The sequence below is a fragment of the Klebsiella sp. F11 genome (assembly GCF_056712265.1).
This window is the reverse complement of record NZ_JBWYFE010000002.1, coordinates 114,317-229,659: the sequence shown is the minus strand read 5'-3', so window position 1 is coordinate 229,659 and position 115,343 is coordinate 114,317. Positions and strand designations below refer to the sequence as shown.

Genomic DNA, 115,343 nt, shown 5'->3' with positions numbered 1-115,343 from the left:
GATATTCTTCCCGACGCCGTGTTTAATATCGAGCCCGCCCCGGGTGACGGAGACGTGGATATGCGGATGCGGGTTCAGCTGGCAACCGTAGGTGTGCAGGGCACAGAAGATGCCGATTTCCAGACCCTGTTTACGGGCATGGCGGAGCATGGCGCGGGTGGCCGCCAGGAAGAGGTGGTTAAGCAGGGGCCAGTTGTGATTAAAAAAGGGCCACAGCAGATGGGGCATGGTCAGGGTGATGTGCTGCCAGTCGCAGTCGGGAAGAATGTGGGTCTGCTGTGCAATCCACTGTTCCGTGGCTTTAAATCCGCAGGAGCTGCAGGCTCTTGAGCCACAGCTCTGGCAGAAGAAACGGGAGTGAGAGCAGTCCGGAGAAGAACAACAGTAACGGCGGACGCCCATGGCGGTGGTGCTGCAGGCGAGCATGCGTTCAACGGAGAGCCGGGTCCACGGGCTGACGGTATCACCGAATTTTTCGAGGAACTTGTTCCAGCCGTCATCAATGGAGAAAAGCAGCTTTGCGGGGCGGGGGATATACATGGTGCAGAGTATAAAACGGGGCAGCGGTCATGAACATCCCCGAAGCTGCGCAGCAGCGCCGCTCACGCCAAAGGCGTGCTATGTTCACGGACTCTACCGATTGTCGCCTGCAGAGCAATTTTATCTGTTGGTTGCCTGAAAAACAGACAGCATGACTTCTGCTGACCTGTTGTCGTTAATGCGACAGAATCGCCTGAAAAGCCTGACCCGGTCTGATGCGTACCTGTTAGGGATGCAGGCCGGAGCGGTGCGGGTGGATATTCACGGGCATCCGGTCGCGACGGTCACGAAAGAAGAAGCGGCGTACGCGCGGGAGTTGAGGGGGAGACAGACGTGGCAGCAGGTCCGGTGGTAGGGGGCAGCCCAGCCGGTCTCTGTTGTTCCATGCGCTGACATATCAGCGTTTTTTTCTCATTAACGCCAGCAGGGCAACGGCACTGATTATGGTGGCGAGAATGCCGGTCATCAGCGCCCTGAACGGCCCGTCATAAGCACAGGCGAGCTGGCCGCTGCAGTCTTCAAAAAAGTTAAGGGAAAATAAACCTGCGCACAATCCGATGAAACCGGATAGTACCAGCACAAAAATTGCGTATGCAGCCTGAGAAAACGGGTTTGTGTTCAAAATGTTTCCCTCTCCGCAACGGGGTTGGTTATCGTCAGCCCCGAAACGGAGCCGGTGCTGATTCAGGCTGGCACTCAGCGCCTGTATTGACTTATTTCACCCAATCTTCCAGAGCCAGTCCCGGTACTCGCTCAAATTTCCGCGTATTATTCGTCACCAGTATGGCGCCGGCGGCAATGACATGGCCGGCGATCTCGGTGTCGTTCGGGCCGATCGGCGTACCGGCCGCTGCTAGGGTGGCCTTTATCATCTCCAACAAAATTTGACCGAACACATTCGAAGTTGAAAGGGTTTAATTTAAGGGTCAGAGCCTAGTCTGTTCACCGCCTCCTCGGCTTGGCGCTCCGCCTCATCGACTTCGCGTCTGGATCGAGAAATCTCTTCTTCCGTCAAAGTGTTCTTACCGTCGTATCCACCCTGTGCCTCACCAATAGTAATGGGAGTTATCATGAAATATGCCGCGACAAGGGCTGCGACGATTATAATGATGAATATGAATGGGCGCATTTAATCCTACTGTTCCTGAATTTGATCTGGTTTGGGCTGCGAACCTTCTGGTGGTACCTGTTCGGACTGCCGATGCATTCTACAGGCTGTTCGGCAAGAACTTCATTCGTCTTCGCTTTGATCTCTTCTGCTGTTTGCTGGCTGATCAAACCTTGATGGTTAGGAATCTATGATCACTCCCGTTTTTGCAATACCGATCCTGAAGATATTGTTGGCTTGCATGAATCTGTCCGGCGTCCTGATGGGTTTTATACCCGCGCCACGATGAGTTCCGCGCCTGTTGAACCCATCGAATGCCATTCGATTAATCGTCTCAATACAATGCGATTAAGCACAAACCCAAAAACAAAAAACGCGGTGAGTTTTACTCCTGATTCTACCCCACCTAGTCGCGTGTCCACTATTGGCGGGTAGGGTCAGTAAAGGTTATGCCATCGACCAAATCTTTGCGTATATAGGCAGATAAAATCACCGGCCCCTCTCGCCATTGCGCAGACCAGTCGCCAAAATCCATCGAGGTATAGATATAGTTTAGACCGCAAAAAACCTCGATCTCAGCAATATCTTTTCCGATAAAATCTTCGCGATGCTCTGCTACATAATACAAGGCACTTAATCGACGCTCCCGCTTAAGTCGATTCTGTCGCACTTCGTCACGATACTCTCGGAAAAATGAAAGAATAGTCATATGTGCTCGCCTCTTTTGATGCTATTGACACCGCCCTGAAGGAGGGTGTGGTAGAGTCTTAGGACGTGGTGTAAATTCGGCAGTATGCTGAGAGCCATCGGCTTATCCGGTAAGGTAATGGTTGTTGTGGTCAACTAATACTGGCCACCGCATTAGACTGTAAGTAGTACAGTCGCTCCGATTCGTTTGGCGTTAAGCCGCCGTTATACCAGTGAGGCCGCACGGCGCTGTAATAGCCCGTGATGTAGCGGATTATCGCGCTCTGAGCTTCATTTAAGCTGTTGTAGCCCTTCGTCGGTACCCATTCGGTCTTCAGGCTCCGGAAGAAACGCTCCATAGGCGCGTTATCCCAGCAGTTTCCCCGTCGGCTCATGCTTTGCTTTATCCGGTAGCGCCACAGCGCCTGCCGGTACCGACGGCTGGTATAGTGACTGCCCTGGTCGCTGTGGAACATCACGCCCGCTGGCCGACCGCGTAGTTCCCAGGCCATCTGCAACGCTTTGACCGTCAGTGCCGAGTCCGGCGACGTCGACATCGCCCAGCCCACCGGTTTACGGGCGAACAGATCCAGCACGACCGCCAGATACGCCCAGCATTTTCCCGTCCAGATGTAGGTCACGTCACCTCACCAGACCAGGTCTGGTGAGGTGACCGCGAACTGGCGGTTGAGATGGTTGGGTATCTCAACATGTTCGTTGCCGCCGCGTTTGTATTTGTGCGCCGGTACCTGGCAACTGGCTATGTCCAGCTCTTTCATCAGCTTACCGGCCAGCCAGCGTCCCATTTTGACACCAGAGTCCCTGGTGACGATGGAAGCGATGCTTCGGGCACCGGCAGAGCCGCCGCTGGCGTTCCAGGCCTCCATAACCTGGCTGCGTTTAGCCACGCGCTCACCGTCGGGCTCATTGGCCGAAGCCTGCCAGTACCTGTAGCTGCTGCGATGAACTTCAAAAGTCTGGCACAACGCGGAAACCGGATACCGCGCTCTCAGCCTGTCGACTACCGTGAACCGTTGAGTGAGTCCGACATTAAGAGAGCCGTAGCCTTTTTTAGGATTTCATTTTCCATTTCAAGACGTTGGATTTATTTCTTCATTTCACGCAACTCGAGCTGCTCTGGCGTCAGAGGAAGTCCGGCAGGCGTTTTACCCTGGCGCTCGAGTTTCAGCTTATTAACCCAGCGGGTAATAGCTGAATGGCTGACATTAACCGCCTCAGCGGCCTTTAAGTAGGTATAGCCGTGGTCGACAACCAGCTTTGCTGCTTCGAGCTTAAATTCTGCCGTGAAATGTTTAGCCATTTGATCACCTGTCGTGTTGTTGGGGTGAGCATATCACCTCCGACCAGGTGGCCAGTATCAGTGTGCCACTACAAGTCCTCACCGCCAAGTTGCATCAGGGTATTGCTGAATGTCATGCTGTTGTCAGCCATCGGTTTGTTCCTTTTAAGATAATGTCTTCGTAACCATTACCTTACCGGATAAGCCGATGGCGCTCACCATCCTGCTGAATTTACACCACGTCTTAAGACTCTACCGGACAATGCCGCTGAGGGACTGGCGTATGGCAATGAACCGCTTTATTATCGGGTTCGGTGACCGCCTGGACGGTCACTTCTGAGAAAAGGCATTTACACAGAATCGTGTACAGGGTCATGGTAGCGAGTGCAAAATTATCCTCTTTTATCCTATGGCCTATCTTTATTTATTATCCTTTGGAGTCATGATGAAAATAATGCAAATACTATCAACCCTTATTCTTTTTATTTATTCGCCACTAATCATTGCAAAAACGATAACATCGCACATTAAAATGGTTGGCGGCGAGTTTGAAGGAACCCTCCAGTCTGATGACGACGAGTTGATTTGGTTTGGAAATTTCGAGTTTGATTTGTTAGATGGTTCTCATCTTACATGCCGACCACATCAATGGGAAACTTCTGGTGTACGACCGAATAGATTGACTTACGTAGGTTATCGCTGTCAAAACGGTTATTCTGTACAGATACAAAAAAAAGAATCAGAAAAATATGCAACGCTAACTTACAGTGTTTTAGATTTTGATACTTATGATGAGAATATGTTAAGTAATTTTAAAATTACGTCTTCGATTCCATTATCAATAATAGATAAAAATGATCATAACACTGATATGTTTTTCAGACGGTATGGGGAAATGTTGAGATGGATAAAGAACAACACAGTTTATGTAGAAACAGCTTGTGACATAATTACCACTTCACATATTCTTTCTTACAAGATAGTTAGCAATAGCGAGGGGGATAATTCTTCTATTAAAAATGAAATGTCTAAAAAATTATCTAAGTTGTATCCAAACAAAGAGAATTCAATGGTTCAGTCTTTCATAAATTTACATGCTAAAAAAAAATCACCATATAGAATGCCGATTACATTTAAAGACAAGGATATGTTTGCTAATGCATGCTTGAATGACCCGGATAGCTATATCCCAGATTTTAAGAAGTTGGTCATGTCAGGGAAAATTTACAGGTAAATCCGGTTCATGGTTAGCGATTTGGAAAAGCGTTTTAAAAAATCCCTGGCTATGAACAGGGTCGTCAGGAGGGTTCTAATGGAATGGACGCCCCCAACTTAAAGGGCATCAGTGTGCCAAAATGGAAGTGCGTCAAACACGACCATTTAATAACCGGGAGCGTCCATCATGAAGATTACAACTATCGGTATCGATCTGGCAAAAAAAGTCTTTCAGCTCCATGGCATTAATGCACAATGAAAAACAGGTAATGCCTTTAATCGATAGAAAACCATGATATACTACTGGTATTTAGGGTTTTCTATGGCTACCGTTACTTCATTGTCCTCGTTGCCATTCCGATTCTGTTTATCGCCATGGGCACAGCTGTTCCGGACACGAGCGCTTTCGTTGCAGGTCATGTCGCCGCGTTTTTCAGCTGGCTTATACCTATGAAGCCAGAAAACCCGGTGTAAAAGAACAGATAGTTGAACTGGCACACAACGATGCCGGCGTCCGTGATACCGCCAGAGTTCTTAAGGTTGGTATTAATACTGAACCGCCCCGGCAATCCTGGAGACTAAACTGTCAGTCAAAAGGAGAACACAATGTCATCAAATCGTTACTCACCTGAACTGCGTGAAAGGGCCATCAGAATGGTTATGGAGCATCGCGGCGAATACAAAACTGAACGGGAAACGCTTCTCTCCATTGCCCCCAAAATTGGCTGTACTTACGATACCCTGCGGGCCTGGCTCCGCCAGCATGAGCGGGATGCCGGTTCAGGTCATGGCGGTCTGACCACCGCTGAACGCCAGCGCCTGAAAGAGCTGGAGCGGGAGGTTCGTGAACTTCGCCGCAGCAACGATATCCTGCGCCAGGCTTCCGCGTATTTTGCGAAGGCGGAGTTCGACCGCCTGTGGAAAAAATAGCGCCCCTTGTTGATAGCCTGCGCAGTGAACACGGGGTCGGACCGGTATGCCACGAGCTGGATATCGCCCCGTCGACATATTACCGGCATCACCAACATCGCCGGCATCCGGACAGGCGCAGCCTGCGGGAACAGCGTGACGACCTTCTGAAAGTGGAGATACAGCGCGTGTACGATGAAAACCACAGTGTGTATGGCATTCGCAAGGTCTGGCGTCAGTTGCTCCGCGAGCACATCAGCGTGGCCAGATGTACGGTGGCACGGCTGATGAAGGCGATGGGGCTCGCCGGGGTGCGGCGGGGCATAAATATCCGGACCACCGTCAGCCGGAAAGACGCCGCCGCCGGCGACCGGGTGAACCGCCAGTTCGTGGCAGAACGGCCAGACCAGCTGTGGGTGGCAGACTTCACGTACGTGAGCACCTGGCAGGGCTTCGCGTATGTGGCGTTCATCATCGACGTGTTCGCGGGGCGTATCGTGGGCTGGCGGGTGTCGTCGTCAATGGAGACGGCGTTCGTGCTGGATGCGCTGGAGCAGGCGCTGTGGGCCCGGCGCCCGACGGGCACCATCCACCACAGCGATAAAGGGTGGCAGTATGTGTCACTGGCGTACACGCAGCGGCTTAAGGACGCAGAGCTGCTGGCGTCAACGGGCAGCACAGGAGACTCATACGACAACGCAATGGCAGAGAGCATCAACGGACTTTACAAAGCGGAGGTCATACATCGTCAAAGCTGGAAAACCAGATCAGAGGTTGAGCTTGCTACACTGACGTGGGTGGACTGGTACAACAATCGCCGGTTGCTGGAAAGGCTGGGTCATATCCCACCGGCAGAAGCCGAACAGGCATATTACGCTTCCATCGGTAATAAGGATCTGGCAGCCTGAGTTGCCGGACTAAAAACACTCCAGGAAAACCGGGGCGGTTCAGCCGCTTTACGCTCAGGTGAATAGATTTTCATTGTCGTCTCCGGCCCCCCCGATTTTTTTCACTCAGAGGCGACAACTACCCTGACATGGGGGGAATATGTCGGCAGGAACAGTAACCGGAACTTCGGGTTTTCTTCCAGCCAGCGTTCCACTTTGCGGCTTTTATGGATGATGTAGTTATCCGCTACCAGTGTGATGGTTTTCGCCCGCCTGTATGTACGGCGTAATGTTTCTAACAGGCTGATAAATAAATCAGAACTTTTGCTGCTGCCACTAACGTAGTGAACCCGTCCAGTGCCTGAATGTAGTACACCTGCCAGATAATGCTTCTGGTTCTGTCCCGGCGTGGCAATTCGTTTCTGCTGCCCTTTGGGCATCCAGTCAGCACCGATTTTTGGGTTCAGGTCAATATCAACTTCATCCTGATAAAAGACAGGATGAACCGCTGATTCCTGAGCCAGCGCCTGCCCGATAGTAAGCCGCTTTTCATCATAATGCGGGCCCCTGATTTTCAGCGTCGGGGCAGCTCTGCGACAGACCATACCGGCCTGTTTGAGGTATCGGTGCAGGGTGGAGCGGTGAAGCCTCACGTCAAAAAGCCGGTTGACGTGTAGTGGCACACTGATACTGGCCACCTGATCGGAAGGTGATACTCTCACTTCCCCAACACCACAGGTGAACCAATGGCAAAACATTTCACGGCAGAATTTAAGCTCGAAGCAGCAAAACTGGTTGTCGACCACGGCTATACCTACGTTAAGGCCGCAGAGGCAGTTAATGTCAGCCATTCGGCTATTACCCGCTGGGTTAATAAACTGAAACTCGAGCGTCAGGGGGAAACGCCTGCCGGGCTTCCTCTGACGCCAGAACAGCTTGAGCTGCGTGAGGCGAAGAAGAAAATTCAACGCCTTGAAATGGAAAATGAAATCCTAAAAAAGGCTACGGCGCTCTTAATGTCGGACGCACTCAACGATTCACGGTAGTCGACAGGTTGAGAGCGCGATATCCGGTCGCTGTGTTGTGCCAGACTTTTGAAGTCCATCGCAGCAGCTACAGGCACTGGCAGGCTTCGGGCAGTGAGCCCGATGGTGAGCGAGTGGCTAAACGCAGCCAGGTCATGGAGGCCTGGAACGCCAGCGGCGGCTCTGCAGGCACCCGAAGCATCGCGACTATCGTCACCAGGAACTCTGGTGTCAAAATGGGCCGCTGGCTGGCCGGTAAGCTGATGAAAGAGCTGGATATCGCCAGCTGCCAGGTACCGGCCCACAAATACAAACGCGGCGGAAACGAACACGTTGAAATACCGAACCATCTCGACCGGCAGTTCGCAGTAACCGCGCCGGACCAGGTCTGGTGCGGCGATGTGACCTACATCTGGACCGGCAAATGCTGGGCTTATCTGGCGGTGGTGCTGGACTTGTTCGCCCGTAAACCGGTGGGCTGGGCGATGTCGACGGCGCCGGACTCAGCACTGACGGTCAAAGCGCTACAGATGGCCTGGGAGCTACGCGGCCGACCAGCGGGCGTGATGTTCCACAGCGACCAGGGCAGACACTATACCAGCCGCCAGTACCGACAGGCGCTGTGGCGCTGTGATCTGGTCAAGTTAAACAGGACACTTTTTTCTCAGCCATCTGTTCATATCGCTCTGGCGATAAATACCCATTCGAAGCATGGTTTCTGTCAAGATTGTAATAACGCATATAGTCTGCAACATCACGTTTCATACCTGCCCGCGTCTGCTGCGGGATCAACAGCACCCATTCATGTTTCAAACTGCCCCAAAAACGCTCCATTACCGCGTTATCCCAGCAGGCGCCAACATCTCCCATGCTGCTTCTGAGTCCGTAACTGGTTAACTGCGTTTGGAAGCGCTTGCTGGTATACTGCGCTCCACGATCGGTATGGACGACCAGCCCTGTCGGTGGATTGCGCAGGTTGTAAGCCTGCATGAGAGCCCGGCAAACCAGCGACGATGTCATTCTCTTGTCAATGTGCCAACCGACGATCCGGCGGGAATATAAATCCATGATCGCAGCCAGGTACAACCAGCCTTCACCCGTTTTCAGATACGTAATATCACTCACCCATATCTGGTCCGGTCCGGGAGGATTGAAGTTCTGATTCAACAGATTTGGTGCAAAATCAGCCCCTTTCTTCGGTTTCGTTGTGACCTTCCAGGCACGACGTTGCCGGCAGAGAAGTCCCTCTTCGCTCATGATTTTTCTAACGCGCCAACGACTTATGGTGACGCCTTCTTCACGGAGCTTTTTAACCAGCGTTCGGCTCCCGGCACTTTCCCGACTGGCAGAGAATAACGCCTTGAGCATCACCCTGACTGCGGTATCTTTCGGCGGGCAGGCTATCGGCTTTTTTCGCCAGGCATACCATGCGGACGGGCTAATGCGCATCACGCGACAAAGCGTCCGTAGCCTGTAATTACCTGCGTTATCGAGGATAAACTGGTATCTCACGACATGTGCTTCGCAAAGAAGGCGCTCGCCTTTTTTAATATTTCCTTCTCAATGCGTAACTCTTTGTTTTCTAGACGTAGCCTTCGGAGTTCAGCTTGTTCATCTTCACTAAGCGGACTTTCATGGCGCTGGCGCGCGGCGGCGACCCAACTGCGCAATGTTTTGGCGCTGATCCCCAAAGAAGTTGCGGCACGCGCAATGGAGTAATTTTGCGTCAGCACCAGGGCCACCGTTTCCTTCTTAAATTCTGGCGTAAACTTTCGCTTCTGATTCACTAAACACCTCCATTTTGGATGTAAGTTTAGTGTCCTGATTATTCGACCACAGCAGGGTGTCACGGGTAGGGGTATTCAGTTTCTCCGTGGCCACGTTACCGTAGTAAGTTTCATTAACCGCAAAAGGGGAAGTTTTGATGAAGGTGCTGATATGCCGGCAGTACTGCCGCTCGCCGCGCAGCTTTTCAGCTGCGCGCTCGGCGTACTGGCAGACGGCCTGGCGCATTTCTTCATAGGTGGTGATCCGCTGCCCGAAGCTTCGACTGCAGACAATCTGCTGTTTCGTCGGTGGCGCTTCCTCCAGTGAAATGCAGCTCTCGCCGTTCAGCTCACGTACAGTGCGCTCCAGTACCACGCTGAAATTTTTGCGGATAAACGTGGGGTTCGTCAGCGACAGCTGCAGGGCAGTGGTGATCCCCATAACGTGTAGCTTTTTCGCTATCCGGTTCCCCACGCCCCAGATTTCTTCCACCGGCTGCAGGCTGAGTAATTTTGCCGTCCTGCGTGGATTATCGGGTGACAGCGCCAGCACCCCCCTGAATTGTGGCCATTCCTTTGACGCCCACTGCGCCGATTTGGCCAGTGTTTTTGTGGCGCCGAAGCCGACACCGATCGTCAGTCCGGTTCCACTGAGAACGTGCCCACGCAGCTGCCTGCCAAAATCCTCCAGATCCATACAGTGGCCAATTCCCCGGGCATCCAGGAAACATTCGTCTATCGAGTATTGTTCGACGCGGGGAGACAGCTCCTCCAGCAGGGCGACCACGCGGTTACTCAGGCTAGCGTAGAGCTCGTAATTGGTCGAGTCCGTCAAGGTGGTGTAAATTCAGTTACAGTCTTCCGGTCCGGTAATGGGCCCGTTATGCGCTGAGTGGCAGCGCTTCGATTACGTCCTCTTCAGCGGTCTGCTCTATCTCCGCCATGCTGTGTTGTGGCAGGTAGCGGTTCTGCAGCAGCCATTCCTCGTTCTGCTCCGTCAGCACCGCCCCCAGCAGCCGCATGATGCTCTCTTCGTTGGGGAAGATGCCCACCACATCAGCACGCCGTTTCACCTCTTTGTTCAGACGCTCCAGTGTGTTCGTGGAGTGGATTTTCACCCGGTGCGCTTTCGGGAAGGCGAAGTACCCCAGCACGTCTGTTTCCGCCTCGTCCATCATCTCCGTGACTGCCGGCGCGCTCTTTTCCAGCTGGCCGGCGACCTCACGCCAGGTCGCATGGGCGCTTTTCTCATCGGTCTGCACGAACACCTGTTGCAGCGCCGCGCGCACCACTGACTGGCTGGTCCTGCTGACGCGGCTCAGCACGTTACGCATGAAGTGGACCCGGCAGCGCTGCCAGCTGGCGGTGAACACCTGCTGTATCGCCGCTTTCAGTCCGCTGTGCGAGTCCGATATAACCAGCTTTACGCCCTCAAGGCCGCGCTCTTTCAGACACAGCAGGAAGGCTAACCAGAACGCTTTCGCTTCTGACTCACCGATGCCCATTCCGATAATCTCCCGGCGACCGTCCAGGCTGACCGCGCAGGCGATTATAACGGCCACGCTGACCACCCGGCCGTTCTTGCGGACCTTCACGTAGGTCGCATCCAGCCACAGGTAGGGCCATTCCCCTTCCGGCGGTCGCTGCAGGAAGGCCTGCACACGCTCATCGATGCCGCGGCAGATGGACGACACCTGGCTGCGGGAGATGCCGGTCATGCTGTGGTCGAATAATCAGGACACTAAACTTACATCCAAAATGGAGGTGTTTAGTGAATCAGAAGCGAAAGTTTACGCCAGAATTTAAGAAGGAAACGGTGGCCCTGGTGCTGACGCAAAATTACTCCATTGCGCGTGCCGCAACTTCTTTGGGGATCAGCGCCAAAACATTGCGCAGTTGGGTCGCCGCCGCGCGCCAGCGCCATGAAAGTCCGCTTAGTGAAGATGAACAAGCTGAACTCCGAAGGCTACGTCTAGAAAACAAAGAGTTACGCATTGAGAAGGAAATATTAAAAAAGGCGAGCGCCTTCTTTGCGAAGCACATGTCGTGAGATACCAGTTTATCCTCGATAACGCAGGTAATTACAGGCTACGGACGCTTTGTCGCGTGATGCGCATTAGCCCGTCCGCATGGTATGCCTGGCGAAAAAAGCCGATAGCCTGCCCGCCGAAAGATACCGCAGTCAGGGTGATGCTCAAGGCGTTATTCTCTGCCAGTCGGGAAAGTGCCGGGAGCCGAACGCTGGTTAAAAAGCTCCGTGAAGAAGGCGTCACCATAAGTCGTTGGCGCGTTAGAAAAATCATGAGCGAAGAGGGACTTCTCTGCCGGCAACGCCGTGCCTGGAAGGTCACAACGAAACCGAAGAAAGGGGCTGATTTTGCACCAAATCTGTTGAATCAGAACTTCAATCCTCCCGGACCGGACCAGATATGGGTGAGTGATATTACGTATCTGAAAACGGGTGAAGGCTGGTTGTACCTGGCTGCGATCATGGATTTATATTCCCGCCGGATCGTCGGTTGGCACATTGACAAGAGAATGACATCGTCGCTGGTTTGCCGGGCTCTCATGCAGGCTTACAACCTGCGCAATCCACCGACAGGGCTGGTCGTCCATACCGATCGTGGAGCGCAGTATACCAGCAAGCGCTTCCAAACGCAGTTAACCAGTTACGGACTCAGAAGCAGCATGGGAGATGTTGGCGCCTGCTGGGATAACGCGGTAATGGAGCGTTTTTGGGGCAGTTTGAAACATGAATGGGTGCTGTTGATCCCGCAGCAGACGCGGGCAGGTATGAAACGTGATGTTGCAGACTATATGCGTTATTACAATCTTGACAGAAACCATGCTTCGAATGGGTATTTATCGCCAGTGCGATATGAACAGATGGCTGAGAAAAAAGTGTCCTGTTTAACTTGACCAGATCATGGCAATCAGGTGAAAAAAAACGCCCGTTGCCAGCACCCACATGCCGGTGATATCCAGGTCGGGAAAACGTATTTTGCGCACGATGTACTCCTCAGAAATTGGGTCTGAAATCACTGGAAACGTAGAGAAACTGTTTTGCCAGATCGTCCTGGCTGATAAAGCCGTAACTGAGAGGCTTAACCTGACCGCTTTTCGGGTTGACCAGCATCATCGCGGGGTAATACTTCACGCCCAGTTGCCGGGCCTGCCCCTGATCGATCCGGCTGTCAGGCAGCAGCGGATTGACCACACCGTCGACTGACACCGCTATCACACTCAGGCCATAGGTTTCGCGGAAGTTTTTGATCACCTGGACTAGCTGCCCGTCAATGGCTTCACCGCCCCGGTAAAAGAACATCACCCCGTAATGCTGTCCCAGCGTGGTGATGGCTTTGCGCTGCTCGGCATAATCAGCGGCCAGCTGGTTTTTCACCGTGCCGTTGTAATGGCTGTACTGCAGGTTGTAGTCCAGCTCCGGGTTTTCCAGCATCGCTTTCTTCGCACTCATCGAGAACAATCCGGCCTGCCGGGTCCAGTAATTCTGCAGCCGGAAATACTTCACGAAGTTGTCGGTCGACGGGTACAGAATGGCCTGATACAGCGATCGCTTTGTGGCCGCCTGTAGTTCCGCCAGTTTCTCCATGATATCCCGCTGACGGGGGGCGGCAGCGGGGGGCGGCGGCGTGTCTGGCTTTTCAACGGGCACGCGCTGTTCGTTATACCACTGCCACCCTGCATCCTTCGCAGAGGCCGGCATCAGGGTGCAGCAAAGGCATCCTGCCAGCAGGCAGGCATGTAGTTTTCGCATAGTGAATACCTGAGTGGGTTAGTCTGACTGGTGTGAAACGGCGCGGTATACGGCCTCTGCATCAGGGAGCGGAGTTATCCTGCCTGCGGCATCCCGGCCTTTAAAGCGGTAACCTTTACAGTAAACCGCCAGACCGTTGACCTGTATTTCCCTGCGCACACCGTCTTTGATAAACCATGCTGCCCGGGAGTGCCTGTCACACTGGACACCCCGGGCACGGTTGGTGGCCATGAACGCGATGATCTGCGTGTTCCGCCAGAGGCTGTAAGACATGACGCACACCAGAAAGGTGACGAACAGTGCGACGAAAATTATCATCAGACCGTATGATTTTTTTTCTTCCATCCCTGCATCTTATTTTATTTTCTCCAAAAGCTTCACCAGAGAAGAAATAAACAGGTAACTCACAAACCAGAACAAACTGACCATTAGAATAAAAACAACACTCTCAATATAATCACTGCCCGATGTTCCTTTGACGGCATCCCATGAGAAATACACCACCGGGAAAATAATAATTACCGTCAACACCAGCCTCAGCGAAAAATCGATGGCAGGCTGTTTGTGAAAATTAACTTTCATGGATACCGACCTCGTTATTGCCCTCTTCTTTTTCGCCTTCGGTCCCGGATGACGCGATACCACAGGAAATATGCGACAGCGCGCCCATGCCCGGAGATTCAGACCAGTCACGTGCAGACCGCAGCGCAAATGCAACACTCGCCCGGGATGTGATAACGCCCGGAAATATCAGGTGCAGACTGCGGCCTGTCCTGAACATGGCAAGACTGCGCGGAAAGACTGTCATAAATGAGGCTGTCATTTAATCACCTTTAAATATTATTAATGAGAGGTTACTTCGAGCCTATCCCGGCAGGTAATTGATGCGGATTCCAACTGGTGCTCTGGCTGCGGGCAGATCACAGGATTACATGGACCGGAGCATTAAAACTTACTGTTTTAATGCTCCCTTTTATCGCCTGTTGAGATAGACTCTAATACATTTCATATTTTTTTCATGCGAATATCTGAACCTTCCTCAGATGCTACTCACAACCAAGAGCAGAGTCTTTATCACACGCTAGTTTTGACGACAAATCACTAAGGCGGTCAATACCAACGGACTTACAATCGAAAACAGATTCTTTTTTGGTTTTCAGATTCGTAACACTAACTCCACGACTTTCATTCTTATCTTCATAATTACTGAATATCGTGTATTTATATCCTGCATTTACAAAGGACACGTTGAAGTAATCAGTTTGGAACCGCGAATAATGATTGTATTTAAACCCTGAAAAATCATTACCTTTTGACTCATAGTTAAATTCACTTTTGCGGTCTTTCGTTAGGGTGTACTGGAGCACACCCTTGTCTTCATCTAATTTAATGATCCCCTTTGCTGTATCACATGAGAAATACCCATCATTTGCAAACGATGAACCGCATAGAAACACTGCAATTAACACCACAAATTTATAATGATGCATTATAATTTCCTCCACTTTTTAAATCATAACCATAATCTTTTAGGCGTTTCCCATTATATCTTTTGGCGCATGAAAGCCAATTCTGGTAATGCCTCTAATTAGTTGAATGATGTATAATGCCCGCTTTTGAGGTTTTCTCATGGCCAGCGTTAACGTTCATTGTCCCCGTTGTCAGTCTGCTCAGGTTTATCGCCATGGTCAGAACCCTAAAGGCCGTGACAGATTTCGCTGTCGTGACTGCCACCGCGTGTTTTTACTCACCTATACCTATGAAGCCCGTAAGCCGGGTGTCAAAGAGAAAATTACCGAAATGGCCTTCAACGGTGCCGGTGTCCGGGATACGGCAAGAACGCTAAAAATCGGCATTAACACCGTCATCCGCACTTTAAAAAACTCGCGCCGAAGCGAATAACATCCTCTCCGCTTGCCCATGCAGATGTGGCTCTTATCTGTGAACTCGATGAGCAATGGGGCTTTGTCGGCAGTAAAGCCCGGCAGCACTGGCTCTGGTATGCCTACAACACCAAAACAGGGGGCGTTCTGGCTTATACGTTCGGCCCCCGTAATGATGAGACATGTCAGGCGCTGCTGGCGTTATTGACCCCCTTCAGCATTGGCATGATAACGAGCGACGATTGGGGAAGCTACGCCAGAGAGGTGCCGAAGGAGATACATCTGACTGGTAAAATTTTCACACAGCGCATTGAGCGAAACAATCTGACGCTGCGAACCCGTTGATGTAGCCCCCTGAAACACCGGACAGTAGCTGTATCTCCAGATAAGAGATAGGCTTAAATATATGTCTAACAACCATGTTAATTTTGAGATGACCGGGATCCTGTTAGGGCAAGAAGCCCGTAAGCGTAAGACTCCGCAAGAGAAAATTGCCATCATCCAGCAAACAATGGAGCCGGGTATGAATGTCTCCCACGTTGCTCGTCTGCACGGTATTCAGCCCAGTCTGCTGTTTAAATGGAAGAAGCAATATCAGGAAGGTAGCCTCACCGCCGTTGCGGCCGGAGAGGAAGTGGTTCCGGCTTCGGAGCTGGCGACTGCACTCAAACAGGTCCGGGAACTACAGCGTCTCCTGGGTAAGAAGACGATGGAAGTTGAGATCCTCAAAGAAGCGGTGGAGTACGGCCAGTCGCGAAAATGGATAGCGCACGCGCCCTTGTTGCCAAAGGACGGGGAATAGCTCTGGTTAGTCGCACCATGAGCGTGTCGCGTGCGCAGTTATCACTGCGGGTGAGCCGCTCTGCCGACTGGCAGGACAGGCGCAGCAACCGGCGTAATGACGAAGCTGATGCAGAGATACTGTCGGAGATCCTCGGCATCATCAGCGACATGCCCAGCTACGGTTACCGGCGGGTGTGGGGTATCCTGCGTAAGCAACGCCGTGTAGAGGGACTTCCACCGGTGAACGCCAAACGGCTTTACAGGATAATGAGCGAGCATAACCTGCTGTTGTTGCGTGATAAACCAGAGCGTCCGAAGCGGGAGCATAAAGGCAAAATCGCGGTAGCGGAAAGCGATATGCGCTGGTGTTCAGACGGCTTCGAGTTCGGTTGTGACAACGGCGAGAAGCTTCGGGTGACGTTCGCACTGGACTGTTGCGACCGGGAGGCCATAGACTGGGCAGCGAGCACGGGAGGCTACGACAGTTCAACGGTACAGGATGTGATGCTGAGGTCAGTGGAAAGGCGCTTCGGTAGCACGCTGCCGGGTAAACCAGTGCAGTGGCTGACAGATAACGGTTCAGCGTACACCGCGCATGAAACGAAGAAGTTCGCGCGAGAACTGAATCTGGAGCCGTGTACAACAGCGGTGAGCAGCCCACAAAGTAACGGCATGGCCGAACGGTTCGTGAAAACGATGAAGGAAGATTACATCGCGTTCATGCCAAAACCAGATGTGGGAACAGCGCTACAGAACCTTGCAGCGGCGTTCAATCACTAGAATGAAAATCACCCGCACAGTGCGCTGGGATATCACTCTCCGAGAGAGTACCGGCGGCAGCGGGCATCGTTAACTTAAGATACAAAAGCTGTCCGGAGATGGCGGGTCAAGATCACCCGTATCAAGCGGCTGGCACGCAAAACAATATGTTTTTCACGTTCCATCGAATTGCACGAAAAAGTCATCGGCGCATTCATCGAGAAATACATGTTCTACTAATTGGATGCATTACCGTATTATGTAGCAGAGCATCGCGAAGATTTTATCGGAAAAGATATTGCTGAGATCGAGGTTTTTTGCGGTCTAAACTATATCTATTCCTCGATGGATTTTGGCGACTGGTCTGCGCAATGGCGAGAGGGGCCGGTGATTTTATCTGCCTATATACGCAAAGATTTGGTCGATGACATAACCTTTAGAGCCTGTACATAGATTTGTGTAATTGCCTGATTTTGATATGTTCAATCCAACATCAAAAACAGGTTAATTTATGGACGAAAAACAGTTGCAGGCTCTGGCTAACGAACTGGCCAAAAATCTCAAAACCCCTGACGATCTCAACCAGTTCGATCGCCTGCTCAAAAAAATCAGTGTTGAGGCGGCGCTCAACGCCGAAATGACCCATCACCTCGGCTACGATAAACATCAGCCCAAACCGGCGACCAACGCCCGCAACGGCTATACCCAAAAGACAGTTATCACTGGCGATGGCCCGCTGGAGCTGCGTACACCGCGCGATCGTGATGGTTCCTTCGAACCACAACGGGTGAAAAAGTACCAGACCCGGATCACCGGTATGGATAACCAGATTTTATCGTTGTATGCCAAAGGGATGACCACCCGCGAGATCGCCGCCGCGTTCAAAGAGCTGTATGACGCCGATGTCTCTCCGACGCTGGTCTCAAAGGTAACGGATGCCGTCATGAAGCAGGTCACCGAATGGCAAAACCGGCCACTGGATGGTGTCTGTCCCATTGTTTATCTTGACTGTATCGTCCTGAAAGTCCGGCAGGACAGCCGCGTCATTAACAAATCGGTGTTTCTGGCACTGGGTATCAATATCGAAGGCCAGAAAGAACTGTTGGGGATGTGGCTGGCCGAAAATGAGGGAGCGAAGTTCTGGCTTAATGTGCTGACAGAGCTGAAAAACCGTGGTCTGAACGATATCCTCATCGCCTGTGTTGACGGACTGAAAAGCTTCCCCGACGCCATCAACACGGTGTATCCGGAAGCCCGCATTCAGCTGTGTATCGTGCATATGGTGCAACAGCCTGCGGTTCGTCTCCTGGAAGGACTACAAAGCCGTTACCCGTGACCTGAAAGCCATCTATCAGGTTGCCACGGAAGAGGCCGGCTTGCAGGCTCTGGAAGCGTTCTCCAGTGCCTGGGACAGCCGTTACCCACAGATAAGCCGGAGCTGGCAGGCAAACTGGACCAACCTGGCGACGTTCTTCGCTTACCCGGCAGACATCCGCAAGGTGATCTACACGACCAACGCCATCGAGTCGCTGAACAGTGTGATCCGGCATGCCATCAAAAAGCGTAAGGTGTTCCCGACGGATGAGTCAGTGAAAAAGGTGGTGTGGCTGGCAATCGAGGCAACATCACAGAAATGGGCAATGCCGCTGAGGGACTGGCGTATGGCAATGAGCCGCTTTATTATCGAGTTCGGTGACCGCCTGGACGGTCACTTCTGAGAAAAGGCATTTACACAGAATCATGTACAGGGTCCTCAGGCTCTCTTGACTATTTTGTATTGCTCGACGGACTGCCTCTGTCGTTGTGGCGCTGCCGTGTAAAACCTGGCCCATAGAGCCTCCTTCCATTCTGCTGAGAAAATTGCACCACTAAAACTCGGGACTAAACACCTAAACCTAATCTGACAGGCAGCTCTGTGCCAAAGCTGACATAACTCCCCCGTGTGAGCCAGTGCACAAACAAGCACGAAACCTATCGACGTAGATTTACATAATTTCATGAAATTACAAAAAGTAATGGCATTTGCCTAATAATTCCAGGGCAAAAACACATATCTACTCACCAACTCTGCTGCGTATATCTATAGCGGTGTTTTTCTCCCCTACAGGTGACGCATGACACAACTACTCCATGAATTGTCGGTCGATCACGAGGCTCATATTGCTTCTGCAATAGGCAAATTTTTCCGTCGCATTATTCCAATGCTGGCGCTGATGCTTATCGTCAATCAGATTGACCGCGCCAACATTGGCTTCGTCAAAGCCGAACTGCAAACCGATGCCGGCATCAGCGCCGCTGCTTTCGGTTTAGGCGCGGGGCTTTTCTTTATTGGTTATGCGCTGTTTGAAGTACCCAGCAATATGATGCTGAAAAAATTCGGCGCACGTGTGTGGCTTACGCGCATTATGATAACCTGGGGAGCGGTGGTAATACTTACCGGTTTCGTTAGCACGCCGCTGCATTTTTATCTGCTACGTTTCCTGCTTGGCATAGCTGAAGCGGGCTTCTTCCCTGGCGTTCTGTTCTATTTCCGTCAATGGGTGCCAAATGCCTGGCGAGGACGCGCTACCGCAATGGTGCTAAGTGCAACCGCCAGCGCTTTCCTGTTTTCTGGCCCGCTTACAGGCGCAATCCTGATGATGCATGATGTTGCCGGGGTCGCGGGTTGGAAATGGGTAATGTTCATGGAAGGCGGCGGATCGATAGTGATCGGCTTGCTGGCGGCGCTTGTGTTGGTATCAAAACCTGAAGGGGCGAAATGGCTAAGCGATGCGGAAAAACAGGCACTGGCACAGCAACTGGCTCTTGAAGACATCGCTCGTGAAAAGCATGCCGTCACGCACGGTCGCTGGGAGTTGATAACCGATCGCAACCTTCTCTCCTACTGTTTGATTTTCTTCACAATGACCATGACTGGCTACACTCTGGTGTTCTGGTTACCACAAATCATCCAACGTATTCAGGGGTTCAACAGTTTCGAAACCGGACTGCTGACTGCCATCCCGTGGTTGTTTGCTATCATTGCTCTGTTTCTGCTGGGTAAAGTCACCGATCGTTATCGTGATAATCTGGATAAAGGTCTCGGAATCGCCATGCTGCTCGCCGCGTGCGGCACCTTTATGGCCACGGTTGGCACGCCGTGGTTTGGTTTTGTGGCGATGATTGTGGCTTGTATTGGTTCCAAAGTCAGCGCCGCATTCTTCTGGCCGATGCCACAAAGCGAACTGCCCGCAGTGATCGCTGCACCGGGCATTGCGATGATCAACTCCATTGGTAACCTTGGTGGTTTCTTAGCGCCTACGGTGTTCGGTTATCTTGAAATGCATACTGGCAGCACCACGGGTGGCCTCTACGCGCTGACCAGTGTGTCAGTGGTTACCGGCCTGTGGCTGTTGCTGCACAGCAAACCTGTTCCTCCCGCTTTGGGTTACAAGGAGAGACACCATGTCAGACAGTCCAGTCATTAACTCAATGCGCATTATACCGGTAGCGGGTTACGACAGCATGCTTTTGAATATCGGGGGGGCCCATAACTGCTTTTTTACTCGCATTATCGTAGTCCTGAGCGATTCTGCCGGGCACACCGGTGTCGGCGAAACACCCTGTCATGCATCGACCTTGCAGCTGCTGGAGCAATTTCGTCCCTTAATTGAAGGCAGCTCGCTGCTACGACTGAATGCCACGCTGAGCCAGCTTTTTAATAGCGAAGCACGTCAGCAACAAACCTCACATACTAACGACATTCATATTCCGCAGATGAATCCGGAGAAGTTTTATAATGCCGCTGCTGCCATTGAGGCTGCGTTACTGGATCTGCAAGGCAAGCTGTTTAACCTGCCAGTAGCAGATTTGCTTGCCAGCGGAAAACAACGGGATCGTATCCCGGTGCTGGGCTATTTGTTCTATATCGCCGATCGCAGGCTCACCAATATGCATTATCGCTCAGGAGATAATGCACCGGATGGCTGGTTTCGTTTGCGCCATGAGGCAGCGATGGACAGTGCTGGAGTGCAACGGCTGGCCGAAGCGGCAGTTGAGCAGTACGGCTTTCGTGACTTCAAGCTAAAAGGCGGTGTGATGGCAGGCGAAGTAGAAGTTGAAACGGTTGAAGCGCTGCTGACCCGATTTCCTGACGCGCGCGTAACCGTCGATCCTAATGCAAGCTGGTCGCTGGATGAAGCCATTCGCTATGGTAAACAGCTGGCAGGGAAAGTGCCGTATCTGGAAGATCCTTGCGGGGCAGAACGGGGCTATTCAGGCAGGGAAACGCTTGCGGAATTCCGTCGCGCCACGGGCGTGCCGGTCGCTACCAATATGATCGCTAACGACTGGCGTCAACTGCACCATGCGCTACAACTTAACGCCATAGATATTCCACTCGCCGATCCGCACTTCTGGACGATGCGCAACGCCAACGTGGTGGCGCAGTTGTGCAACGAATGGGGTCTGACCACCGGCTGCCACTCCAATAATCATTTTGATATCTCATTGGCCATGGTGGCGCACCTTGGCGCAGCGGCGCCTGGTGAGCGTCAGACCGCCTTTGATACCCACTGGATCTGGCAGGACGGACAGCAACTGACGCACGAGCCGCCGCAGATCCGCGATGGCTATCTGGAATTACCACCCGGTCCAGGCCTGGGTATCGAGTTAAATATGGAGCGCGTCGAGCAGGCGCATGCGATTTACAACACGCTGCCGGATAAGAATCGAAACGATGCGTTGGGAATGCAATTTTTAATTGATAACTGGCGCTATGACGCCAAACGTCCGTCATTGGTTCGCTAAGGAATCAACGGGTTCTGTCGCATTAAGTCGTTGTCAGGTAACTTCCTTTTTCATCAAGAGATGATGATTCGAGCTTGCTTTACAGAACAAGATTATGCAAAACATAAACATTGCCATGATGAAAGCTGGAGCACACTCAATCTCAAAATCATAGATGATGCTGAGAATTTTGGTTCTGTCGCATTAACGACAGCAGATCGGCAAAAGGTGCATTGGCTGCTTTTCAGGCAGCCAACAGGTAAAACTGGTCTGCCGGGGACAGGCCGTCACCGTCCTGATGTTGATACTGCCCCTTGCGTATCATGTGAACCAGCTCAATACCTGCCAGGATGGTCTGCGCCCGCCGGAACGATTTGAATCCCGTCATCAGTCTTATCCTTCGTTTGATGTTACGGTGATCCTGCTCCACAAGGTTGTTCAGATATTTGTTCTGCCTGATCTTGATACTTTCTTCATCGGGTTTGTCGGCATTGAGTGTAGTCAACGCTGCCGTATTGGCGCCACTTTTATCAATGGTTACCACCTCCGGTTCACCATGGTGGCGGATAGCCTTGCGGAAGAAACGCAGCGCGGCCGCCGCGTCACGCTTCGCCGTCAGCAGGAAGTCGATGGTCTGACCACGTGTATCTACCGCGCGGTACAGATATTTCCACTGCCCCCTGACTTTGATATACGTTTCGTCCATTCGCCAGCGGCGACCCGCCCGGCGTTTATGCCGTCGGAACGCCTTATCCAGCAGGGGCACCAGTCGGATGACCCAGCGGTGAAGCGTGGCGTGGTCAACGACAACTCCGCGCTCAGCCATCATATCTTCCAGATTGCGGAGGCTCAGGGAATACGCCAGGTACCAGCGGACACACTGAGCAATAATATCAACGGGGTAATGCAGGCGTCTGAAGGACTTTCGGTGTAGTGGCACACTGATACTGGCCACCTGGTCGGAGGTGATATGCTCACCCCAACAACACGACAGGTGATCAAATGGCTAAACATTTCACGGCAGAATTTAAGCTCGAAGCAGCAAAGCTGGTTGTCGACCACGGCTATACCTACTTAAAGGCCGCTGAGGCGGTTAATGTCAGCCATTCAGCTATTACCCGCTGGGTTAATAAGCTGAAACTCGAGCGCCAGGGTAAAACGCCTGCCGGACTTCCTCTGACGCCAGAGCAGCTCGAGTTGCGTGAAATGAAGAAAAAAAACCAACGTCTTGAAATGGAAAATGAAATCCTAAAAAAGGCTACGGCGCTCTTAATGTCGGACGCACTCAACGATTCACGGTAGTCGACAGGTTGAGAGCGCGATATCCGGTCGCTGTGTTGTGCCAGACTTTTGAAGTCCATCGCAGCAGCTACAGGCACTGGCAGGCTTCGGGCAGTGAGCCCGATGGTGAGCGAGTGGCTAAACGCAGCCAGGTCATGGAGGCCTGGAACGCCAGCGGCGGCTCTGCAGGCACCCGAAGCATCGCGACTATCGTCACCAGGAACTCTGGTGTCAAAATGGGCCGCTGGCTGGCCGGTAAGCTGATGAAAGAGCTGGATATCGCCAGCTGCCAGGTACCGGCCCACAAATACAAACGCGGCGGAAACGAACACGTTGAAATACCGAACCATCTCGACCGGCAGTTCGCAGTAACCGCGCCGGACCAGGTCTGGTGCGGCGATGTGACCTACATCTGGACCGGCAAATGCTGGGCTTATCTGGCGGTGGTGCTGGACTTGTTCGCCCGTAAACCGGTGGGCTGGGCGATGTCGACGGCGCCGGACTCAGCACTGACGGTCAAAGCGCTACAGATGGCCTGGGAGCTACGCGGCCGACCAGCGGGCGTGATGTTCCACAGCGACCAGGGCAGACACTATACCAGCCGCCAGTACCGACAGGCGCTGTGGCGCTGCCGGATAAAGCAGAGCATGAGTCGTCGGGGTAACTGCTGGGATAATGCGCCAATGGAGCGGTTCTTCCGAAGCCTGAAGACAGAATGGGTGCCGACGAAGGGCTACAACAACTTCAACGAGGCTCAAAGCGCGATAATCTGCTATATCACGGGCTATTACAGCGCCGTACGGCCTCACTGGTACAACGGCGGCTTGACGCCAAATGAATCGGAGCGACTGTACTACATACAGTCTAATGCGGTGGCCAGTATTAGTTGACCACAACAGTCCGGGCCTGGCCAATACAAGGGCTTACATTATGAACGGTCGTATCGTAATCATTTCGCCTGCTGAGGCAGGCCTAACAGTCGCGACTAGTACGTATTTTTCAGGATAAGGATAACACCATGGCCATCTGGGTCTTGTTGATTGTCGGTTGGTTGCTGGTCTGGCTGAATCACCCAGTTTTCGGCGTGTTGTTCATCGCGTTGTTCACTCTGCTGCGGCTGGCAGATTATGGTCAAAAGGCCGCGCAACAGGAAGATAAGAACAATGCTATACACGATTCCCCACCGCCAGGAAAAAGCGGTATCATCTTCGACGACATGACCCTTAGATGGGATAACAGCGCCATCCAGTGGGACCAGCTCATTTACATCGAAATGTATAAGCAATGGAGTGTAATGTACCCGTTGCAGAGACCTGATGTTGTCCTCGAATTTGGGCTTAACACTGGAGGTGCGGAACGCATTTTTTCCCTGCCGCGGACTATTTATACCCCCCTGTATTCTTTTCTGTCTCAGCGATTCGGGATCGCGATGACTGCCATAGAAGAAGTCTTGTATGCTGACAGAAATTGTTACCACACTCTGTGGACCCGCCTGCCAGAGCTGGAATTAAATTCCTCAGTCCCGCTTGACTCTCAGGCCATGGCCTGTCAGCTTCAGGACTGGCTGCAGGCAGGCGCCAGCGGCACACTGAGGCTGGGACCTCTGGAGATACAGGACGCCAGAAAAAATGATAATAAGAAACCCTTTGAAGCCTATCCACCGCAAAGTATCCGCTTTACTTTTTCCGGCGTTAACGGAAAGCAGGCCCAGGAAAAAGTAGCGGGCATAGTTAGTCACCTCAGACCGGTACAGACTGAGCCGCCATATGAACTCAATCCAGATTGGCATAAATTACTTGAATGGAAGGGAAACAATCTGGAAGTGAAACTGTATTTCGGCGACGGTGGACACGGGGAGGGCTGGATTGCATTTTCCACCTCAGCGTACCTGGCATGGTTACATACCGGTTTTCCGGAGAAAAATCCGCCGGTCGCCGGGCAGATACTTAGGCCGGACCTGGTTCCCTGTGATATATATTACTCAGACAGTGAAGCAGGACATATTTCACCACGCCTTGACCCGCTCGCTGACGACGTACGTGTCACCTTCTGGTGCGCGGGGGATGTTCAGGGTTTCAGCGCCGGCCCCTGGAGTGTCCGCTGGCTGGCCGGAGAGATAACTGAATTTACCCTCGAGACTGAAGACGAGGTTAGAGACCGGGGCGGACCCTATAACTGTCTGAGAATTCGCCTGGTGGACGGTGGCTGTTATAGAATAAAGACAAAAAGAATGATTGATGCGGACAGAATCCTTGATTTATGGGCTCCGTTTGGGAAACGAAAAATATTGCACATTGGGGTTGTTTTTTTTACTGACAAATGAACGTAGCGCCCTTACAGGGCTAGCGTCGCTGCTTCGCTGCTCCGATGGTTTTCATGCCCTGAGCCCCGTTTTATACTCTGCGGCATGTATATTCCGCGCCCCGCAAAGTTGCTGTTCACCATTGATGACGCCTGGAACCGGTATATGGGTAAACACGGGGACACTCTCAGTCCCTGGACCATACTCTGCGTCGAGCGCATGCTCGCCTGCGGCACCGCCGCCATGGGGGTGAAGCGATACTGCTGCGCCTCCCCGGGCTGCCCCCACTCCCGCTTCTTCTGCCAGACCTGTAAATCGAAAGGCTGCAGCTCCTGTGGACATAAAGCCACGGAGCAGTGGATTACAGAGCAACTGCTGTGGTCGAATAATCAGGACACTAAACTTACATCCAAAATGGAGGTGTTTAGTGAATCAGAAGCGAAAATTTACGCCAGAATTTAAGAAGGAAACGGTGGCCCTGGTGCTGACGCAAAATTACTCCATTGCGCGTGCCGCAACTTCTTTGGGGATCAGCGCCAAAACATTGCGCAGTTGGGTCGCCGCCGCGCGCCAGCGCCATGAAAGTCCGCTTAGTGAAGATGAACAAGCTGAACTCCGAAGGCTACGTCTAGAAAACAAAGAGTTACGCATTGAGAAGGAAATATTAAAAAAGGCGAGCGCCTTCTTTGCGAAGCACATGTCGTGAGATACCAGTTTATCCTCGATAACGCAGGTAATTACAGGCTACGGACGCTTTGTCGCGTGATGCGCATTAGCCCGTCCGCATGGTATGCCTGGCGAAAAAAGCCGATAGCCTGCCCGCCGAAAGATACCGCAGTCAGGGTGATGCTCAAGGCGTTATTCTCTGCCAGTCGGGAAAGTGCCGGGAGCCGAACGCTGGTTAAAAAGCTCCGTGAAGAAGGCGTCACCATAGTAAGCGTAAACCCAGTGCCGTATGTAGCCATTAAACCAGTACTGGTAACTTAGACGCCCACTTGTTACAGACGGACATCTAAGTATGGAATCCCAATACTGGCGAAAAGAACCCCGCAAGAATTATTCGAATGACTTCAAGCTCCGTATGGTTGAACTGGCTTCCCGTCCCGGCGCCTGCGTTGCTCAGATTGCCCGTGAAAACGGCGTTAATGATAACGTCATCTTCAAATGGCTGCGGCTCTGGCAGAATGAAGGCCGCATATCGCGCCGCCTTCCGGCTACCGTAGTGACTTCATCACTACCAACGATACTACCTGTTGAGGTTGTACCTGATCCGACTCCATCTGGCAGGATGAACACTGAGCCAGCTCAGTTCTCAGCGCTGAACGCCTCCTCCTGTTGCGTCGAGTTCCGCCACGGCAAAATGACGCTTGAGAACCCGTCACCGGAGTTGCTGGCCGTGCTGCTCCGCGAGCTGACCGGGAGAAGCCAATGATATCCCTCCCGTCAGGCACCCGTATCTGGCTGGTTGCTGGCGTCACGGATATGCGTAAATCGTTCAATGGACTGGGCGAGCTGGTACAGCATGCACTTGATGAAAATCCGTTCTCCGGGCACCTGTTTATCTTCCGTGGCCGCAAAGGTGACACCGTGAAGATCCTCTGGGCTGATGCTGACGGTCTGTGCCTGTTTACCAAACGGCTGGAGGAAGGCCAGTTCATCTGGCCTGCTGTACGCGAGGGTAAAATCGCCATCACCCGCTCACAACTCGCCATGCTCCTCGATAAGCTGGACTGGCGTCAGCCAAAAACAGCCCGACTTAACTCACTGACAATGTTGTAAAAAGAGCATGACCGCATTATAAATGAGGTCATGAGTCAGGACTATATCGCCCGTATCGCCGCGCTGGAAGACGCGCTTCGCCAGAAAGACAGTCGGCTCAGCCTCGTTGCAGAGACTGAGTCGTTCCTGCGTTCTGCGCTGGCCCGCGCAGAAGAGAAAATAGAGAACGAAGAGCGCGAAATAGAGCATCTGCGGGCACAGATAGAAAAACTACGGCGGATGCTGTTCGGTACCCGCTCCGAAAAACTTCGCCGACAGGTTGAAGACGCCGAAGCCCTGCTGAAACAGCAGGAGCAGCAAAGCGATCGTTACAACGGCCGGGATAACGATCAGCAGGTTCCGCGTCAGCTTCGACAGTCGCGCCATCGCCGTCCTCTGCCTGACCATCTTCCACGCGAAATAAACAGGCTGGAGCCCGCCGAAACCTGCTGTCCGGACTGCGGCAGCGATATGGCATACCTCAGAGAAGTCAGCGCAGAGCAACTGGAGCTGGTCTCCAGCGCTCTGAAAGTGATCCGCACGGTCAGGGTGAAAAAGGCCTGCACCCGATGCGACTGCATCGTTGAAGCGCCTGCGCCATCACGCCCTATCGATCGGGGTATCGCCGGTCCGGGTCTGCTGGCCCGGGTGTTAACGGCCAAATACTGTGAACACCTGCCGCTATATCGCCAGTGCGAAATCTTTGCCCGTCAGGGCGTGGATCTGAGCCGGGCTCTGCTCTCCAACTGGGTGGATGCCTGTTGCCGGTTGATGGTCCCGCTGGATGAGGCTCTTTACCGCTACGTGATGGACTGCCGCAAACTGCATACGGATGACACTCCGGTGCCGGTACTGGCACCGGGCAGAAAGAAGACGAAAACCGGGCGCATCTGGACGTACGTTCGCAATGACCGGAACGCGGGGTCGTCAGACCCGCCCGCAGCGTGGTTCGCCTTCTCGCCGGATCGGCAGGGGAAACATCCTCAACAACATCTTCGCCATTACCATGGCGTTCTGCAGGCCGATGCCTTCGCTGGTTACGACAGGTTGTTCAGTGCAGAGCGTGACGGCGGCCCGCTAACAGAAGCAGCCTGCTGGGCTCACGCGCGCCGAAAAATCCACGACGTCTATATAAGTACTCAGACGGTCACAGCAGAGGAAGCCCTGAAACGTATCGGTGAACTGTACGCGGTAGAAGAGGAAATACGCGGCCTCCCGGCAACTGAGCGGCTGGCAGCCAGGCAGTCCCGGAGTAAGCCGCTGCTGGCATCCCTGCATGTGTGGTTGGAGGAGAAAAGCGCAACGCTGTCGAAAAAATCCCGGCTGGGGGAGGCGTTCGCATATGCCCTGAACCAGTGGGATGCGCTGTGCTACTACTGCGATGATGGCCTGGCAGAGCCTGATAACAACGTGGCAGAACGCGCGCTGCGAGCTGTCTGCCTTGGCAAGAAAAATTATATCTTCTTCGGGAGCGATCACGGTGGTGAGCGTGGAGCCCTGCTGTACGGTCTGATCGGTACGTGCAGGCTGAATGGCATCGACCCGGAGGCTTACCTACGCCATATCCTGAGCGTTCTGCCGGAGTGGCCCAGCAACAAAGTGGCTGAACTTCTGCCCTGGAACGTGGATCTCACCAATAAATAGCCGTCAATACGGCACTCGCTGAACGCTTACCAAACATCGATAATGTTGCCGGACATATTGAGTTCGATAATGTCTTTTTTAGTTACGATGGCCGGAGGAAAATTCTCAACGGGATAAGCTTCACTGTTCCCGCAGGTAAAACTGTTGCGATAGTGGGAGCAACAGGAGCCGGGAAATCGACACTCTCAAGGCTTCTGTACCGGTTCTTCGACATAACAGGAGGAAGCATTCGCATCGATGGACAGGATATAAGAGATGTCACCCAGTCTTCTCTCAGAGCTTCAATTGGAATTGTTCCTCAGGACACCGTTCTTTTTAACGAAACAATCAGATACAACATCGGTTATGGCAGACCTGATGCCACTCAGGAGGATATTGAAATGGCGGCCAGGTCAGCCCGGATAGATGATTTTATCCTGAGCCTGCCCGATGGCTATGACAGCCGCGTCGGCGAGCGGGGGCTGAAACTCTCTGGAGGAGAAAAACAGAGAGTGTCAATTGCCAGAGCCATTCTGAAGCGCCCAGGGATCATGATATTCGACGAGGCTACAAGTGCACTTGATACAGCCACAGAGCGCGAGATTCAGACCAGCCTGCGTGAAATCAGCATTAATCACACGACAATGATTATTGCCCACCGACTTTCAACAGTAGTAGAGGCGGATGAAATACTGGTACTTGAAAATGGCCAGATAACTGAGAGGGGGTCTCATACTGATTTACTTGAGGGTAACGGCCCTTACGCCTCCATGTGGAAATCCCAGTCCAGAGAGAGTTAACTCCGAATTGGTGCTATCAATTGCAGAAAGGGATGTATGGCTTAAGGGGTTTAAATTCCTTTATAAACAATTAACTATCCTCTTAGCGTGGTTTTTTTCATCATTGGCCGTCAAACCCCTAGAAGAGGAAATACGCGGCCTCCCGGCAACTGAGCGGCTGGCAGCCAGGCAGTCCCGGAGTAAGCCGCTGCTGGCATCCCTGCATGTGTGGTTGGAGGAGAAAAGCGCAACGCTGTCGAAAAAATCCCGGCTGGGGGAGGCGTTCGCATATGCCCTGAACCAGTGGGATGCGCTGTGCTACTACTGCGATGATGGCCTGGCAGAGCCTGATAACAACGTGGCAGAACGCGCGCTGCGAGCTGTCTGCCTTGGCAAGAAAAATTATATCTTCTTCGGGAGCGATCACGGTGGTGAGCGTGGAGCCCTGCTGTACGGTCTGATCGGTACGTGCAGGCTGAATGGCATCGACCCGGAGGCTTACCTACGCCATGTCCTGAGCGTTCTGCCGGAGTGGCCCAGCAACAAAGTGGCTGAACTTCTGCCCTGGAACGTGGATCTCACCAATAAATAGCCGTCAATACGGCACTCGCTGAACGCTTACACATAATCTGCTGTTGTTGCGTGATAAACCAGAGCGTCCGAAGCGGGAGCATAAAGGCAAAATCGCGGTAGCGGAAAGCGATATGCGCTGGTGTTCAGACGGCTTCGAGTTCGGTTGTGACAACGGCGAGAAGCTTCGGGTGACGTTCGCACTGGACTGTTGCGACCGGGAGGCCATAGACTGGGCAGCGAGCACGGGAGGCTACGACAGTTCAACGGTACAGGATGTGATGCTGAGGTCAGTGGAAAGGCGCTTCGGTAGCACGCTGCCGGGTAAACCAGTGCAGTGGCTGACAGATAACGGTTCAGCGTACACCGCGCATGAAACGAAGAAGTTCGCGCGAGAACTGAATCTGGAGCCGTGTACAACAGCGGTGAGCAGCGCACAAAGTAACGGCATGGCCGAACGGTTCGTGAAAACGATGAAGGAAGATTACATCGCGTTCATGCCAAAACCAGATGTGGGAACAGCGCTACAGAACCTTGCAGCGGCGTTCAATCACTAGAATGAAAATCACCCGCACAGTGCGCTGGGATATCACTCTCCGAGAGAGTACCGGCGGCAGCGGGCATCGTTAACTTAAGATACAAAAGCTGTCCGGAGATGGCGGGTCAAGATCACTTAATGCGACAGAACCACAATGAATACATAGAAGAGTGTGACTTTTTTTTACTATTTTCGGGGCTGTGAACGGTATCAAAAAAATGAAGCACTGGAGACGATATACAGCACTTTTTCTACTCGCACTAAGTGGGTGGTTTATTCATCACATCCGTTTTCAACCTGAGAGGCCGACCTGGGATCAACAGGTTTATATCTGGCAGCGGGTCTGGACCCCACAACACGCAGTAGCGCTGTATAACAGCCGTGATTTGTTCTCCACCTTGAGGGTCCTTGGACTTCAGGTGCTTCCACGCGAAGGAGCTCGCGATATCTCTGTCGATACCGTTTTACTCAGGAAAGATGGTCGTCCGTTGTGGTTGGTTGTACGTCTTGACGGGCAGCTTTCGCAGCTCGATCAGGACATGATCTTCGACCGCTTACTGAGGACTCTTCAGCGCTGGCACGAGGCTGGTCTTCCGGTCGCTGGCGTGGAAATCGACCACGATGCTGCAACAGCACGTCTCCCTGACTATCAGCATTTTCTTCAACAACTACGTCGTCAGCTTCCGAAGAAACTGCAATTGAGTATCACGGCCTTACCGGCCTGGATTTCTTCACCTTACCTACCGGGTCTTTTACGGCAGGTTAATAGTTCAGTATTGCAGGTCCATGCGGTCGATTCCCCTGAACGTGGTTTGTTTAACGGGCCACAGGCGCTGCGCTGGGTAAGACAGTACTCCAGGGTCAGTAATCATCCATTTCGTGTTGCTTTACCGGCATACGGGATGGGATTGCTTGGTACTGGTTCTCAGGGGCCGGAGGTAGAGAGCGAAACTTCTTTACGCATCGCGGGCAATATCCACGAGCTCAGCGTTACTCCAGTGCAAGTCGCGGACTTTATGCTGCAGCTCTCGAAGCATTTTCCCGAACACCTACAAGGATTCATCTGGTTCCGGCTTCCACTGGCAGGCGATCGTCGGGCATGGTCAATGAAAACTCTACGGGCGGTCATTAAACACCAGCCACTGATAACCAGCTGGCACGTCCTGTTTTTACCACGTAAAGATGGGCTTTATGACTTGAGGCTGCAAAATAATGGCGCAGTAGATGCTTTATTACCCCTGGAAATCCACATTAAAGCTAAAGACTGCCAGTCGGCCGATGCAGTAGGCAACTATCGACTGGAAGCCAGCGAGACACAGCAGCACTTTATACGCACTAATGAGGCCCAGGTTCGGGTCGGTCAATCACATCCATTAGGATGGTTACGTTGTAAAAGTATCACGCCAGGAGGCACTGATGTCGTACTCTGATATGTCCATACCGGGGAAGTTTCACCGCACACTCCCGTTAGTTTCTGTGCTCGTTTCGACACTTGGGATCCCTACCAGTGTTTACGCTTGCGGGCCGGATTTTCCTGTGCGCTTACTCGCCGATCGCAACAATACCTTACTGTCGATGCCGGAAGGTAACTATGCATTTGAAGCTGGCCGTTTGCTTCCCAGGGATAAGCAACTCCCCATATGGCAGGAAGCAAAGGCTATCACAGCGCCAACAAAAAACGCGAAGATGCAGACTGAAGCTCAACGCATTATCGCGCAGATGCGTGACAGCCAAAATGTTGAAGCGGCCACTGCCATTGATGCCCATGGACTCCCCGTAGCTGCACGTTTGTATACGCTGGGAGCGATAGCATTTTCCGCAAAAGATCCCCACGCAGCTGATTATTTCCGGCAGGTTTTGGCATTACCTGTAGCTGAACAGCAGGAATGGGGATTAAAGGCACAGTACTCATTGGGCCGGACTTTGATGAACGATTTTAGCGTCTCTGAAGATGACCCAAGGGATGCCTTAACTCATCCGGACAACGGTCAACTTAAACTGGCGATGGACGCATTCCAGAAAGTAATTAACAGAGTAAAAGACGCCGCTGATGATCCCAATCAGCTGGCGCTCAGCAGCCTTGGACAACAGGCGCGTATACATTTTTGGCTTGGCGAAATTGTCCCTTCTGTGCGGCTTTATGCCCAGCAGGCCGCTCAGGGCGATGAAAGTGGAGGTCTTTCATTACAATTCGTTTCCAGTTTTCTCATTGATCCACAACATCAGCAGCAGTTAAAACAGGCGATCAGCGACCCGCTGGTCCAACAGTTAGTAACCATTGAGCTGTTTACCCGTAGTGGCAACCTGGAAATGGACGTTAGCAGCACGAAAGAAACAATCGGTCCGATATTGATGTTATTAAATAACTCAGTGAAAAACGGCTTTGAAGGCAGTGACCGCCTGGCGGCGCTAGCCTACCGCTCTGGGCAATATACAATGGCCGACAGCCTGCTGAAACATGCGGGTGATGGGGGCTTAGCCTGGTGGCTTCGTGCCAAAATGGCTTTACGCAAAGGGGATGTGAAGGCAGCTGCTAATGCCTATTCGAAAGCAACCTCGGCATTCCCTGCAGATGAAAGCTGGGGTGAACAACGTAACGAAGACTACGAGTCAGAGATAATCACTCCTGACTGCCGGATTTCTGGTGAAAGAGCTATTCTGGCGCTGAACCACGGTGACTATATTCAGGCTATGGGGTTGATGTATCGGGGAAAACAGGAGTACTGGGCAGATGTGGCGGATATTGCTGAACGCGTTTTGACTCTTGATGAACTGAAGGCGTTTGTGGACAGACAAGTCCCGGCTCCGGCCACTCCTTTAAAAGCGCTGAAACCAGAGGAATATTATGGCAGGCAACTCACTCTTGATATTCAGATGCGCGAACTGCTGGCACGGCGACTGATGCGAGCTGGACGCTATCAGCAAGCCATTAATTATTTCGAAATCCCGGAAAACCGGGAGAGCGCACAGAAGTATTCTTCGCTCTTGAAACAGGCAGGTGATAAATCAAAGAGTAATAACATCCGGGCCAAAGCATACTATCAGGCAGCAACGCTGCTGAGATACTCCGGGTTGGAATTCACCGGTTATGAAATGACGCCAGATTATGCCATTTATGGAGCTTACGCTTCGAACTTAGGCGATGTGTTCCCTACACAAAATCAGCGTCATGAACGCTGGGTTGGTGTCGGTGAAGCTGGGCGAGCAGTGAAGTCGCTACCGCCACAGGATAACCATTTCCTACACTATCGGTGGAAGGCGGTGGGGCTGGCTGAAAAAGCGGCTGATCTGTTACCGAAGAAGAGCCTGGCGGTCTCAGCAGTGCTATGTAATGCTGCCAGTTGGGTGATTTCCCGCGATACCAAAACAGGCCGGAAGTTGTATCAACGCTACGTCAAAGAAGGCGCTTATTATTCAGAGGGAGCACAATTTGGCGATCACTGCCCGACGGCAGAGTTTTAATCAAAATATGGATTCATATACTCAATAAACTTCAAAGTGCAGATTGTTTCAGGGAGCCACTGATGTAGCCCCCTGAAACACCGGACAGTAGCTGTATCTCCAGATAAGAGATAGGCTTAAATATATGTCTAACAACCATGTTAATTTTGAGATGACCGGGATCCTGTTAGGGCAAGAAGCCCGTAAGCGTAAGACTCCGCAAGAGAAAATTGCCATCATCCAGCAAACAATGGAGCCGGGTATGAATGTCTCCCACGTTGCTCGTCTGCACGGTATTCAGCCCAGTCTGCTGTTTAAATGGAAGAAGCAATATCAGGAAGGTAGCCTCACCGCCGTTGCGGCCGGAGAGGAAGTGGTTCCGGCTTCGGAGCTGGCGACTGCACTCAAACAGGTCCGGGAACTACAGCGTCTCCTGGGTAAGAAGACGATGGAAGTTGAGATCCTCAAAGAAGCGGTGGAGTACGGCCAGTCGCGAAAATGGATAGCGCACGCGCCCTTGTTGCCAAAGGACGGGGAATAGCTCTGGTTAGTCGCACCATGAGCGTGTCGCGTGCGCAGTTATCACTGCGGGTGAGCCGCTCTGCCGACTGGCAGGACAGGCGCAGCAACCGGCGTAATGACGAAGCTGATGCAGAGATACTGTCGGAGATCCTCGGCATCATCAGCGACATGCCCAGCTACGGTTACCGGCGGGTGTGGGGTATCCTGCGTAAGCAACGCCGTGTAGAGGGACTTCCACCGGTGAACGCCAAACGGCTTTACAGGATAATGAGCGAGCATAACCTGCTGTTGTTGCGTGATAAACCAGAGCGTCCGAAGCGGGAGCATAAAGGCAAAATCGCGGTAGCGGAAAGCGATATGCGCTGGTGTTCAGACGGCTTCGAGTTCGGTTGTGACAACGGCGAGAAGCTTCGGGTGACGTTCGCACTGGACTGTTGCGACCGGGAGGCCATAGACTGGGCAGCGAGCACGGGAGGCTACGACAGTTCAACGGTACAGGATGTGATGCTGAGGTCAGTGGAAAGGCGCTTCGGTAGCACGCTGCCGGGTAAACCAGTGCAGTGGCTGACAGATAACGGTTCAGCGTACACCGCGCATGAAACGAAGAAGTTCGCGCGAGAACTGAATCTGGAGCCGTGTACAACAGCGGTGAGCAGCCCACAAAGTAACGGCATGGCCGAACGGTTCGTGAAAACGATGAAGGAAGATTACATCGCGTTCATGCCAAAACCAGATGTGGGAACAGCGCTACAGAACCTTGCAGCGGCGTTCAATCACTACAATGAAAATCACCCGCACAGTGCGCTGGGATATCACTCTCCGAGAGAGTACCGGCGGCAGCGGGCATCGTTAACTTAAGATACAAAAGCTGTCCGGAGATGGCGGGTCAAGATCAGTTTCAGGGAGCCACATTAAGTCCTGCAGATGAAAATATTTATTTTGGACTCTATTGAGTATTTGTAAGCGATGAGATGGTCTTCCCCCTCATTCATGGTGTGCACAATCTTTTGCCATGATGAATTGATCTGGTCAAGTTAAACATGTATTAGCTCAAACTTGACCTGACACAGCTGTGGCACAGAGCTGAACCTAATCTGACCGGCGGCTCTGTGCCAGAAACGGACGTTATCGCTTCACGCAAATTCGATGGGTACTCTTTGAGATGTTATGGTAAATATCTTAGAGTAAAGTGGGACGTATTTATGCGAACCGTAGTTATAGTGCCATACGATGAGAAATGGTCGGAGATGTTTGAAGCTGAAAGTTTACTGATAAAGGCATTGCTCGGTGGAGTGGTTAAGGATGCCCACCATATTGGCAGCACGTCAGTACCTGGCCTCTCAGCAAAGCCAGTAATCGACATAATGCTGGAAGTTTCCGATATCAACGAACTGGATACATATAACTCTGCAATGATTCGCATCGGATACATTGCGCGTGGTGAGAACGGGATCCCTGGGCGTAGGTATTTCATCAAGGGAGATAATCAGCGTACTCATCAAGTGCATGCCTTTGCAGTCGGGGATATACAGGTCTTAAGGCATCTTGCTTTCCGTGATTATCTCAGGAAAAACAAAAGCATTGCAGCAGACTACGCTGATGTAAAGCGGGCTGCAGCATTACTCAGTGAGTACGATCCTCATCGTTACAGCGTACTCAAAGCGAACTTTATAGAGCATCATCTACAATTGGCACTGATTGCCCACAATAGGTAGAGATAGAGTTTGCTGCCGCACTTTTAAGTGTCCGGGCTGCTGCGCCTCAAAATGACGGAGCATAAATGCGAACGCAAAAGCGATGCATGGGTTACGTGGCCATCGTGGTTGACGACTACGATCGCGCGATTGAATACTACACCGATAAGCTGGGCTTTACTCTGGTTGAGGACACGCCTCAGCCAGGCAAGCGCTGGGTTGTAGTTACTCCAAATCTGGAGAGCGACTGTAATCTTCTCCTGGCCCGCGCTTCAAACGAGCGGCAGGAAGGCTTTATCGGCAACCAGTGCGGCGGACGGGTGTTTCTGTTCCTGCAAACCGACGACTTCTGGCGCGACTACCACACCATGAAGGCAAAGGGCGTGCACTTCTGTCAGGAGCCGCGTGAGGAGGAATACGGAATGGTCGTTGTGTTTGAGGATATCTACGGTAACCGTTGGGATCTCTATCAAAACGCGGTGCCCTAACAGCGATACGGCTGCGCTCGTCCGGTGCATGGACGGAGTTAATGGAAACACTCAGCCGTCATGAGTGAAAGACCCTGTACATGATTCTGTGTAAATGCCTTTTCTCAGAAGTGACCGTCCAGACGGTCACCGAACTCGATAATAAAGCGGCTCATTGCCATACGCCAGTCCCTCAGCGGCATCGTCCATTTCTGTGATGCCGCCTGGATTGCCAGCCACACCACCTTTTTCACCGCGTCGTCTGTCGGGAATACCTTCCGTTTCTTGATTGCATGCCGGATCACGCTGTTCAGCGACTCGATGGCGTTGGTCGTGTAGATCACCTTGCGGATGTCTGCCGGGTAAGCGAAGAACGTCGTCAGGTTGGTCCAGTTTGCCTGCCAGCTCCGGCTTATCTGCGGGTAGCGGCTGTCCCAGGCACTGGAGAACGCTTCCAAAGCCTGCAAGCCGGCCTCTTCCGTGGCAGCCTGATAGATGGCTTTCAGGTCACGGGTCACTGCTTTGTAGTCCTTCCAGGAGACGAACCGCAGGCTGTTGCGCACCATATGCACGATACACAGCTGAATGCGGGCTTCCGGATACACCGCGTTGATGGCGTCGGGGAAGCCTTTCAGCCCGTCAACACAGGCGATGAGGATATCGTTCAGACCACGGTTTTTCAGCTCTGTCAGCACATTAAGCCAGAACTTCGCACCCTCATTTTCGGCCAGCCACATACCCAGCAGTTCTTTCTGGCCTTCGATATTGATACCCAGTGCCAGGAACACAGATTTGTTGATAACGCGGCTGTCCTGCCGGACTTTCAGGACGATACAGTCAAGATAAACAATGGGATAGACTGCATCCAGTGGACGATTTTGCCATTCGACAACCTGCTCAATGACAGCATCGGTGACCTTTGAGACCAGGGCCGGTGAGACATCCGCGTCATACAGCTCTTTGAACGCGGCGGCGATCTCACGGGTGGTCATCCCTTTGGCGTACAACGATAAAATTTGGTTATCCATCCCGGTGATCCGGGTCTGGTTTTTCTTTACCAGTTGCGGTTCGAAAGAGCCATCGCGATCGCGCGGTGTACGCAGCTCCAGCGGGCCATCGCCAGTGATAACTGTCTTTTGGGTATAGCCGTTGCGGGCGTTGGTCGCCGGTTTGGGCTGATGTTTATCGTAGCCGAGGTGATGGGTCATTTCGGCGTTGAGCGCCGCCTCAACACTGATTTTTTTGAGCAGGCGATCGAACTGGTTGAGATCGTCAGGGGTTTTGAGATTTTTGGCCAGTTCATTAGCCAGAGCCTGCAACTGTTTTTCGTCCATAAATTAACCTGTTTTTGATGTTGGATTGAACATATCAAAATCAGGCAATTACACAAATCTATGTACAGGCTCCCCGCGGCGGGCTCAATCTAACACTCCCTGTCTGGCCCTCCCCCCCCCTCAGTAGCGAAGCCAAACAATTAAAAAATAAAGGATTGGGAATGTTAAAACGACGGCTACGGTTAAGAAAATAATCCGCCATATAGTGGGGATTGCACGATAGCTAAGATAGACGAATAGGAGGGCACCTATCAACGTCAGAGGCCATCCGAAATAGCCAAGAACCAAGATGTAGAGATCGAAGAGTGTAAATTTGGGTATCATATGTGATCCGCTCTACCTTCCACATTTCTGACGCGTCACATTAGTCGCGGCAAATAACGTGCCACCAAGATCGTAATACTGAACAGTGATTATCGCTCCGTCATCAATCTTGGCGGCGAGTTCGTCATCGGAACAAAGAACGTTTGTTGCCGTCAGTTCAAGATGTTTCGGGTTGAGGCCCTCTATCGAATCCACGGTGTAAACAAAAATAAGAGATTTGCCATCAGTGGTGACCGACTGCAAAACGGTTTGATCATCGACTCGCTCAGGTACTGTATACTCCTTGATCAAGCGGGTTAGTTGTTCAGCGAGATCGTCATATTTAGCTTCATGAGCTAAAGCGTTTGGTCCGAAACAAACCAGCGCTATGGTGGTTAGACTTGCGATCTTCTTCAATGCTCGAATCAACATGATTAACTTAAATTGCCCTCTTATCTATAGTCTAAATTCGCGATTTAATGATGTTCTACCTGCGGAGCCTGTCAGCTCAAGTCTGAGCTAATACACCTGACGTGTTGTGGAGGTGAGCATATCACCTCCGATCAGGTGGCCAGTATCAGTGTACACAGGGAGATGAAGACGCCGGAACGGTAGCTGTCGGCTGGTTTCATTCTGTATGTATGTCCGTCATTTTTTCTTCGTGCAAACCTCGCGACTGAACGTTTCCTCATCGGTGTCGAAGGTCTTGGATTTGCAGGATTGCAGACAATAGCGATCAAAGGCTTTCAATGAAAAACCTTGCCTTTCCGCCGCCACGAGAGCGCTGCGACTTGCCGCTGGCAAATACATGACCATGTCTTCGTTGCAGGCTTCTCTGTACATGCATGCGGCAGCGGTTTCCCACAAGGAGGTGCAGAGTGAGTCGGACCGGGAGGCTGCACTAGCGGTTTCCTTGCTTGTCACGACCAATATAAACGTAACTATCATCAGGCGCGGTATGGAGAATACTGTCATTGAACCATCCAGAATATTGACTTCAAAAAGAGTCGGTATCGAGCAATTCGGGGAACCATGTGGCGTTCTTTAGAACAATAGACGTTCTTTGATAGTGAAGGCAAGTCGGATTGTCGTGCCGCATGAAAGCGCGTGAAAAATCCGATGGCGGCGGGGAGATCTGCAAGTCCACCATCGCCTCGTTCGGCCGAGACCCTGTACATGATTCTGTGTAAATGCCTTTTCTCAGAAGTGACCGTCCAGACGGTCACCGAACTCGATAATAAAGCGGCTCATTGCCATACGCCAGTCCCTCAGCGGCATCGTCCATTTCTGTGATGCCGCCTGGATTGCCAGCCACACCACCTTTTTCACCGCGTCGTCTGTCGGGAATACCTTCCGTTTCTTGATTGCATGCCGGATCACGCTGTTCAGCGACTCGATGGCGTTGGTCGTGTAGATCACCTTGCGGATGTCTGCCGGGTAAGCGAAGAACGTCGTCAGGTTGGTCCAGTTTGCCTGCCAGCTCCGGCTTATCTGCGGGTAGCGGCTGTCCCAGGCACTGGAGAACGCTTCCAAAGCCTGCAAGCCGGCCTCTTCCGTGGCAGCCTGATAGATGGCTTTCAGGTCACGGGTCACTGCTTTGTAGTCCTTCCAGGAGACGAACCGCAGGCTGTTGCGCACCATATGCACGATACACAGCTGAATGCGGGCTTCCGGATACACCGCGTTGATGGCGTCGGGGAAGCCTTTCAGCCCGTCAACACAGGCGATGAGGATATCGTTCAGACCACGGTTTTTCAGCTCTGTCAGCACATTAAGCCAGAACTTCGCACCCTCATTTTCGGCCAGCCACATACCCAGCAGTTCTTTCTGGCCTTCGATATTGATACCCAGTGCCAGGAACACAGATTTGTTGATAACGCGGCTGTCCTGCCGGACTTTCAGGACGATACAGTCAAGATAAACAATGGGATAGACTGCATCCAGTGGACGATTTTGCCATTCGACAACCTGCTCAATGACAGCATCGGTGACCTTTGAGACCAGGGCCGGTGAGACATCCGCGTCATACAGCTCTTTGAACGCGGCGGCGATCTCACGGGTGGTCATCCCTTTGGCGTACAACGATAAAATTTGGTTATCCATCCCGGTGATCCGGGTCTGGTTTTTCTTTACCAGTTGCGGTTCGAAAGAGCCATCGCGATCGCGCGGTGTACGCAGCTCCAGCGGGCCATCGCCAGTGATAACTGTCTTTTGGGTATAGCCGTTGCGGGCGTTGGTCGCCGGTTTGGGCTGATGTTTATCGTAGCCGAGGTGATGGGTCATTTCGGCGTTGAGCGCCGCCTTAACACTGATTTTTTTGAGCAGGCGATCGAACTGGTTGAGATCGTCAGGGGTTTTGAGATTTTTGGCCAGTTCATTAGCCAGAGCCTGCAACTGTTTTTCGTCCATAAATTAACCTGTTTTTGATGTTGGATTGAACATATCAAAATCAGGCAATTACACAAATCTATGTACAGGCTCTCGGCCGACCAAGTGTCTTATACACCTCCGGGCTCATACCGTCGGGCAAGGCATCGATCCGGCGCTCACTGACGTGAACGAGATAGAGGCGTGATCTGGTCAAGTTAAACAGGACACTTTTTTCTCAGCCATCTGTTCATATCGCTCTGGCGATAAATACCCATTCGAAGCATGGTTTCTGTCAAGATTGTAATAACGCATATAGTCTGCAACATCACGTTTCATACCTGCCCGCGTCTGCTGCGGGATCAACAGCACCCATTCATGTTTCAAACTGCCCCAAAAACGCTCCATTACCGCGTTATCCCAGCAGGCGCCAACATCTCCCATGCTGCTTCTGAGTCCGTAACTGGTTAACTGCGTTTGGAAGCGCTTGCTGGTATACTGCGCTCCACGATCGGTATGGACGACCAGCCCTGTCGGTGGATTGCGCAGGTTGTAAGCCTGCATGAGAGCCCGGCAAACCAGCGACGATGTCATTCTCTTGTCAATGTGCCAACCGACGATCCGGCGGGAATATAAATCCATGATCGCAGCCAGGTACAACCAGCCTTCACCCGTTTTCAGATACGTAATATCACTCACCCATATCTGGTCCGGTCCGGGAGGATTGAAGTTCTGATTCAACAGATTTGGTGCAAAATCAGCCCCTTTCTTCGGTTTCGTTGTGACCTTCCAGGCACGGCGTTGCCGGCAGAGAAGTCCCTCTTCGCTCATGATTTTTCTAACGCGCCAACGACTTATGGTGACGCCTTCTTCACGGAGCTTTTTAACCAGCGTTCGGCTCCCGGCACTTTCCCGACTGGCAGAGAATAACGCCTTGAGCATCACCCTGACTGCGGTATCTTTCGACGGGCAGGCTATCGGCTTTTTTCGCCAGGCATACCATGCGGACGGGCTAATGCGCATCACGCGACAAAGCGTCCGTAGCCTGTAATTACCTGCGTTATCGAGGATAAACTGGTATCTCACGACATGTGCTTCGCAAAGAAGGCGCTCGCCTTTTTTAATATTTCCTTCTCAATGCGTAACTCTTTGTTTTCTAGACGTAGCCTTCGGAGTTCAGCTTGTTCATCTTCACTAAGCGGACTTTCATGGCGCTGGCGCGCGGCGGCGACCCAACTGCGCAATGTTTTGGCGCTGATCCCCAAAGAAGTTGCGGCACGCGCAATGGAGTAATTTTGCGTCAGCACCAGGGCCACCGTTTCCTTCTTAAATTCTGGCGTAAATTTTCGCTTCTGATTCACTAAACACCTCCATTTTGGATGTAAGTTTAGTGTCCTGATTATTCGACCACAGCACTCTGTCACCTGCGGCGGCATCAATGAGCACGGACAGTGGAAGAAAATCAGCTTCCGTAAGGATGCCATGCGCGCCCGCTGGATGTGGAATATCCGCCAGTTACTGCTGAGCGTCTGGTATGAAGCCGTGGCCCTGCCGCCGTCCCTGTCACATATCACCACCGAATCACAATGGCGCAGCCTGATACTGACCGCGGGCGGCGATTACTGGCATGTGTACATGTCAAAAAAGACGGCAGGTGGTAAAACCACCTTGAAATACCTGGGCCGTTACCTGAAAAAGCCGCCGATAGCGGGCTCCCGGCTGGCACACTATGCGGGCGGAGCCACGCTGAGCTTCCGTTACCACGACCACAACACCGGTGAGCAGGCCACGGAAACGCTGACGCAGCGTGAGATAGTGGCGCGGCTGAAACAGCACATTCCGGAGAAGTTCTTCCGGATGGTGCGATATTTTGGCTTTCTGGCCAACCGGGTATGCGGAGAAAAGCTGCCGGCGGTCTACGGCGCGCTGGGGATGGAAAAGCCGGAGCCGGTGCCGAAGGTCTGCTACGTGCAGATGAGCAAGCAGTTCCTGCGGCGTGACCCGTTCGAATGCGTGCTGTGCGGCGGGCGAATGGCGTACCGCCGCGCGGTGACGGGTCTGAATGTGCAGGGACTGAAAACTCATGCGAGAGAGATCAGCCTGATGAGGTACATCCCGGCCTGATGCGGGGAAGATCTGCCTGCCATCCGCTGATGGCCTGAAAAACAACCAGAAAAAGAACAAATCATCACCAACCGGAGTATCGCCGACTTCCCCACGGACGCATAAATCAAAGAGCGGTTAAATTTCAACCACTTCATTCCGGTGCAGAAATGGTTTCAATTAATGAGATGGTCACTCCCTCTTCCTGAGCACTATGCTGAAAACAGGTTTAATTCGGAGAAGCATCATGGAAAACATTGCACTTATTGGTATCGACCTGGGTAAAAATTCCTTTCATATTCATTGTCAGGATCAGCACGGTAAAGCGATTTATCGAAAAAAATTTACCAGGCAAAAACTGTATGAATTTCTTGCAACATGCCCGGCGACAACCGTCGTAATGGAAGCCTGCGGTGGAGCTCATTTCATGGTGCGTAAACTATCCGAACTGGGGCATACACCAAAGCTGATATCCCCTCAGTTTGTTCGCCCATTTGTTAAAACGAACAAAAATGACTTTGTTGATGCAGAAGCCATCTGCGAAGCAGCATCACGACCATCCATGCGATTTGTCAGGCCCCGCACAGAATCTCAGCAGGCTATGCATGCCTTGCACCGGGTCAGAGAATCTCTGGTCAGCGACAGGGTCAAAACCACAAACCAGATACAGGCATTTTTACTGGAATTTGGTGTGAGCGCACCAAAAGGTCCGGCGCTGATAAAGCGACTCGCAGAAATCATGGAGACAAACAATCTTCCGCCTTACATAACCGGCTTGCTGGAAAAACTGCGCAAACATTACGATTATCTTGTTGAGCAAATTAAAGATCTGGAGATTCAACTGCAAATATCGCTCGGCGAAGACGATGCCGGCCAGCACTTACTCTCCATCCCTTGTGTCGGCCCTTTAACTGCAAGCCTGCTTTCTACTCAACTGGGAGATGGTAAACAGTATGGCAGCAGCCGGGATTTTGCTGCCTCAACAGGTCTGGTGCCCCGGCAGTACAGCACGGGAGGACGGACTACCCTGACGGGCATCAGTAAACGGGGAAATAAAAGGCTGCGGGCATTGCTGGTTCAGTGTTCCCGGGTCTATCTGCGGACGCTGGAGAGCCGGACAGGGAAGCTTGCCGACTGGGTCAGGGGATTATTGCTGCGGAAAAATAATTTTGTCGTGACCTGTGCTCTGGCAAACAAACTGGCCAGGATTGCCTGGGCGATGACGACCCGAAAGCAGTGTTTTGAGGCGTAATTATCGGATGTATTTACATGTCTGAACAGTGACTCACCTGGTTTTGCGAATACTGATTATTGATGATATTAACGGCTAACCGGCCCGACGAAAAACCTGTGTATAGGAATGGCTGATTAAGGTCGCTCAATTTATAAGGTTCGTCAGGCGCGGAACTCATCGGGGCGCGGGCATACACAACCCATTCAGACGCCGGATAGATTCATGCAAGCCAACAATATTTTCAGTATCGGTATTGCAAAAACGGGAGTGACCATAGATTCCTATACGTGAACGCGGCGGCGATCTCACGGGTGGTCATCCCTTTGGCGTACAACGATAAAATTTGGTTATCCATCCCGGTGATCCGGGTCTGGTTTTTCTTTACCAGTTGCGGTTCGAAAGAGCCATCGCGATCGCGCGGTGTACGCAGCTCCAGCGGGCCATCGCCAGTGATAACTGTCTTTTGGGTATAGCCGTTGCGGGCGTTGGTCGCCGGTTTGGGCTGATGTTTATCGTAGCCGAGGTGATGGGTCATTTCGGCGTTGAGCGCCGCCTCAACACTGATTTTTTTGAGCAGGCGATCGAACTGGTTGAGATCGTCAGGGGTTTTGAGATTTTTGGCCAGTTCATTAGCCAGAGCCTGCAACTGTTTTTCGTCCATAAATTAACCTGTTTTTGATGTTGGATTGAACATATCAAAATCAGGCAATTACACAAATCTATGTACAGGCTCGGGAGTGACCATAGATTCCTAACCATCAAGGGGCCCACGCCGGAGCCCCCACACAGGTTTGATTAAAAATCACCTTTTTTAAATCCCGGCTTGCCGTTTTTAGCTCGCCATTCTTTAACCTCTTTTACGATACCTTCCGGACTGTCATCCTGACCATCTTTCGGATAATAAATAAGGTCTGATCCGTCAGGGTGCTCAGATAACGCTTCGAATTTCAAAACAGCATTAGTATGCTCATCTTCCGTTTTATAGTCGGAAACCAAACAAATTTTCCTAACGAAATCCAAGAATTCAGCCTCGGTATAATCAGAAATCTTTTTCTTTTCCATCTCATTTATCCTTCTTATGAAGCTCAATATGGAGTTTTGGAGTGGTTACACGAATCCCATCAATATCGTAAACAGCACCACCTTCACTGATCGGTTTAACATGATGAAGCTCATATCGAGTTCTTCCCCCTACGCGCTCCGATTTTGGAGTGAACGGAGAATATCCGTTTTTTAAGTTTCCTTGGTTGTTTCCTCTGAACAGAGTAATCAACTCAGGGTCTTTCCCCACTTCAGTCCAGAGCGCCTTACGGAACGCATCAAAGTTCGCAAATTCACGACCACGCAGTTTGTCAGCTATCTGGCTGGGGATTGGGGCACCAAGTCCCTTTCCAGCAATATTCAGCCATTTTTCACCGACTTTTTCACCCTTACCGCTGGCTTTTCCCGGTAAATCACGGGGGCTGCTGAGCATAACATAAATCGGCTCAACACCCGTCCCGGTCGCATCGGGCTGCCAGTAGATGAAGTCCTGCAGCGGCGGAAGGTTGCTGTGGTCGAATAATCAGGACACTAAACTTACATCCAAAATGGAGGTGTTTAGTGAATCAGAAGCGAAAGTTTACGCCAGAATTTAAGAAGGAAACGGTGGCCCTGGTGCTGACGCAAAATTACTCCATTGCGCGTGCCGCAACTTCTTTGGGGATCAGCGCCAAAACATTGCGCAGTTGGGTCGCCGCCGCGCGCCAGCGCCATGAAAGTCCGCTTAGTGAAGATGAACAAGCTGAACTCCGAAGGCTACGTCTAGAAAACAAAGAGTTACGCATTGAGAAGGAAATATTAAAAAAGGCGAGCGCCTTCTTTGCGAAGCACATGTCGTGAGATACCAGTTTATCCTCGATAACGCAGGTAATTACAGGCTACGGACGCTTTGTCGCGTGATGCGCATTAGCCCGTCCGCATGGTATGCTTGGCGAAAAAAGCCGATAGCCTGCCCGCCGAAAGATACCGCAGTCAGGGTGATGCTCAAGGCGTTATTCTCTGCCAGTCGGGAAAGTGCCGGGAGCCGAACGCTGGTTAAAAAGCTCCGTGAAGAAGGCGTCACCATAAGTCGTTGGCGCGTTAGAAAAATCATGAGCGAAGAGGGACTTCTCTGCCGGCAACGTCGTGCCTGGAAGGTCACAACGAAACCGAAGAAAGGGGCTGATTTTGCACCAAATCTGTTGAATCAGAACTTCAATCCTCCCGGACCGGACCAGATATGGGTGAGTGATATTACGTATCTGAAAACGGGTGAAGGCTGGTTGTACCTGGCTGCGATCATGGATTTATATTCCCGCCGGATCGTCGGTTGGCACATTGACAAGAGAATGACATCGTCGCTGGTTTGCCGGGCTCTCATGCAGGCTTACAACCTGCGCAATCCACCGACAGGGCTGGTCGTCCATACCGATCGTGGAGCGCAGTATACCAGCAAGCGCTTCCAAACGCAGTTAACCAGTTACGGACTCAGAAGCAGCATGGGAGATGTTGGCGCCTGCTGGGATAACGCGGTAATGGAGCGTTTTTGGGGCAGTTTGAAACATGAATGGGTGCTGTTGATCCCGCAGCAGACGCGGGCAGGTATGAAACGTGATGTTGCAGACTATATGCGTTATTACAATCTTGACAGAAACCATGCTTCGAATGGGTATTTATCGCCAGTGCGATATGAACAGATGGCTGAGAAAAAAGTGTCCTGTTTAACTTGACCAGATCACGGGCGGTTGTTGAGTACGCCATTGAGTTCCCGGCCCACGGTCAGCACCGGACCAGTAATGAGCTGCGTAAAAAAGGCGTATTTATCTCCGGCAGCGGCGTGCGCTCCATCTGGCAACGACATAACCTGGAGAACTTCCGTAAGCGGCTGAAGGCGCTTGAGGAAAAGGTTGCCAGAGAAGGCATTGTGCTTAGCGAAGCTCAAATCGTTGCGCTGGAGAAAAAGGCGCACGATGACGAAGCCTGCGGTGAAATCGAAACGGCTCACCCGGGTTATCTGGGGTCGCAGGACACCTTCTACGTTGGCAATCTGAAAGGGGTGGGCCGCATTTACCAGCAGACGTTCGTGGATACGTACTCGAAAATGGCTCACTGCAAGCTGTATACGAGTAAAACGCCAATCACTGCAGCGGACCTGCTTAATGATCGGGTACTGCCGTTCTATGAGGCCCAGGGGCTGCCGATGCTGAGAATACTGACGGACAGGGGCACCGAGTACTGCGGTAAAGTAGAGCAACATGATTATCAGCTGTATCTGGCCATCAACGATATAGACCATACGAAAACGAAGGCGATGTCCCCTCAGACGAACGGTATCTGCGAGCGCTTTCATAAAACCATTTTGCAGGAATTTTATCAGGTTACGTTCCGCAAGAAACTATATGCAGACCTGGAGAGCTTGCAAATGGATCTGGACAACTGGTTGTGGCATTACAATAATGAGCGAACTCATCAGGGTAAAATGTGCTGCGGGCGTACGCCAATGGCCACGTTACTTGATGGAAAACGGGTCTGGGCAGAAAAGAATCTGAACCAGATTTAATCTGACAGACACCTGTATAAATAACCGGTAACTGTCAGATCAGGTCTGAGCTAGTACACTTCTTCAGCCAGACCTGTTATAGTCATCACTGTATTACGGTCGATGCCGTTCTGCAGCATCGTGCGGGCAATCTTCAGGGTCGCGTCGCGCTCACCTTCAGAACGTCCTTTCTCGATGCCGCGTTGTTCACCACGTTGTTCGCCAAGCTGGATACCTTCAAGCCGTCCCTTCTCGAGACCCTTCTGTTCCAGTTTCTGTGCAATCGTCATAAAAATATCCTCATGTTGCGGTGACCGGCGCGCCAGTTCCTGCAGGAAGGCTTCGGGTCTGGCCGTATCTCCTATCTGCAGCATCCAGTTCATCAGCGTGACCAGCTGCTCCTCTGTAGTGTAACCCGCAATCAGCAGGGTGACCAGATGTTCAGTCAGCTCAGCCAGGTCCCGGGTTTGTGCGTGCTTGAGCATCAGCTCGAGCAGGGCCATCCGGCGGTGCTGCATGATTTCATCGTCACCGATGGCGCCGACATCGATGAGGGGAAAATCACCGGTATACAGTTTTCGTGCTGTTCCCGGGCTGGCAAACAGCTCCGTCCAGTTCAGTGTATATGGCCAGGGGCTGCCGCGTCCGTGGGAAAACAGCAGCGGAATAACCAGCGGCAGCTGCTCATGACCGGCATCCAGGTGTTTCTGCATGGCGGCAATGGAGTACCGCATGAGCCTGAATGCCATATGCCTGTCCGGACTGCTCTGGTGTTCAATGAGCGTATAAATGTATCCCTCACCATCAGTGGTCTTCAGGGAATACAGCACGTCGGCAAAATAGGTCCGCAGATTTTCCTCAATAAAGGAGCCTGACTCCAGCTGCAGGGTGGTCAGGTCGCACAGCTGCAGCAGCTCTGCGGGCAGATGCAGGGCCAGAAAATCGCGGGCGGTATCCGTATGAGTGAGGAAGGTTTTAAACAGCCCGTCGTGAGGGACCGGTGATTTCCCGCCCTTTCTTGTTCTGCCTGACATTCCGGGTCTCCGTTGGGTTAAGTGTGCTCATCCGGCTGTATTATACCGGAGCTGAGGTCATGGTACCTTCTGTTTCACCGGGGACCGTTCCGGGGTGGTCCGCCCCCCCTTTTTTACACTTTTCTGGTAGAGTCTTAGGACGTGGTGTAAATTCGGAAGGATGGTGAGAGCCATCGGCTTATCCGGTAAGGTAATGGTTATGAAGACATTATCCAAAAGGAACAAACCGATGGCTGACAACAGCATGGCATTCAGCAACACCCTGATGCAACTCGGCGGCGAGGACTTTCTGCGTGAACTCACCGAATTTATGCTCAACCGCATCATGGAAGCCGATGTCACCCAGCGCATCAATGCGGAGCCTCATGAGCGCAGCGACGAGCGCGAGACCTACCGCAACGGTTACCGTGACCGTCAGTACAACACCCGCCTCGGCACGCTGGACCTGCGCATCCCGAAGTTGCGGGAAGGCTCGTACTTCCCGTCCTTCCTCGAGGCCCGCAGGCTGTCGGAGAAGGCGCTCAACGCGGTTATCCAGGAGGCGTGGATAAATGGCGTCTCCACCCGCAAGGTCGACGCCCTGGTCCGGTCGATGGGAATGACCGGCATCTCCCGCAGCCAGGTGTCGTCCATCTGTCGCGGCATCGATGAACGCGTGCAGGCCTTCCTGCAGCGGCCACTGGAAGGAGAATGGCCTTACCTGTGGCTGGATGCGACCTACGTGAAGGGGCGCAAGAACGGCCGGGTGGTCAGCGTGGCCGTTATAATCGCCTGCGCGGTCAGCCTGGACGGTCGCCGGGAGATTATCGGGATGGGTATCGGCGAGTCAGAAGCCAAAGCGTTCTGGCTGGCCTTCCTGCTGAGCCTGAAGGAACGCGGCCTGGAAGGCGTGAAGCTGGTTATCTCCGACTCGCACAGCGGGCTGAAAGCGGCAATACAGCAGGTGTTCTGTGCCAGCTGGCAGCGCTGCCGGGTCCACTTCATGCGTAATGTGATGGGGCGCGTCAGCAGGGCGAACCAGTCAGTGGTGCGCGCGGCGCTGCAACAGGTGTTCGTGCAGACCGATGAGAAAAGTGCCCATGCGACCTGGCGTGAGGTCGCCGGCCAGCTGGAAAAAAGCGCGCCGGCAGTCACGGAGATGATGGACGAGGCGGAAGCAGACGTGCTGGGGTACTTCGCCTTCCCGAAAGCGCACCGGGTGAAAATCCACTCCACGAACACGCTGGAGCGTCTGAACAAAGAGGTGAAACGGCGTGCTGATGTGGTGGGCATCTTCCCTAACGAAGAGAGCATCATGCGGTTGCTGGGGGCGGTGCTGACAGAGCAGAATGAGGAATGGCTGCTGCAGAACCGTTATCTGCCACAACACACTATGGCGGAGATAGACCAGCCCACTGAAACTGAAGTAATCGAGGCGCTGCCACTCAGCGCATAACAGGCCCATTACCGGACCGGAAGACTGTAACTGAATTTACACCACCTTGACGGATTCGACCAATCTCAGGGGAAAAGCGAGTATTTTTAGTCATCCTTTTTACCTCTCTCAGGGAGTTTAGTCTCCAGGATTACCGGGGCGGTTCAGGTCCACGCCACCCAGCGCCAGGCAATGTACCCGAATGTCAGACACTGCAAGTTGTTCGACGGTTTTTCTTATATCCATCGCATTGCGGCCAAGGCGGTCAAGTTTGGTGACAATCAGTACATCACCATTTTCCATGCGATCAAGAAGCCTGATAAATCCCGGTCTTTCGCTGGCCGCGACTGACCCACTGATGTGGGCACTGTTGCAAAAATCTGCTGGTGATAAACTCATCTTCACCTTTTTGCTGACGGAGCAGCACATGAACCCATTCAAAGGCCGGCATTTTCAGCGCGACATCATCCTGTGGGCGGTACGCTGGTACTGTAAATACGGCATCAGTTATCGTGAACTGCAGGAGATGCTGGCCGAACGCGGTGTCAACGTTGATCATTCCACGATTTACCGCTGGGTTCAGCGTTATGCACCTGAAATAGAAAAACGGCTGCGCTGGTACTGGCGTAACCCTTCCGATCTGAACCCATGGCACATTGACGAAACGTACGTGAAGGTGAATGGCCGGTGGGCTTATCTTTACAGGGCCGTCGACAGCAGGGGGCACACCGTCGATTTTTATCTCTCCCCGCGCCGTAACAGTAAAGCTGCATACCGGTTCCTGGGTAAAATCCTCAACAACGTGAGGAAGTGGCAGATCCCGCCATTTATTAACACGGATAAGGCGCCCACCTACGGCCGCGCGCTTGCCCTGCTCAAACGCGAAGGCCGGTGTCCGTCAGACGTTGAACACCGACAGATTAAGTACCGCAATAACGTCATTGAATGCGATCACGGCAAGCTGAAAAGGATAATCGGTGCCACGCTGGGATTTAGGCTTACGCCACAATAAAGGGTATTGAAGTGATGCGTGCACTACGCAAAGGCCAGGCCTCGTCATTTTATTATGGAGATCCCCTGGGTGAGATGCGCCTGGTGAGCAGAGTGTTTGAAATATAGGCCTTTCAATAAAACTACAGGCTACCTTATCGCGAACTTTGCAACAGTGCCAATCAGAAAACGTTACCGTGAGGGACAGGAAGATCAGCTTGGTGCGCTTGGCCTGGTCACGAATGCGGTAGTGCTCTGGAACACGCTTTACATGCAGGAAGCGCTTTCACATCTCAGGATGGTGGGAGAAACGCCAGAGGATGAGCATATTTCCCGGCTGTCGCCTCTGAAGCACGGCCATATTAACATGCTGGGACATTACACCTTCACGCTACCGGAAGATATTCTGAAGGGAGAGTTGAGGTCATTAAATTTCAATTTAAACAATGAATTATCTCCTTAGCGTGGTTTTTTACATCATTGACCGTCAAACCCCTCAGTTGTGAACAGCAGCTTTGCAGGGCGCGGAATATACATGCAGCAGAGTATAAAACGGGGCTCATGGCATGCAAACCATCGGAATCGCGAAGCGATGACGCTCGCCCTGTAAGGGCGCTACGTTCTGTTTTTCCTTGTGCATTAATGCCATGGAGCTGAAAGACATTTTTTGCCAGATCGATACCGATAGTTGTAATCTTCATGATGGACGCTCCCGGTTATTAAATGGTCGTGTTTGACGCACTTCCATTTTGGCACACTGATGCCGTTTAAGTTGGGGGCGTCCATTCCATTAGAACCCTGCGGTGTCATTGTCTGGAATAAAATTCTTTTGGGATAGGATCTTAGTTCTGATTATTCGACCACATCACTCAGAGGCGACACGAAGGGTACGCATACCGACAAGGACGATCATCAGCATAACGAACCCCGCAACAATGGGTACGCCAAAGCCAGCCCGTGCGCCAAAGGTGTCGATGATTTGGCCAGAAAGTGCGCTGCCGAGTGCTACGCCAATGCTGATGCCGGTCGCCATCCACGTCAGTCCTTCGGTGAGTTTTGAAGATGGTATAATGATGGTGCCGAGGTTCATAACAACGATCATTGTTGGCGCGAAGGATAAGCTTGCTACAAAAACCATTCCCGTCATGATATACACGTCCGTTGAGAGAATGGGTAGTATCGTTGTTATTGCTGTGACCAGTATCCCAATCAGGAACTGCCTCTCAAGCGGTAAGGTAATGCTGAATGCGCCGAAAGCCAGGCCAGAGACCACAGAGCCGAGCGCGTAGACGGCAAGGATAAAACTGGCGGCAGTTGGCCAGTTTTGTGCGTTGGCGAAAGCCACGACAGCTACATCGATAGAACCGCCAATCACACCCATCGCCATCAGCGCGAGAAAAATGATACCAAGGCCGGGGATACGCAAGGTCGAGCTACCTATCCCTTTACCGCAGCTGACCACTTTCGGCTCCGTCTGCCGTTGTAAAAGAAAGGCGATCATTCCAATTACCAGTAACAGGATAGCAGTCAGAGGCCCTGCTTCGGCAAACACACTCGTGCTCAGGGCAATGGCCAGAACCGGGCCGACAATATAGGATAGCTCTGTCAGAGCGGTATCGAGGGAAAAGGCAGTGTGCAATAGCGGCTTGCCCCGGAAAAGCTCTGTCCAGCGCGCTCTTATCATGGCAGGCATGTTTGGCATCGTGCCTGCCAGTGCAGCAAGAATAAAAAGGAGTGGAACAGGAAGTTTCATATGAGCTGCAACCAGCAGCGCCAGCAACATAACAATAGTAAAGGTAGTTATAACTGGAAGAATCCTACTCTGTCCGTACTTGTCAACAAATGTTGACGCATGCGGGCTAATAACCGCGTTTGCTAACGTAAAGGTGGCTGAGACCGAGCCTGCCAGCCAAAAAAGCCCACGCTGCTCCGCCAGCATGGTAATGATTCCGATGCCGATCATCGCCTGTGGCAGACGCACAATAAAACTCGCGAACACCAATCCCATCACTCCGGGGGTTGTCAACATTTCGCGATAGTGATTGGCCATAATACCTCCAGTATTTATTCCGCGCCGGTTCAAATTTCGCTGTTCTGTCGATTTTGAGCATCTTGTAGATATACTCGATTAACTTGAAGTTGCATTTTTCAGCGTCTAGAAGTTGTCATTTAAACGCTGTGACAACGTCCCGGCGATTGCCGGTAATTTATCGCTGAAGAAGCTGTGTATTTTCTGTCTGAACTCTCTGGCTGATTTGAAGTATCGGTTATTTCTCAACGTTTCATTCATCACTTTCCACAACCTCTCTATTGGATTCAGATTCGGGCTGTATGGCGGTAAGTAATGAAGTTCTATGTTCAGCAGATAGGCCCATGTTTTTACCTGCTCTGTCCTGTGGTATCCGGCTCCGTCAAGGATGATATGAACCTTTTGTTTTATCGGGTACGTTTCACGGATAGCAATAAAGAACCGGGCGATATTATGACTGTTAATTTTGTCATATTCCCGGATGACCGTCCGACTGATATCATTCAGGTTCAGGGCTCCCATAAGGTTCAGGCGGGAGCGACTGCCGGTGGTTTCTACCGCATGGGCTTTTTTTTCCGGCAGGCATCCAGCCGTAAGCCAGTTTTGTCTCCTGCGTAGGATGCACGCCGTCAATGAACAGAACAGGCTCATCGTCTCCCGCTTCCTGCTTCAGTTTTTCGTAGGCTTCCACGAACACCTGTTGCGCTTCTGCGTTGTATTTATGCGGGACGCCAGCCGGTTTTCTGTAGCTGAAGCCGTTGCGATGCAGCCATTTATTCATGCCCGGAATGCTATAGCAGATCCCCCACCATTCATTAACCCGTCCGACGATTGCCTGCGTGGTGGGAAGAGGATTATTCGTCAGGAAGATGATGAGTTCCGAGCTCTGTTCTTCGCTAAGATGCCCGTCAGAGCCGCCATTTTCAGGCTTCAGTATTTCGCTATTGAGCCAGTTATGCAGGTGCCGACGGACTGTCGCTTCATCAATACGCTGAGATTGTGCAATCATGCGTATTGACCAGCTTTCAGCAGAAAGCTGCACGCAACGGATCCTGTCACAGGTCCGGCGATAACGACATTTGCGATGTTGTGCCTCAAGAGCACATTTCTGTTCAGGACTAAGTTCAACATTCATGCTGCCAGCATGATATCCTTTTCGACAAAATCAAGCAGTTTCAATGAGCACGGGTATATAAATCCACCCCGCAGCGAGCTGCGGGGTGGATTTACCACAGCCATATTGAATGAGTGATGACAAATTTTGCACTGGCGTTCCATATTACTAGTCGAATGGCACGCAAAATGCTCATCATTACTCACCATTCAGCTGCGACAGTACGCGATTAAATGCCTCAGCCAGATACTTACGATGGCTGACGTCAGTCATCATCGTTAGATGCCCCCCAGGAATGGGAACAGAATGAATATTTAAATCCGGTAATGTATCTTGCCATCCACCAACTATATCAATCTGTGGCAGATTAACGTTCTCGTGATCGGCCGCATAAAACTGATAGAAGGGGAGCTTAATCGGCAATCGAATTGGCTTATAGTCACTTGCTATTTGTGCAAAGTGATAAATTGCTCTCCATTTGTCCGTGTCCAGTACGAGATTAGCATTAGCATCATTGCGCCATAGACTCTGTACTTTTTTTACCAGTTCTTCAAATTCCGTGTCATCAATATCCCTGATTAAAATATCTAATTTATAATGCTCCGCCTCAGGAGTCTTTGCTTTCATTTGTGCAATAAAATCCTGCTTAATAGTCTGATTTTTGTAGGTTAAATAATGAGGCGCAGGTACATCAATAAGACCTAAAAAATCAACACGGGCATCTTTTTCCATAAGCGAACAGGCGATGGCGTAAGCGAGTATCCCGCCAGAAGAATACCCGGCGATTTTATAGGGACCGTCAGGCTGGATTGTCTGGATGACGGGAAGCATTCTCTCAGCCATAGTTTCCAGCGTGGGGGACGAAGAATCACCAACAGCCGACCACGGCAGCACATAGATTGGGTATCCTGCCCGGAGATATTGGGCCAGAGAAATAACATAAGAATAATCACCTAATCCTGAGGGAACAAAAAAGACAGGTGGTTCGGTGCCTCCAAGGCGTACCGGGATCGCCGCTTTTTGCGGCCCCAACGGGGCCTGTGCAATTTGCAAAGCAAAATTGGCCAACCGTGGATGTTCAAAAATTTCGTTCAATGAGCAATCAAAACCGCAGTTCCGGATCCTCTGCATCAACTGCAAGGCCATGAGTGAATGGCCACCGAGGGCGAAGAAATTGTCATGGCGACCGACCCGCTCAACCCCGAGCAACACGGCCCAGAGCGCCGCCAAAGTGGTCTCAGTCTCGCCTTGTGGCGCTTCATATGCTTCGTGAGCAAAGTCTTCGTCCACTGGAGCGGGTAATGCTCGCCGATCAAGCTTACCATTGGGGGTCAGGGGTAAACTATCCAGTCGCACAAAAGCAGACGGTATCATATAATCGGGCAGAAGCTCACTCAGGTAATCACGCAGTACCCCTGCTATCGTTAACCCCGCCGACATGGATACTTCATTTACCGATACATTTGATTGAATCACTATATAAGCGACCAGCCGCTTGTCATTATCTGCGCCTTGTGCCACCACAACCGCCTCGCGAACGGAAGGATGCTCTGCCAGTCTGGCCGCAATCTCATCCGGCTCAATCCGGAAACCACGGATTTTGACCTGGTCGTCATTGCGGCCTACGAACACCACATCCCCGTTTGGAAGATAACGGGCCAAATCTCCCGTTTTAAACATCCGAGCGTCAGGTACGCCAGCAAAGGGGTCGGGCAGGAAACGTTCTGCCGTCAGCTCGGGGCGGTTCATATAGCCGCGCGCAACACCTGCTCCTCCGATATACATTTCACCCACGGCCCCCAGCGGAACTGGCTGCCTACAGGCGTCCAGAAGGTAAATACGCGTATTTAAAATGGGACGGCCAATCGGAACCGGGTCAGGTTCATCAGAGATACAAGGATGGACGGTTGCCCAGACGGTCGTCTCAGTCGGGCCATATTCGTTAAAGATTTCCACAGAAGTCAGGGTTGATGTCGATTCCCTAATTAGCTTCGCAGGACATAACTCCCCTGCAACGATCACCTGACGTAGTTGACCATACCCATGCCGGGCAACCTGCGGCAATACCAACCGAGCGAGCGAAGGCACAAGCAGCAGGGATGTGATTTTATTTTCAATCAGGATGTTGCTAATAATATTTGGATCAACTGCTGCTTTACTGTCCGGTAAACATAAAGCCCCCCCTGTCGTCAGAGTCCCGAAAATACCGGCTACAGAACTGTCAAACGCCACAGAAGACAATAGCAAGAATCGAGCATCACACTTCGGCTTATAAACAGAAGTTCTCGCCAGTGTCGATGCTACTAATCCACGATGTTCGACCATAACCCCCTTCGGTTGTCCGGTTGAACCGGAGGTATAGATGATATAAGCAAGATTGCGGGGAGTTAGACTGCGAACCCGGGGATTAGTCTCAGACTCCGACACCGTGCCTGACCACGTCTCATTGGGGTCAAGCACGGTATAAGCCAGTAGCGACTCACCCAGCACATTGCGTCCTGCCGCATCGGCCAGCACCAGTGCCGGGGCAGCGTCGGCAAGAATGTAAGCAAGCCGTTCGCCTGGATAAGCCGGATCGAGCGGCACATAGGCCCCGCCCGCCTTTAAGATCGCCATGAGGCCAACAACCATGGCCGGAGAACGCGCAACACAGATGGCAACCCCCTGGTCGGGCCCCACGCCCATATTGATTAGTCGGTGCGCCAGCTGATTGGCCCTGGCATTGAGCTCACCATAACTGAGTGTCGCACCTTCGCAAATCAATGCCGTCGCTTCGGAGCTATGCGCTACTTGCTCCTCGAATAAGTGATGAATGCACAAATGACCCGGATAGGGCGCTTCTGCCGCGTTCCACGTGTTGATCAACAAAGTGCGCTCAGACGCAGGCAAAATGTCAAGCAGCTGTACTGGTCGGTCGGGCGAGTGCGTCAGGGTTTCTGCCAGACTTTCCAGCGCCCGCTCCATATAGCAACACACCCGATCGGGATCGATCGAAGTGACTACCTGTGCCGTCAGTTCAAGCGCCTGGCCAAAATCATCCACCGACATTGTGAACGGATAATTGGTCCGCTCCTGTTCACCCAGGAGTTCAATGCCTGTCATTTGATCCATTATCTGGTCGAGGTTGCCCTCGACCAATAAGTCATTATGGCGATAATTGAGCAACGCACTGAACAGTGGCATACCTGCCGCCACCCCACTGCATCTTTGCGCCAGCGCCAGTGAGGCATGTTCGTGAGCCAGCAACTCAGCCAATCGGTCGTGAGCTTCTTGTACACTCTTTGCAGTACCGTTAGTGCCGATGTCAAGCCGGATCGGCAGTGTATTGATGAATAGCCCCATAGCCCTGTCGGCCCCCTGGCCCGCTTGCATGCGACCAAACAGCACAGTACCAAACACCACATGCTCCTGGCCGCTGGTTCGCGCCAGTACCTGCGCAAAGGCCACATGACACAGACTCGCCAGACTCACATTCAACCGTCTCGACTGTGCTCGCAGCCGATTATTCAATTCGGTCGACACCATCCGACGGGCTTCTCCCACCTGCGCACCGTCCCGATGTACTTCTGCCAGCCCAAATGGCAGCGTCGGCTCGTCTATCCCCCCCAGCATAGTCTTAAAGAAACGTTCGTATTCATCCGCACTTGCTCCCAGACGCGCCTGAGCAATCAGGTTGCGGAAGGGCTCAGGTGGTGGCAGCATGTCGCCACTATTGGCAAAGAAAGCCAACACTTCTCTATAAAAAAGTTGCAATGAAGAAGCATCGTCAATCAAATGATGCCGCAACTGCAACAAAATGAAGCGTTCCTCGACAGGATCATGAGCAACAACAAATTGCAATACCGGTGCCTGCGTCAGATCAATGCGATACCGGCGTGGGTCAAATTGTTGGGAAAGCTGTTCGATAACAGGCCCATCTGCGGGGTCGAGAATAAGCTCGGTAACAGAGAGCGGGGCCTTTCGCCATACAACTTGTGCCGGGCTGGACAACCCCTCCCAGACAAAGGCGGTACGCAGGATGTCATTGCGATCAACAACCTGCTGAACTGCGCTTAAATAATGATCCAATGTTGTACGGTCAACAAAAGCCATTTGAGCAATCAGCAGATAAGGGTCACCTTCTTTCGCGAGTAGATGATGGAATAAGATACCGTCCTGCAAAGGCGAGAGCGCATAGATATCCTGGATGTTGGCCACTCCGCCAGGAACCTGGGACACAATATGATCGATTTCGGCTTGACTGAGTTCGATTAGCGGCAGCAGTTCAGGGGTAATTTGAACCAGGCCCGGCCCGATTAAATTTGGGGGAACCACCACCTCCTGGTGTAAGCCAAGCGTGCTGGCCAAAGCCGACAACACAGGAGTACGGAACAAATCACGGACGGCGAGATTCAGACCGAGACGTCGCAGCCGCTCAATCAACTGCACGCCCATAAGAGAATGACCGCCAAGAGCAAAGAAATTGTCATGGCGGCCAATCCGTTCCACACCAAGCAGCTCCGACCAGAGTGTCGCCATGAGTTCCTCATTCTTGCCTTGCGGCATCTCATAAGCCGCATGGGCAAAATCCTCTTCCTCGGGAGCAGGCAATGCCCGTCGATCAAGCTTGCCATTGGGTGTATGCGGTAAGTTTTCCAGCTGTACAAAGGCAGACGGCACCATGTAATCGGGGAGGAGCGCGCGCAGATAATCACGCAGCACTCCTGCAAGCGCCAGGCCCGTCTCATTACCCGTCGGGACATCTTTTCCCGAGATCCCGGGGCTGGCCACTATATACGCGACCAGCCGCCTGTCGGTACCAGCGCCTTGTGCCACCACAACCGCCTCACGAATACGCGGATGCTCCGCCAGTCTGGCTGCAATCTCACCCGGTTCAATCCGGAATCCGCGGATCTTGACCTGGTCGTCATTGCGGCCAGCAAATACCAGGTTCCCGTCCGGCAGATAACGGGCCAAATCACCTGACCTGAACATCCGCGCGTCAGGCCTGCCAGCGAAGGGATCGGGCAGGAAACGTTCCGCCGTCAGTTCGGGACGGTTCAGATAGCCGCGCGCAACGCCCGCACCCCCGATATACATCTCACCCACCGCCCCCAGCGGAACAGGCTGGCCATGCGCGTCCAGAAGATAAACCGTTAAATCCGGCAGACGTTTGCCAATCACGCTGCGGGCCTGTTGAATATCGGAAAAATCAAGGGGGTAATAGGTCACATGCACTGTGGTTTCCGTGATCCCGTACATGTTGACCAGTTGCGGCGCGGACTCACTCCGCACTGCATACCACTCGCGCAGGGTAGCCGGTTGTAGCGCTTCTCCGCCAAAGATGACATAGCGCAGCCGATCCGATGAGGGTTGTACATACTTCATCAAGGCCTGGAAGGCGCTCGGCGTCTGGTTGAGGACGGTGACGCCGTGCTTGCAGAGTAGCTGGTAGAACGCCTCCGGCGACCGGGCAACGGCATGCGGAACCAGCACCAGTTTGCTGCCATAACGCAGGGCTCCCCACAGTTCCCAGACCGAGAAGTCAAAGGCAAACGAGTGGAACAGGCACCAGACGTCACTGGCCTCAAAGCGATAGGCAGGGTGTGTCGTCTCAAACAGGCGCACAACCTGTGCATGTTCGACCATGACGCCTTTAGGCTGTCCGGTTGAACCCGAGGTATAGATGATATAGGCAAGGTTGTAGGGAGTGAGGCCGCGAACCCGGGGATTGGTCGCAGGCTCCTTATCTGCCGGGGTTTCATTGGGATCGAGGACGGTACAGGTCTGCAACGCTTCACCCAGCGCCCGCTGCCCGGCCGCATCGGCCAGCACCAGGACCGGAGCAGCATCAGCGAGAATGTAAGCAAGACGCTCCCCCGGATAGGCCGGATCGAGCGGCACATAGGCTCCGCCTGCCTTAAGGATCGCCACAAGACCCACCACCATGGCCGGAGAGCGCTCGACACAGATTGCCACCCGCTGTTCGGGGCCTACCCCCAGCCCGATGAGCCGGTGCGCCAGCCGGTTGGCCCTGGTATTGAGCTCGCCATAGCTGAGCGTCTCATCCTCAAAGATCAGCGCCGTTGTTTCAGGATTACGTGCTGCCTGCTCTTCGAATAAATGATGAATGCAACGTTGGGTCAGATGAGTTACATCCGGAGCGTTCCATGTTTTGAGCAATAAGGTACGCTCAGACCTGTCAAGAAGGCCTATTGCGGTAACCGCTTGCCCGGGATCCCTGAGCATCTCAGCGAGGACAGTTTTCAGATAGCCCACTTGCCGCTCAATTGTGGCAGTGTCGAACAGTGCCGTCGCATAACCGAGAGTGCCGATAACCCGATCGTCTACTTCGGCCAGGTTCAGCTCCAAATCGAACTTAGCTACATTATAATCTGAACGAACCGGGCAGACTTCAAGATCGGGTAAAGTCCATTCGCCAGCATCATAGTTCTGCCAGGCAAAGACCACCTGAAACAGTGGTGTATGGCTTAATCGTCTGGGCGGCTGCACAATTTCCACCACCTGCTCGAAAGGCAGATCCTGACGATCCTGGGCTTCGAGAGCCCTATCGCGCACCTGAGCAAACAGGTCTGCCGCGCTTGGATTATCGCTGAGATCCACCCGCAGCGCCAACGTATTGACAAAGAAGCCTATTAACGGTTCGACATCGCGATGGCCCCGGTTTGCACTCGGCACACCAATCACAATATCGTCCTGTCCTGACAGACGGGATAACACCACCGCCCAGGCCGTCAACAGCATCATGAACAGTGTCACGCCATGCTGTTCGCTCAGACGCTTGAGAGCGGCTGTCAACTCGCCATCCAGTTCGATCGCAACAGAAGCCCCTACAAAAGACTGCTGCTCAGGCCGTTCACGGTCTGTCGGCAGGTCCAGCAGGACCGGTGCATCAGCCAGGGTTTGCTTCCAATAAGCAGCCTGCTCCTCCAGACGTGCTCCCGATAACCATTTCCGCTGCCAGGCGGCATAATCCGAATACTGGATCGTAAGAGGTGGCAGTGGGTTGGGTTGGCCCTTGCTATACGCTGTATAAAGAGTACTTAGCTCTGGCAAAAGTATGCCTAATGACCAGCCATCTGAAATAATGTGGTGTTGCGTGAGTAAGAATACATGTTCGTCAGCAGATGAAGCGGGTAATTGTGTGGAACCGAACCGGACCAGACAAGCCCGGATTAACGGGCCTTTGGCGAGATCGAATGGAGCCCGCGACTCCTCGTCACAAAAGCGGACAAGCTCGGCCAGTGAATCACATCCCTTGTGTTGACTGTCATGCAACTCAATCCGGCGCAACGGTAATCCCTGGCAGGGAGCCAACAGCTCTACTTTGGGCTCCCCCTTGATATTGATAAAGATTGAGCGCAATGCTTCATGGCGACTCCACAAGGTATTGAGAGCCTGTTGCAACGCTGCCACATTCAGCTGGCCCCGCAACCGCAGAGCCAGGGGGATGTGATAAGCTTCACTGATTCCACTATCAAGCTGGGTCAGAAACCATAGCCGCTGCTGGGCAAAAGATAGCGGCAAAGGCTTATCCCGGGAGATTATACTGATCGGAACACGCGCTATAGAACCGGCGTTATGTTGAATTTTTTCAATCGCCAACGCCAGAGTCTTGAGCGTTGGTGCCGTGAATAAAGTTGCAAACGGCAATTCGATCCCAAAAGATGCAATGCGACTGGTCAGCCGCACGGCCAGGAGTGAATGGCCGCCGAGGGCAAAGAAATTGTCATCCCGACCAATCTGTTCCACCCCAAGTAGCTCCGACCAGATGTTAGCTATAAGAAGTTCTGTCTCTCCCAATGGCATCTCATAGTCGGCATGGGCAAAAGCGTTTCCTTGCGGAACAGGCAATGCCCTTGTATCAAGTTTACCATTGGGCGTCATGGGCAATCTGTCCAAAAGTACAAAGGCAGAAGGAACCATATAATCAGGTAACTGACTTGAAAGATTAGCTTTCAAATTTAGTATTAATTGACGGGAGCCATTTTCGCACACGGGGATATTGGTTAATCGAGATTTTTCTTTAACAAAAACAGGAGGGAGATAGACATCCGTCAGTAGATTTTCCGATTGCGGCAGAAACAGGATGTCAAGTTCGCCAAGTTTTCCATCCCCTGACCACGTTGCTATTACCTGATAGCCAAGTTTATTACCAAGAACATGAAAATCTTCAGGGTGGGGAAGCTCTTCAAGTGAAGCGTACGCTTCAACAACCGACACAATCGATGCATTATGTTGAAGCTTTTCCATGGCAGTAATTTCGTTAACCAAATGTGCGTTAGGCACGTTACAAAGACGTACATTTTTAGGTCTGTACTCAGTCAAATATTCTCTTAATTCACTAAGAACATTGATTTCTTTTCCCCAGTACACTTTAGGCAGTGTTGCCAAGGAATATACTGTAACAGGTCCTTTCCTTAGCAAAACATCGTATCGATAACGAGTCAGCTCATTCGTGCTTCTTCCCCGCTTAATCCGAATGTCAACGCCAACCAGTTCCTGAAAAAATCGCTGCAACCAAGCAAAGAAAGAAGGGTTGAAAACTAACTCCTTTTCTACATTAAGGCGACGTTCAACTTCACAGTGTAGTGAAGTGATATCTGTTGCAGCGTTAACTTTAGTTAGTTGTATATCAGTGGAAAAGCAGCGAAGCAATGGCAGACTGCGAATATCTCCAAGAAAGATAGTTCCTCCAGGGGATAATAAATTAAGAGAATGCTGTATCACCTCGATAAAATAATCGACGTTCGGGAAGTACTGCACTACTGAATTAATCACAATAGTATCAAAATAACCGATTGGGAAACCGTCAACTTGATGAGCTGGCTGGCAACGTAAAGTAACATGTTCTGCAAACACAGGCAGTCCAGCAATCTGGTCTAAAAGCTTACTGATGGCTATCTGAGAGATATCTGTTCCCCAATACGTTTGGCAACACGGAGCTATTTGGGACAATAGCAAACCAGTGCCCACCCCGATCTCAAGTACATGCTTAGGATTGAGTTCGATAATACGAGCAACCGTTTCGGCCCGCCATTCTTGCATTTGTTCCAATGGGATGGGTTGATTATCATAACTGCTGATCCAGCCGTGAAAATCCTCGCCAAAGGGGATATTTTGCGATCTACTATATTCTAGATTGTAAAGCTTTTGCCAATCGCCTACCTGTTTGAGCTCTCGCTCGATGTCTCGCGTTTGTGGGGACTCTCGACTCACTATATAAGCGACCAGCCGCTTGTCAGTATCTGGGCCTTGTGCCACCACAACCGCCTCACGAATACGCGGATGCTCCGCCAGTCTGGCTGCAATCTCACCCGGTTCAATCCGGAATCCGCGGATCTTGACCTGGTCGTCATTTCGGCCAGCAAATACCAGGTTCCCGTCCGGCAGATAACGGGCCAAATCACCTGACCTGAACATCCGCGCGTCAGGCCTGCCAGCGAAGGGATCGGGCAGGAAACGTTCCGCCGTCAGTTCAGGACGGTTCAGATAGCCGCGCGCAACGCCCGCGCCCCCGATATACATCTCACCCACCGCCCCCAGCGGAACAGGCTGGCCATGCGAGTCCAGAAGATACACCGTTAAATCCGGCAGACGTTTGCCAATCACGCTGCGGGTCTGTTGAATATCGGAGGAAGTCAGGGGGTAATAGGTCACATGCACAGTGGTTTCCGTGATCCCGTACATATTGACCAGTTGCGGCGCGGACTCACTCCGCACCGCATACCACTCGCGCAGGGTAGCCGGCTGTAGCGCTTCTCCGCCAAAGATGACATAGCGCAGCCGATCCGATGAGGGTTGTACATACTTCATCAAGGCCTGGAAGGCGCTCGGCGTCTGGTTGAGGACGGTGACGCCGTGCTTGCAGAGTAGCTGGTAAAACGCCTCTGGCGACCGGGCAACGGCATGCGGAACCAGCACCAGCTTGCTGCCATAACGCAGGGCTCCCCACAGTTCCCAGACCGAAAAGTCAAAGGCAAACGAGTGGAACAGGCACCAGACGTCACTGACCTCAAAGCGATAGGCAGGGTGTGTCGTCTCAAACAGGCGCACAACCTGTGCATGTTCGACCATGACGCCTTTAGGCTGTCCGGTTGAACCCGAGGTATAAATGATATAGGCAAGGTTGTAGGGAGTGAGGCTGCGAACCCGGGGATTGGTCGCAGGCTCCTTATCTGCCGGAGTGTCATTGGGATCGAGGACGGTACAGGTCTGCAACGCTTCACCCAGCGCCCGCTGCCCGGCCGCATCGGCCAGCACCAGGACCGGAGCAGCATCAGCGAGAATGTAAGCAAGACGCTCCCCCGGATAGGCCGGATCGAGCGGCACATAGGCTCCACCTGCCTTAAGGATCGCCACAAGACCCACCACCATGGCCGGAGAGCGCTCGACGCAGATTGCCACCCGCTGTTCGGGGCCTACCCCCAGCCCGATGAGCCGGTGCGCAAGCCGGTTGGCTCTGATATTGAGCTCGCCATAGCTGAGCGTCTCATCCTCAAAGATCAGCGCCGTTGTTTCAGGACTACGTGCCGCCTGCTCCTCGAATAAATGATGGATGCACTGATTAACCTTATAGGACGTCTTTATCGTGTTCCATGTTTTGAATAGCAATGTATTCTCAACCTGAGACAACAGATTGAGGCACGCCACGGGCAGAGTCTTATCGACATCAGCACTGCGTGTCAGCATCTGCAAATGCTCGCTGATCCTATTGATGGTTTCAGCATGTAATTGGTGCTCATCATAAATCCACCTAAAGCGTCCCTTTGGATCAATCTGTAACGTTAAAAGATCGCCAATGGCTTCTTGGTCATTTGGATCGTTGACAATGGCTACACCAATGCGCCATGGCCTGGGCTCTCTCAGCTCGGATATCTTCTGCAAAACCGGATGATGACTCGCTATATCACATAAAAAACTATCGTGACGGGATAGCTGTTCTACTTCTTCTACAGCTTGTTTAACGATGTTTGCAAAGGAGTCCTCCCATGAAATCTCGAATTCCATCGGCAAAACGGATGCCCAAAGGGATGCTATAGTTGTTTGTGTTGCACTATCTGGCCGACGCCAGCCTATTTGCAACCGGGAGTAGCCCAACAGGCGTGTCAAGTAAACAGCAAAAGCACCGAGTGCTATCCACTTTTCTTCCCTTACACCACTGTATTTAAGCGGTACATGCCACAAGCTTGTTACCCACTTCGGTACATTTTGACCTACTTGTTCTGACGTCGTTTCATATGGCAAATATAGTGGCAGCATGCGTGTCAGCCGCTCAAGCCAGAATATTTCATTTTCATTTTTCGGTATATTTGATTCAGTCTGTTCTTCACCTGAACGTGAAGCTTTGTTGACATAAAAATTATCATCCATAGCACCATCCTGCTCATTGTCGGGTAATAATCTGGTAAGGCTTTGTTGAATAAATCAGGGTTAGCCGACAGAATGGTCCTCTCTGCTACATCTGTTATGCGATCCTGACGCTCTCTGGCATACCCAACAACGTCATCTGGTTTAGCGCTTTGACCATCGCCATCACTTCACCCACCTGCGCGTCATAGTCCCGCAGGCTCAGATGGTCTATCGGCAAGGTTTTGATTCTGTACATCGCCGTTTACGCTATCGAACGCCGGTGGTAGCCCACTTTCTTTTTCCAGATGTAATTACTGCCGCTCAGATGCTGATTCGCCACCGCGTGGTTACGCTCATGGTGTTTGTCCGGCCAGTATTGCGCACCGCTTTGTGGCGGGATAAGCAGCCTGATTTTTTCCCTCAGTAACGCATCATGGCAGTAGCATGCGTCATAAGCGCCGTCTGATGAAGCTTCCCTGATATTCCGGTGGGTCTGGTTAATCAGCGCCGGCAGGGCTGAGCATCTGTCGTACCGCTCAGCAATAAACCGGCACAGATAATCCGTGCGTCGCACTGTCTACAGCCAGATGAAGCCTGCGCCACACCCTGCGTCTGTCGGCCCCTGTTGCCTGACTTTCCATTCGCCTTCGCCGAAAACTTTCAGACCGGTACTGTCAATGACCAGGTGTGATAATTGCCCCGGGTCGGCGTTTTGATATTGACAGTTTTTGCCCGCCGAACACTGACCAGAGAGTAGTCCGGGCAGCGCAATGACAGGTCCATGAGTTTATAAAGCGAGTCAACGAAGCCCTGTAAAGCCCGGAGCGAGAGGTTAAACACGCGTTTCATCATCAGGACCGTGGTGATGGCCATATCAGTGTAGTGAAGCGGTCGGCCACGACCTTCAGGCTGAGCCTTTTCATTCCATGCAGCAATAGTAGACTCATCAAGCCAGACCGTCAGTGAACCGCGCTGTTTGAGAGTCTTGTTGTTGGCGGACCTGTTGGTGATTTTAAATTTTTGCTTTGTCATAGGGACCCTATGTTGAAACAAATGTAGCGATCAGATCCGCTAATCACCTTAAAGTTCGATTTATTCAACAAATCCATCTACCATCTAGTAACATAGATATAGAGTAAATAGTGTGACGATTAGCCAAATTGACAGCTTTATTAACAGCCCGTAAATACTAACCCTGAAATAAGGGTCATGACTCAAATTTAGTGTTGTAGTATGCTTTGCTTTTTGGATTTCTGATGGCAAAGATTGATGTGGTATGCCCACGTTGTACCAGAACACAGAATGTCATTCGTAACGGGCATTCGGCTTCCGGTGCTCAGTTATATCGCTGTAAGCACTGCCTCAAAACCTTCCAGCTCAGTTACCTCTACAACGGGGCTAAACCTGACACACACAAAACCGTTATTGATATGGCGATGAATGGCTCCGGATGTCGGGATACCGCCAGAGTTCTCGGGATAAGCCTCAACACTGTTCTCAGGCATTTAAAAAACTCACGCCACTGAGCGTTACTCAGACTGTCCGGAATGGCGCAGAGGGCGATATCTGCTGCGAGGCCGATGAACAGTGCTCTTACGTGCGCTGCAAGGGCAATCCGCGCTGGTTGTTTTACGCGTATGACCGAATCAATAAGCGCGTTCTTGCCCATGTATTCGGGGTAGAGTCTTAGGGCGTGGTGTAAATTCAGCAGGATGGTGAGCGCCATCGGCTTATCCGGTAAAGTAATGGTTACGAAGACATTATCTTTAAAAGGAGTCAACCGATGGCTGACAACAGCATGACATTCAGCAACACCCTGATGCAACCTGGCGGCGAGGACTTCCTGCGTGAACTCACCGAATTTATGCTCAACCGCATCATGGAAGCCGATGTCACCCAGCGCATCAACGCGGAACCTCATGAGCGAACTGATGAGCGTGAGACTTACCGTAACGGCTACCGCGACCGTCAGTACAACACCCGCCTCGGCACGCTGGACCTGCGTATCCCGAAGCTCCGGGAAGGCTCGTACTTCCCGTCCTTCCTCGAGGCCCGCAGGCTGTCGGAGAAGGCGCTCAACGCGGTTATCCAGGAGGCGTGGATAAATGGCGTCTCCACCCGCAAGGTGGACGCCCTGGTCCGGTCGATGGGAATGACCGGCATCTCCCGCAGCCAGGTCTCGTCCATCTGCCGCGGTATCGATGAGCGCGTGCAGGCCTTCCTGCAGCGACCGCTGGAAGGCGAATGGCCTTACCTGTGGCTGGATGCGACCTACGTGAAGGTGCGCAAGAACGGCCGGGTGGTCAGCGTGGCGGTCATAATCGCCTGCGCGGTCAACTCGGACGGTCGCCGGGAGATTATCGGAATGGGCATCGGTGAGTCAGAAGCGAAAGCGTTCTGGTTAGCCTTCCTGCCGGGTCTGAAAGAGCGCGGTCTTGAGGGCGTAAAGCTGGTTATATCGGACTCGCACAGCGGGCTGAAAGCGGCGATACAGCAGGTGTTCTGTGCCAGCTGGCAGCGCTGCCGGGTCCACTTCATGCGTAATGTGATGGGGCGCGTCAGCAGGGCCAGCCAGTCGGTGGTTCGTGCCGCCCTGCAGCAGGTGTTCGTGCAGACAGAGGAGCAGAATGCCCATGCCACCTGGCGTGAGGTGGCAGGCCAGCTGGAAAAGAGCTTCCCGGCGGTCACGGAGATGATGGACGAGGCGGAAGCAGACGTGCTGGCGTACTTCGCCTTCCCGAAAGCGCACCGGGTGAAAATCCACTCGACTAACACGCTGGAGCGTCTGAACAAAGAGGTGAAACGGCGTGCTGATGTAGTGGGCATCTTCCCCAACGAAGAGAGCATCATGCGGCTGCTGGGTGCGGTGCTGACGGAGCAGAACGAGGAATGGCTGTTGCAGAACCGCTACCTGCCACAACACAGCATGGCGGAGATAGACCAGACTGGTGAAACCGAAGTAATCGAAGCGCTGCCGGTCAGCGTATAACAGGTCCATTACCGGACCGGAAGGCTGTAACTGAATTTACACCACCTTGACGGACTCGACCAAACTTCCTCTGCTCCTGCACGAGGCTTTGTCGTGACTTTATAAGCCCGGCGCTGACGGCATTCCAGTCCCTCTTCCTGCATGAGTTTCATCACCCGCCAGCGGCTGACTGTGACGCCTTCTTCACGAAGCTTTTTAACCAGAGTCCGGCCGCCGGCACTTTCTCTGCTGGCGGCAAACAGGGCTTTCAGTCTGACCCGGATACCGACATCGTCTGGGGAGGTGACAACAGGTCTTTTTTGCCACGCATACCAGGCTGAGGAACTGTGATCTGGTCAAGTTAAACAGGACACTTTTTTCTCAGCCATCTGTTCATATCGCACTGGCGATAAATACCCATTCGAAGCATGGTTTCTGTCAAGATTGTAATAACGCATATAGTCTGCAACATCACGTTTCATACCTGCCCGCGTCTGCTGCGGGATCAACAGCACCCATTCATGTTTCAAACTGCCCCAAAAACGCTCCATTACCGCGTTATCCCAGCAGGCGCCAACATCTCCCATGCTGCTTCTGAGTCCGTAACTGGTTAACTGCGTTTGGAAGCGCTTGCTGGTATACTGCGCTCCACGATCGGTATGGACGACCAGCCCTGTCGGTGGATTGCGCAGGTTGTAAGCCTGCATGAGAGCCCGGCAAACCAGCGACGATGTCATTCTCTTGTCAATGTGCCAACCGACGATCCGGCGGGAATATAAATCCATGATCGCAGCCAGGTACAACCAGCCTTCACCCGTTTTCAGATACGTAATATCACTCACCCATATCTGGTCCGGTCCGGGAGGATTGAAGTTCTGATTCAACAGATTTGGTGCAAAATCAGCCCCTTTCTTCGGTTTCGTTGTGACCTTCCAGGCACGGCGTTGCCGGCAGAGAAGTCCCTCTTCGCTCATGATTTTTCTAACGCGCCAACGACTTATGGTGACGCCTTCTTCACGGAGCTTTTTAACCAGCGTTCGGCTCCCGGCACTTTCCCGACTGGCAGAGAATAACGCCTTGAGCATCACCCTGACTGCGGTATCTTTCGACGGGCAGGCTATCGGCTTTTTTCGCCAGGCATACCATGCGGACGGGCTAATGCGCATCACGCGACAAAGCGTCCGTAGCCTGTAATTACCTGCGTTATCGAGGATAAACTGGTATCTCACGACATGTGCTTCGCAAAGAAGGCGCTCGCCTTTTTTAATATTTCCTTCTCAATGCGTAACTCTTTGTTTTCTAGACGTAGCCTTCGGAGTTCAGCTTGTTCATCTTCACTAAGCGGACTTTCATGGCGCTGGCGCGCGGCGGCGACCCAACTGCGCAATGTTTTGGCGCTGATCCCCAAAGAAGTTGCGGCACGCGCAATGGAGTAATTTTGCGTCAGCACCAGGGCCACCGTTTCCTTCTTAAATTCTGGCGTAAACTTTCGCTTCTGATTCACTAAACACCTCCATTTTGGATGTAAGTTTAGTGTCCTGATTATTCGACCACAGCACTGACCCGCATCACCCGGCAAAGCCGCCTGACACCGAACTCACCGGCAAGATCGCGGATAAACAAGTATCTCACGACATGTGCTTCGCAAAGAAGGCACTCGCCTTCTTTAAAATGTCCTTCTCAAGGCGTAACTCTTTGTTTTCTTTGCGCAGGCGTTTAAGTTCTGCCCGCTCATTCTCATTGAGTTCGCTTTCACTCTGCTGACGGGTGCCAACAACCCATCCCCTCAGCGTTCTGTCGCTGATCCCCAGCGACGCTGCGGCTTTGGCGATGGTATAACCCTGCTCACTGACCAGGGCCACGGCTTCCTTTTTAAACTCTGGGGTAAATGTTCTCTTTTTCATCACTAAACACCTCCGTTATGGATGTAAGTTTAGTGTCCGGTTTATTCGACCACATCACATGATTCTGGCACAATATTCGTAACCAGTAAGCGCATACCCTGAATCACTTAGAAGTGTAATTCTCAGGGTGCGAATGACTATACCTGGCACAGAAGCGGCCAGTCCAGTGGGCTGGCATCTCCGCTGTGAGCGGACCTTTCATTCATGGTGGCTATATGTTTTCATTGCGTTAAATACAACATTTCCGAAGCGCCTTGACTGGCAATACAGTAGAGCGTCAATGACTATCAAAAATCTATGGATCTAAACCTTCTTGGCTTTATGCCAGCACTACTCCCTGTTGCACTCTCCCCCGGAGCAAGCTTCACTCTTGTTATGAGCGGTGCTCTGGCAGGCGGTCACAAAGGACTGTTCCGGACTCTTGCCGGAACAGCTTTGGGCATTTATACCCACGCAGTTCTCATAGGGTTTGGTATTACCGCTGTGCTCATATCGTCTCCAGCAACTTTTGCTGTGTTGAAATTTTTCGGAACCGCCTATCTGCTTTGGTTAGGAGCGATGCTCATACGTAACGGCATAAGGGCAAACCCAGAAGGGTTTGCTGATACGAAGCATTCGGTGACTTTAAGAGAGGCCTGGATAGCGAATGTTTTGAATCCTAAAGCCATCATTTTCTATCTGACAGTCGTTTCGCAGTTCGCAGGGATACAGGGAGGTGTTTGCAACTATCTGACACTGGCATCAGTACATGTAGTCGTCATGAGCGTTTGGCTTTACGCTGTAAGCCAAATACTGATCTTTTCAGTAAAAAAAGCCAACCCATTAATGCTCAAAAGATACGTCAACATTGCGGGCGGGATGTTGCTAATTGCTTTTTCTCTGCACAGCCTGATCCCGTAATACATCACCTATATCGACAACGCCCGCTCTTGGCACATAGCAGACCGTACAGCTGAGAACTCAGGGTCATGACTGCCCAGTCTTTACTCTGAGTATGGTTTGCCGGGTAGTATTAAATTCCCGGGCAATGGCGCTGATACTGATCCCGGCGTTAATCCCTGCAATCACCGTAGTTTTCTGCTCTTCATTCAGCACTGAAGGACGTCCAAACCGCTTTCCGGATGCTTTTGCCCGCGCAATACCAGAGTGCGTACGCTCTAGCAGCAAATCCCGCTCAAACTCAGCCACGGCTGAAATCACCTGCATTGTCATTTTCCCTGCCGGACTGGTCAGGTCCACGCCACCCAGCGTCAGGCAATGTACCCGAATGTCAGACACTGCAAGTTGTTCGACGGTTTTTCTTATATCCATCGCATTGCGGCCAAGGCGGTCAAGTTTGGTGACAATCAGTACATCACCATTTTCCATGCGGTCAAGAAGCCTGATAAATCCCGGTCTTTCGCTGGCCGCGACTGACCCACTGATGTGTTCCTCAATTATTCGCTGGGGTCTGACAGCAAAACCGGCGGTTTCGATTTCTCTGCGCTGGTTCTCAGTTGTTTGCTCCAGAGTGGAGACCCGACAGTAAGCAAAAACACGTGACATAGGAAACTTTCCGTACGAAATGGATGTCCGAATTATAAGGTATGTACGAAATTAATTTTACTGACTTTCGGACACATTGTCAGACTGGTGTACGAAACCGACCGATTTCGGACATATTCTGTGAGGTATCATTGAACATCATCAAGCTGACAGCTTCAGGGGCTGTAACGGGGCCGGTCCCCTTCCCTGCTGTTCTGGTCTCTCCGGGCGTACTGTGCCATCACACAGGCGCATAATGGTTTACCGTGAGATGACGGATTAGCGGGCAACAGTGCTGATACTGGCCCCGCTTTGAGGCGTCCGGCTACTGTCTGCTGCTGTTCCCGGTTCAGCGCCGGAGGCGGCCAAATCGTTTACCAGTCTGCTCTGACAGACAGATTACCTTATTGACTGCATTCCCCCGGGAACGATATAACGATGACCGTCATATCGCAGGAGACTACGGCTGATATCTTTACCATTATCAATTGAGTCGCACTGACCCTCCTTGTTTGTAAAAGCCCCAGTTTTTTTCGTTCGGGTCGTGACCATGATGTTGGCAGCCCCATTATTTTTTTCCTTGTCAATGACGAGTGTGCGGCCTATGTCTTCGAAATGCCCATTGCAGTTGCCGTCCGTCTCACCTCCATACCTGGCAACCTCCAGACTTTTAAGCACAGGATGAAGTGAAGAGCCGTTCATATCAAACAACCATAGGCTTGTCTGTTCAAAAGGGTTTACGCTGGACGAGCCCTTTCTCGACATACGAAGACCAAAGGCCAGGCGATCATCAAACAACCGATAAGCTGCTGTGTCCAAATCAAGCTGGTTCAGACTAAAGGCGTCCTCATCAAGTATGTTCACGAGACGGAGGCGCGCGACAGGCTTAAAGTTGTCATGGTTCAGCACTGCGACTTCGATATCGCCAACCGCGCGGCCTTCGCCTTGTTCTTTCAGTAACGGCAAAGCGACAAGCAGAAACCTGGGATAAGCCGGCCATTGTCGGCAGATCATCGTATAGGGGTCGCCAAGATGGTGGTTAGCGGAAATCGTTACAGACGCGCTACCAACGGTATAATTAGATCCCGTTTTTTCAGCTCGGGGATACAGTGCTTTCAATATTTGCTCTGCTCCTGATCCACAGTCGTTATCATGATTAGAGGCATGGACAGGCTCTATGAAAAGGAGTGCGGCGGCAAGTACTGATAAGCTAATGCGGATTATCAAAGGCATATATTCCTTTTCATTAAAGATGCAGATCAAGAAATCTGAGGGTTGATCTGGTCAAGTTAAACAGGACACTTTTTTCTCAGCCATCTGTTCATATCGCACTGGCGATAAATACCCATTCGAAGCATGGTTTCTGTCAAGATTGTAATAACGCATATAGTCTGCAACATCACGTTTCATACCTGCCCGCGTCTGCTGCGGGATCAACAGCACCCATTCATGTTTCAAACTGCCCCAAAAACGCTCCATTACCGCGTTATCCCAGCAGGCGCCAACATCTCCCATGCTGCTTCTGAGTCCGTAACTGGTTAACTGCGTTTGGAAGCGCTTGCTGGTATACTGCGCTCCACGATCGGTATGGACGACCAGCCCTGTCGGTGGATTGCGCAGGTTGTAAGCCTGCATGAGAGCCCGGCAAACCAGCGACGATGTCATTCTCTTGTCAATGTGCCAACCGACGATCCGGCGGGAATATAAATCCATGATCGCAGCCAGGTACAACCAGCCTTCACCCGTTTTCAGATACGTAATATCACTCACCCATATCTGGTCCGGTCCGGGAGGATTGAAGTTCTGATTCAACAGATTTGGTGCAAAATCAGCCCCTTTCTTCGGTTTCGTTGTGACCTTCCAGGCACGGCGTTGCCGGCAGAGAAGTCCCTCTTCGCTCATGATTTTTCTAACGCGCCAACGACTTATGGTGACGCCTTCTTCACGGAGCTTTTTAACCAGCGTTCGGCTCCCGGCACTTTCCCGACTGGCAGAGAATAACGCCTTGAGCATCACCCTGACTGCGGTATCTTTCGACGGGCAGGCTATCGGCTTTTTTCGCCAGGCATACCATGCGGACGGGCTAATGCGCATCACGCGACAAAGCGTCCGTAGCCTGTAATTACCTGCGTTATCGAGGATAAACTGGTATCTCACGACATGTGCTTCGCAAAGAAGGCGCTCGCCTTTTTTAATATTTCCTTCTCAATGCGTAACTCTTTGTTTTCTAGACGTAGCCTTCGGAGTTCAGCTTGTTCATCTTCACTAAGCGGACTTTCATGGCGCTGGCGCGCGGCGGCGACCCAACTGCGCAATGTTTTGGCGCTGATCCCCAAAGAAGTTGCGGCACGCGCAATGGAGTAATTTTGCGTCAGCACCAGGGCCACCGTTTCCTTCTTAAATTCTGGCGTAAACTTTCGCTTCTGATTCACTAAACACCTCCATTTTGGATGTAAGTTTAGTGTCCTGATTATTCGACCACAGCAGGTTGTTTTTGGCTTTGTTTGTGTATTCTGGCGAACCTGGACGGTTATTCCGGGGGGATGTGAATTGTCGTGCCAGAGACATTATCAATATACCAGCCAGTAATATGGTGGCGATACTGATTTGAAAATGCTTTCAGTGTATTTTTTGCACGACCAGCATCCTGCTCTGATGTCGATGTCCGAAGATAACCGAAAACGAACATTTTTTTGCCTTGTGGTAACGTTTAAGTGGTATTGGTATTCATGGTATCACTTATGTGGTCACAATAATATGTGAAGTCCTGTTTATGGGTGGTATACATGAAGTATACCCAAATGTGACCGACTGACGCGCCCGCCTGGCTTGTTCAACCCCTCCCTTGCTTAGAAGCAAGTTCTGAGCAGACTCTCGGTTTTGTATAGCGATTTGGAAAAGCGTTTTATAAAAATAAAGACCATAAAAATGGTTTTACGGATACCAGATACCCCAATCCTGCCGTGCTGCCGTGCTGCCTGTTCTGGCGGATGTTGCCTGGCTGCGGGTGGATACCGGTCTCCTCACCATGAATGTCTTAAGTTTTTTATAGACCTTTATTAGATGTTTAAGTATACACTTTGGGTATTTAATGTATATACGTTGTGTTTTTTGTTGATTCCTGCTTTACAGCTGGTATAAACTCAATTGTATGCACTAAGTATGTTCTTTGAGTATTTATTGTATATACATTAGGTATCCATTATGAACACAAGGAGCATGCGGTGACTGTGATTAGTGTGGCTCATCCCAAAGGCGGTACAGGAAAGACAACATCTTCAGCTAATTTGATAGGGGAGATTAATCCGGCTGAGTCAGTCGATCTTGACCTATTGACTGGACTGTCGTTAATTCTCGGGCTTCGCCCGGAAGAAAAACACATTCCTGTTCGGGTTCCGTCTTCTGCTGAAGAACTACTTGACTTAATGACGGTTTATAAAGAAAGCGCCGATATTCTTTTCATTGATTGCGGGGGATTCGATTCTGACCTGACTCGTACAGCAGTTGCTTTTTCTGACTGTGTTCTGGTGCCGGCGAAAGACTCCTTGACTGAACGCATAGGATTGATGCACTTCGATCAGCTACTGGATGAAATTAGCGAAATAATGGGTACAGACATCATCGCCCATGTTTTCCTGTGCAAGGTGAACCCGAATAAGAAAAAATTCCCAAAACTTGAGGCTATCTTCCCATCATTGAAGCACCTTAGACTGATGCAAAGTAGACTTTCTTATCGGACAGAGTTTGAAGAGTCGCTGGAAAGTGGGGTGGGAATTACTGAGTCTCTTCATGGAAGAAGTACCGCAGGTGGTAAAGAAATCATTGCAATGGTGCAGGAAATTAATCGGCTGATTGTAGGAAAAAATGATAAATAAATGTCTAAAGAGTATCTGATGTATACTCATTGTGATTACTACAGGTATACTTAGTGTGTTTTTTGTATGTATAAGGAGTCTACAGTGTCTTCCAAGGTTAATCTTGCTACTCAGACTAAAAAACTACAGAGTCTGATGGGATCAGCTCGGCTAAAAACTACGGGGGCTCAATCTGAAGCAGATGCCCAACAGGGGGGGGCGAGTGAGGCCCTGGCTTCACCTGCGGCAGTTAATGCTGATTTAAAAAAGGCAAAGAACTTACGTGCTGTTCCGGTAACGTACTTTGATGCGCATGCTCGTCTAAAATCGAGCAGCAAAACTTCCCTGGATTTCAGCGCGTATATACTCGAAGCAATACGTGAAAAACTAGAGCGTGACGGCGCGTTATAATAAATAATTCGTATATCCATTGAATGTCTTTTGTATACTCGATGTGTGCATGTTGGGGGTGTGTTATGCATTCTTAAGGTATTCAAAAGATTTACAGTCGAGCTGTAGGTAGGTCTTTCCAGCTGGTAGTGTATGACGGCGATAGCATTTCCCTCTTCATCTGCCAGTCCGGGGCTATGCCTCGTCCCGCAAACCACACTTTCCCCAGCCCTGAGTGGTTAATACCGTCGAGAACCTTCATCAGCTGGCTGCTGTTGCTTCGGGGCTGAATATCATCGAACAGGTTAAGCTGCGAAACCCCTGTTGGCGTGAAATCATTGAGCATGCAACCCGCTTTTGCATAACGGTGGCCATCCACCCAAATCCGGTCCAGTGCCCTGGCGGCTGCGGCAATAATGTCACGGGTGTCCTGCGTGGGGGTCTGCCGCTTCTCGCTGGCCAGATTTCCATAATACGGTTCGCTCACAGCGAACGGTGACGTTTTCACAAAGACGGCGATATGCCTGCAGAACTGCCGCTCACCGCGCAGCTTTTCAGCCGCCCGCTCCGCGTACTGGCAGACCGCCTGGCGCATCGCGTCATATTCCGTGATGCGTTCACCAAAACTCCGGCTGCAGACAATCTGCTGTTTTGGGGGAGGGGCTTCTTCCAGCGAAATACAGGGCTCTCCGTTCAGCTCCCGGACCGTTCTCTCCAGCACCACGTTAAAGTTTTTTCTGATAAAGGCCGTATTCGCGCGCGCCAGCTGCAGCGCTGTGGTGATACCCATTGTGTTGAGTTTCTTCCCGATGCGGCGTCCGACGCCCCAGATTTCCTCCACCGGTTGCAGCGAGAGCAGTTTTTCCGTCCGGCGGGGATTTCCTGCCGTTAATGCCAGTACGCCGCCAAATTGCGGCCATTCTTTTGACGCCCACTGAGCCGATTTTGCCAGTGTTTTCGTGGGGCCCATCCCGACGCCGATGGTCAGCGCGGTATGGCGGAGAACATGCTCACGCAGCTGACGACCGAAATCCTCAAAGGCGATGCAGTTGTCGATACCGGCGACGTCGAGGAACATCTCATCAATACTGTACTGCTCCACGCGTGGTGACAGGTCCTCAAGACAGCGCATCACACGTTCTGACATACTGTGGTACAGCGAATAATTGCTGGAGAACACCGCCACGTTGTGCTTTTCCGCCAGCGCCTTCACCTTAAACCAGGGGGCGCCCATCGGGATTTTCAGCATTTTTGACTCTATGTTATTTGGAATTGACTATATTTCATACAACATATTCTGGTATCGAAAAGGGGGGGAAGCTGTGCAGAAGAAACTGCTGGATGCGCTGCCTTTCCTGGCGGCCGATCCTTCAGCTTGCCGGTGGATGTGCCTGCAGGAGGACCTGCTACGTGCTCCAAACACCATCGATGCCTATGCCCGTGCCGTCAATGACTGGCTCGCATTCTGCCACTCTGTTGCACTGACGGCTGCTGTCGCCGGACGTGATACGGTCGCACTCTATGTCCGCAGCCTGCATACCGGTCGCCAGCTGGCAGCTGCCACTATCCGCCACCGGCTGACGGTGGTGCGGCTTTACTGTGACTGGCTGTGCGAGGAGGGAGTGCGGGAGAAGAATCCCGTCAGGCGGGGTGTCTGGAAAAGCAGCGGAAGGGGAATACCGGGCATCGTGCCGGTGCAGCGGAGGATGCCGTGGATCCCCGATGATGAAGACTGGCTGCGTTTTCTGAGGGTGGCGGGCCAGGCTGACATCCGTACCCGCTTTATGCTGGCACTGGCTTACGACTGCGCGCTGCGCAGGGAAGAACTCTGTAAGTGATCTGGTCAAGTTAAACAGGACACTTTTTTCTCAGCCATCTGTTCATATCGCTCTGGCGATAAATACCCATTCGAAGCATGGTTTCTGTCAAGATTGTAATAACGCATATAGTCTGCAACATCACGTTTCATACCTGCCCGCGTCTGCTGCGGGATCAACAGCATCCATTCATGTTTCAAACTGCCCCAAAAACGCTCCATTACCGCGTTATCCCAGCAGGCGCCAACATCTCCCATGCTGCTTCTGAGTCCGTAACTGGTTAACAGCGTTTGGAAGCGCTTGCTGGTATACTGCGCTCCACGATCGGTATGGACGACCAGTCCTGTCGGTGGATTGCGCAGGTTGTAAGCCTGCATGAGAGCCCGGCAAACCAGCGACGATGTCATTCTCTTGTCAATGTGCCAACCGACGATCCGGCGGGAATATAAATCCATGATCGCAGCCAGGTACAACCAGCCTTCACCCGTTTTCAGATACGTAATATCACTCACCCATATCTGGTCCGGTCCGGGAGGATTGAAGTTCTGATTCAACAGATTTGGTGCAAAATCAGCCCCTTTCTTCGGTTTCGTTGTGACCTTCCAGGCACGGCGTTGCCGGCAGAGAAGTCCCTCTTCGCTCATGATTTTTCTAACGCGCCAACGACTTATGGTGACGCCTTCTTCACGGAGCTTTTTAACCAGCGTTCGGCTCCCGGCACTTTCCCGACTGGCAGAGAATAACGCCTTGAGCATCACCCTGACTGCGGTATCTTTCGACGGGCAGGCTATCGGCTTTTTTCGCCAGGCATACCATGCGGACGGGCTAATGCGCATCACGCGACAAAGCGTCCGTAGCCTGTAATTACCTGCGTTATCGAGGATAAACTGGTATCTCACGACATGTGCTTCGCAAAGAAGGCGCTCGCCTTTTTTAATATTTCCTTCTCAATGCGTAACTCTTTGTTTTCTAGACGTAGCCTTCGGAGTTCAGCTTGTTCATCTTCACTAAGCGGACTTTCATGGCGCTGGCGCGCGGCGGCGACCCAACTGCGCAATGTTTTGGCGCTGATCCCCAAAGAAGTTGCGGCACGCGCAATGGAGTAATTTTGCGTCAGCACCAGGGCCACCGTTTCCTTCTTAAATTCTGGCGTAAATTTTCGCTTCTGATTCACTAAACACCTCCATTTTGGATGTAAGTTTAGTGTCCTGATTATTCGACCACAGCACACCTCCATTTTGGATGTAAGTTTAGTGTCCTGATTATTCGACCACAGCGAAGGTTGCTACCGGCGATATCGATCCGGCCCGGCGGCTGCTCACTGTGCGTGCTGAAAACACCAAGAACCGCTGTGGCCGGGTGGTGCCTTATTCGCCGGTGACCGGTGAGCTCTATGCGGCCTGGCTGGCTGAGCGGCGTCAGCTCAGTGCATCCAGCGGTCCGCTTTTTCTGTCGCACTCACCGCGTAACCGGGCGGAACCCGTCAGCGGCTGGACATGGTCAAAGGTGGTGCGCCGCTTGGCCCTTGAGGCCGGTCAGCCACTCATCAGCACCCACACCTTCCGGCATCTCTGCCTGACGGAACTGGCCCGCGCCTGCTGGGATATCCATGAGATTGCCGCGTTTGCCGGTCACCGCCGTATCCAGTCAACGCTGCTGTATATTCATCTCAGCGCCCGCGACCTGAGTCACCGATTCAGCTGTACGGTGGCCTCACTGCATGCTGCCCGGCTCACGGCGCTGCAATACCGGGAACTCTCACCATGATGCGTTCTGAACAGACAGCGCCCTGTCCGGCAGAGGCGCTCATCCTTCCTGACCGCCTGTGGGACACCAGTCCTGAATTTTTATCAGGCGAGCTTGAGGCGATGGATATACTGGGGTTCCTTGGTCATTTCTGCAATAACACCCGCTAAGGAAAAGTGAAGTTTTTTGTATTGAAACGGTTAGTGCGAACGGGTCTGTATCGTTCAAGGGGGCGGTCAATTTCGTTCTACAGGTAGGATCAGTGGGAACAACTGAACGAGGATTTACGATTTCACGTTATTACTGGCAATACTCCACCTACCTTATGGTCAATACTCACCAATACAATCGTAATAGGTTCAGTGAGAGCGAAGCTACTAAATGCGACATTTAGACCCAATAAACGCCAAGGTGCAGGATGCACGACTTGATGCAGCCACCATAGCTGCTGCATTCAGAAATCACTCAACCATACGCACTCTGCCTAAGAGCTAAACGTCGCGACGCGATACTTAATCGGGCTGGCGGCTTGCGATTGCCATTTTTTTGCCAGAACAACATACAATACCGAAGACGATCAGTATCAATGTGATGATGTGGTATGTCCTGAGCGTGTTGCCAAGAAAGAGGATCCCCATGAGCCCACCGGAAACCGGTATCAGATGAGTATAAATTTCGCTGCGTGTTGTACCGATCAGTGAAACCCCTTTGCTCCAGAAAACATAGGATAACCACGACGGAAAGATGATCAGGTAAAGGATACCGGTAATCACTGAAGGGCTGGCAGTATAAATGATGCCATGATAACCGGGCGACAGTGCGGCGTGCAGACAGAACATAGGGATCAGGATGAGAGTACCAGTCAGTGAACTGAAAGCGACAAAAGACGTATTTTTCACCGATGTATTTTTGAGCCTCAAAAAAGCGCAGTAAAACGCCCAGCTCAGGGCGGAAATAATCGTCAGTACATCCCCCCAGCCAAATGCTTTCATACTGCCGTTACCGTTGGCACTGGAAAATGCAAGGTAGATTACGCCCGCCGTACTGGCAATTACACCGGCAACATTCCGGGCTGAGATCCGCTCATGGAAAATAAAGTAATTGATTAAGAGCACCATACAGGGAGTGCCAGAAATATAAATGGCGGCGTTGAGTGAGGTGGTGTACTGCAATCCGATATAAAGACTTAAGGGAAAACTGACCTGACCAAGAAATGAGAGTAGGGTATTGATGCCGAGGTTCTGTCTTAATGTGGAAAAATCACGGGAAAAGGTCTTCCAGTAAAACGCGAGCATCAGGAGTGTCGTTCCGGCCCAACGTATCAGGCTAAGTCCGTAAGGATCAACATGCTGAACCAGAATGTGCCCGACGACATAATTTCCTCCCCAGAAAATGGCAGCCAGAGTCAGTAGTAAATACGCCAAGTATCACCTCTTTTTTTCACAAAGACTGTCCCTGAAAGTATGAACCGGGAGCAGTCTTTTCAGACTATCGAATTCAACTTATGCATCAGTTGATCATAATAGCGCTCTGCTGTGCGTAACCTGAGCAAACTACCAATATAAAATTCTTTGCGTGTTTCCGGATATTTTTTAGCAATGACATCGATAACATTATAAAGCCAGTCATCACCGTGTTTGATATCAATAGTGATGTGCTCGGTATAATATTTTACATCCCTATCAATAAGCCCAAGACGGATACACCCTTTCACCAGCTTTTCGTATTGCGGGGGGTCAAGTACTTCCGTCATTGCCATGACGCCCAGTAATTTGTAGTAATGTTGGCGGTTGACGGAGCCAATCATGAATGCGTTGTGGCCTGCCAGTGCTTCAACACCGTACATATCTATATAGTGGTTTCCTGGCAATGCAATATTCTGTCGGGCAAGAACATCCTTATAGAGATTGACATGGGTAAATACCTTATCCCCATGGCCGATTTCATCCCAGAGGTTTTCACTGATGGTTCCCCTAGTTTCGGGTTGGGAACCAATCAATGTGTAGGCGACGAGGTCAAAAAAAATCAAATTTAATGCACTGTCGCTTTTAAAGAAGTAATAGAGTTGTTTCGTCGAGGCATCTTTTCCCAGAAATTCAAAAACCGGGTGATGAGATGCATTATGCGCGTGCCAGACTGATTTTAAATAATCTCCATAATGTTCCGCGATGTCGACTTCTGGTGGGATCACCAGACCAGCAAATTCACTCTCGAGCCATTTTTGTTCAATGGCATTTTTAATTTCAAGAATATCAGTATCATATTGCCTGGCAGCTGGCGTTGATAATGGGTAAGCAAGTACGCTTTGATAAATAAGAAAAAGAGCATGTTGAATAATTTTCTGATCGCTCGCAGAGTGGCGATCGTATGCATGCTCAAGTATAACACCGAGTTTTTCCTTCTCAGTGATGACACTGCTGTCTCCATTAATGTAGGCGAGCAAAGATTGGGTAAAACCATATGCATCATCAGTAAAAGCGGGTTCGATTCTCTGAAGATTAAACATGCTAATTCCCCTTATTGATAGACCACAATTATTTTGTGGTTATTCCCTAAGTAGTTAAGTGATCCAGATCACATTAACAAAGCATATTTTTTACTGATGTAGCCCCCTGAAACACCGGACAGTAGCTGTATCTCCAGATAAGAGATAGGCTTAAATATATGTCTAACAACCATGTTAATTTTGAGATGACCGGGATCCTGTTAGGGCAAGAAGCCCGTAAGCGTAAGACTCCGCAAGAGAAAATTGCCATCATCCAGCAAACAATGGAGCCGGGTATGAATGTCTCCCACGTTGCTCGTCTGCACGGTATTCAGCCCAGTCTGCTGTTTAAATGGAAGAAGCAATATCAGGAAGGTAGCCTCACCGCCGTTGCGGCCGGAGAGGAAGTGGTTCCGGCTTCGGAGCTGGCGACTGCACTCAAACAGGTCCGGGAACTACAGCGTCTCCTGGGTAAGAAGACGATGGAAGTTGAGATCCTCAAAGAAGCGGTGGAGTACGGCCAGTCGCGAAAATGGATAGCGCACGCGCCCTTGTTGCCAAAGGACGGGGAATAGCTCTGGTTAGTCGCACCATGAGCGTGTCGCGTGCGCAGTTATCACTGCGGGTGAGCCGCTCTGCCGACTGGCAGGACAGGCGCAGCAACCGGCGTAATGACGAAGCTGATGCAGAGATACTGTCGGAGATCCTCGGCATCATCAGCGACATGCCCAGCTACGGTTACCGGCGGGTGTGGGGTATCCTGCGTAAGCAACGCCGTGTAGAGGGACTTCCACCGGTGAACGCCAAACGGCTTTACAGGATAATGAGCGAGCATAACCTGCTGTTGTTGCGTGATAAACCAGAGCGTCCGAAGCGGGAGCATAAAGGCAAAATCGCGGTAGCGGAAAGCGATATGCGCTGGTGTTCAGACGGCTTCGAGTTCGGTTGTGACAACGGCGAGAAGCTTCGGGTGACGTTCGCACTGGACTGTTGCGACCGGGAGGCCATAGACTGGGCAGCGAGCACGGGAGGCTACGACAGTTCAACGGTACAGGATGTGATGCTGAGGTCAGTGGAAAGGCGCTTCGGTAGCACGCTGCCGGGTAAACCAGTGCAGTGGCTGACAGATAACGGTTCAGCGTACACCGCGCATGAAACGAAGAAGTTCGCGCGAGAACTGAATCTGGAGCCGTGTACAACAGCGGTGAGCAGCCCACAAAGTAACGGCATGGCCGAACGGTTCGTGAAAACGATGAAGGAAGATTACATCGCGTTCATGCCAAAACCAGATGTGGGAACAGCGCTACAGAACCTTGCAGCGGCGTTCAATCACTAGAATGAAAATCACCCGCACAGTGCGCTGGGATATCACTCTCCGAGAGAGTACCGGCGGCAGCGGGCATCGTTAACTTAAGATACAAAAGCTGTCCGGAGATGGCGGGTCAAGATCATAACAAATTTCACGAGGCCACTGTTATGTCAAAAAAAACATATCCCGGTATTATTACTCATTTAGTAATAACAATCGCTTTTATGGCGTGCTCCAGTGCATCAGAAGCAAGACAGTCATCGACAGTGACTGATAACGTTCACATGAACCCAAAATCACACACACTAAAAAAAATCAATCAGCAGAAGATAATCAATGAGCTGCACTTATTTTTCTCTGGCGACAGTTCCGTTCTGCAGGACCCTGAAACGGGCAGTTCGACAAAGGCAGTCAGTCGTATAATCTCCGGCTTTGAACAGGATCCGCCAAGATTCACATTGTTGCCTGATGGTGGGATAATCGCATGGGGCTGGCAGGAGGGACAGGCTTTTTTTCAATCCGTGGTGGTCTTCAACAATTCCGGTACCATTGTGATGGCTGGTCTTGCTGACAACATACCCCGGATTTATTCATGGCAAAGCGGTGCCAAGGTTAAAAACATACAAGAATATAATCAGTTACTTGATGAAAAGTCTGCATACTCCTCTCCTCCCAGGGCTATTTTTTACACCGTCAATCAGTCAGCCGCAGATAAGTACTACCCCCTTGTATCTCAATGGATTCAAGCCAGTCTTATGGGATTTAATACAAAATGTTCAACACCGGAACAATCAGCATCCTGCCAGCTGACGAAGGATATAGAGATACCTACATCAATCTACAGACGTGCATGCAAAAATGCGCCTTCCCCGCAATGTGCGCTGAAGAAACCATCCTTATCTGTCGCTCCATTTCCAGACACGGACGTATTTGAACAATAACTACCAGCCGAATGCCATAAGACACAACAGCGCCGGATTCACCGGACTGGAGTGATTGGGCCGGAGCGGAAGGTAATCGATTTGTCCGACCACCGGCGCTGAACCGGGAACTGCCGCAGACCGCAACCGGACTCCTCAAAGCAGGGCCAGTATCACGGGGCCGGTCCCCTTCCCTGCTGTTCTGGTCTCTCCGGGCGTACTACCCGGCAAACCATACTCAGAGTAAAGACTGGGCAGTCATGACCCTGAGTTCTCAGCTGTACGGTCTGCTATGTGCCAGATATAGTCATTCGCACCCTGAGAGTTACACTTTTAAGTGATTCAGGGTATGCGCTTACTGGTTACGAATATTGTGCCAGAATCATGTAATTTGATGATTGCCGCTTTGCTTTCGAGCCAGTAAGTGCTCCACGTTCGCTAACGAATACTCAGGGCATGCAGATAAACTGCTGACTATATTTCTTTCGAAGAGCGTGGAATGCATACCAATCCCAGATAAAAAGGAGTTGGTGAGTAAGCGTAAACCCAGTGCCGTATGTAGCCATTAAACCAGTACTGGTAACTTAGACGCCCACTTGTTACAGACGGACATCTAAGTATGGAATCCCAATACTGGCGAAAAGAACCCCGCAAGAATTATTCGAATGACTTCAAGCTCCGTATGGTTGAACTGGCTTCCCGTCCCGGCGCCTGCGTTGCTCAGATTGCCCGTGAAAACGGCGTTAATGATAACGTCATCTTCAAATGGCTGCGGCTCTGGCAGAATGAAGGCCGCATATCGCGCCGCCTTCCGGCTACCGTAGTGACTTCATCACTACCAACGATACTACCTGTTGAGGTTGTACCTGATCCGACTCCATCTGGCAGGATGAACACTGAGCCAGCTCAGTTCTCAGCGCTGAACGCCTCCTCCTGTTGCGTCGAGTTCCGCCACGGCAAAATGACGCTTGAGAACCCGTCACCGGAGTTGCTGGCCGTGCTGCTCCGCGAGCTGACCGGGAGAAGCCAATGATATCCCTCCCGTCAGGCACCCGTATCTGGCTGGTTGCTGGCGTCACGGATATGCGTAAATCGTTCAATGGACTGGGCGAGCTGGTACAGCATGCACTTGATGAAAATCCGTTCTCCGGGCACCTGTTTATCTTCCGTGGCCGCAAAGGTGACACCGTGAAGATCCTCTGGGCTGATGCTGACGGTCTGTGCCTGTTTACCAAACGGCTGGAGGAAGGCCAGTTCATCTGGCCTGCTGTACGCGAGGGTAAAATCGCCATCACCCGCTCACAACTCGCCATGCTCCTCGATAAGCTGGACTGGCGTCAGCCAAAAACAGCCCGACTTAACTCACTGACAATGTTGTAAAAAGAGCATGACCGCATTATAAATGAGGTCATGAGTCAGGACTATATCGCCCGTATCGCCGCGCTGGAAGACGCGCTTCGCCAGAAAGACAGTCGGCTCAGCCTCGTTGCAGAGACTGAGTCGTTCCTGCGTTCTGCGCTGGCCCGCGCAGAAGAGAAAATAGAGAACGAAGAGCGCGAAATAGAGCATCTGCGGGCACAGATAGAAAAACTACGGCGGATGCTGTTCGGTACCCGCTCCGAAAAACTTCGCCGACAGGTTGAAGACGCCGAAGCCCTGCTGAAACAGCAGGAGCAGCAAAGCGATCGTTACAACGGCCGGGATAACGATCAGCAGGTTCCGCGTCAGCTTCGACAGTCGCGCCATCGCCGTCCTCTGCCTGACCATCTTCCACGCGAAATAAACAGGCTGGAGCCCGCCGAAACCTGCTGTCCGGACTGCGGCAGCGATATGGCATACCTCAGAGAAGTCAGCGCAGAGCAACTGGAGCTGGTCTCCAGCGCTCTGAAAGTGATCCGCACGGTCAGGGTGAAAAAGGCCTGCACCCGATGCGACTGCATCGTTGAAGCGCCTGCGCCATCACGCCCTATCGATCGGGGTATCGCCGGTCCGGGTCTGCTGGCCCGGGTGTTAACGGCCAAATACTGTGAACACCTGCCGCTATATCGCCAGTGCGAAATCTTTGCCCGTCAGGGCGTGGATCTGAGCCGGGCTCTGCTCTCCAACTGGGTGGATGCCTGTTGCCGGTTGATGGTCCCGCTGGATGAGGCTCTTTACCGCTACGTGATGGACTGCCGCAAACTGCATACGGATGACACTCCGGTGCCGGTACTGGCACCGGGCAGAAAGAAGACGAAAACCGGGCGCATCTGGACGTACGTTCGCAATGACCGGAACGCGGGGTCGTCAGACCCGCCCGCAGCGTGGTTCGCCTTCTCGCCGGATCGGCAGGGGAAACATCCTCAACAACATCTTCGCCATTACCATGGCGTTCTGCAGGCCGATGCCTTCGCTGGTTACGACAGGTTGTTCAGTGCAGAGCGTGACGGCGGCCCGCTAACAGAAGCAGCCTGCTGGGCTCACGCGCGCCGAAAAATCCACGACGTCTATATAAGTACTCAGACGGTCACAGCAGAGGAAGCCCTGAAACGTATCGGTGAACTGTACGCGGTAGAAGAGGAAATACGCGGCCTCCCGGCAACTGAGCGGCTGGCAGCCAGGCAGTCCCGGAGTAAGCCGCTGCTGGCATCCCTGCATGTGTGGTTGGAGGAGAAAAGCGCAACGCTGTCGAAAAAATCCCGGCTGGGGGAGGCGTTCGCATATGCCCTGAACCAGTGGGATGCGCTGTGCTACTACTGCGATGATGGCCTGGCAGAGCCTGATAACAACGTGGCAGAACGCGCGCTGCGAGCTGTCTGCCTTGGCAAGAAAAATTATATCTTCTTCGGGAGCGATCACGGTGGTGAGCGTGGAGCCCTGCTGTACGGTCTGATCGGTACGTGCAGGCTGAATGGCATCGACCCGGAGGCTTACCTACGCCATATCCTGAGCGTTCTGCCGGAGTGGCCCAGCAACAAAGTGGCTGAACTTCTGCCCTGGAACGTGGATCTCACCAATAAATAGCCGTCAATACGGCACTCGCTGAACGCTTACTCACCATAAGTCGTTGGCGCGTTAGAAAAATCATGAGCGAAGAGGGACTTCTCTGCCGGCAACGCCGTGCCTGGAAGGTCACAACGAAACCGAAGAAAGGGGCTGATTTTGCACCAAATCTGTTGAATCAGAACTTCAATCCTCCCGGACCGGACCAGATATGGGTGAGTGATATTACGTATCTGAAAACGGGTGAAGGCTGGTTGTACCTGGCTGCGATCATGGATTTATATTCCCGCCGGATCGTCGGTTGGCACATTGACAAGAGAATGACATCGTCGCTGGTTTGCCGGGCTCTCATGCAGGCTTACAACCTGCGCAATCCACCGACAGGGCTGGTCGTCCATACCGATCGTGGAGCGCAGTATACCAGCAAGCGCTTCCAAACGCAGTTAACCAGTTACGGACTCAGAAGCAGCATGGGAGATGTTGGCGCCTGCTGGGATAACGCGGTAATGGAGCGTTTTTGGGGCAGTTTGAAACATGAATGGGTGCTGTTGATCCCGCAGCAGACGCGGGCAGGTATGAAACGTGATGTTGCAGACTATATGCGTTATTACAATCTTGACAGAAACCATGCTTCGAATGGGTATTTATCGCCAGAGCGATATGAACAGATGGCTGAGAAAAAAGTGTCCTGTTTAACTTGACCAGATCAAATTTATAAGGTTCGTCAGACGCGGAACTCATCGAGGCGCGGGTGAACAGCCCATTCAGACGCCGGATAGATTCATGCAAGCCACAATATCTTCAGCATCAGTGTTGCAAAAACGGGAGTGACCATAGATTCCTAACCATCAAGCGGCTGGCACGCAAAACAATATGTTTTTCACGTTCCATCGAATTGCACGAAAAAGTCATCGGCTCATTCATCGAGAAATACATGCTCTACTAATTGGAGACATTACCGAATGGCTGATTAAGGTCGCTCAATTTATAAGGTTCGTCAGGCGCGGAACTCATCGGGGCGCGGGCATACACAACCCATTCAGACGCCGGATAGATTCATGCAAGCCAACAATATTTTCAGTATCGGTATTGCAAAAACGGGAGTGACCATAGATTCCTAACCATCAAGCAACAAACCCTAGCGCAACAAGCCATACTCCCCACGTTATTGTCGCCACAATTAGCATTCGCCGAAGTTGTTTTATCGCCCTATGCTGGCGTTCTACCAGACTCAATTGCTTTAATCTTTCCCGTTGCCAGATAAAATTCAGTGCATCCCCCGCTTGGGTATTGTTGTCCACAGATATCAGTGCGAAATAGCGTCCATCCAACCACAGTCGCCAGCAGCCAAACCAGACGATGGCGCACAATAGTGCTACTGCAGCGCGGATAGCACCAGGTGAGGCGGCAAATAACACCCAAGTTATCGGCGGGAAAGTAAAGAGCAGCAGAAACCGCCAACTGCTCAGAGTGCGTAGCAACAGGCTCATCTGCAAATGTTCACCGTCGATTATGCTGTCCGTTTCGTTTTCCATTTATTCAGCTGCTTGGTATGTTCCGCAGTAAAAACCACCGCCGGGCGCGCTGCACGTACAATGGCAATCGCCTGGGCTACAGTCAAGTCCGGGTCACGCTGCACTAACCAGGCGGCGGCAACCAGCGCGCTGCGGGAAAGCCCTAGCGCGCAATGAAGCAAAACACTTCCCTGCGTGGTGCGCAATTGTTCCAGCTCGCAAACCGCCCGCTGCAGAGCGCTGTCATCTGGATCTACCAAATCCAACATCGGCACACATCGATATGCAACATTATCGACCACCGATGAACGTGAGAATTCACTGGTCAGATCCAGTACCGCACGCTGTTCGAGTCGCCCTCTCGGGTAGGCACCTAAATACACCCCCTCCATCAGGATGCTAACCGCAGGGAGATGGCGAGTGTACAGGCGCATTGAAAGCCACATCCCGGCTCGCCAGGGTAGCAACAGCAGCCATGCCGCCGGTGTTAACCGCCCCTGCTCATCTTTCTGCAATGCGTCGACGCCAGCCGCACCATAAGCCAGTGCGACAAGGGTCAACGCCAGAGCGGGCCACCAGAACCATGAGGTCAGGAACGTGCCGGCCAGGCACATTAACGCACCGCAGCAATAGTATCCGGCGAGTTTGCGCCGCTTACCGTAGGCCATTCGCCAGCGCCACGTTCCGGTTTGGGGGATTAACCAGTCGATAACCAACCCTACAGCCAACCCCGTCATAACATCGATAACATGATGCTGCCAGGTGGTCAAAACCGACGCTGCGATAACCAGGAACCAGCCAGTGCTCAGTTTCTGCCAGAAACCAGAAAAATGGCGATGAAAATGCCGCCACAGCAGCCAGCATAAAATAATGTGCAGGGACGGCGACTGGTTGTACGGCAAATCAAATTGTTCGAGTTGCCCGAACAACCAACTTGCCAGACCGGTCATTTCCGGACGGATAAAGGTAAAACGCAGCGGAAACAGTAAAAAACCGGCGCAAGCAATAAGAGAAGCCAACACCAGCCGACAGACCAGACGCCGCTGCTCATTCAGTGAAGAGCAGATAAACAGCGATAAGCCGTAAAGCAGATCCAGGCTCCAGTAGGGAATAATCGTCAGCGGTATAAATGGGATCCGCTGCTCCCAGCTAAACACCAGGCTGCCAATGTTTTCTCGCCCGGCGGTAAATTGATTCGCCATGCCATAAGTGAGGAAGAAAAACGGGGCCAGCATGAAAAGCCAGCTAATACCCTGAATAATCACCGCATGCCGTGTTGTCATGGTTGACGTCGTACCGCCATGGAGACAGTGAAGATGCCCATTTCATCAATCAGCTGCGCGCACTTATCAAAACCGGCGTCACGGACCAGCGCGTCCATCTCACCCTGAGTACGTACGCGCATGACCCAAGCTTTGCCATCTTTATGGCTGGTTAGCGACCAGGCGATGGTTTTTAACTGCGGGTGCCAGGGCTGACCGGTGTAAATCAGGATACCTCCCGGTTCAATCGCCTCAGCCAGCCCGGCAAGCGAATCTCGTACCGGCCCGTTTTCCGGGAACAGTTCATACAGACCGGACACGATCCCCAGCGTCGGACGCGGTTCCAGAGCCGCCAGCTCATCGCGATTAAAGGCATCACCCTGCTCAAATCGCGCACGGCCCGTCATACCGCGAGAAGCAATCATCTCCTGACCTTTCGCCACGTTTAATTCGCTGTAATCGCGCAGAAGGATCTCGCTCACTGCCGCTTCGCCTTCCAGGGCATCAAGCACATAGCGTCCGTGTCCGGCGGCGATATCCACGACCCGTACCGCGTTGCCCTGCTCTGTTAACCGTGCAGCAGCCAGTTGAATTAACATCTGCAGATGAATTTTACGCTGGCGGATCCCCTTCCAGCCTACGCTATTCAGGTAGTTTTTATCAATGAGACGCCCCAAGGCGCTGCTGCCCTGAGGCTGATTGCGATAAACGTAGTCCAGGGTACTGCCGGAATCGAAACCGGTCTCAAATCCCAGACGCACCCCCATGGACTGCGTGCCTAGCAATTTCATCGCGTAGCGCAAACTGCGGTGAGACAGATCATCCAGCGAATACGGCGCAGGGCCGCCGTTCAACATGCGCCAGGTATCGGCGCCGGGGCTCCAGCGATCTTCGTGGCTGTAATCAAAACGCTGCACGGGCCGGGCATACAAGGTATCAATAAAACAGCGCATCTTATCGAATGCTATGAGCCGCTCTTTTTCGCCTAAGGTGTCATGAAAAAAACCCGGCAGCACATGCAGCTCTTTCTGCGGATTACGCAGGCGCTGGTAAAAATCAATCTGCGGCTGGCGGTGTACGACGTAATCTTCTCCGGAAACCAACAACTGCACAGGTAGCGTAATGGCGCTGGCATCGCTGACGATCCGTTCAGCCATTTTGTAGAGTTCGAGCAGAATATTCACCGCAATCGGCCGGGTAATCAACGGATCCTTCTTGAAGCTCACCACCCGCTCGGGGTCGTGCGTCAGATACTTGCCTTTCACATACGAGTTAACGAAGAAAAGGCCACGCAGATGGTACATCAACCCCAGCCCCTGGCGGGCAAACGGTACATACAATTTAACCTTAAACGCAGGTGACGCCAGCACCAGGCCACGAATGTCCGGGGCATAATCATGCACCCAGATTGCCGCCAGAACCGCCCCGACGCTTTGCGCCACGACGACTAGATCCGTCATCCCGGCCTGGCTATCAGCGGCGGCGAAACGCACAAACTCGTCGACATCCAGCACCGAACGAGCAAGCGAAGGACTGGAACCGCGCTGACCCGGTGAGCGACCATGACCTCGGGCATCCCAGGCATAAAACGCGGTATCCGGCATCGCCAGTTCATCAACAATGTGTTGCAAACGCCCGGAGTGCTCATGCCCACGATGAAACAGAACCATCACTTTTGGCGTTGAGCTGGCTTCTGGTGCAGGCCAGTGGCGATAAAAAAGTTCTGTATTATCACTGGTCAAAAAATGCCGTTCGTCGGGTATGCGGGAGTTAGTCATGGGGATGATTTCCTTGCGTGGGTTGTAAAAGCGCCGTCAGTCTTTGCTCCAGGTCGTCCATAAACGTTTTCTTCTCCGGATGCGTACTCAGCGCATCGCCAATATTGACATCAATAAACAGCGGCAAAGGGATACGACTACCTTTCGCCATCACACGCTCCGTACCGCGCAACCCAACGGGGATAATGGGCACCTCCGGCATACGCTGATTCAAATGCCACACTCCGGACTTCAATGGTGCAAGGACGCCGGGCTCACCGCGCGTCCCTTCCGGAAACAGGATCAGTGTTTTACCTTCACGCAGCGCCTGTTCACATTGCGCCAGCGGATCGGCGTCACCGCCCTTTCTTGAAATCGGAATGATGTTAAGGATATTCAGCGCAAACCAGGCCATGCGTTTATCACGCAGAAAATAATCGGCGGCGGCAACCGGATGAATAGAAGCCTGGTAACGCACCGGGAAGAGCGAAAGAAGGGCGAACACATCCATATGGCTGTTGTGATTTGCCACGATTATCGAAGGACCATCCTTCGGCAGGCGCTCGCGGTGGCGGACGCGCAGCCCAAGCCACAGCCAGATGACCGGCCAGACGATACACAGCGTAAACAAGGTACGGAGCAGTCGTGTCATCATAGGTTAGTAGCAGAAATAGCGAACAAAATGGAAGAAGACCGGCGCGGTAAAAATCAACGAGTCCAGCCGATCAAGAATGCCACCGTGGCCGGGCAGCAGCGTACCGCTGTCTTTGACGCCGATATCACGTTTGATCGCCGACATCACCACGTCGCCACAAAACCCCGTAACGCCGATAATGCCCCCGGACAACAGCGCAATCGGCCAACTTAACGGCGTAAGCAGTGGCCCCAATATTGTCGCCGCCAGCGCCGTTGTCGCTACCCCACCCAGCAGTCCCGCCAGGGTTTTGTTCGGGCTGACCTTCGGTATCACTTTGATGCGACCGAGCGACTTGCCCCACAGGTATTGCGCAATGTCGTTAAATTCGGTCAGGCCGACCAAAAACAGCACCAACAGCGCACCGGTTTGCATTCCATCCGTCGGTAACACCAGTAAAAACGCGACATGACTGAAAGCAAACACGGTGGTCATCAGACTCCAGTGCAGCTGGGAAGCGGTACGCAAAAAGCCCTGTGTATCCCCCACAATCACCATCCGTGCCGGTAAAAACAGGAACACATAAATAGGGATAAACACCACAAACATGCCGTACCAGCCGATACCTATCAGCCAGTAATTAAGGGGAATAGCAATAAACATCCACAACAGCGGCATGCGGTCGGACTGGCGGGAAGGCACCAGCGTCAGAAACTCTTTTAACGCCATAAAGCTGACCAGCGCAAAGAACGTCAGTGCCAGCCAGTTCGGGCTGAGTAACGCCAGAGAAAACAGGACGATGATCACCCACCAGGTGCGAATACGTAATGTCAGTTCGCGCCAGTCTTTAGCCGGATGCAGCCACACCAGCAACCCGTTGATCACAGTGGCAATCAGCAGCAGGGCAAAAATAGCGGCCAGTGATTTTTCAAGTAGCGTCATTTCACTCCCTCCTCACTCAATGCCCTGCGACAACGGTTAACAACCGTCCATAACAACAACAGTGTTGCCACACCCCATACAGCATTATTCCAGGCGACAAGCCGCGGGCAGACCGACAGCGCCAGCCCCCACGCACCAAAGACCAGCGCCCTGTCGCTTTTGCCCAGCGGACCGGCATAGCTGCGCACGCCGTTAATGGTTTGTGCCAGCACGCCACAAAACTCGGTCATCAGCGCACAAAACACCATGCTCAACACTAGCGGTACACTGCTTTGCGGGAGCAGCATAAAGGGCAGATAAAGCGCGATGTCGGAAATCACATCCCCCGTCTCATTGAGGATGGCCCCCATTCGCGATGTCTGGTTGCATTCACGCGCCAGCATGCCATCCAGCGCATTGAGCGCCATCCGTATAAACAACACCACGGGCAGAAGGACGAATAATCCGGGCTGAGGATGAATGATGAGCGCCGCGCCCGTGATAAGGGAAAGCACCATCGCGGACAGTGTAACGTGATTAGCGGTGACGCCGCGCCTGTTCAGCCAGAACATCAGCGGTCTTAACAGTGCCTGAAACGCGGGCTTTATCTGGTAAAGGGTCATCATCACTCCTTGATAAGAATATTTAACGGATTTGAGCCTGACCTTCTATTGGGTTCTGTCACTGACACACTGAAAGCGAATACAGTTACAGGCGCCGGAGTCCTGTGCCTGCTGCGCCGCTAAAGGCGACTGACTGGTATTGCGGGAGGTCAGGGAGCCAGTACCTGTGCTGGTAGACTGCGTGGCTGAACCGTAAACATCGTGTTCTGGAACGGTACAGCACTCTGTCACCTGTGGCAGCATACGCTTTGCCTCCTTCTGCCTCAGTCCTGTGCCAAGGCAAGGATTTCAAAATATACGTTACATTTGCAGCATGATGCCTTATCGCCGGTCCAGGGTATTGATTTACTTCCTTCGAACCAGGACGCAGTCGCTGAAATAATTTCGCCGTAACTTGTTTTATCACTAAGGCAGGTCAACGCCCTTGCCATCATTAATACCTCAATATATAAGCGGTTATACTCACTGGCATCATACAACAATCACAACTTAACCCAAATCATCCGTTTTCTGCTCGTCAGTATATACCCGTGATACTTCAAGTTGCAGATTGCGTTGCATCAGAATGCAACTGCTTTGGCAGAGGTATCAAAACATACATCGACCACATCATCCTGCACCTTGAAGTTTTTTGAGTATAGTGCCTGAATGCGGGAAATCTAAATAGCTTCGCAAAATAGTAGATCACTTGAAGGGAACTCAGTCCGGGTTGAGCGATCTGATCAATCGCCAGACATCCCAAATCACTAACCGGACTGAGCGATGCCGATCATAGCAGCAATCCCTGATGAAGAACGACAACTGATGTGCAAAGAAGCCCAACAAACCCGTGATAAAAATTATGCCAGACGACTCATTGCCATGCTGATGTTGCATCGGGGAATGACCGTCACCGAAGTTGCCAGGCTGCTCTGCGCTGCACGTTCATCCGTCGGAAGATGGGTAAACTGGTTTACTTTACAGGGTGTTGAAGGACTCAGGAGTCTCAGGCCCGGCCGTGCACCTTGCTGGCCGGTCGACGATATCCAGCGCATACTTCCCTTGCTGGTTCAACGTTCTTCGAAGGATTTCGGCTGGCTGCGCTCTCGCTGGAGCACGGAGTTACTGACCCGTATCGTTGTTGTGGTCAACTAATACTGGCCACCGCATTAGACTGTATGTAGTACAGTCGCTCCGATTCATTTGGCGTCAAGCCGCCGTTGTACCAGTGAGGCCGTACGGCGCTGTAATAGCCCGTGATATAGCAGATTATCGCGCTTTGAGCCTCGTTGAAGTTGTTGTAGCCCTTCGTCGGCACCCATTCTGTCTTCAGGCTTCGGAAGAACCGCTCCATTGGCGCATTATCCCAGCAGTTACCCCGACGACTCATGCTCTGCTTTATCCGGCAGTGCTGTGGTCGAATAATCAGGACACTAAACTTACATCCAAAATGGAGGTGTTTAGTGAATCAGAAGCGAAAGTTTACGCCAGAATTTAAGAAGGAAACGGTGGCCCTGGTGCTGACGCAAAATTACTCCATTGCGCGTGCCGCAACTTCTTTGGGGATCAGCGCCAAAACATTGCGCAGTTGGGTCGCCGCCGCGCGCCAGCGCCATGAAAGTCCGCTTAGTGAAGATGAACAAGCTGAACTCCGAAGGCTACGTCTAGAAAACAAAGAGTTACGCATTGAGAAGGAAATATTAAAAAAGGCGAGCGCCTTCTTTGCGAAGCACATGTCGTGAGATACCAGTTTATCCTCGATAACGCAGGTAATTACAGGCTACGGACGCTTTGTCGCGTGATGCGCATTAGCCCGTCCGCATGGTATGCCTGGCGAAAAAAGCCGATAGCCTGCCCGCCGAAAGATACCGCAGTCAGGGTGATGCTCAAGGCGTTATTCTCTGCCAGTCGGGAAAGTGCCGGGAGCCGAACGCTGGTTAAAAAGCTCCGTGAAGAAGGCGTCACCATAAGTCGTTGGCGCGTTAGAAAAATCATGAGCGAAGAGGGACTTCTCTGCCGGCAACGCCGTGCCTGGAAGGTCACAACGAAACCGAAGAAAGGGGCTGATTTTGCACCAAATCTGTTGAATCAGAACTTCAATCCTCCCGGACCGGACCAGATATGGGTGAGTGATATTACGTATCTGAAAACGGGTGAAGGCTGGTTGTACCTGGCTGCGATCATGGATTTATATTCCCGCCGGATCGTCGGTTGGCACATTGACAAGAGAATGACATCGTCGCTGGTTTGCCGGGCTCTCATGCAGGCTTACAACCTGCGCAATCCACCGACAGGGCTGGTCGTCCATACCGATCGTGGAGCGCAGTATACCAGCAAGCGCTTCCAAACGCAGTTAACCAGTTACGGACTCAGAAGCAGCATGGGAGATGTTGGCGCCTGCTGGGATAACGCGGTAATGGAGCGTTTTTGGGGCAGTTTGAAACATGAATGGGTGCTGTTGATCCCGCAGCAGACGCGGGCAGGTATGAAACGTGATGTTGCAGACTATATGCGTTATTACAATCTTGACAGAAACCATGCTTCGAATGGGTATTTATCGCCAGAGCGATATGAACAGATGGCTGAGAAAAAAGTGTCCTGTTTAACTTGACCAGATCAGAATTACCTGTAGCCCGGTTCTGAACTAAACATTCATATCATGGCGCCAAAAAGACTTGTTAACAGGTCTTAAAAAGACTAATATTTAGACTGTTTAACAGGTCTTAAGAGGTTTAACAATGCCACATATCATTCTGAGTGACACGACTGCCAGCGTCAGTGAATTGAAAAAAAACCCGATGGCCACTGTCAGCGCAGGTGACGGGTTCCCAGTAGCGATTCTTAACCGGAACCAGCCAGCTTTCTATTGCGTGCCTGCGGAACTCTACGAAAAGATGCTTGATGCGCTGGATGATCAGGAACTCATTAAACTGGTTGCAGAACGCAGTAATCAACCGCTGTTTGATGTGGACCTGGATAAGTACCTATGACATATACCGTCAAATTCAGGGAAGATGCGCTAAAAGAATGGAACAAGCTGGATAAGACTATTCAGCAGCAGTTTGCAAAGAAACTTAAAAAGTGCTGTGAAAACCCACACATTCCTTCAGCAAAACTACGTGGTATAAAGGATTGCTATAAAATAAAACTGCGAGCATCTGGTTTTCGCCTCGTCTATCAGGTCATAGATAATCAACTTATAATTGCTATTGTGGCTGTAGGCAAACGGGAGCGAAGTGACGTTTATACACTGGCGAGTGAACGTATGAAATAAGGACGGGGGTTATGAGGAAAAAATTGATCTTGACCCGCCATCTCCGGACAGCTTTTGTATCTTAAGTTAACGATGCCCGCTGCCGCCGGTACTCTCTCGGAGAGTGATATCCCAGCGCACTGTGCGGGTGATTTTCATTCTAGTGATTGAACGCCGCTGCAAGGTTCTGTAGCGCTGTTCCCACATCTGGTTTTGGCATGAACGCGATGTAATCTTCCTTCATCGTTTTCACGAACCGTTCGGCCATGCCGTTACTTTGTGGGCTGCTCACCGCTGTTGTACACGGCTCCAGATTCAGTTCTCGCGCGAACTTCTTCGTTTCATGCGCGGTGTACGCTGAACCGTTATCTGTCAGCCACTGCACTGGTTTACCCGGCAGCGTGCTACCGAAGCGCCTTTCCACTGACCTCAGCATCACATCCTGTACCGTTGAACTGTCGTAGCCTCCCGTGCTCGCTGCCCAGTCTATGGCCTCCCGGTCGCAACAGTCCAGTGCGAACGTCACCCGAAGCTTCTCGCCGTTGTCACAACCGAACTCGAAGCCGTCTGAACACCAGCGCATATCGCTTTCCGCTACCGCGATTTTGCCTTTATGCTCCCGCTTCGGACGCTCTGGTTTATCACGCAACAACAGCAGATTATGTTCGCTCATTATCCTGTAAAGCCGTTTGGCGTTCACCGGTGGAAGTCCCTCTACACGGCGTTGCTTACGCAGGATACCCCACACCCGCCGGTAACCGTAGCTGGGCATGTCGCTGATGATGCCGAGGATCTCCGACAGTATCTCTGCATCAGCTTCGTCATTACGCCGGTTGCTGCGCCTGTCCTGCCAGTCGGCAGAGCGGCTCACCCGCAGTGATAACTGCGCACGCGACACGCTCATGGTGCGACTAACCAGAGCTATTCCCCGTCCTTTGGCAACAAGGGCGCGTGCGCTATCCATTTTCGCGACTGGCCGTACTCCACCGCTTCTTTGAGGATCTCAACTTCCATCGTCTTCTTACCCAGGAGACGCTGTAGTTCCCGGACCTGTTTGAGTGCAGTCGCCAGCTCCGAAGCCGGAACCACTTCCTCTCCGGCCGCAACGGCGGTGAGGCTACCTTCCTGATATTGCTTCTTCCATTTAAACAGCAGACTGGGCTGAATACCGTGCAGACGAGCAACGTGGGAGACATTCATACCCGGCTCCATTGTTTGCTGGATGATGGCAATTTTCTCTTGCGGAGTCTTACGCTTACGGGCTTCTTGCCCTAACAGGATCCCGGTCATCTCAAAATTAACATGGTTGTTAGACATATATTTAAGCCTATCTCTTATCTGGAGATACAGCTACTGTCCGGTGTTTCAGGGGGCTACATCATTATGAGGAAAAAATTAACTTGGTTGTTTATGTTTCTTGAATTATGTCTCGGTATTTCTCTCATTATTTACGGGTTGATGAAATATTTTGTTAAACCCTCGGTATCTGACAATTGTGTAGAGGCAACACTGTGTGCTACAGAAACTATAAGCTTTTTCACACTTTGGATATACCTTACGGTAGGCGTCATGCTGATATGCCTTTGGTATATGACTACCTGGCGCGGGTAATGCATCCAATTAGTAGAACATGTATTTCTCGATGAATGCGCCGATGACTTTTTCGTGCAATTCGATGGAACGTGAAAAACATATTGTTTTGCGTGCCAGCCGCTTGATACGGGTTCGCAGCGTCAGATTGTTTCGCTCAATGCGCTGTGTGAAAATTTTACCAGTCAGATGTATCTCCTTCGGCACCTCTCTGGCGTAGCTTCCCCAATCGTCGCTCGTTATCATGCCAATGCTGAAGGGGGTCAATAACGCCAGCAGCGCCTGACATGTCTCATCATTACGGGGGCCGAACGTATAAGCCAGAACGCCCCCTGTTTTGGTGTTGTAGGCATACCAGAGCCAGTGCTGCCGGGCTTTACTGCCGACAAAGCCCCATTGCTCATCGAGTTCACAGATAAGAGCCACATCTGCATGGGCAACCGGAGAGGATGTTATTCGCTTCGGCGCGAGTTTTTTAAAGTGCGGATGACGGTGTTAATGCCGATTTTTAGCGTTCTTGCCGTATCCCGGACACCGGCACCGTTGAAGGCCATTTCGGTAATTTTCTCTTTGACACCCGGCTTACGGGCTTCATAGGTATAGGTGAGTAAAAACACGCGGTGGCAGTCACGACAGCGAAATCTGTCACGGCCTTTAGGGTTCTGACCATGGCGATAAACCTGAGCAGACTGACAACGGGGACAATGAACGTTAACGCTGGCCATGAGAAAACCTCAAAAGCGGGCATTATACATCATTCAACTAATTAGAGGCATCACCCTGGCGCGCTTACCAGCATAAAGAGAAGGAAGTGAAGTCGAAACTCAACCCAGAAGACTTTGTTAAATAAAAAACCAATGAAGAAAGATAAAGGGTTGAGCCTGTACATAGATTTGTGTAATTGCCTGATTTTGATATGTTCAATCCAACATCAAAAACAGGTTAATTTATGGACGAAAAACAGTTGCAGGCTCTGGCTAATGAACTGGCCAAAAATCTCAAAACCCCTGACGATCTCAACCAGTTCGATCGCCTGCTCAAAAAAATCAGTGTTGAGGCGGCGCTCAACGCCGAAATGACCCATCACCCCGGCTACGATAAACATCAGCCCAAACCGGCGACCAACGCCCGCAACGGCTATACCCAAAAGACAGTTATCACTGGCGATGGCCCGCTGGAGCTGCGTACACCGCGCGATCGCGATGGCTCTTTCGAACCGCAACTGGTAAAGAAAAACCAGACCCGGATCACCGGGATGGATAACCAAATTTTATCGTTGTACGCCAAAGGGATGACCACCCGTGAGATCGCCGCCGCGTTCAAAGAGCTGTATGACGCGGATGTCTCACCGGCCCTGGTCTCAAAGGTCACCGATGCTGTCATTGAGCAGGTTGTCGAATGGCAAAATCGTCCACTGGATGCAGTCTATCCCATTGTTTATCTTGACTGTATCGTCCTGAAAGTCCGGCAGGACAGCCGCGTTATCAACAAATCTGTGTTCCTGGCACTGGGTATCAATATCGAAGGCCAGAAAGAACTGCTGGGTATGTGGCTGGCCGAAAATGAGGGTGCGAAGTTCTGGCTTAATGTGCTGACAGAGCTGAAAAACCGTGGTCTGAACGATATCCTCATCGCCTGTGTTGACGGGCTGAAAGGCTTCCCCGACGCCATCAACGCGGTGTATCCGGAAGCCCGCATTCAGCTGTGTATCGTGCATATGGTGCGCAACAGCCTGCGGTTCGTCTCCTGGAAGGACTACAAAGCAGTGACCCGTGACCTGAAAGCCATCTATCAGGCTGCCACGGAAGAGGCCGGCTTGCAGGCTTTGGAAGCGTTCTCCAGTGCCTGGGACAGCCGCTACCCGCAGATAAGCCGGAGCTGGCAGGCAAACTGGACCAACCTGACGACGTTCTTCGCTTACCCGGCAGACATCCGCAAGGTGATCTACACGACCAACGCCATCGAGTCGCTGAACAGCGTGATCCGGCATGCAATCAAGAAACGGAAGGTATTCCCGACAGACGACGCGGTGAAAAAGGTGGTGTGGCTGGCAATCCAGGCGGCATCACAGAAATGGACGATGCCGCTGAGGGACTGGCGTATGGCAATGAGCCGCTTTATTATCGAGTTCGGTGACCGTCTGGACGGTCACTTCTGAGAAAAGGCATTTACACAGAATCATGTACAGGGTCAAAGGGTTATTTGTAACCCTTTCAGACTATTACTAACATGGTTATCCCCAGCTTCTGTGGATAATCAATATGTTGTGTCTTATTAACCTCTAAACCCTACCATATGATGTATTTACACGCTCGCCCTTTCAGTTTAGTCTGCCCTTCCCTGCCCGTATGCTCTTGTTAATATCTTCCTGGCCTAGTCAGATTCGGTACAGATTCAGTAAATATCTCAGTGTTAATTCGAGGTTGAGTCCCCTCTCTGTATGTGTTACCAGCAAGGCGAAGAATCCACCAAAGCGCAGCTGTGAAAGCCGTCATGTAAAGGTGATGCTGAGTTTAAAAACTGAGTGCCTTTCTCCACTAAACTTTGCAGATTTCACGTAGCACGCTGTGCATAATCTGTCATTCTGATCACCCCTGTTCGATTACACCACACAAACCGATATCGTCTCTCGCTCTGAGGATAGCTCCAGTGTGCCCTGGCGCAACAATATGCGGATAATTCGTTAGCTCGTTTAAGCGTGCAACCAGTGTAGTTCTGTTAGTGCAGTATCAATAGCTTACGGGGCTTCACTATCATTAAAGCCGCTATTGCACTTACATCGTATTTACACCGTAAATACACATTAGTACATACGATGTATTGACAACAGAAACACACAATATAGAATACATTGTACATACACCATAAACACACATGTGTATTCATAGCGTAAATACATGGTATTTCAAGCAGAGGGAACAGATATGGGTAAAACTGCGGTTTTTGGTTCTGATAAGGGTGGCGTCGGTAAAACGACTACTGTGACGAACACTGCATCGATGTTAGTCAGTAAGGGACGTACTGTAGGCATTCTCAAATCGGATAAGAACAATGATCTGTTCAACTGGAATGAAAGACGAAAGGAGAATGGACTTACCCCTATCCCGATCCACGAAGCTTACGGTGATATCAGTAAAGAAATCAAAAAACTGGCACCAAGGTATGATTATCTGCTGGCAGACTGCGCTGGTCACGATAGTCAGGAGTTTCGTAGTGCGCTTACGGTAGCTGATATACTCATTACTCTCATTAAACCCTCATCGAGTTTTGAGAGGGATACACTGACCGATCTGACTGAGCGCGTTCGTAAGGTACAAACGGTTAACCCCAAATTACAGCCCTGGGTATTGTTCACTCGTATTGAAACCAGTAAAGCCAGCAAGGTCAAAGATGCTGTCGAGCTCGATAAAGTACTCCGTTCTGATCAAGTCTGGATACAACCGTTGAAAACACGGCTATCAGCACTTGATGTATTTGAGAGCGCTTGTAATGAAGGGGCAGGGGTACACGATCTGCAGCGAGGCCCAAGTCTGGGTAAAGCAAAAGGTCAAATAGAACTTTACGCCATCGAGGCTGGATTAATATAGCAATACACTGTAAATACCAACTTGACAATATAGTGTAACTACATCAATGTATTTACGCTGTATTCTTAACGTGTTCACAAGGTAATGACATGTCCATTAAAATTAAAACTCCTAAAATCCCCACTACCACTACGGACACCCCTTCCGCGCAAGAAATGGCTCGCTTCATAGCTGACGGAGATAAAAGACCAACCAAAAGTGGTAAGAGTGTATCAAGAACGTATCGGCTTAACCCTGTGTTCATTGACATCATGGAAACCGATGCGGCCAGAACTGGGCAGGGAAATACCGATATTTTAAAAGCGGCTCTTGCTGCCTGGCAGCATATGGATGAAAACACCAAAAATCATTGGTTACTGGAAGCTGCAAAGTTGTAATTACAATGTATGTACACAGTAAGTTAGTTGTTATTTAATTGCCTCGTGCAATACATTGTATGTACACTACGTTTTATATAAAAGGCATCATTATCAATGCGTTAACCCCATATAAATCAGAACCTTAGTTGTCACTTCAATTAACTCAACTGGGCCATATAACGTATTTACAACAATACAATGTAAATACGTTTTACCCATTCATATGTATCAATAGCCCATTGATTTTCCTGACTGCTGCCCGGGTAATTAAACCTCAGTAATTAACCTCAACGATGTCCTGAATTTCTAGTACCTCAGTATCAAAAATCACAATCGTTGGTCCCTGATAATGCGCATCAGTATTATGAAGCTCCCAGTCATGAACTCCATGAATGCCCATTTTCTGAAAAGATTAATAATGGTTGCGTCGCCCTTGCCTCTGATTCCTTGATACCACACCCGGCCTTTATGGTTGCCGTAATAAGGACTGTTCAGTAGGTGCCAGTCCCTGCCGGTACTGAGGTTGCTACTAATAATCACAGGTAATCCCGCGATCAAACGGTCATAAACTGCAGGTTGTTCTGTCAGGGGTTTGCTGTAATCGGCAATAATCGCCCCCGGTTTAAGACCACACTGATAAACAAGCGCCTGTCCGGGATTGTGATTGACACGCAGGGCGTGGTGCCTCGCACCTTTAAAATTGTCAGTAAACCAGCAAGCGGGTATCTCACCGGCCTCCCCCGTCCCCATGAATGAAACGTCAAATTTTTCAAACCGCTGTCTGGTGCCATGAAAGAGCTGCATAGTTATATCCTGTGTTGTTAACTATTACTGGATATTTATACAAAGTGAATAACAAAAATTCGAGATGTCACTGTTCAAAAATTTGGTAGTCATGAAAGCAATAAAATACAATATATTTACAGTGTAAATACGATGACAATACATTTTAAATACACAGCCGTATAGGATTGTACGCCATATGATCCCTTCGCCATTTCAAATAATCCCTGTCTTAAACAGTTACATTGAAGGTGCTATCGGACGACATAATCGGGTAGAGTCTTAGGACGTGGTGTAAATTCGGAAGGATGGTGAGAGCCATCGGCTTATCCGGTAAGGTAATAATGGTATGAAGACATTATCCAAAAGGAACAAACCGATGGCTGACAACAGCATGACATTCACCAATACCCTGATGCAACCCGGCGGTGAGGACTTTCTGCGTGAACTCACCGAATTTATGCTCAACCGCATCATGGAAGCCGATGTCACCCAGCGCATCAACGCGGAGCCCCATGAGCGCAGTGATGAGCGTGAGACCTACCGCAACGGCTATCGTGACCGCCAGTACAACACCCGGCTCGGTACGCTGGACCTGCGCATCCCGAAGCTGCGGGAAGGCTCGTACTTCCCGTCCTTCCTCGAGGCCCGCAGGCTGTCGGAGAAGGCGCTCAACGCGGTTATCCAGGAGGCGTGGATAAATGGCGTCTCCACCCGCAAGGTGGACGCCCTGGTCCAGTCGATGGGAATGACCGGCATCTCCCGCAGCCAGGTGTCGTCCATCTGCCGCGGCATCGATGAGCGTGTGCAGGCCTTCCTGCAGCGACCGCCGGAAGGGGAATGGCCCTACCTGCAGCGACCGCCGGAAGGGGAATGGCCCTACCTGTGGCTGGATGCGACCTACGTGAAGGTCCGCAAGAACGGCCGGGTGGTCAGCGTGGCCGTTATAATCGCCTGCGCGGTCAGCCTGGACGGTCGCCGGGAGATTATCGGAATGGGCATCGGTGAGTCAGAAGCGAAAGCGTTCTGGTTAGCCTTCCTGCTGTGTCTGAAAGAGCGCGGCCTTGAGGGCGTAAAGCTGGTTATATCGGACTCGCACAGCGGACTGAAAGCGGCGATACAGCAGGTGTTCACCGCCAGCTGGCAGCGCTGCCGGGTCCACTTCATGCGTAATGTGATGGGGCGCGTCAGCAGGGCGAACCAGTCAGTGGTGCGCGCGGCGCTGCAACAGGTGTTCGTGCAGACCGATGAGAAAAGTGCCCATGCGACCTGGCGTGAGGTCGCCGGCCAGCTGGAAAAAAGCGCGCCGGCAGTCACGGAGATGATGGACGAGGCGGAAGCAGACGTGCTGGGGTACTTCGGCTTCCCGAAAGCGCACCGGGTGAAAATCCACTCTACGAACACACTGGAGCGTCTGAACAAAGAGGTGAAACGGCGTGCTGATGTGGTGGGTATCTTCCCCAACGAAGAGAGCATCATGCGGCTGCTGGGTGCGGTGCTGACGGAGCAGAACGAAGAATGGCTGTTGCAGAACCGCTACCTGCCACAACACAGCATGGCGGAGATAGACCAGACTGGTGAAACCGAAGTAATCGAAGCGCTGCCACTCAGCGCATAACGGGCCCATTACCGGACCGGAAGACTGTAACTGAATTTACACCACCTTGACGGACTCGACCGTCAAAACTGGAAAACCAGATCAGAGGTTGAGCTTGCTACACTGACGTGGGTGGACTGGTACAACAATCGCCGGTTGCTGGAAAGGCTGGGTCATATCCCACCGGCAGAAGCCGAACAGGCATATTACGCTTCCATCGGTAATAAGGATCTGGCAGCCTGAGTTGCCGGACTAAAAACACTCCAGGATTGCCGGGGCGGTTCAGTCGCCGGTGCGCTATAAGCGAATGACTGAGAAAAAAGTGTCCTGATTTATTGGCCAGAACACATTACGTGGGTAGAATCAAACTGTCACTTCAGTAGCGTTGCGCTTTGTCAGGCCAAGTCTGAGCTAATACCTTAATACATATGAGCCGATGCTGCATTTTACATGCGACATCATTGTCCGGAATAAAACCTTATTGGGATAGACTCTTATTGCCCGGCACTACATTTCCTTCACCTTCGACGCAGAAACCTTAAAATGGGATGATCGCGTTATCCCGCTGGCTGGAATCTGTTACATAGGAATACGCAAATGCTGGACTGGAGTGCTGCGGCATGACAGACCACACCTTCACCTCACTCTTGGTATAAAAAATGGAGATGAGAGGCATATTCCCGCCCCACACTCAGCTGATGCCCCCCTGTATTCGTTTCTGTCGCAGCGCTTCGGGATCGCCATGACCGCCATAAAAAAAGTCCTGTGTGCTGAGCGAAATTGTTACTGCACGCTGTGGACCCGCCCGCCGGTTCTGAAATTAAGGTACTCAGTCCGGCTGGACTCTCAGGCCATGGCCCGTCAACTTCAGGACTGGCTGCAGGCAGGCGCCAGCGGCACACTGAGGCTGGGACCTCTGGAGATACAGGACGCCAGAAAAAATGATAATAAGAAACCCTTTGAAGCCTATCCACCGCAAAGTATCCGCTTTACTTTTTCCGGCGTTAACGGAAAGCAGGCCCAGGAAAAAGTAGCGGGCATAGTTAGTCACCTCAGACCGGTACAGACTGAGCCGCCATATGAACTCAATCCAGATTGGCATAAATTACTTGAATGGAAGGGAAACAATCTGGAAGTGAAACTGTATTTCGGCGACGGTGGACACGGGGAGGGCTGGATTGCATTTTCCACCTCAGCGTACCTGGCATGGTTACATACCGGTTTTCCGGAGAAAAATCCGCCGGTCCCCGGGCAGATACTTAGGCCGGACCTGGTTCCCTGTGATATATATTACTCAGACAGTGAAGCAGGACATATTTCACCACGCCTTGACCCGCTTGCTGACGACGTACGTGTCACCTTCTGGTGCGCGGGGGATGTTCAGGGTTTCAGCGCCGGCCCCTGGAGTGTCCGCTGGCTGGCCGGAGAGATAACTGAATTTGAACTCGACACTGAAGACGAGGTTAGAGACCGGGGCGGACCCTATGACTGTCTGAGAATTCACCTGACGGACGGCAGCCACTATGACATCAGAACGGGTTGCAAAATCAATGCGGACAGTATTCTTGATTTATGGTTTGACAGACACCAGATAGAGAAGGCTACTTCCTGAACCGCTTAGCGTGGCTTAGCAAACGCCCCGTAAACCCCCGCCCAATGCGGGCGGGGGTTTACGGGAGCCTGTACATAGATTTGTGTAATTGCCTGATTTTGATATGTTCAATCCAACATCAAAAGCAGGTTGATTTATGGACGAAAAACAGTTGCAGGCCCTAGCTAACGAACTGGCCAAAAATCTCAAAACCCCTGACGATCTCAACCAGTTCGATCGTCTGCTGAAAAAAGTAAGTATCCTCCGGCTCTGCCGGAGGATACTTACTGGAGGCATCACCTCTTCGTACGATTGGGCTTCAGACCTCTTATTTAGCAAAGCTATTTAGTAAACTTTAGATTTCAATTCCTCAGGTACATTGTATATTTTCCCGTCGAATTTCAACCGAAATGCCGATGTTAATTGCCTGTCTTCGTCCACACATCGATCCTCCTTGTAGGACGTAATCAAGTTTTTTTCCCGCGATGTAATGACAATATCCGCTGCTTTATTGTGCCGGTCTGAATAGACAGCCAGTTTTCTTACAACATGATGATATTCGCCCGAGCAGTTATCTGAATATTCCCCGTGGCTTTCCTCAACAACAATATCGTCTGTGATGGGGCGCAACCTGTCTGCTATAAGATCGTAAAGTCGTAACGTTGTCTGGGAAAATGGAAGCGCACTGGAATTATGTTCGACAGATTTTCGAACGCCGAAAGCAATCCGCCCGGAAACAAGTCGATAGGGTGCAGTATCAAAGGCAATCTGTTGGAGAGTCACCGCATCCTCGGTTATAAAGTCAGAAAGATACAACCGCGTATATATTTTTGAAACACCATTATCGAGGATGAGAAGATCAAGATCACCTTCTTTAACGCCATCACTACTTTCTTTTCTCATTATAGTCACGGCTACAAGAAGCTTATCAGGGTTTGCTGGCCAATAGCGACAGACAACTTCATATGGATTTATGGCATTGTTTTCTGGCACGGGCAGAATGATCGTCCCTTTAGCTATGGCATATGTCCTGTCTGACACGGCAATCGCTGACGGGTAGGCCAGCCTGATTATTTTTTCAGCATCAGCACCACATTCATTATTTTGTTCCGCAGCAGAAACTGCTGATGCAGGCAGAAATAATGCTGATAGAAAAAACAGAATTAAGGTAATGACATTTCCATTTAAGTGATATAACTGACGTTGCAATTGGCGAAACTTCATTTTATTTGGCCGCGGCTATGCTGAAGATTGTTATGCCATGACGGTGTAAAACGCTCATCTCCACTCTGGTCTCCAATGTCATCATTAGCAGTGCCTTTTACCTTGGGAGAGTATAGTCTACATCAGTAGTAACAGCTACAAAACCGCTACCTGCTACAACACAGCATGGCGGAGATAGACCAGAATGCTGAAGACAACGTAATCGAAGCGCTGCCAGTCAGCGAATAACAGTCCCATTACCGGACCGGAAGGCTGTAGCTGAATTTGGGGTCCGCTTGGAAAACGGAATCTATGGTCACTCCCGTTTTTGCAATACCGATACTGAAAATATTGTTGGCTTGCATGAATCTATTCGGCGTCTGAATGGGTTGTGTATGCCCGCGCCCCGATGAGTTCCGCGCCTGACGAACCTTATAAATTGAGCGATTTTAATCAGCCATTCCTATACACAGGGGTAGAGTCTTAGGACGTGGTGTAAATTCGGAAGGATGGTGAGAGCCATCGGCTTATCCGGTAAGGTAATGGTTATGAAGACATTATCCAAAAGGAACAAACCGATGGCTGACAACAGCATGACATTCACCAATACCCTGATGCAACCCGGCGGTGAGGACTTTCTGCGTGAACTCACCGAATTTATGCTCAACCGCATCATGGAAGCCGATGTCACCCAGCGCATCAACGCGGAGCCCCATGAGCGCAGTGATGAGCGTGAGACCTACCGCAACGGTGCTGTGGTCGAATAGAATCAGAAGCGAAAGTTTACGCCAGAATTTAAGAAGGAAACGGTGGCCCTGGTGCTGACGCAAAATTACTCCATTGCGCGTGCCGCAACTTCTTTGGGGATCAGCGCCAAAACATTGCGCAGTTGGGTCGCCGCCGCGCGCCAGCGCCATGAAAGTCCGCTTAGTGAAGATGAACATAGCACGCCTTTGGCGTGAGCGGCGCTGCTGCGCAGCTTCGGGGATGTTCATGACCGCTGCCCCGTTTTATACTCTGCACCATGTATATCCCCCGCCCCGCAAAGCTGCTTTTCTCCATTGATGACGGCTGGAACAAGTTCCTCGAAAAATTCGGTGATACCGTCAGCCCGTGGACCCGGCTCTCCGTTGAACGCATGCTCGCCTGCAGCACCACCGCCATGGGCGTCCGCCGTTACTGTTGTTCTTCTCCGGACTGCTCTCACTCCCGTTTCTTCTGCCAGAGCTGTGGCTCAAGAGCCTGCAGCTCCTGCGGATTTAAAGCCACGGAACAGTGGATTGCACAGCAGACCCACATTCTTCCCGACTGCGACTGGCAGCACATCACCCTGACCATGCCCCATCTGCTGTGGCCCTTTTTTAATCACAACTGGCCCCTGCTTAACCACCTCTTCCTGGCGGCCACCCGCGCCATGCTCCGCCATGCCCGTAAACAGGGTCTGGAAATCGGCATCTTCTGTGCCCTGCACACCTACGGTTGCCAGCTGAACCCGCATCCGCATATCCACGTCTCCGTCACCCGGGGCGGGCTCGATATTAAACACGGCGTCGGGAAGAATATCTTCTTTAAGAAGGATAAGGTGGAGGAAATCTGGCGCAATGCCGTCACTGAGATGTTGCGGGAACACTATGAGCAGATTAATCCCGGCGGCCTTGCGGGTTACGGTCATATCCGGGATGAGGAGCACTGGCGGCGCTACCTTCGTGCACAGTGGCAGCGGTACTGGAAAGTTCACTTCGCAAAAAAGACGCACGGTGCCTGGCGGTGCGTGAAATACCTGGGCCGGTATCTGAAACGTCCGCCGGTGTCGGCCTCGCAACTGCGGCATTACAGCGGCGGCGCCGTGGTGCATCACTATTACGACCACCGGACACAGCGGCACCGGCAGCAGACGCTGTCGCAGGAAGAGATGATCGGACGCTATATCAGCCACGTGCCGGAAAAGTATTTTAAAATGGTGCGGTATTACGGATTCTTATCCAGCCGTAAACGGGGCACGCTGCTGCTGAAGGTGTATGAGGCCCTGGAGATGGAAGCGAGGAATAAACCGGATAAGCCCGGCTTCGCCGCGCTGATGAAAGCGTTCCTGCGCACGGATCCGTACAAATGCATTCTGTGCGGCGACCGGCTGCGCTTTGTCAGCGCGCAGGCGAGCAGACACGCCACGGAGTTAGTGGCAGAAAGGCTGCACAGTATCGACCGGAAACGATGGCTTCTGTCACAGGCTGCAGGATAAGTGCGTCTGAAAAACGCATTTCAGGTTAAAAATTAGCCAAAAGGTGTTTTTTTCATCATTAGTTCCCCCACCGCACGCCATTACTGCTCTCCTGACGACCCTGTTCATGGTCTTAAATTTTTTAAAACGCTTTTCCAAATCGCTAACCATGGACGAGGCGGAAGCAGACGTGCTGGCGTACTTCGCCTTCCCGAAAGCGCACCGGGTGAAAATCCACTCCACGAACACGCTGGAGCGTCTGAACAAAGAGGTGAAACGTCGTGCTGATGTAGTGGGCATCTTCCCCAACGAAGAGAGCATCATGCGGCTGCTGGGTGCGGTGCTGACGGAGCAGAACGAGGAATGGCTGCTGCAGAACCGCTACCTGCCACAACACAGCATGGCAGAGAGGAAGGCGGCAACTGAATTTACACCACCTTGACGGACTCGACCTTGTCAGACCCCAGCGAATAATTGAGGAACACATCAGTGGGTCAGTCGCGGCCAGCGAAAGACCGGGATTTATCAGGCTTCTTGATCGCATGGAAAATGGTGATGTACTGATTGTCACCAAACTTGACCGCCTTGGCCGCAATGCGATGGATATAAGAAAAACCGTCGAACAACTTGCAGTGTCTGACATTCGGGTACATTGCCTGGCGCTGGGTGGCGTGGACCTGACCAGTCCGGCAGGGAAAATGACAATGCAGGTGATTTCAGCCGTGGCTGAGTTTGAGCGGGATTTGCTGCTAGAGCGTACGCATTCTGGTATTGCGCGGGCAAAAGCATCCGGAAAGCGGTTTGGACGTCCTTCAGTGCTGAATGAAGAGCAGAAAACCACGGTGATTGCACGGATTAAAGCCGGGATCAGTATCAGCGCCATTGCCCGGGAATTTAATACTACCCGGCAAACCATACTCAGAGTAAAGACGGCACTGTTGCAAAAATCTGCTGGTGATAAACTCATCTTCACCTTTTTGCTGACGGAGCAGCACATGAACCCATTCAAAGGCCGGAATTTTCAGCGCGACATCATCCTGTGGGCGGTACGCTGGTACTGTAAATACGGCATCAGTTATCGTGAACTGCAGGAGATGATGGCCGAACGCGGTGTCAACGTTGATCATTCCACGATTTACCGCTGGGTTCAGCGTTATGCACCTGAAATGGAAAAACGGCTGCGCTGGTACTGGCGTAACCCTTCCGATCTGAACCCGTGGCACATTGACGAAACGTACGTGAAGGTGAATGGCCGGTGGGCTTATCTTTACAGGGCCGTAGACAGCAGGGGGCACACCGTCGATTTTTATCTCTCCCCGCGTCGTAACCGTAAAGCTGCATACCGGTTCCTGGGTAAAATCCTCAACAACGTGAAGAAGTGGCAGATCCCGCCATTTATCAACACGGATAAGGCGCCCACCTACGGCCGTGCGCTTGCCCTGCTCAAACGCGAAGGCCGGTGTCCGTCAGACGTTGAACACCGACAGATTAAGTACCGCAATAACGTCATTGAATGCGATCACGGCAAGCTGAAAAGGATAATCGGTGCCACGCTGGGATTTAAATCCATGAAGACGGCTTACGCCACAATAAAGGGTATTGAAGTGATGCGGGCACTACGCAAAGGACAGGCCTCATCATTTTATTATGGAGATCCCCTGGGCGAGATGCGCCTGGTGAGCAGAGCATTTGAAATATAAGGCCTTTCAATAAAACTACAGGCTACCTTATCGCGAACTTTGCAACAGTGCCACTGAACCTATAGCAGCCGCCCTGGGCGGCCCATGGTTTGTCAGCGCCTTTGAGGCGCTCACCCTAAAGCCTCCGGCTCTGCCGGAGGATACTTACTAACATTATTTTCAATAAGTTACTATCACCTCTTGACGCTCATGGCCTTGTTGACTGGTCAGCGACGGCGCTGGATGGCAGTAATATCCGAGCGCTCAGATGTGCCGCCGGCGCGCAAAAAAACATCCCGATATCACCGGAGATAACAGCCTGGGTCGCTCTCGCGGTGGTTTTGGCACCAAAATCCCTCTGGCGACAGACGGAAGCGGCCTTCCATTACAGTGCCTGTGGCGGCCTCAGCCCGGAACAGTTTAAAAACCAGAAACTCGCATAGGGTTGTGTCCACATTACGTGGATAGGTTCACACAGGGTGTTGTGCAAAAAATAGTAACTCCCATTTTATCAGACGGCTGCAGATCTTTTGACCCGGAAGAAAAAATGATATCATTACGCAACATCCGATAGCAAAAGCAAAACGTTTCTTTACGAGTCATTGATTTTAAAAATGGCGACAGAAATTTAAAAGGTAACGTAATGAAAAATATGATATTATTTATGACGATTATATCTTTTTCTACAATGGCTGGTATTGCCGAAAAAACATTAAGACCTACTGCATTGATTGCGTTGAAGAAAAATAGCGCTCTACATTCTAATATATGTAATTCATTAAAAAATGAATGTGTAGATGACTCTGTTATATGGAAGGAAAATAAATCTAATAATACATATTACTTAATATCTCCAGGGCTTAAACTAATTAAAATACAATCAAAAGGTGTTAAGTATATAAAAACCTCTAGCTGGAACTTTTCTAAAGAAGAAAAAAATGATAATGTACAATTTGATGATTTATCAAGGGATAAAACATTTATATATCCGGCATTGTATCCTCTGAATAAGACAACGCAGGCTGTTGCTTTGGTTTACAGGTGGTCAACAGGTTATTCTGGAGGTGGCAGCGAAGAAGAAGTTGCGAATTTCATGATGATTAATGATGATGGAACATATAAAAAAGCATTTGAGAATATCCCTTTTTCATCAAGAGAGATGATTCGAGCTTGCTTTACAGAACAAGATTATGCAAAACATAAACATTGCCATGATGAAAGCTGGAGCACACTCAATCTCAAAATCATAGATGATGCTGAGAATTTTTACTTGTGGAAGTTCATCATTAAGTCATACAGCTGGCCAGCGTTTACTGAAAAACATTCAGTTCAGATTAGCAAGAAAGAAGCATATCCATTTAAATAACCAGGAAAATCCGGCGGGCGTACGGGGGGCGTGAAGTTCTAATGGAATGGACGCCCCCAACTTAAACGGCATCAGTGTGCCAAAATGGAAGTGCGTCAAACACGACCATTTAATAACCGGGAGCGTCCATCATGAAGATTACAACTATCGGTATCGATTTGGCAAAAAATGTATTTCAGCTCCATGGCATTAATGCACAAGGAAAAACAGGTGATGCCTCCAATTAGTAGAACATGTATTTCTCGATGAATGAGGGTAGAGTCTTAGGACGTGGTGTAAATTCGGCGGTCATGACTCAAATTTAGTGTTGTAGTATGCTTTGCTTTTTGGATTTCTGATGGCAAAGATTGATGTGGTATGCCCACGTTGGTAATGCCTCCAATCAGTAGAACATGTACTTTTCGATGAAGGCACCGATGACCTTTTCGTGCAATTCGATGGAACGTGAAAAACATATTGTTTTGCGTGCCAGCCGCTTGATACGGGTTCGCAGCGTCAGATTGTTTCGCTCAATGCGCTGTGTGAAAATTTTACCAGTCAGATGTATCTCCTTCGGCACCTCTCTGGCATAACTGCCCCAGTTATCGCTGGTAATCATGCCGATGCTAAAGGGCGTCAACAGGGCCAACAGTTCCCGACATGTCTCATCGGTACGTGGGCCGAAAGTATAAGCCAGTACGCCACCCGTTTTGGTATTGTAAGCATACCAGAGCCAGTGCTGCCGGGCTTTACTGCCAACAAAGCCCCACTGCTCATCAAGCTCGCAGATGAGTGCCACATCGGCATGAGCGACAGGAGAAGCGGTTATCCGGGACGGCGAGAGCTTTTTAATGTCCGTATGACGGTATTGATACCGACCTTAAGAACTCTGGCGGTATCGCGGACGCCGGCACCGTTGTGTGCCAGTTCAACTATCTGTTCTTTTACACCGGGTTTTCTGGCTTCACAGGTATAAGCCAGCTGAAAAACGCGGCGACATGACCGGCAACGAAAGCGCTCGTGCCCGGAACAGCTGTGCCCATGGCGATAAACAGAATCGGAATGGCAACGAGGACAATGAACAGTAACGGTAGCCATAGAAAGCCCTAAATACCAGTAGCATATCATGGTTTTCTATCGATTGAAGGCATTACCGAAAAACAGTGCTCAAAAAACAGCTAAGCCGTGATGTCATGCTGATGTTTTTTGTCAATCTTCCTCCCTGCTGCATTGTTATGGAGGCCTGTGGAGGCGCGCATTACTGGGCACGTAAGCTGCGTAACCCTGGTCACGATGTAAAGTTAATGGCACCTCAGTTCGTTAAGCCCTATGTTGAAACGAATAAAAATGATGAGGCTGATGCCGAGGCCATTTGCGAAGCAGTAACCCCCCATGTCAGGGTAGTTGTCGCCTCTGAGTGAAAAAAATCGGGGGGGCCGGAGACGACAATGAAAATCTATTCACCTGAGCGTAAAGCGGCTGTGATCGCCAGAATGCTTCCACCGCATAATCAACCAGTCAGCCAGTTATCACGCCAGGAGGAGATCCCAATAAAAACGCTTTACCACTGGCGCTCAGAGGCGGGTATTTCCACTCTGCCGGTATCCGGACAGAAAACACCTCCCAGTGAGTGGTCTCAGGAAGCGCGTTTTGCTGTACTGGCTGAAACGGCCCCGCTTTCTGCCCATGCTGTAGCTGAATACTGTCGCCGTAAGGGCCTGTATCCTGAGAAAATTCAGCAGTGGAAGGACGAGTTAATGCAACCCGGTCAGCGAGAAGAAAAAGCCGAAATAAAACGATTAAGAAAAGAAAACCAACAACTTAACCGTGAAATTGCCCGTAAGGATAAAGCGCTTGCCGAAGCTGCAGCGCTGTTGCTCCTGGAAAAAAAGCTGAAGGCGTTGTTCGACGAAGAAAACGAGGTCGAATGACGCGCACTGCCGGCAGGCTACGGTTGATGACGATAGTGCAGGAAGCCGTCGCTGGCGGGGCCCGACTGAGTGAAGCCTCTCGCTGCGTTGGGCTGAGCGAGCGGACCCTGCAACGCTGGCAGCAGATACCGGACGATCGGCGAACCTCGACGCCACGGCCAGCCCCGAAAAACAAGCTCAGTGCTGAAGAGGAAAAGCAGGTGCTGGCCATCTGCCATGAACCCCGGTTCGCCAGCCTGCCGCCATCGCAAATCGTTCCGGTGCTGGCTGATGAGAACCGCTATATCGCCAGTGAATCAACGTTCTACCGGGTGCTGCGGCGGGCGGGAGAAACCACGCACCGTGGCCGGCAGAAGGCCCCGCAGAGCAAACCACTGTCGACCTGGAAGGCGACAGCCCCCAGACA

Annotated in this window: 86 protein-coding genes, 40 pseudogenes and 1 other annotated feature (2 of these 127 running past the window's edge); of the genes and pseudogenes, 72 read left to right on the top strand and 54 right to left on the bottom strand. The window is 51.6% G+C overall.

Annotation, left to right across the window (positions count from 1 at the left end; translation table 11 throughout):
- A protein-coding gene (locus AC1M2H_RS29030; RefSeq protein ID WP_480152219.1) for an IS91 family transposase crosses the window boundary here: on the bottom strand, positions 1-540 show its 5' portion. Its footprint begins 675 nt before the window's first position; only the first 540 of its 1,215 coding nucleotides appear in the window; the start codon lies at positions 538-540; its stop codon lies off the left edge, out of view.
- 151 nt (positions 541-691) lie between these two features.
- Between AC1M2H_RS29030 and AC1M2H_RS29025 the strand changes: the two genes are divergently transcribed.
- Positions 692-895, top strand: coding sequence for a ProQ/FINO family protein (locus AC1M2H_RS29025; RefSeq protein WP_480152268.1), 204 nt, complete (start codon positions 692-694; stop codon positions 893-895).
- Between the two features lie 42 nt (positions 896-937).
- On the opposite strand, the gene AC1M2H_RS29020 is transcribed toward AC1M2H_RS29025, so the two are convergent.
- The 4 genes and pseudogenes from AC1M2H_RS29020 to AC1M2H_RS29005 all read right to left on the bottom strand — a co-directional run bounded on the left by AC1M2H_RS29020 (position 938) and on the right by AC1M2H_RS29005 (position 3,656).
- Positions 938-1,162, bottom strand: coding sequence for a hypothetical protein (locus tag AC1M2H_RS29020; RefSeq protein ID WP_480152267.1), 225 nt, complete (start codon positions 1,160-1,162; stop codon positions 938-940).
- Between the two features lie 91 nt (positions 1,163-1,253).
- Positions 1,254-1,409: pseudogene (locus tag AC1M2H_RS29015) on the bottom strand (PIN domain-containing protein); the annotation flags it as partial.
- Between the two features lie 660 nt (positions 1,410-2,069).
- On the bottom strand, positions 2,070-2,357 hold the full coding sequence (locus AC1M2H_RS29010; RefSeq protein WP_480152266.1) for a hypothetical protein: 288 nt from the start codon (positions 2,355-2,357) through the stop codon (positions 2,070-2,072).
- Positions 2,358-2,487: 130 nt separating this feature from the next.
- Positions 2,488-3,656, bottom strand: a pseudogene (locus tag AC1M2H_RS29005) (IS3 family transposase).
- Positions 3,657-3,843: 187 nt separating this feature from the next.
- On the opposite strand from AC1M2H_RS29005, the gene AC1M2H_RS29000 reads away from it, so the two are divergent.
- The 4 genes and pseudogenes from AC1M2H_RS29000 to AC1M2H_RS28985 all read left to right on the top strand — a co-directional run bounded on the left by AC1M2H_RS29000 (position 3,844) and on the right by AC1M2H_RS28985 (position 6,667).
- A complete protein-coding gene (locus AC1M2H_RS29000; RefSeq protein ID WP_480152299.1) occupies positions 3,844-3,975 on the top strand; it encodes a hypothetical protein in 132 nt (43 codons plus the stop codon).
- Between the two features lie 69 nt (positions 3,976-4,044).
- Positions 4,045-4,869, top strand: coding sequence for a hypothetical protein (locus AC1M2H_RS28995; protein ID WP_480152265.1), 825 nt, complete (start codon positions 4,045-4,047; stop codon positions 4,867-4,869).
- A gap of 316 nt (positions 4,870-5,185) precedes the next feature.
- A pseudogene (locus AC1M2H_RS28990) lies at positions 5,186-5,404 on the top strand (IS1-like element transposase); the annotation flags it as partial.
- A gap of 52 nt (positions 5,405-5,456) precedes the next feature.
- Positions 5,457-6,667, top strand: a protein-coding gene (locus AC1M2H_RS28985) for an IS3 family transposase (RefSeq protein WP_480152264.1) whose coding sequence is annotated in 2 segments (ribosomal slippage) — positions 5,457-5,742 and positions 5,742-6,667 — 1,212 coding nt in all. Because the reading frame shifts where the segments join, the coding sequence is not laid out codon by codon here.
- Positions 5,735-5,851: a sequence feature (AL1L pseudoknot), on the top strand. Its footprint overlaps the gene before it by 117 nt.
- A 116-nt stretch (positions 6,668-6,783) precedes the next feature.
- Here the strand turns inward: AC1M2H_RS28985 and AC1M2H_RS28980 are convergent.
- Positions 6,784-7,323: pseudogene (locus AC1M2H_RS28980) on the bottom strand (IS630 family transposase); the annotation flags it as partial.
- A gap of 69 nt (positions 7,324-7,392) precedes the next feature.
- On the opposite strand from AC1M2H_RS28980, the pseudogene AC1M2H_RS28975 reads away from it, so the two are divergent.
- Positions 7,393-8,300, top strand: a pseudogene (locus tag AC1M2H_RS28975) (IS3 family transposase); the annotation flags it as partial.
- A gap of 10 nt (positions 8,301-8,310) precedes the next feature.
- Here the strand turns inward: AC1M2H_RS28975 and AC1M2H_RS28970 are convergent.
- From AC1M2H_RS28970 to AC1M2H_RS28960, 3 genes and pseudogenes are all read right to left on the bottom strand, one after another.
- Positions 8,311-9,497 (bottom strand): IS3 family transposase gene (locus AC1M2H_RS28970; RefSeq protein ID WP_480152032.1). Its coding sequence is split into 2 segments (ribosomal slippage): positions 8,311-9,221 and positions 9,221-9,497, totalling 1,188 coding nucleotides; the frame shifts between segments, so codons are not numbered across the junction.
- Positions 9,498-9,513: 16 nt separating this feature from the next.
- Positions 9,514-10,263: pseudogene (gene umuC / locus AC1M2H_RS28965) on the bottom strand (translesion error-prone DNA polymerase V subunit UmuC); the annotation flags it as partial.
- Between the two features lie 55 nt (positions 10,264-10,318).
- A pseudogene (locus tag AC1M2H_RS28960) lies at positions 10,319-11,155 on the bottom strand (IS256 family transposase); the annotation flags it as partial.
- Between the two features lie 14 nt (positions 11,156-11,169).
- On the opposite strand from AC1M2H_RS28960, the gene AC1M2H_RS28955 reads away from it, so the two are divergent.
- Positions 11,170-12,356 (top strand): IS3 family transposase gene (locus AC1M2H_RS28955; RefSeq protein ID WP_480151836.1). Its coding sequence is split into 2 segments (ribosomal slippage): positions 11,170-11,446 and positions 11,446-12,356, totalling 1,188 coding nucleotides; the frame shifts between segments, so codons are not numbered across the junction.
- A gap of 3 nt (positions 12,357-12,359) precedes the next feature.
- On the opposite strand, the pseudogene AC1M2H_RS28950 reads toward AC1M2H_RS28955, so the two are convergent.
- The 6 genes and pseudogenes from AC1M2H_RS28950 to AC1M2H_RS28925 form a co-directional block, all read right to left on the bottom strand.
- Positions 12,360-12,446: pseudogene (locus AC1M2H_RS28950) on the bottom strand (type-F conjugative transfer system pilin chaperone TraQ); the annotation flags it as partial.
- A 10-nt stretch (positions 12,447-12,456) separates the two neighbouring features.
- Complete coding sequence (gene traF, locus AC1M2H_RS28945) at positions 12,457-13,212, bottom strand: type-F conjugative transfer system pilin assembly protein TraF (RefSeq protein WP_480152263.1); 756 nt, start codon at positions 13,210-13,212, stop codon at positions 12,457-12,459.
- An 18-nt stretch (positions 13,213-13,230) separates the two neighbouring features.
- Positions 13,231-13,557, bottom strand: coding sequence for a hypothetical protein (locus AC1M2H_RS28940; protein WP_480152262.1), 327 nt, complete (start codon positions 13,555-13,557; stop codon positions 13,231-13,233).
- Between the two features lie 9 nt (positions 13,558-13,566).
- A complete protein-coding gene (gene trbE, locus AC1M2H_RS28935; RefSeq protein ID WP_480152261.1) occupies positions 13,567-13,794 on the bottom strand; it encodes a conjugal transfer protein TrbE in 228 nt (75 codons plus the stop codon).
- A complete protein-coding gene (locus tag AC1M2H_RS28930) occupies positions 13,784-14,035 on the bottom strand; it encodes a hypothetical protein (RefSeq protein ID WP_480152260.1) in 252 nt (83 codons plus the stop codon). The genes trbE and AC1M2H_RS28930 overlap by 11 nt, the downstream gene beginning before the upstream one ends.
- A 223-nt stretch (positions 14,036-14,258) precedes the next feature.
- Complete coding sequence (locus AC1M2H_RS28925; RefSeq protein ID WP_480152259.1) at positions 14,259-14,702, bottom strand: hypothetical protein; 444 nt, start codon at positions 14,700-14,702, stop codon at positions 14,259-14,261.
- A gap of 139 nt (positions 14,703-14,841) precedes the next feature.
- Here AC1M2H_RS28925 and AC1M2H_RS28920 point away from each other — a divergent pair.
- The 6 genes and pseudogenes from AC1M2H_RS28920 to AC1M2H_RS28895 form a co-directional block, all read left to right on the top strand.
- Positions 14,842-15,437 (top strand): annotated as a pseudogene (locus AC1M2H_RS28920) (IS1 family transposase); the annotation flags it as partial.
- Positions 15,438-15,528: 91 nt separating this feature from the next.
- Positions 15,529-16,736 (top strand): annotated as a pseudogene (locus AC1M2H_RS28915) (IS3 family transposase).
- A 36-nt stretch (positions 16,737-16,772) separates the two neighbouring features.
- Positions 16,773-16,877: pseudogene (locus tag AC1M2H_RS28910) on the top strand (IS1 family transposase); the annotation flags it as partial.
- Between the two features lie 271 nt (positions 16,878-17,148).
- Positions 17,149-18,355: pseudogene (locus tag AC1M2H_RS28905) on the top strand (IS256 family transposase).
- Between the two features lie 396 nt (positions 18,356-18,751).
- Entirely contained in the window at positions 18,752-20,104 is a 1,353-nt protein-coding gene (locus tag AC1M2H_RS28900; protein ID WP_480152258.1) for an MFS transporter, read from the top strand.
- Complete coding sequence (locus tag AC1M2H_RS28895) at positions 20,082-21,425, top strand: enolase C-terminal domain-like protein (protein WP_480152257.1); 1,344 nt, start codon at positions 20,082-20,084, stop codon at positions 21,423-21,425. The genes AC1M2H_RS28900 and AC1M2H_RS28895 overlap by 23 nt, the downstream gene beginning before the upstream one ends.
- A gap of 223 nt (positions 21,426-21,648) precedes the next feature.
- On the opposite strand, the gene AC1M2H_RS28890 is transcribed toward AC1M2H_RS28895, so the two are convergent.
- Entirely contained in the window at positions 21,649-22,344 is a 696-nt protein-coding gene (locus tag AC1M2H_RS28890) for an IS6 family transposase (RefSeq protein ID WP_480152256.1), read from the bottom strand.
- A 62-nt stretch (positions 22,345-22,406) separates the two neighbouring features.
- Here AC1M2H_RS28890 and AC1M2H_RS28885 point away from each other — a divergent pair.
- The 16 genes and pseudogenes from AC1M2H_RS28885 to AC1M2H_RS28810 all read left to right on the top strand — a co-directional run bounded on the left by AC1M2H_RS28885 (position 22,407) and on the right by AC1M2H_RS28810 (position 36,400).
- A protein-coding gene (locus AC1M2H_RS28885) for an IS3 family transposase (protein WP_480152255.1) occupies positions 22,407-23,575 on the top strand; the annotation gives its coding sequence in 2 pieces (ribosomal slippage) (positions 22,407-22,662 and positions 22,662-23,575; 1,170 coding nt in all).
- A gap of 128 nt (positions 23,576-23,703) precedes the next feature.
- A complete protein-coding gene (locus AC1M2H_RS28880; protein WP_480152254.1) occupies positions 23,704-25,008 on the top strand; it encodes a hypothetical protein in 1,305 nt (434 codons plus the stop codon).
- A gap of 84 nt (positions 25,009-25,092) precedes the next feature.
- Positions 25,093-25,359 (top strand): annotated as a pseudogene (locus AC1M2H_RS28875) (transposase zinc-binding domain-containing protein); the annotation flags it as partial.
- Between the two features lie 55 nt (positions 25,360-25,414).
- The gene (locus tag AC1M2H_RS28870) at positions 25,415-25,693 is read left to right on the top strand and encodes a transposase (protein WP_480152253.1); all 279 of its coding nucleotides are present in this window, start codon (positions 25,415-25,417) and stop codon (positions 25,691-25,693) included.
- 59 nt (positions 25,694-25,752) lie between these two features.
- A complete protein-coding gene (locus AC1M2H_RS28865; RefSeq protein WP_480152252.1) occupies positions 25,753-25,974 on the top strand; it encodes a hypothetical protein in 222 nt (73 codons plus the stop codon).
- Between the two features lie 31 nt (positions 25,975-26,005).
- Positions 26,006-26,419: an IS66-like element accessory protein TnpA gene (gene tnpA, locus AC1M2H_RS28860; RefSeq protein WP_480148419.1), complete on the top strand. Its 414-nt coding sequence runs from the start codon at positions 26,006-26,008 to the stop codon at positions 26,417-26,419.
- Entirely contained in the window at positions 26,416-26,766 is a 351-nt protein-coding gene (gene tnpB / locus AC1M2H_RS28855) for an IS66 family insertion sequence element accessory protein TnpB (protein ID WP_191939720.1), read from the top strand. The genes tnpA (AC1M2H_RS28860) and tnpB (AC1M2H_RS28855) overlap by 4 nt, the downstream gene beginning before the upstream one ends.
- A gap of 30 nt (positions 26,767-26,796) precedes the next feature.
- Positions 26,797-28,389 carry an IS66 family transposase gene (gene tnpC, locus AC1M2H_RS28850; protein ID WP_480148418.1) on the top strand — a complete coding sequence of 531 codons (1,593 nt, stop codon included), beginning with the start codon at positions 26,797-26,799 and terminating at the stop codon, positions 28,387-28,389.
- Between the two features lie 50 nt (positions 28,390-28,439).
- Positions 28,440-29,168, top strand: a pseudogene (locus AC1M2H_RS28845) (ATP-binding cassette domain-containing protein); the annotation flags it as partial.
- Positions 29,169-29,286: 118 nt separating this feature from the next.
- Positions 29,287-29,739 (top strand): annotated as a pseudogene (locus AC1M2H_RS28840) (IS66 family transposase); the annotation flags it as partial.
- Positions 29,740-29,770: 31 nt separating this feature from the next.
- Positions 29,771-30,352, top strand: a pseudogene (locus tag AC1M2H_RS28835) (DDE-type integrase/transposase/recombinase); the annotation flags it as partial.
- A gap of 121 nt (positions 30,353-30,473) precedes the next feature.
- Positions 30,474-31,685 carry a DUF3142 domain-containing protein gene (locus AC1M2H_RS28830; protein ID WP_480152295.1) on the top strand — a complete coding sequence of 404 codons (1,212 nt, stop codon included), beginning with the start codon at positions 30,474-30,476 and terminating at the stop codon, positions 31,683-31,685.
- Positions 31,672-33,717 carry a hypothetical protein gene (locus AC1M2H_RS28825; RefSeq protein ID WP_480152251.1) on the top strand — a complete coding sequence of 682 codons (2,046 nt, stop codon included), beginning with the start codon at positions 31,672-31,674 and terminating at the stop codon, positions 33,715-33,717. The genes AC1M2H_RS28830 and AC1M2H_RS28825 overlap by 14 nt, the downstream gene beginning before the upstream one ends.
- Positions 33,718-33,868: 151 nt before the next feature.
- Positions 33,869-35,076 (top strand): IS3 family transposase gene (locus tag AC1M2H_RS28820; protein ID WP_480151850.1). Its coding sequence is split into 2 segments (ribosomal slippage): positions 33,869-34,190 and positions 34,190-35,076, totalling 1,209 coding nucleotides; the frame shifts between segments, so codons are not numbered across the junction.
- Positions 35,077-35,420: 344 nt separating this feature from the next.
- Entirely contained in the window at positions 35,421-35,933 is a 513-nt protein-coding gene (locus tag AC1M2H_RS28815) for a GrpB family protein (protein WP_480152250.1), read from the top strand.
- Between the two features lie 65 nt (positions 35,934-35,998).
- Complete coding sequence (locus AC1M2H_RS28810) at positions 35,999-36,400, top strand: VOC family protein (RefSeq protein ID WP_480152249.1); 402 nt, start codon at positions 35,999-36,001, stop codon at positions 36,398-36,400.
- A 104-nt stretch (positions 36,401-36,504) separates the two neighbouring features.
- Here the strand turns inward: AC1M2H_RS28810 and AC1M2H_RS28805 are convergent, their stop codons facing one another.
- From AC1M2H_RS28805 to AC1M2H_RS28785, 5 genes are all read right to left on the bottom strand, one after another.
- Positions 36,505-37,713, bottom strand: coding sequence for an IS256 family transposase (locus AC1M2H_RS28805; protein ID WP_480149382.1), 1,209 nt, complete (start codon positions 37,711-37,713; stop codon positions 36,505-36,507).
- Positions 37,714-38,049: 336 nt separating this feature from the next.
- The gene (locus tag AC1M2H_RS28800; protein WP_480152248.1) at positions 38,050-38,448 is read right to left on the bottom strand and encodes a hypothetical protein; all 399 of its coding nucleotides are present in this window, start codon (positions 38,446-38,448) and stop codon (positions 38,050-38,052) included.
- Between the two features lie 216 nt (positions 38,449-38,664).
- On the bottom strand, positions 38,665-38,991 hold the full coding sequence (locus AC1M2H_RS28795) for a hypothetical protein (RefSeq protein WP_480152247.1): 327 nt from the start codon (positions 38,989-38,991) through the stop codon (positions 38,665-38,667).
- Positions 38,992-39,216: 225 nt separating this feature from the next.
- A complete protein-coding gene (locus AC1M2H_RS28790; protein ID WP_480152246.1) occupies positions 39,217-40,425 on the bottom strand; it encodes an IS256 family transposase in 1,209 nt (402 codons plus the stop codon).
- Positions 40,426-40,596: 171 nt separating this feature from the next.
- A protein-coding gene (locus tag AC1M2H_RS28785; protein WP_480152294.1) for an IS3 family transposase occupies positions 40,597-41,783 on the bottom strand; the annotation gives its coding sequence in 2 pieces (ribosomal slippage) (positions 40,597-41,507 and positions 41,507-41,783; 1,188 coding nt in all).
- 16 nt (positions 41,784-41,799) lie between these two features.
- On the opposite strand from AC1M2H_RS28785, the pseudogene AC1M2H_RS28780 reads away from it, so the two are divergent.
- Positions 41,800-42,507, top strand: a pseudogene (locus AC1M2H_RS28780) (IS91 family transposase); the annotation flags it as partial.
- 226 nt (positions 42,508-42,733) lie between these two features.
- Positions 42,734-43,738 carry an IS110 family RNA-guided transposase gene (locus AC1M2H_RS28775; protein ID WP_480151224.1) on the top strand — a complete coding sequence of 335 codons (1,005 nt, stop codon included), beginning with the start codon at positions 42,734-42,736 and terminating at the stop codon, positions 43,736-43,738.
- 271 nt (positions 43,739-44,009) lie between these two features.
- Here the strand turns inward: AC1M2H_RS28775 and AC1M2H_RS28770 are convergent.
- The 3 genes and pseudogenes from AC1M2H_RS28770 to AC1M2H_RS28760 all read right to left on the bottom strand — a co-directional run.
- Positions 44,010-44,381, bottom strand: a pseudogene (locus AC1M2H_RS28770) (transposase); the annotation flags it as partial.
- A 134-nt stretch (positions 44,382-44,515) separates the two neighbouring features.
- Entirely contained in the window at positions 44,516-44,782 is a 267-nt protein-coding gene (locus AC1M2H_RS28765) for a bacteriocin immunity protein (RefSeq protein ID WP_480152245.1), read from the bottom strand.
- 1 nt (position 44,783) lies between these two features.
- The gene (locus tag AC1M2H_RS28760) at positions 44,784-45,194 is read right to left on the bottom strand and encodes an HNH endonuclease signature motif containing protein (protein ID WP_480152244.1); all 411 of its coding nucleotides are present in this window, start codon (positions 45,192-45,194) and stop codon (positions 44,784-44,786) included.
- Positions 45,195-45,283: 89 nt separating this feature from the next.
- Between AC1M2H_RS28760 and AC1M2H_RS28755 the strand changes: the two genes are divergently transcribed.
- Together AC1M2H_RS28755 and AC1M2H_RS28750 are read left to right on the top strand one after the other, a co-directional pair.
- Positions 45,284-46,470 (top strand): IS3 family transposase gene (locus AC1M2H_RS28755; protein WP_480151836.1). Its coding sequence is split into 2 segments (ribosomal slippage): positions 45,284-45,560 and positions 45,560-46,470, totalling 1,188 coding nucleotides; the frame shifts between segments, so codons are not numbered across the junction.
- An 8-nt stretch (positions 46,471-46,478) separates the two neighbouring features.
- Positions 46,479-47,300: pseudogene (locus AC1M2H_RS28750) on the top strand (IS481 family transposase); the annotation flags it as partial.
- A gap of 50 nt (positions 47,301-47,350) precedes the next feature.
- Here AC1M2H_RS28750 and AC1M2H_RS28745 read toward each other — a convergent pair.
- On the bottom strand, positions 47,351-48,313 hold the full coding sequence (locus AC1M2H_RS28745) for an Rpn family recombination-promoting nuclease/putative transposase (protein ID WP_480152243.1): 963 nt from the start codon (positions 48,311-48,313) through the stop codon (positions 47,351-47,353).
- Positions 48,314-48,542: 229 nt separating this feature from the next.
- Between AC1M2H_RS28745 and AC1M2H_RS28740 the strand changes: the two genes are divergently transcribed.
- On the top strand, positions 48,543-49,748 hold the full coding sequence (locus AC1M2H_RS28740) for an IS256 family transposase (protein WP_480152242.1): 1,206 nt from the start codon (positions 48,543-48,545) through the stop codon (positions 49,746-49,748).
- 135 nt (positions 49,749-49,883) lie between these two features.
- Here the strand turns inward: AC1M2H_RS28740 and AC1M2H_RS28735 are convergent.
- Positions 49,884-50,090 (bottom strand): annotated as a pseudogene (locus AC1M2H_RS28735) (recombinase family protein); the annotation flags it as partial.
- Positions 50,091-50,154: 64 nt separating this feature from the next.
- Between AC1M2H_RS28735 and AC1M2H_RS28730 the strand changes: the two are divergent.
- Positions 50,155-50,846: pseudogene (locus tag AC1M2H_RS28730) on the top strand (IS6 family transposase).
- Between the two features lie 52 nt (positions 50,847-50,898).
- A pseudogene (locus tag AC1M2H_RS28725) lies at positions 50,899-51,180 on the top strand (Tn3 family transposase); the annotation flags it as partial.
- Here the strand turns inward: AC1M2H_RS28725 and AC1M2H_RS28720 are convergent.
- The 5 genes and pseudogenes from AC1M2H_RS28720 to AC1M2H_RS28700 form a co-directional block, all read right to left on the bottom strand.
- A complete protein-coding gene (locus AC1M2H_RS28720; protein WP_480152298.1) occupies positions 51,152-51,418 on the bottom strand; it encodes a hypothetical protein in 267 nt (88 codons plus the stop codon). The pseudogene AC1M2H_RS28725 and the gene AC1M2H_RS28720 sit on opposite strands and share 29 nt — an antisense overlap.
- 164 nt (positions 51,419-51,582) lie before the next feature.
- Entirely contained in the window at positions 51,583-52,767 is a 1,185-nt protein-coding gene (locus AC1M2H_RS28715) for an MFS transporter (RefSeq protein WP_480152241.1), read from the bottom strand.
- A gap of 105 nt (positions 52,768-52,872) precedes the next feature.
- Positions 52,873-53,881, bottom strand: a pseudogene (locus AC1M2H_RS28710) (IS630 family transposase).
- Positions 53,882-54,058: 177 nt separating this feature from the next.
- Positions 54,059-65,233 (bottom strand): amino acid adenylation domain-containing protein, encoded by an 11,175-nt coding sequence (locus tag AC1M2H_RS28705; RefSeq protein ID WP_480152240.1) that lies wholly within the window; start codon positions 65,231-65,233, stop codon positions 54,059-54,061.
- 94 nt (positions 65,234-65,327) lie between these two features.
- Positions 65,328-66,244 (bottom strand): annotated as a pseudogene (locus tag AC1M2H_RS28700) (IS5 family transposase).
- Positions 66,245-66,468: 224 nt separating this feature from the next.
- Between AC1M2H_RS28700 and AC1M2H_RS28695 the strand changes: the two are divergent.
- Both AC1M2H_RS28695 and AC1M2H_RS28690 read left to right on the top strand, forming a co-directional pair.
- Positions 66,469-66,890: pseudogene (locus AC1M2H_RS28695) on the top strand (IS1 family transposase); the annotation flags it as partial.
- Positions 66,891-66,995: 105 nt separating this feature from the next.
- Positions 66,996-68,201 (top strand): IS256 family transposase, encoded by a 1,206-nt coding sequence (locus AC1M2H_RS28690; RefSeq protein WP_480152239.1) that lies wholly within the window; start codon positions 66,996-66,998, stop codon positions 68,199-68,201.
- 8 nt (positions 68,202-68,209) lie between these two features.
- Here the strand turns inward: AC1M2H_RS28690 and AC1M2H_RS28685 are convergent, their stop codons facing one another.
- The 3 genes from AC1M2H_RS28685 to AC1M2H_RS28675 all read right to left on the bottom strand — a co-directional run bounded on the left by AC1M2H_RS28685 (position 68,210) and on the right by AC1M2H_RS28675 (position 70,084).
- Complete coding sequence (locus tag AC1M2H_RS28685; RefSeq protein WP_480152293.1) at positions 68,210-68,452, bottom strand: helix-turn-helix domain-containing protein; 243 nt, start codon at positions 68,450-68,452, stop codon at positions 68,210-68,212.
- 84 nt (positions 68,453-68,536) lie between these two features.
- Positions 68,537-69,723 (bottom strand): IS3 family transposase gene (locus tag AC1M2H_RS28680; protein ID WP_480151852.1). Its coding sequence is split into 2 segments (ribosomal slippage): positions 68,537-69,447 and positions 69,447-69,723, totalling 1,188 coding nucleotides; the frame shifts between segments, so codons are not numbered across the junction.
- 85 nt (positions 69,724-69,808) lie between these two features.
- Positions 69,809-70,084, bottom strand: coding sequence for a transposase (locus tag AC1M2H_RS28675; protein WP_480152292.1), 276 nt, complete (start codon positions 70,082-70,084; stop codon positions 69,809-69,811).
- 297 nt (positions 70,085-70,381) lie between these two features.
- On the opposite strand from AC1M2H_RS28675, the gene AC1M2H_RS28670 reads away from it, so the two are divergent.
- The gene (locus AC1M2H_RS28670) at positions 70,382-70,984 is read left to right on the top strand and encodes a LysE family translocator (protein ID WP_480152238.1); all 603 of its coding nucleotides are present in this window, start codon (positions 70,382-70,384) and stop codon (positions 70,982-70,984) included.
- 66 nt (positions 70,985-71,050) lie between these two features.
- Here AC1M2H_RS28670 and AC1M2H_RS28665 read toward each other — a convergent pair whose 3' ends face one another.
- From AC1M2H_RS28665 to AC1M2H_RS28650, 4 genes and pseudogenes are all read right to left on the bottom strand, one after another.
- Positions 71,051-71,629, bottom strand: a complete 579-nt coding sequence (locus AC1M2H_RS28665; protein ID WP_480152237.1) for a recombinase family protein — start codon at positions 71,627-71,629, stop codon at positions 71,051-71,053.
- Positions 71,630-72,007: 378 nt separating this feature from the next.
- Positions 72,008-72,841: a PA3715 family protein gene (locus tag AC1M2H_RS28660; protein ID WP_480152236.1), complete on the bottom strand. Its 834-nt coding sequence runs from the start codon at positions 72,839-72,841 to the stop codon at positions 72,008-72,010.
- 51 nt (positions 72,842-72,892) lie between these two features.
- Positions 72,893-74,079 (bottom strand): IS3 family transposase gene (locus AC1M2H_RS28655; protein WP_480151852.1). Its coding sequence is split into 2 segments (ribosomal slippage): positions 72,893-73,803 and positions 73,803-74,079, totalling 1,188 coding nucleotides; the frame shifts between segments, so codons are not numbered across the junction.
- Between the two features lie 68 nt (positions 74,080-74,147).
- Positions 74,148-74,297: pseudogene (locus AC1M2H_RS28650) on the bottom strand (recombinase family protein); the annotation flags it as partial.
- Between the two features lie 535 nt (positions 74,298-74,832).
- Between AC1M2H_RS28650 and AC1M2H_RS28645 the strand changes: the two are divergent.
- Both AC1M2H_RS28645 and AC1M2H_RS28640 read left to right on the top strand, forming a co-directional pair.
- The gene (locus AC1M2H_RS28645) at positions 74,833-75,483 is read left to right on the top strand and encodes a ParA family protein (protein ID WP_480152235.1); all 651 of its coding nucleotides are present in this window, start codon (positions 74,833-74,835) and stop codon (positions 75,481-75,483) included.
- Positions 75,484-75,618: 135 nt separating this feature from the next.
- Positions 75,619-75,873 (top strand): molecular chaperone GroEL, encoded by a 255-nt coding sequence (locus AC1M2H_RS28640; RefSeq protein ID WP_480152291.1) that lies wholly within the window; start codon positions 75,619-75,621, stop codon positions 75,871-75,873.
- Positions 75,874-75,964: 91 nt separating this feature from the next.
- Here the strand turns inward: AC1M2H_RS28640 and umuC (AC1M2H_RS28635) are convergent, their stop codons facing one another.
- Positions 75,965-77,125, bottom strand: a complete 1,161-nt coding sequence (gene umuC / locus AC1M2H_RS28635) for a translesion error-prone DNA polymerase V subunit UmuC (RefSeq protein WP_480152290.1) — start codon at positions 77,123-77,125, stop codon at positions 75,965-75,967.
- 49 nt (positions 77,126-77,174) lie between these two features.
- Between umuC (AC1M2H_RS28635) and AC1M2H_RS28630 the strand changes: the two genes are divergently transcribed.
- A complete protein-coding gene (locus AC1M2H_RS28630; protein ID WP_480152234.1) occupies positions 77,175-77,690 on the top strand; it encodes a tyrosine-type recombinase/integrase in 516 nt (171 codons plus the stop codon).
- A gap of 5 nt (positions 77,691-77,695) precedes the next feature.
- Here the strand turns inward: AC1M2H_RS28630 and AC1M2H_RS28625 are convergent.
- Positions 77,696-78,906 (bottom strand): IS3 family transposase gene (locus tag AC1M2H_RS28625; RefSeq protein WP_480152233.1). Its coding sequence is split into 2 segments (ribosomal slippage): positions 77,696-78,606 and positions 78,606-78,906, totalling 1,212 coding nucleotides; the frame shifts between segments, so codons are not numbered across the junction.
- 44 nt (positions 78,907-78,950) lie between these two features.
- Between AC1M2H_RS28625 and AC1M2H_RS28620 the strand changes: the two are divergent.
- Positions 78,951-79,436 (top strand): annotated as a pseudogene (locus AC1M2H_RS28620) (tyrosine-type recombinase/integrase); the annotation flags it as partial.
- Positions 79,433-79,585, top strand: a complete 153-nt coding sequence (locus tag AC1M2H_RS28615; RefSeq protein ID WP_480152232.1) for a hypothetical protein — start codon at positions 79,433-79,435, stop codon at positions 79,583-79,585. The pseudogene AC1M2H_RS28620 and the gene AC1M2H_RS28615, both read left to right, overlap by 4 nt.
- A gap of 342 nt (positions 79,586-79,927) precedes the next feature.
- Here the strand turns inward: AC1M2H_RS28615 and AC1M2H_RS28610 are convergent, their stop codons facing one another.
- Both AC1M2H_RS28610 and AC1M2H_RS28605 read right to left on the bottom strand, forming a co-directional pair.
- Positions 79,928-80,839: a DMT family transporter gene (locus tag AC1M2H_RS28610; protein ID WP_480152231.1), complete on the bottom strand. Its 912-nt coding sequence runs from the start codon at positions 80,837-80,839 to the stop codon at positions 79,928-79,930.
- 59 nt (positions 80,840-80,898) lie between these two features.
- On the bottom strand, positions 80,899-81,921 hold the full coding sequence (locus AC1M2H_RS28605; protein WP_480152230.1) for an iron-containing redox enzyme family protein: 1,023 nt from the start codon (positions 81,919-81,921) through the stop codon (positions 80,899-80,901).
- A 185-nt stretch (positions 81,922-82,106) separates the two neighbouring features.
- On the opposite strand from AC1M2H_RS28605, the pseudogene AC1M2H_RS28600 reads away from it, so the two are divergent.
- The 7 genes and pseudogenes from AC1M2H_RS28600 to AC1M2H_RS28570 all read left to right on the top strand — a co-directional run.
- A pseudogene (locus AC1M2H_RS28600) lies at positions 82,107-83,314 on the top strand (IS3 family transposase).
- A gap of 20 nt (positions 83,315-83,334) precedes the next feature.
- A complete protein-coding gene (locus tag AC1M2H_RS28595; RefSeq protein ID WP_480152229.1) occupies positions 83,335-84,150 on the top strand; it encodes a hypothetical protein in 816 nt (271 codons plus the stop codon).
- Between the two features lie 598 nt (positions 84,151-84,748).
- The gene (gene tnpA / locus AC1M2H_RS28590) at positions 84,749-85,162 is read left to right on the top strand and encodes an IS66-like element accessory protein TnpA (RefSeq protein WP_480148419.1); all 414 of its coding nucleotides are present in this window, start codon (positions 84,749-84,751) and stop codon (positions 85,160-85,162) included.
- Positions 85,159-85,509, top strand: a complete 351-nt coding sequence (gene tnpB, locus AC1M2H_RS28585) for an IS66 family insertion sequence element accessory protein TnpB (RefSeq protein WP_191939720.1) — start codon at positions 85,159-85,161, stop codon at positions 85,507-85,509. Before tnpA (AC1M2H_RS28590) ends, tnpB (AC1M2H_RS28585) begins: the two co-directional genes overlap by 4 nt.
- A gap of 30 nt (positions 85,510-85,539) precedes the next feature.
- The gene (gene tnpC, locus AC1M2H_RS28580; protein WP_480148418.1) at positions 85,540-87,132 is read left to right on the top strand and encodes an IS66 family transposase; all 1,593 of its coding nucleotides are present in this window, start codon (positions 85,540-85,542) and stop codon (positions 87,130-87,132) included.
- On the top strand, positions 87,129-87,812 hold the full coding sequence (locus AC1M2H_RS28575; protein WP_480152289.1) for an IS3 family transposase: 684 nt from the start codon (positions 87,129-87,131) through the stop codon (positions 87,810-87,812). Before tnpC (AC1M2H_RS28580) ends, AC1M2H_RS28575 begins: the two co-directional genes overlap by 4 nt.
- Before the next feature lie 143 nt (positions 87,813-87,955).
- Positions 87,956-88,057: pseudogene (locus AC1M2H_RS28570) on the top strand (IS1 family transposase); the annotation flags it as partial.
- A gap of 178 nt (positions 88,058-88,235) precedes the next feature.
- On the opposite strand, the gene AC1M2H_RS28565 reads toward AC1M2H_RS28570, so the two are convergent.
- From AC1M2H_RS28565 to AC1M2H_RS28540, 6 genes are read right to left on the bottom strand one after another with little or no spacing between them, the layout of a single operon-like run.
- Positions 88,236-88,646, bottom strand: coding sequence for a hypothetical protein (locus tag AC1M2H_RS28565; RefSeq protein ID WP_480152228.1), 411 nt, complete (start codon positions 88,644-88,646; stop codon positions 88,236-88,238).
- Positions 88,622-89,908, bottom strand: a complete 1,287-nt coding sequence (locus AC1M2H_RS28560; RefSeq protein ID WP_480152227.1) for a phosphatase PAP2/dual specificity phosphatase family protein — start codon at positions 89,906-89,908, stop codon at positions 88,622-88,624. Before AC1M2H_RS28560 ends, AC1M2H_RS28565 begins: the two co-directional genes overlap by 25 nt.
- Entirely contained in the window at positions 89,905-91,665 is a 1,761-nt protein-coding gene (locus AC1M2H_RS28555) for a bifunctional alpha/beta hydrolase/class I SAM-dependent methyltransferase (RefSeq protein WP_480152226.1), read from the bottom strand. The genes AC1M2H_RS28560 and AC1M2H_RS28555 overlap by 4 nt, the downstream gene beginning before the upstream one ends.
- Positions 91,658-92,296 (bottom strand): lysophospholipid acyltransferase family protein, encoded by a 639-nt coding sequence (locus AC1M2H_RS28550; protein WP_480152288.1) that lies wholly within the window; start codon positions 92,294-92,296, stop codon positions 91,658-91,660. The genes AC1M2H_RS28555 and AC1M2H_RS28550 overlap by 8 nt, the downstream gene beginning before the upstream one ends.
- A 6-nt stretch (positions 92,297-92,302) precedes the next feature.
- Positions 92,303-93,220: a phosphatidate cytidylyltransferase gene (locus tag AC1M2H_RS28545; protein ID WP_480152225.1), complete on the bottom strand. Its 918-nt coding sequence runs from the start codon at positions 93,218-93,220 to the stop codon at positions 92,303-92,305.
- Entirely contained in the window at positions 93,217-93,822 is a 606-nt protein-coding gene (locus AC1M2H_RS28540) for a CDP-alcohol phosphatidyltransferase family protein (RefSeq protein WP_480152287.1), read from the bottom strand. The genes AC1M2H_RS28545 and AC1M2H_RS28540 overlap by 4 nt, the downstream gene beginning before the upstream one ends.
- A 762-nt stretch (positions 93,823-94,584) precedes the next feature.
- Between AC1M2H_RS28540 and AC1M2H_RS28535 the strand changes: the two are divergent.
- Positions 94,585-94,929 (top strand): annotated as a pseudogene (locus tag AC1M2H_RS28535) (helix-turn-helix domain-containing protein); the annotation flags it as partial.
- 19 nt (positions 94,930-94,948) lie between these two features.
- Here AC1M2H_RS28535 and AC1M2H_RS28530 read toward each other — a convergent pair.
- Positions 94,949-95,206, bottom strand: a pseudogene (locus AC1M2H_RS28530) (integrase core domain-containing protein); the annotation flags it as partial.
- A gap of 19 nt (positions 95,207-95,225) precedes the next feature.
- Between AC1M2H_RS28530 and AC1M2H_RS28525 the strand changes: the two are divergent.
- From AC1M2H_RS28525 to AC1M2H_RS28515, 3 genes are all read left to right on the top strand, one after another.
- A protein-coding gene (locus AC1M2H_RS28525; RefSeq protein WP_480152032.1) for an IS3 family transposase occupies positions 95,226-96,412 on the top strand; the annotation gives its coding sequence in 2 pieces (ribosomal slippage) (positions 95,226-95,502 and positions 95,502-96,412; 1,188 coding nt in all).
- A 127-nt stretch (positions 96,413-96,539) separates the two neighbouring features.
- A complete protein-coding gene (locus tag AC1M2H_RS28520; RefSeq protein WP_023317799.1) occupies positions 96,540-96,791 on the top strand; it encodes a type II toxin-antitoxin system Phd/YefM family antitoxin in 252 nt (83 codons plus the stop codon).
- Entirely contained in the window at positions 96,788-97,075 is a 288-nt protein-coding gene (locus AC1M2H_RS28515; protein ID WP_016531292.1) for a type II toxin-antitoxin system RelE family toxin, read from the top strand. The genes AC1M2H_RS28520 and AC1M2H_RS28515 overlap by 4 nt, the downstream gene beginning before the upstream one ends.
- Before the next feature lie 61 nt (positions 97,076-97,136).
- Here the strand turns inward: AC1M2H_RS28515 and AC1M2H_RS28510 are convergent.
- A pseudogene (locus AC1M2H_RS28510) lies at positions 97,137-98,344 on the bottom strand (IS3 family transposase).
- Between the two features lie 330 nt (positions 98,345-98,674).
- Positions 98,675-99,369 (bottom strand): IS1 family transposase gene (locus AC1M2H_RS28505; RefSeq protein ID WP_480147915.1). Its coding sequence is split into 2 segments (ribosomal slippage): positions 98,675-99,123 and positions 99,123-99,369, totalling 696 coding nucleotides; the frame shifts between segments, so codons are not numbered across the junction.
- A gap of 224 nt (positions 99,370-99,593) precedes the next feature.
- Between AC1M2H_RS28505 and AC1M2H_RS28500 the strand changes: the two genes are divergently transcribed.
- The 3 genes from AC1M2H_RS28500 (at position 99,594) to AC1M2H_RS28490 (ending at position 102,608) form a co-directional block, all read left to right on the top strand.
- A complete protein-coding gene (locus AC1M2H_RS28500; protein ID WP_480152224.1) occupies positions 99,594-100,802 on the top strand; it encodes an IS256 family transposase in 1,209 nt (402 codons plus the stop codon).
- 766 nt (positions 100,803-101,568) lie between these two features.
- A complete protein-coding gene (locus AC1M2H_RS28495) occupies positions 101,569-102,231 on the top strand; it encodes a division plane positioning ATPase MipZ (RefSeq protein ID WP_480152286.1) in 663 nt (220 codons plus the stop codon).
- An 89-nt stretch (positions 102,232-102,320) separates the two neighbouring features.
- The gene (locus AC1M2H_RS28490) at positions 102,321-102,608 is read left to right on the top strand and encodes a hypothetical protein (protein ID WP_016529486.1); all 288 of its coding nucleotides are present in this window, start codon (positions 102,321-102,323) and stop codon (positions 102,606-102,608) included.
- A gap of 309 nt (positions 102,609-102,917) precedes the next feature.
- Here the strand turns inward: AC1M2H_RS28490 and AC1M2H_RS28485 are convergent, their stop codons facing one another.
- On the bottom strand, positions 102,918-103,394 hold the full coding sequence (locus tag AC1M2H_RS28485) for a hypothetical protein (RefSeq protein ID WP_480152223.1): 477 nt from the start codon (positions 103,392-103,394) through the stop codon (positions 102,918-102,920).
- Between the two features lie 358 nt (positions 103,395-103,752).
- Here AC1M2H_RS28485 and AC1M2H_RS28480 point away from each other — a divergent pair, with 358 nt between their 5' ends.
- From AC1M2H_RS28480 to AC1M2H_RS28465, 4 genes and pseudogenes are all read left to right on the top strand, one after another.
- Positions 103,753-104,991 carry an IS256 family transposase gene (locus AC1M2H_RS28480; protein ID WP_480152222.1) on the top strand — a complete coding sequence of 413 codons (1,239 nt, stop codon included), beginning with the start codon at positions 103,753-103,755 and terminating at the stop codon, positions 104,989-104,991.
- 60 nt (positions 104,992-105,051) lie between these two features.
- A pseudogene (locus AC1M2H_RS28475) lies at positions 105,052-105,213 on the top strand (IS3 family transposase); the annotation flags it as partial.
- 610 nt (positions 105,214-105,823) lie between these two features.
- Positions 105,824-106,582, top strand: a complete 759-nt coding sequence (locus AC1M2H_RS28470) for a hypothetical protein (RefSeq protein ID WP_480152221.1) — start codon at positions 105,824-105,826, stop codon at positions 106,580-106,582.
- A gap of 136 nt (positions 106,583-106,718) precedes the next feature.
- On the top strand, positions 106,719-106,910 hold the full coding sequence (locus tag AC1M2H_RS28465; RefSeq protein WP_480152297.1) for a hypothetical protein: 192 nt from the start codon (positions 106,719-106,721) through the stop codon (positions 106,908-106,910).
- On the opposite strand, the gene AC1M2H_RS28460 is transcribed toward AC1M2H_RS28465, so the two are convergent.
- Positions 106,907-107,785, bottom strand: coding sequence for a PA3715 family protein (locus tag AC1M2H_RS28460; protein ID WP_480152220.1), 879 nt, complete (start codon positions 107,783-107,785; stop codon positions 106,907-106,909). The two genes, AC1M2H_RS28465 and AC1M2H_RS28460, sit on opposite strands and share 4 nt — an antisense overlap.
- Before the next feature lie 557 nt (positions 107,786-108,342).
- On the opposite strand from AC1M2H_RS28460, the pseudogene AC1M2H_RS28455 reads away from it, so the two are divergent.
- The 8 genes and pseudogenes from AC1M2H_RS28455 to AC1M2H_RS28420 form a co-directional block, all read left to right on the top strand.
- Positions 108,343-108,516 (top strand): annotated as a pseudogene (locus AC1M2H_RS28455) (transposase); the annotation flags it as partial.
- A 30-nt stretch (positions 108,517-108,546) separates the two neighbouring features.
- Positions 108,547-108,726: pseudogene (locus AC1M2H_RS28450) on the top strand (transposase); the annotation flags it as partial.
- 62 nt (positions 108,727-108,788) lie between these two features.
- Positions 108,789-110,003, top strand: a complete 1,215-nt coding sequence (locus AC1M2H_RS28445) for an IS91 family transposase (RefSeq protein WP_480152219.1) — start codon at positions 108,789-108,791, stop codon at positions 110,001-110,003.
- A gap of 148 nt (positions 110,004-110,151) precedes the next feature.
- Positions 110,152-110,424: pseudogene (locus AC1M2H_RS28440) on the top strand (transposase); the annotation flags it as partial.
- Positions 110,405-110,905: pseudogene (locus tag AC1M2H_RS28435) on the top strand (recombinase family protein); the annotation flags it as partial. The pseudogenes AC1M2H_RS28440 and AC1M2H_RS28435, both read left to right, overlap by 20 nt.
- Positions 110,906-110,977: 72 nt before the next feature.
- A complete protein-coding gene (locus AC1M2H_RS28430; protein WP_480152285.1) occupies positions 110,978-111,682 on the top strand; it encodes an IS6 family transposase in 705 nt (234 codons plus the stop codon).
- A 143-nt stretch (positions 111,683-111,825) separates the two neighbouring features.
- Positions 111,826-112,067 (top strand): annotated as a pseudogene (locus tag AC1M2H_RS28425) (IS5/IS1182 family transposase); the annotation flags it as partial.
- A gap of 237 nt (positions 112,068-112,304) precedes the next feature.
- Entirely contained in the window at positions 112,305-113,027 is a 723-nt protein-coding gene (locus AC1M2H_RS28420; RefSeq protein ID WP_480152218.1) for a hypothetical protein, read from the top strand.
- A gap of 382 nt (positions 113,028-113,409) precedes the next feature.
- Here AC1M2H_RS28420 and AC1M2H_RS28415 read toward each other — a convergent pair.
- A protein-coding gene (locus AC1M2H_RS28415) for an IS1 family transposase (RefSeq protein ID WP_480148370.1) occupies positions 113,410-114,104 on the bottom strand; the annotation gives its coding sequence in 2 pieces (ribosomal slippage) (positions 113,410-113,858 and positions 113,858-114,104; 696 coding nt in all).
- Between the two features lie 59 nt (positions 114,105-114,163).
- Between AC1M2H_RS28415 and AC1M2H_RS28410 the strand changes: the two are divergent.
- Both AC1M2H_RS28410 and AC1M2H_RS28405 read left to right on the top strand, forming a co-directional pair.
- Positions 114,164-114,412: pseudogene (locus AC1M2H_RS28410) on the top strand (IS110 family transposase); the annotation flags it as partial.
- A gap of 42 nt (positions 114,413-114,454) precedes the next feature.
- Positions 114,455-115,343, top strand: a pseudogene (locus AC1M2H_RS28405) (IS3 family transposase) (it continues 609 nt past the right edge of the window).

Bases quoted from the DNA above. Each gene is read 5' to 3' on its own strand.
- AC1M2H_RS29025 (WP_480152268.1), top strand. From the start codon at position 692: ATGACTTCTGCTGACCTGTTGTCGTTAATGCGACAGAATCGCCTGAAA.
- AC1M2H_RS29010 (WP_480152266.1), bottom strand. From the start codon at position 2,357: ATGACTATTCTTTCATTTTTCCGAGAGTATCGTGACGAAGTGCGACAG.
- AC1M2H_RS29000 (WP_480152299.1), top strand. From the start codon at position 3,844: ATGGCGCTCACCATCCTGCTGAATTTACACCACGTCTTAAGACTCTAC.
- AC1M2H_RS28995 (WP_480152265.1), top strand. From the start codon at position 4,045: ATGGCCTATCTTTATTTATTATCCTTTGGAGTCATGATGAAAATAATG.
- traF (WP_480152263.1), bottom strand. From the start codon at position 13,212: ATGCGAAAACTACATGCCTGCCTGCTGGCAGGATGCCTTTGCTGCACC.
- AC1M2H_RS28940 (WP_480152262.1), bottom strand. From the start codon at position 13,557: ATGGAAGAAAAAAAATCATACGGTCTGATGATAATTTTCGTCGCACTG.
- trbE (WP_480152261.1), bottom strand. From the start codon at position 13,794: ATGAAAGTTAATTTTCACAAACAGCCTGCCATCGATTTTTCGCTGAGG.
- AC1M2H_RS28930 (WP_480152260.1), bottom strand. From the start codon at position 14,035: ATGACAGCCTCATTTATGACAGTCTTTCCGCGCAGTCTTGCCATGTTC.
- AC1M2H_RS28925 (WP_480152259.1), bottom strand. From the start codon at position 14,702: ATGCATCATTATAAATTTGTGGTGTTAATTGCAGTGTTTCTATGCGGT.
- AC1M2H_RS28900 (WP_480152258.1), top strand. From the start codon at position 18,752: ATGACACAACTACTCCATGAATTGTCGGTCGATCACGAGGCTCATATT.
- AC1M2H_RS28895 (WP_480152257.1), top strand. From the start codon at position 20,082: ATGTCAGACAGTCCAGTCATTAACTCAATGCGCATTATACCGGTAGCG.
- AC1M2H_RS28880 (WP_480152254.1), top strand. From the start codon at position 23,704: ATGGCCATCTGGGTCTTGTTGATTGTCGGTTGGTTGCTGGTCTGGCTG.
- AC1M2H_RS28865 (WP_480152252.1), top strand. From the start codon at position 25,753: ATGCGCATTAGCCCGTCCGCATGGTATGCCTGGCGAAAAAAGCCGATA.
- tnpA (WP_480148419.1), top strand. From the start codon at position 26,006: ATGGAATCCCAATACTGGCGAAAAGAACCCCGCAAGAATTATTCGAAT.
- tnpB (WP_191939720.1), top strand. From the start codon at position 26,416: ATGATATCCCTCCCGTCAGGCACCCGTATCTGGCTGGTTGCTGGCGTC.
- tnpC (WP_480148418.1), top strand. From the start codon at position 26,797: ATGAGTCAGGACTATATCGCCCGTATCGCCGCGCTGGAAGACGCGCTT.
- AC1M2H_RS28830 (WP_480152295.1), top strand. From the start codon at position 30,474: ATGAAGCACTGGAGACGATATACAGCACTTTTTCTACTCGCACTAAGT.
- AC1M2H_RS28825 (WP_480152251.1), top strand. From the start codon at position 31,672: ATGTCGTACTCTGATATGTCCATACCGGGGAAGTTTCACCGCACACTC.
- AC1M2H_RS28815 (WP_480152250.1), top strand. From the start codon at position 35,421: ATGCGAACCGTAGTTATAGTGCCATACGATGAGAAATGGTCGGAGATG.
- AC1M2H_RS28810 (WP_480152249.1), top strand. From the start codon at position 35,999: ATGCGAACGCAAAAGCGATGCATGGGTTACGTGGCCATCGTGGTTGAC.
- AC1M2H_RS28805 (WP_480149382.1), bottom strand. From the start codon at position 37,713: ATGGACGAAAAACAGTTGCAGGCTCTGGCTAATGAACTGGCCAAAAAT.
- AC1M2H_RS28800 (WP_480152248.1), bottom strand. From the start codon at position 38,448: ATGTTGATTCGAGCATTGAAGAAGATCGCAAGTCTAACCACCATAGCG.
- AC1M2H_RS28795 (WP_480152247.1), bottom strand. From the start codon at position 38,991: ATGACAGTATTCTCCATACCGCGCCTGATGATAGTTACGTTTATATTG.
- AC1M2H_RS28790 (WP_480152246.1), bottom strand. From the start codon at position 40,425: ATGGACGAAAAACAGTTGCAGGCTCTGGCTAATGAACTGGCCAAAAAT.
- AC1M2H_RS28775 (WP_480151224.1), top strand. From the start codon at position 42,734: ATGGAAAACATTGCACTTATTGGTATCGACCTGGGTAAAAATTCCTTT.
- AC1M2H_RS28765 (WP_480152245.1), bottom strand. From the start codon at position 44,782: ATGGAAAAGAAAAAGATTTCTGATTATACCGAGGCTGAATTCTTGGAT.
- AC1M2H_RS28760 (WP_480152244.1), bottom strand. From the start codon at position 45,194: ATGCTCAGCAGCCCCCGTGATTTACCGGGAAAAGCCAGCGGTAAGGGT.
- AC1M2H_RS28745 (WP_480152243.1), bottom strand. From the start codon at position 48,313: ATGTCAGGCAGAACAAGAAAGGGCGGGAAATCACCGGTCCCTCACGAC.
- AC1M2H_RS28740 (WP_480152242.1), top strand. From the start codon at position 48,543: ATGGCTGACAACAGCATGGCATTCAGCAACACCCTGATGCAACTCGGC.
- AC1M2H_RS28720 (WP_480152298.1), bottom strand. From the start codon at position 51,418: ATGAAGATTACAACTATCGGTATCGATCTGGCAAAAAATGTCTTTCAG.
- AC1M2H_RS28715 (WP_480152241.1), bottom strand. From the start codon at position 52,767: ATGGCCAATCACTATCGCGAAATGTTGACAACCCCCGGAGTGATGGGA.
- AC1M2H_RS28705 (WP_480152240.1), bottom strand. From the start codon at position 65,233: ATGGATGATAATTTTTATGTCAACAAAGCTTCACGTTCAGGTGAAGAA.
- AC1M2H_RS28690 (WP_480152239.1), top strand. From the start codon at position 66,996: ATGGCTGACAACAGCATGACATTCAGCAACACCCTGATGCAACCTGGC.
- AC1M2H_RS28675 (WP_480152292.1), bottom strand. From the start codon at position 70,084: ATGAAAAAGAGAACATTTACCCCAGAGTTTAAAAAGGAAGCCGTGGCC.
- AC1M2H_RS28670 (WP_480152238.1), top strand. From the start codon at position 70,382: ATGGATCTAAACCTTCTTGGCTTTATGCCAGCACTACTCCCTGTTGCA.
- AC1M2H_RS28665 (WP_480152237.1), bottom strand. From the start codon at position 71,629: ATGTCACGTGTTTTTGCTTACTGTCGGGTCTCCACTCTGGAGCAAACA.
- AC1M2H_RS28660 (WP_480152236.1), bottom strand. From the start codon at position 72,841: ATGCCTTTGATAATCCGCATTAGCTTATCAGTACTTGCCGCCGCACTC.
- AC1M2H_RS28640 (WP_480152291.1), top strand. From the start codon at position 75,619: ATGGGATCAGCTCGGCTAAAAACTACGGGGGCTCAATCTGAAGCAGAT.
- AC1M2H_RS28615 (WP_480152232.1), top strand. From the start codon at position 79,433: ATGATGCGTTCTGAACAGACAGCGCCCTGTCCGGCAGAGGCGCTCATC.
- AC1M2H_RS28605 (WP_480152230.1), bottom strand. From the start codon at position 81,921: ATGTTTAATCTTCAGAGAATCGAACCCGCTTTTACTGATGATGCATAT.
- AC1M2H_RS28595 (WP_480152229.1), top strand. From the start codon at position 83,335: ATGGCGGGTCAAGATCATAACAAATTTCACGAGGCCACTGTTATGTCA.
- tnpA (WP_480148419.1), top strand. From the start codon at position 84,749: ATGGAATCCCAATACTGGCGAAAAGAACCCCGCAAGAATTATTCGAAT.
- tnpB (WP_191939720.1), top strand. From the start codon at position 85,159: ATGATATCCCTCCCGTCAGGCACCCGTATCTGGCTGGTTGCTGGCGTC.
- tnpC (WP_480148418.1), top strand. From the start codon at position 85,540: ATGAGTCAGGACTATATCGCCCGTATCGCCGCGCTGGAAGACGCGCTT.
- AC1M2H_RS28565 (WP_480152228.1), bottom strand. From the start codon at position 88,646: ATGGAAAACGAAACGGACAGCATAATCGACGGTGAACATTTGCAGATG.
- AC1M2H_RS28560 (WP_480152227.1), bottom strand. From the start codon at position 89,908: ATGACAACACGGCATGCGGTGATTATTCAGGGTATTAGCTGGCTTTTC.
- AC1M2H_RS28555 (WP_480152226.1), bottom strand. From the start codon at position 91,665: ATGACTAACTCCCGCATACCCGACGAACGGCATTTTTTGACCAGTGAT.
- AC1M2H_RS28550 (WP_480152288.1), bottom strand. From the start codon at position 92,296: ATGACACGACTGCTCCGTACCTTGTTTACGCTGTGTATCGTCTGGCCG.
- AC1M2H_RS28545 (WP_480152225.1), bottom strand. From the start codon at position 93,220: ATGACGCTACTTGAAAAATCACTGGCCGCTATTTTTGCCCTGCTGCTG.
- AC1M2H_RS28540 (WP_480152287.1), bottom strand. From the start codon at position 93,822: ATGACCCTTTACCAGATAAAGCCCGCGTTTCAGGCACTGTTAAGACCG.
- AC1M2H_RS28520 (WP_023317799.1), top strand. From the start codon at position 96,540: ATGCCACATATCATTCTGAGTGACACGACTGCCAGCGTCAGTGAATTG.
- AC1M2H_RS28515 (WP_016531292.1), top strand. From the start codon at position 96,788: ATGACATATACCGTCAAATTCAGGGAAGATGCGCTAAAAGAATGGAAC.
- AC1M2H_RS28500 (WP_480152224.1), top strand. From the start codon at position 99,594: ATGGACGAAAAACAGTTGCAGGCTCTGGCTAATGAACTGGCCAAAAAT.
- AC1M2H_RS28495 (WP_480152286.1), top strand. From the start codon at position 101,569: ATGGGTAAAACTGCGGTTTTTGGTTCTGATAAGGGTGGCGTCGGTAAA.
- AC1M2H_RS28490 (WP_016529486.1), top strand. From the start codon at position 102,321: ATGTCCATTAAAATTAAAACTCCTAAAATCCCCACTACCACTACGGAC.
- AC1M2H_RS28485 (WP_480152223.1), bottom strand. From the start codon at position 103,394: ATGCAGCTCTTTCATGGCACCAGACAGCGGTTTGAAAAATTTGACGTT.
- AC1M2H_RS28480 (WP_480152222.1), top strand. From the start codon at position 103,753: ATGGCTGACAACAGCATGACATTCACCAATACCCTGATGCAACCCGGC.
- AC1M2H_RS28470 (WP_480152221.1), top strand. From the start codon at position 105,824: ATGGCCCGTCAACTTCAGGACTGGCTGCAGGCAGGCGCCAGCGGCACA.
- AC1M2H_RS28465 (WP_480152297.1), top strand. From the start codon at position 106,719: ATGGACGAAAAACAGTTGCAGGCCCTAGCTAACGAACTGGCCAAAAAT.
- AC1M2H_RS28460 (WP_480152220.1), bottom strand. From the start codon at position 107,785: ATGAAGTTTCGCCAATTGCAACGTCAGTTATATCACTTAAATGGAAAT.
- AC1M2H_RS28445 (WP_480152219.1), top strand. From the start codon at position 108,789: ATGTATATCCCCCGCCCCGCAAAGCTGCTTTTCTCCATTGATGACGGC.
- AC1M2H_RS28430 (WP_480152285.1), top strand. From the start codon at position 110,978: ATGAACCCATTCAAAGGCCGGAATTTTCAGCGCGACATCATCCTGTGG.
- AC1M2H_RS28420 (WP_480152218.1), top strand. From the start codon at position 112,305: ATGAAAAATATGATATTATTTATGACGATTATATCTTTTTCTACAATG.